This window comes from Marinomonas transparens (assembly GCF_016463975.1).
Taxonomy (GTDB): domain Bacteria; phylum Pseudomonadota; class Gammaproteobacteria; order Pseudomonadales; family Marinomonadaceae; genus Marinomonas; species Marinomonas transparens.
Genome location: NZ_JAEMNX010000005.1, coordinates 1 through 115,343, shown reverse-complemented (window position 1 = coordinate 115,343; position 115,343 = coordinate 1). Strand labels below are relative to the sequence as shown.

General features: G+C 44.0%; 97 protein-coding genes (1 of these 97 running past the window's edge). 48 read left to right on the top strand and 49 right to left on the bottom strand.

What is annotated here, in order from left to right; translation table 11 throughout:
- The 3 genes from glgB to I8J31_RS06835 all read right to left on the bottom strand — a co-directional run.
- Positions 1-482: the 5' end (the start) of a 1,4-alpha-glucan branching protein GlgB gene (glgB, locus tag I8J31_RS06845; RefSeq protein ID WP_199467539.1), read on the bottom strand. It extends 1,708 nt beyond the left edge of the window; only the first 482 of its 2,190 coding nucleotides appear in the window; its start codon is at positions 480-482; its stop codon lies off the left edge, out of view.
- Positions 483-507: 25 nt separating this feature from the next.
- Positions 508-3,636 carry a phosphorylase b kinase regulatory subunit alpha/beta gene (locus I8J31_RS06840; RefSeq protein ID WP_199467538.1) on the bottom strand — a complete coding sequence of 1,043 codons (3,129 nt, stop codon included), beginning with the start codon at positions 3,634-3,636 and terminating at the stop codon, positions 508-510.
- Positions 3,637-3,966: 330 nt separating this feature from the next.
- On the bottom strand, positions 3,967-5,565 hold the full coding sequence (locus I8J31_RS06835; RefSeq protein ID WP_199467537.1) for a methyl-accepting chemotaxis protein: 1,599 nt from the start codon (positions 5,563-5,565) through the stop codon (positions 3,967-3,969).
- A gap of 175 nt (positions 5,566-5,740) precedes the next feature.
- Between I8J31_RS06835 and I8J31_RS06830 the strand changes: the two genes are divergently transcribed.
- From I8J31_RS06830 to I8J31_RS06815, 4 genes are all read left to right on the top strand, one after another.
- Entirely contained in the window at positions 5,741-6,172 is a 432-nt protein-coding gene (locus tag I8J31_RS06830) for a YqaA family protein (RefSeq protein WP_199467536.1), read from the top strand.
- A gap of 39 nt (positions 6,173-6,211) precedes the next feature.
- A complete protein-coding gene (locus I8J31_RS06825; RefSeq protein ID WP_199467535.1) occupies positions 6,212-6,970 on the top strand; it encodes an SPOR domain-containing protein in 759 nt (252 codons plus the stop codon).
- Between the two features lie 121 nt (positions 6,971-7,091).
- Positions 7,092-7,547, top strand: a complete 456-nt coding sequence (locus tag I8J31_RS06820; RefSeq protein WP_199467534.1) for a GNAT family N-acetyltransferase — start codon at positions 7,092-7,094, stop codon at positions 7,545-7,547.
- 131 nt (positions 7,548-7,678) lie between these two features.
- Positions 7,679-9,061 carry an MATE family efflux transporter gene (locus I8J31_RS06815; protein ID WP_199467533.1) on the top strand — a complete coding sequence of 461 codons (1,383 nt, stop codon included), beginning with the start codon at positions 7,679-7,681 and terminating at the stop codon, positions 9,059-9,061.
- Between the two features lie 44 nt (positions 9,062-9,105).
- Here the strand turns inward: I8J31_RS06815 and I8J31_RS06810 are convergent, their stop codons facing one another.
- Both I8J31_RS06810 and I8J31_RS06805 read right to left on the bottom strand, forming a co-directional pair.
- Positions 9,106-10,716: an NAD(P)/FAD-dependent oxidoreductase gene (locus tag I8J31_RS06810; RefSeq protein ID WP_199467532.1), complete on the bottom strand. Its 1,611-nt coding sequence runs from the start codon at positions 10,714-10,716 to the stop codon at positions 9,106-9,108.
- A 202-nt stretch (positions 10,717-10,918) separates the two neighbouring features.
- Positions 10,919-12,694 carry a right-handed parallel beta-helix repeat-containing protein gene (locus I8J31_RS06805; protein WP_199467531.1) on the bottom strand — a complete coding sequence of 592 codons (1,776 nt, stop codon included), beginning with the start codon at positions 12,692-12,694 and terminating at the stop codon, positions 10,919-10,921.
- Between the two features lie 404 nt (positions 12,695-13,098).
- On the opposite strand from I8J31_RS06805, the gene I8J31_RS06800 reads away from it, so the two are divergent.
- The gene (locus I8J31_RS06800) at positions 13,099-13,926 is read left to right on the top strand and encodes a 5'-nucleotidase, lipoprotein e(P4) family (RefSeq protein ID WP_199467530.1); all 828 of its coding nucleotides are present in this window, start codon (positions 13,099-13,101) and stop codon (positions 13,924-13,926) included.
- Between the two features lie 160 nt (positions 13,927-14,086).
- Here I8J31_RS06800 and I8J31_RS06795 read toward each other — a convergent pair whose 3' ends face one another.
- The 3 genes from I8J31_RS06795 to I8J31_RS06785 form a co-directional block, all read right to left on the bottom strand.
- Positions 14,087-14,968 carry a LysR family transcriptional regulator gene (locus I8J31_RS06795; protein WP_199467529.1) on the bottom strand — a complete coding sequence of 294 codons (882 nt, stop codon included), beginning with the start codon at positions 14,966-14,968 and terminating at the stop codon, positions 14,087-14,089.
- A 27-nt stretch (positions 14,969-14,995) separates the two neighbouring features.
- Positions 14,996-16,435 carry an SLC13 family permease gene (locus I8J31_RS06790; protein WP_199467528.1) on the bottom strand — a complete coding sequence of 480 codons (1,440 nt, stop codon included), beginning with the start codon at positions 16,433-16,435 and terminating at the stop codon, positions 14,996-14,998.
- Positions 16,436-16,595: 160 nt separating this feature from the next.
- Positions 16,596-17,804, bottom strand: a complete 1,209-nt coding sequence (locus I8J31_RS06785; RefSeq protein WP_199467527.1) for an MFS transporter — start codon at positions 17,802-17,804, stop codon at positions 16,596-16,598.
- A 144-nt stretch (positions 17,805-17,948) separates the two neighbouring features.
- Between I8J31_RS06785 and I8J31_RS06780 the strand changes: the two genes are divergently transcribed.
- Together I8J31_RS06780 and I8J31_RS06775 are read left to right on the top strand one after the other, a co-directional pair.
- Positions 17,949-18,308, top strand: coding sequence for a Fis family transcriptional regulator (locus I8J31_RS06780; protein WP_233402634.1), 360 nt, complete (start codon positions 17,949-17,951; stop codon positions 18,306-18,308).
- Positions 18,309-18,479: 171 nt separating this feature from the next.
- A complete protein-coding gene (locus I8J31_RS06775; protein ID WP_199467526.1) occupies positions 18,480-19,544 on the top strand; it encodes a pectinesterase family protein in 1,065 nt (354 codons plus the stop codon).
- Here the strand turns inward: I8J31_RS06775 and I8J31_RS06770 are convergent.
- From I8J31_RS06770 to rsgA, 5 genes are all read right to left on the bottom strand, one after another.
- Positions 19,541-21,415, bottom strand: coding sequence for a cation:proton antiporter domain-containing protein (locus I8J31_RS06770; RefSeq protein ID WP_199467525.1), 1,875 nt, complete (start codon positions 21,413-21,415; stop codon positions 19,541-19,543). The two genes, I8J31_RS06775 and I8J31_RS06770, sit on opposite strands and share 4 nt — an antisense overlap.
- A 67-nt stretch (positions 21,416-21,482) precedes the next feature.
- Positions 21,483-22,283 (bottom strand): M48 family metallopeptidase, encoded by an 801-nt coding sequence (locus I8J31_RS06765; RefSeq protein ID WP_199467524.1) that lies wholly within the window; start codon positions 22,281-22,283, stop codon positions 21,483-21,485.
- A gap of 138 nt (positions 22,284-22,421) precedes the next feature.
- Positions 22,422-23,297 carry an alpha/beta fold hydrolase gene (locus I8J31_RS06760; protein WP_199467523.1) on the bottom strand — a complete coding sequence of 292 codons (876 nt, stop codon included), beginning with the start codon at positions 23,295-23,297 and terminating at the stop codon, positions 22,422-22,424.
- Positions 23,298-23,394: 97 nt separating this feature from the next.
- Positions 23,395-23,922 carry a menaquinone-dependent protoporphyrinogen IX dehydrogenase gene (gene hemG / locus I8J31_RS06755; protein ID WP_199467522.1) on the bottom strand — a complete coding sequence of 176 codons (528 nt, stop codon included), beginning with the start codon at positions 23,920-23,922 and terminating at the stop codon, positions 23,395-23,397.
- Between the two features lie 166 nt (positions 23,923-24,088).
- On the bottom strand, positions 24,089-25,063 hold the full coding sequence (gene rsgA, locus I8J31_RS06750; protein WP_199467521.1) for a ribosome small subunit-dependent GTPase A: 975 nt from the start codon (positions 25,061-25,063) through the stop codon (positions 24,089-24,091).
- A gap of 379 nt (positions 25,064-25,442) precedes the next feature.
- On the opposite strand from rsgA, the gene I8J31_RS06745 reads away from it, so the two are divergent.
- Both I8J31_RS06745 and I8J31_RS06740 read left to right on the top strand, forming a co-directional pair.
- Complete coding sequence (locus I8J31_RS06745; protein ID WP_199467520.1) at positions 25,443-26,180, top strand: type 1 glutamine amidotransferase; 738 nt, start codon at positions 25,443-25,445, stop codon at positions 26,178-26,180.
- A 330-nt stretch (positions 26,181-26,510) separates the two neighbouring features.
- Entirely contained in the window at positions 26,511-26,978 is a 468-nt protein-coding gene (locus I8J31_RS06740) for a hypothetical protein (RefSeq protein WP_199467519.1), read from the top strand.
- Positions 26,979-27,130: 152 nt separating this feature from the next.
- Here I8J31_RS06740 and I8J31_RS06735 read toward each other — a convergent pair whose 3' ends face one another.
- The 6 genes from I8J31_RS06735 to rnt all read right to left on the bottom strand — a co-directional run bounded on the left by I8J31_RS06735 (position 27,131) and on the right by rnt (position 34,252).
- On the bottom strand, positions 27,131-29,299 hold the full coding sequence (locus I8J31_RS06735) for a TonB-dependent siderophore receptor (RefSeq protein ID WP_199467518.1): 2,169 nt from the start codon (positions 29,297-29,299) through the stop codon (positions 27,131-27,133).
- Between the two features lie 151 nt (positions 29,300-29,450).
- Positions 29,451-29,708 (bottom strand): HP1242/YdcH family protein, encoded by a 258-nt coding sequence (locus I8J31_RS06730; RefSeq protein ID WP_199467517.1) that lies wholly within the window; start codon positions 29,706-29,708, stop codon positions 29,451-29,453.
- 185 nt (positions 29,709-29,893) lie between these two features.
- Positions 29,894-30,163, bottom strand: coding sequence for an HP1242/YdcH family protein (locus tag I8J31_RS06725; RefSeq protein WP_199467516.1), 270 nt, complete (start codon positions 30,161-30,163; stop codon positions 29,894-29,896).
- 255 nt (positions 30,164-30,418) lie between these two features.
- Positions 30,419-33,013, bottom strand: coding sequence for a DUF748 domain-containing protein (locus I8J31_RS06720; RefSeq protein ID WP_199467515.1), 2,595 nt, complete (start codon positions 33,011-33,013; stop codon positions 30,419-30,421).
- 33 nt (positions 33,014-33,046) lie between these two features.
- Positions 33,047-33,463: a YbaN family protein gene (locus I8J31_RS06715; protein WP_233402633.1), complete on the bottom strand. Its 417-nt coding sequence runs from the start codon at positions 33,461-33,463 to the stop codon at positions 33,047-33,049.
- Between the two features lie 117 nt (positions 33,464-33,580).
- Positions 33,581-34,252, bottom strand: coding sequence for a ribonuclease T (rnt, locus tag I8J31_RS06710; RefSeq protein ID WP_199467514.1), 672 nt, complete (start codon positions 34,250-34,252; stop codon positions 33,581-33,583).
- 94 nt (positions 34,253-34,346) lie between these two features.
- Between rnt and I8J31_RS06705 the strand changes: the two genes are divergently transcribed.
- The 5 genes from I8J31_RS06705 (at position 34,347) to I8J31_RS06685 (ending at position 39,024) form a co-directional block, all read left to right on the top strand.
- Positions 34,347-35,234, top strand: a complete 888-nt coding sequence (locus I8J31_RS06705) for a flagellar protein MotY (RefSeq protein ID WP_199467513.1) — start codon at positions 34,347-34,349, stop codon at positions 35,232-35,234.
- A 181-nt stretch (positions 35,235-35,415) separates the two neighbouring features.
- Complete coding sequence (locus I8J31_RS06700; RefSeq protein ID WP_199467512.1) at positions 35,416-36,648, top strand: argininosuccinate synthase; 1,233 nt, start codon at positions 35,416-35,418, stop codon at positions 36,646-36,648.
- 155 nt (positions 36,649-36,803) lie between these two features.
- Entirely contained in the window at positions 36,804-37,697 is an 894-nt protein-coding gene (locus I8J31_RS06695; RefSeq protein ID WP_199467511.1) for a ribokinase, read from the top strand.
- A 24-nt stretch (positions 37,698-37,721) separates the two neighbouring features.
- A complete protein-coding gene (locus I8J31_RS06690) occupies positions 37,722-38,663 on the top strand; it encodes a nucleoside hydrolase (protein ID WP_199467510.1) in 942 nt (313 codons plus the stop codon).
- A gap of 88 nt (positions 38,664-38,751) precedes the next feature.
- Positions 38,752-39,024 (top strand): RNA recognition motif domain-containing protein, encoded by a 273-nt coding sequence (locus I8J31_RS06685; RefSeq protein WP_199467509.1) that lies wholly within the window; start codon positions 38,752-38,754, stop codon positions 39,022-39,024.
- 57 nt (positions 39,025-39,081) lie between these two features.
- Here the strand turns inward: I8J31_RS06685 and I8J31_RS06680 are convergent, their stop codons facing one another.
- Complete coding sequence (locus I8J31_RS06680; RefSeq protein WP_199467508.1) at positions 39,082-39,408, bottom strand: hypothetical protein; 327 nt, start codon at positions 39,406-39,408, stop codon at positions 39,082-39,084.
- A 177-nt stretch (positions 39,409-39,585) separates the two neighbouring features.
- Positions 39,586-40,926, bottom strand: a complete 1,341-nt coding sequence (gene aptA / locus I8J31_RS06675; protein WP_199467507.1) for an omega-aminotransferase AptA — start codon at positions 40,924-40,926, stop codon at positions 39,586-39,588.
- A 560-nt stretch (positions 40,927-41,486) separates the two neighbouring features.
- Between aptA and cqsA the strand changes: the two genes are divergently transcribed.
- Positions 41,487-42,710: an alpha-hydroxyketone-type quorum-sensing autoinducer synthase gene (gene cqsA, locus I8J31_RS06670; protein ID WP_199467506.1), complete on the top strand. Its 1,224-nt coding sequence runs from the start codon at positions 41,487-41,489 to the stop codon at positions 42,708-42,710.
- 87 nt (positions 42,711-42,797) lie between these two features.
- Here the strand turns inward: cqsA and I8J31_RS06665 are convergent, their stop codons facing one another.
- The 10 genes from I8J31_RS06665 to metG form a co-directional block, all read right to left on the bottom strand.
- Positions 42,798-43,835 carry a response regulator transcription factor gene (locus tag I8J31_RS06665; RefSeq protein WP_199467505.1) on the bottom strand — a complete coding sequence of 346 codons (1,038 nt, stop codon included), beginning with the start codon at positions 43,833-43,835 and terminating at the stop codon, positions 42,798-42,800.
- Between the two features lie 30 nt (positions 43,836-43,865).
- Positions 43,866-44,948: a sensor histidine kinase gene (locus tag I8J31_RS06660; protein ID WP_233402632.1), complete on the bottom strand. Its 1,083-nt coding sequence runs from the start codon at positions 44,946-44,948 to the stop codon at positions 43,866-43,868.
- A gap of 468 nt (positions 44,949-45,416) precedes the next feature.
- Positions 45,417-46,052, bottom strand: coding sequence for an endonuclease III (gene nth, locus I8J31_RS06655; protein WP_199467503.1), 636 nt, complete (start codon positions 46,050-46,052; stop codon positions 45,417-45,419).
- A gap of 66 nt (positions 46,053-46,118) precedes the next feature.
- Positions 46,119-46,883, bottom strand: coding sequence for an electron transport complex subunit E (locus tag I8J31_RS06650; protein WP_199467502.1), 765 nt, complete (start codon positions 46,881-46,883; stop codon positions 46,119-46,121).
- Between the two features lie 9 nt (positions 46,884-46,892).
- Entirely contained in the window at positions 46,893-47,510 is a 618-nt protein-coding gene (rsxG, locus tag I8J31_RS06645) for an electron transport complex subunit RsxG (protein WP_199467501.1), read from the bottom strand.
- Positions 47,510-48,568 carry an electron transport complex subunit RsxD gene (gene rsxD, locus I8J31_RS06640; RefSeq protein WP_199467500.1) on the bottom strand — a complete coding sequence of 353 codons (1,059 nt, stop codon included), beginning with the start codon at positions 48,566-48,568 and terminating at the stop codon, positions 47,510-47,512. The genes rsxG and rsxD overlap by 1 nt, the downstream gene beginning before the upstream one ends.
- On the bottom strand, positions 48,569-51,448 hold the full coding sequence (gene rsxC, locus I8J31_RS06635; protein WP_199467499.1) for an electron transport complex subunit RsxC: 2,880 nt from the start codon (positions 51,446-51,448) through the stop codon (positions 48,569-48,571).
- Between the two features lies 1 nt (position 51,449).
- Entirely contained in the window at positions 51,450-52,046 is a 597-nt protein-coding gene (gene rsxB, locus I8J31_RS06630) for an electron transport complex subunit RsxB (RefSeq protein WP_199467498.1), read from the bottom strand.
- An 8-nt stretch (positions 52,047-52,054) separates the two neighbouring features.
- Complete coding sequence (gene rsxA / locus I8J31_RS06625; protein WP_199467497.1) at positions 52,055-52,636, bottom strand: electron transport complex subunit RsxA; 582 nt, start codon at positions 52,634-52,636, stop codon at positions 52,055-52,057.
- A gap of 260 nt (positions 52,637-52,896) precedes the next feature.
- Positions 52,897-54,948, bottom strand: coding sequence for a methionine--tRNA ligase (gene metG / locus I8J31_RS06620; protein WP_199467496.1), 2,052 nt, complete (start codon positions 54,946-54,948; stop codon positions 52,897-52,899).
- Positions 54,949-55,228: 280 nt separating this feature from the next.
- On the opposite strand from metG, the gene apbC reads away from it, so the two are divergent.
- Positions 55,229-56,311: an iron-sulfur cluster carrier protein ApbC gene (gene apbC / locus I8J31_RS06615; protein ID WP_199467495.1), complete on the top strand. Its 1,083-nt coding sequence runs from the start codon at positions 55,229-55,231 to the stop codon at positions 56,309-56,311.
- Between the two features lie 19 nt (positions 56,312-56,330).
- Positions 56,331-56,918, top strand: a complete 588-nt coding sequence (gene dcd / locus I8J31_RS06610) for a dCTP deaminase (RefSeq protein WP_199467494.1) — start codon at positions 56,331-56,333, stop codon at positions 56,916-56,918.
- Positions 56,919-57,079: 161 nt separating this feature from the next.
- Here the strand turns inward: dcd and I8J31_RS06605 are convergent, their stop codons facing one another.
- Positions 57,080-57,835 (bottom strand): hypothetical protein, encoded by a 756-nt coding sequence (locus I8J31_RS06605; protein ID WP_199467493.1) that lies wholly within the window; start codon positions 57,833-57,835, stop codon positions 57,080-57,082.
- A gap of 228 nt (positions 57,836-58,063) precedes the next feature.
- Positions 58,064-58,849: a phosphoribosylformimino-5-aminoimidazole carboxamide ribotide isomerase gene (gene hisA, locus I8J31_RS06600; protein ID WP_199467492.1), complete on the bottom strand. Its 786-nt coding sequence runs from the start codon at positions 58,847-58,849 to the stop codon at positions 58,064-58,066.
- A gap of 128 nt (positions 58,850-58,977) precedes the next feature.
- Here hisA and arfB point away from each other — a divergent pair, with 128 nt between their 5' ends.
- Positions 58,978-59,391 (top strand): alternative ribosome rescue aminoacyl-tRNA hydrolase ArfB, encoded by a 414-nt coding sequence (gene arfB, locus I8J31_RS06595; protein ID WP_199467491.1) that lies wholly within the window; start codon positions 58,978-58,980, stop codon positions 59,389-59,391.
- 17 nt (positions 59,392-59,408) lie between these two features.
- Here the strand turns inward: arfB and I8J31_RS06590 are convergent, their stop codons facing one another.
- Together I8J31_RS06590 and pdxR are read right to left on the bottom strand one after the other, a co-directional pair.
- Positions 59,409-60,167: an SDR family NAD(P)-dependent oxidoreductase gene (locus I8J31_RS06590; RefSeq protein ID WP_199467605.1), complete on the bottom strand. Its 759-nt coding sequence runs from the start codon at positions 60,165-60,167 to the stop codon at positions 59,409-59,411.
- Positions 60,168-60,444: 277 nt separating this feature from the next.
- Complete coding sequence (gene pdxR, locus I8J31_RS06585) at positions 60,445-61,944, bottom strand: MocR-like pyridoxine biosynthesis transcription factor PdxR (protein ID WP_199467490.1); 1,500 nt, start codon at positions 61,942-61,944, stop codon at positions 60,445-60,447.
- A 267-nt stretch (positions 61,945-62,211) separates the two neighbouring features.
- On the opposite strand from pdxR, the gene I8J31_RS06580 reads away from it, so the two are divergent.
- From I8J31_RS06580 to tauA, 3 genes are read left to right on the top strand one after another with little or no spacing between them, the layout of a single operon-like run.
- A complete protein-coding gene (locus I8J31_RS06580) occupies positions 62,212-63,057 on the top strand; it encodes a taurine ABC transporter ATP-binding protein (RefSeq protein WP_199467489.1) in 846 nt (281 codons plus the stop codon).
- 1 nt (position 63,058) lies between these two features.
- Positions 63,059-64,015: an ABC transporter permease subunit gene (locus tag I8J31_RS06575; RefSeq protein WP_233402629.1), complete on the top strand. Its 957-nt coding sequence runs from the start codon at positions 63,059-63,061 to the stop codon at positions 64,013-64,015.
- Between the two features lie 53 nt (positions 64,016-64,068).
- Positions 64,069-65,067 carry a taurine ABC transporter substrate-binding protein gene (gene tauA / locus I8J31_RS06570; protein WP_199467488.1) on the top strand — a complete coding sequence of 333 codons (999 nt, stop codon included), beginning with the start codon at positions 64,069-64,071 and terminating at the stop codon, positions 65,065-65,067.
- An 83-nt stretch (positions 65,068-65,150) separates the two neighbouring features.
- On the opposite strand, the gene I8J31_RS06565 is transcribed toward tauA, so the two are convergent.
- A complete protein-coding gene (locus tag I8J31_RS06565) occupies positions 65,151-65,879 on the bottom strand; it encodes a sulfite exporter TauE/SafE family protein (protein WP_199467487.1) in 729 nt (242 codons plus the stop codon).
- Positions 65,880-66,107: 228 nt separating this feature from the next.
- Here I8J31_RS06565 and I8J31_RS06560 point away from each other — a divergent pair, with 228 nt between their 5' ends.
- The 4 genes from I8J31_RS06560 (at position 66,108) to trxC (ending at position 69,550) form a co-directional block, all read left to right on the top strand.
- The gene (locus I8J31_RS06560; protein WP_233402628.1) at positions 66,108-67,475 is read left to right on the top strand and encodes an aminotransferase family protein; all 1,368 of its coding nucleotides are present in this window, start codon (positions 66,108-66,110) and stop codon (positions 67,473-67,475) included.
- 208 nt (positions 67,476-67,683) lie between these two features.
- Positions 67,684-68,085 carry a GFA family protein gene (locus I8J31_RS06555; protein ID WP_199467486.1) on the top strand — a complete coding sequence of 134 codons (402 nt, stop codon included), beginning with the start codon at positions 67,684-67,686 and terminating at the stop codon, positions 68,083-68,085.
- Between the two features lie 42 nt (positions 68,086-68,127).
- Positions 68,128-68,688: a GNAT family N-acetyltransferase gene (locus tag I8J31_RS06550; RefSeq protein WP_199467485.1), complete on the top strand. Its 561-nt coding sequence runs from the start codon at positions 68,128-68,130 to the stop codon at positions 68,686-68,688.
- A gap of 415 nt (positions 68,689-69,103) precedes the next feature.
- Complete coding sequence (gene trxC / locus I8J31_RS06545) at positions 69,104-69,550, top strand: thioredoxin TrxC (protein WP_199467484.1); 447 nt, start codon at positions 69,104-69,106, stop codon at positions 69,548-69,550.
- A gap of 144 nt (positions 69,551-69,694) precedes the next feature.
- Here the strand turns inward: trxC and I8J31_RS06540 are convergent, their stop codons facing one another.
- Both I8J31_RS06540 and I8J31_RS06535 read right to left on the bottom strand, forming a co-directional pair.
- Positions 69,695-70,597: a DMT family transporter gene (locus tag I8J31_RS06540; protein WP_199467483.1), complete on the bottom strand. Its 903-nt coding sequence runs from the start codon at positions 70,595-70,597 to the stop codon at positions 69,695-69,697.
- A gap of 217 nt (positions 70,598-70,814) precedes the next feature.
- Positions 70,815-72,851: a methyl-accepting chemotaxis protein gene (locus I8J31_RS06535; protein WP_199467482.1), complete on the bottom strand. Its 2,037-nt coding sequence runs from the start codon at positions 72,849-72,851 to the stop codon at positions 70,815-70,817.
- Between the two features lie 142 nt (positions 72,852-72,993).
- Between I8J31_RS06535 and ygiD the strand changes: the two genes are divergently transcribed.
- From ygiD to I8J31_RS06520, 3 genes are all read left to right on the top strand, one after another.
- Entirely contained in the window at positions 72,994-73,875 is an 882-nt protein-coding gene (ygiD, locus tag I8J31_RS06530; protein ID WP_199467481.1) for a 4,5-DOPA-extradiol-dioxygenase, read from the top strand.
- Positions 73,876-74,220: 345 nt separating this feature from the next.
- Positions 74,221-76,749 (top strand): bifunctional diguanylate cyclase/phosphodiesterase, encoded by a 2,529-nt coding sequence (locus I8J31_RS06525; RefSeq protein WP_199467480.1) that lies wholly within the window; start codon positions 74,221-74,223, stop codon positions 76,747-76,749.
- Between the two features lie 22 nt (positions 76,750-76,771).
- The gene (locus I8J31_RS06520) at positions 76,772-78,022 is read left to right on the top strand and encodes an extracellular solute-binding protein (RefSeq protein WP_199467479.1); all 1,251 of its coding nucleotides are present in this window, start codon (positions 76,772-76,774) and stop codon (positions 78,020-78,022) included.
- Between the two features lie 28 nt (positions 78,023-78,050).
- Here I8J31_RS06520 and codA read toward each other — a convergent pair whose 3' ends face one another.
- Together codA and codB are read right to left on the bottom strand one after the other, a co-directional pair.
- On the bottom strand, positions 78,051-79,310 hold the full coding sequence (codA, locus tag I8J31_RS06515; protein WP_199467478.1) for a cytosine deaminase: 1,260 nt from the start codon (positions 79,308-79,310) through the stop codon (positions 78,051-78,053).
- Positions 79,311-79,436: 126 nt separating this feature from the next.
- On the bottom strand, positions 79,437-80,693 hold the full coding sequence (gene codB, locus I8J31_RS06510) for a cytosine permease (RefSeq protein WP_199467477.1): 1,257 nt from the start codon (positions 80,691-80,693) through the stop codon (positions 79,437-79,439).
- Between the two features lie 311 nt (positions 80,694-81,004).
- On the opposite strand from codB, the gene katG reads away from it, so the two are divergent.
- The 7 genes from katG to I8J31_RS06475 all read left to right on the top strand — a co-directional run bounded on the left by katG (position 81,005) and on the right by I8J31_RS06475 (position 89,089).
- Entirely contained in the window at positions 81,005-83,203 is a 2,199-nt protein-coding gene (gene katG / locus I8J31_RS06505; RefSeq protein ID WP_199467476.1) for a catalase/peroxidase HPI, read from the top strand.
- 243 nt (positions 83,204-83,446) lie between these two features.
- Positions 83,447-83,935 carry a DUF2127 domain-containing protein gene (locus I8J31_RS06500; RefSeq protein WP_199467475.1) on the top strand — a complete coding sequence of 163 codons (489 nt, stop codon included), beginning with the start codon at positions 83,447-83,449 and terminating at the stop codon, positions 83,933-83,935.
- An 80-nt stretch (positions 83,936-84,015) separates the two neighbouring features.
- Entirely contained in the window at positions 84,016-84,837 is an 822-nt protein-coding gene (locus I8J31_RS06495; RefSeq protein WP_199467474.1) for a dioxygenase family protein, read from the top strand.
- Positions 84,838-84,921: 84 nt separating this feature from the next.
- Positions 84,922-85,377: a DUF2127 domain-containing protein gene (locus I8J31_RS06490; RefSeq protein ID WP_199467473.1), complete on the top strand. Its 456-nt coding sequence runs from the start codon at positions 84,922-84,924 to the stop codon at positions 85,375-85,377.
- 175 nt (positions 85,378-85,552) lie between these two features.
- Positions 85,553-86,830 (top strand): PqiA/YebS family transporter subunit, encoded by a 1,278-nt coding sequence (locus I8J31_RS06485; protein ID WP_199467472.1) that lies wholly within the window; start codon positions 85,553-85,555, stop codon positions 86,828-86,830.
- Positions 86,827-88,473, top strand: a complete 1,647-nt coding sequence (pqiB, locus tag I8J31_RS06480) for an intermembrane transport protein PqiB (protein WP_199467471.1) — start codon at positions 86,827-86,829, stop codon at positions 88,471-88,473. The genes I8J31_RS06485 and pqiB overlap by 4 nt, the downstream gene beginning before the upstream one ends.
- Before the next feature lie 13 nt (positions 88,474-88,486).
- Positions 88,487-89,089 (top strand): PqiC family protein, encoded by a 603-nt coding sequence (locus I8J31_RS06475; RefSeq protein ID WP_233402627.1) that lies wholly within the window; start codon positions 88,487-88,489, stop codon positions 89,087-89,089.
- An 83-nt stretch (positions 89,090-89,172) separates the two neighbouring features.
- Here the strand turns inward: I8J31_RS06475 and I8J31_RS06470 are convergent, their stop codons facing one another.
- From I8J31_RS06470 to I8J31_RS06455, 4 genes are all read right to left on the bottom strand, one after another.
- Complete coding sequence (locus tag I8J31_RS06470; RefSeq protein ID WP_199467470.1) at positions 89,173-91,152, bottom strand: sensor histidine kinase; 1,980 nt, start codon at positions 91,150-91,152, stop codon at positions 89,173-89,175.
- A gap of 709 nt (positions 91,153-91,861) precedes the next feature.
- The gene (locus I8J31_RS06465) at positions 91,862-92,776 is read right to left on the bottom strand and encodes a homocysteine S-methyltransferase family protein (protein WP_199467469.1); all 915 of its coding nucleotides are present in this window, start codon (positions 92,774-92,776) and stop codon (positions 91,862-91,864) included.
- A 204-nt stretch (positions 92,777-92,980) separates the two neighbouring features.
- Positions 92,981-93,949, bottom strand: coding sequence for a carbohydrate porin (locus I8J31_RS06460; protein WP_233402626.1), 969 nt, complete (start codon positions 93,947-93,949; stop codon positions 92,981-92,983).
- A gap of 425 nt (positions 93,950-94,374) precedes the next feature.
- Entirely contained in the window at positions 94,375-94,980 is a 606-nt protein-coding gene (locus tag I8J31_RS06455; RefSeq protein WP_199467468.1) for a pyridoxamine 5'-phosphate oxidase family protein, read from the bottom strand.
- Between the two features lie 278 nt (positions 94,981-95,258).
- On the opposite strand from I8J31_RS06455, the gene I8J31_RS06450 reads away from it, so the two are divergent.
- The gene (locus I8J31_RS06450; protein WP_199467467.1) at positions 95,259-95,906 is read left to right on the top strand and encodes a hypothetical protein; all 648 of its coding nucleotides are present in this window, start codon (positions 95,259-95,261) and stop codon (positions 95,904-95,906) included.
- A gap of 130 nt (positions 95,907-96,036) precedes the next feature.
- Positions 96,037-96,501 (top strand): YHS domain-containing (seleno)protein, encoded by a 465-nt coding sequence (locus tag I8J31_RS06445; protein ID WP_199467466.1) that lies wholly within the window; start codon positions 96,037-96,039, stop codon positions 96,499-96,501.
- A gap of 75 nt (positions 96,502-96,576) precedes the next feature.
- Here I8J31_RS06445 and hydA read toward each other — a convergent pair whose 3' ends face one another.
- The 3 genes from hydA to I8J31_RS06430 form a co-directional block, all read right to left on the bottom strand.
- Complete coding sequence (hydA, locus tag I8J31_RS06440; RefSeq protein ID WP_199467465.1) at positions 96,577-98,016, bottom strand: dihydropyrimidinase; 1,440 nt, start codon at positions 98,014-98,016, stop codon at positions 96,577-96,579.
- A 127-nt stretch (positions 98,017-98,143) separates the two neighbouring features.
- On the bottom strand, positions 98,144-99,628 hold the full coding sequence (locus tag I8J31_RS06435; protein ID WP_199467464.1) for an NCS1 family nucleobase:cation symporter-1: 1,485 nt from the start codon (positions 99,626-99,628) through the stop codon (positions 98,144-98,146).
- A 133-nt stretch (positions 99,629-99,761) separates the two neighbouring features.
- Positions 99,762-101,003, bottom strand: coding sequence for a Zn-dependent hydrolase (locus I8J31_RS06430; protein WP_199467463.1), 1,242 nt, complete (start codon positions 101,001-101,003; stop codon positions 99,762-99,764).
- A gap of 395 nt (positions 101,004-101,398) precedes the next feature.
- Between I8J31_RS06430 and I8J31_RS06425 the strand changes: the two genes are divergently transcribed.
- From I8J31_RS06425 to I8J31_RS06390, 8 genes are all read left to right on the top strand, one after another.
- The gene (locus I8J31_RS06425) at positions 101,399-102,046 is read left to right on the top strand and encodes a TetR/AcrR family transcriptional regulator (protein WP_199467462.1); all 648 of its coding nucleotides are present in this window, start codon (positions 101,399-101,401) and stop codon (positions 102,044-102,046) included.
- A 250-nt stretch (positions 102,047-102,296) separates the two neighbouring features.
- Positions 102,297-103,439 carry a 7,8-didemethyl-8-hydroxy-5-deazariboflavin synthase CofG gene (gene cofG, locus I8J31_RS06420; RefSeq protein ID WP_199467461.1) on the top strand — a complete coding sequence of 381 codons (1,143 nt, stop codon included), beginning with the start codon at positions 102,297-102,299 and terminating at the stop codon, positions 103,437-103,439.
- A gap of 17 nt (positions 103,440-103,456) precedes the next feature.
- Positions 103,457-104,698, top strand: a complete 1,242-nt coding sequence (gene cofH / locus I8J31_RS06415; protein WP_199467460.1) for a 5-amino-6-(D-ribitylamino)uracil--L-tyrosine 4-hydroxyphenyl transferase CofH — start codon at positions 103,457-103,459, stop codon at positions 104,696-104,698.
- Positions 104,698-105,684 (top strand): 2-phospho-L-lactate transferase, encoded by a 987-nt coding sequence (gene cofD / locus I8J31_RS06410; RefSeq protein ID WP_199467459.1) that lies wholly within the window; start codon positions 104,698-104,700, stop codon positions 105,682-105,684. The genes cofH and cofD overlap by 1 nt, the downstream gene beginning before the upstream one ends.
- Positions 105,681-106,352, top strand: coding sequence for a 2-phospho-L-lactate guanylyltransferase (gene cofC, locus I8J31_RS06405; RefSeq protein WP_199467458.1), 672 nt, complete (start codon positions 105,681-105,683; stop codon positions 106,350-106,352). Before cofD ends, cofC begins: the two co-directional genes overlap by 4 nt.
- Positions 106,345-107,118: a coenzyme F420-0:L-glutamate ligase gene (gene cofE, locus I8J31_RS06400; RefSeq protein ID WP_199467457.1), complete on the top strand. Its 774-nt coding sequence runs from the start codon at positions 106,345-106,347 to the stop codon at positions 107,116-107,118. Before cofC ends, cofE begins: the two co-directional genes overlap by 8 nt.
- Entirely contained in the window at positions 107,099-107,857 is a 759-nt protein-coding gene (gene npdG, locus I8J31_RS06395) for an NADPH-dependent F420 reductase (protein ID WP_233402625.1), read from the top strand. Before cofE ends, npdG begins: the two co-directional genes overlap by 20 nt.
- Before the next feature lie 98 nt (positions 107,858-107,955).
- Positions 107,956-108,960, top strand: coding sequence for a TIGR03842 family LLM class F420-dependent oxidoreductase (locus I8J31_RS06390; protein WP_199467456.1), 1,005 nt, complete (start codon positions 107,956-107,958; stop codon positions 108,958-108,960).
- 606 nt (positions 108,961-109,566) lie between these two features.
- Here I8J31_RS06390 and I8J31_RS06385 read toward each other — a convergent pair.
- A complete protein-coding gene (locus I8J31_RS06385; protein WP_199467455.1) occupies positions 109,567-110,562 on the bottom strand; it encodes a GlxA family transcriptional regulator in 996 nt (331 codons plus the stop codon).
- A gap of 222 nt (positions 110,563-110,784) precedes the next feature.
- Here I8J31_RS06385 and I8J31_RS06380 point away from each other — a divergent pair, with 222 nt between their 5' ends.
- Both I8J31_RS06380 and I8J31_RS06375 read left to right on the top strand, forming a co-directional pair.
- Positions 110,785-111,435, top strand: a complete 651-nt coding sequence (locus I8J31_RS06380) for a putative quinol monooxygenase (protein ID WP_199467454.1) — start codon at positions 110,785-110,787, stop codon at positions 111,433-111,435.
- A 137-nt stretch (positions 111,436-111,572) separates the two neighbouring features.
- The gene (locus tag I8J31_RS06375; protein WP_233402624.1) at positions 111,573-111,980 is read left to right on the top strand and encodes a YybH family protein; all 408 of its coding nucleotides are present in this window, start codon (positions 111,573-111,575) and stop codon (positions 111,978-111,980) included.
- A gap of 495 nt (positions 111,981-112,475) precedes the next feature.
- On the opposite strand, the gene I8J31_RS06370 is transcribed toward I8J31_RS06375, so the two are convergent.
- The gene (locus I8J31_RS06370; RefSeq protein WP_199467453.1) at positions 112,476-113,384 is read right to left on the bottom strand and encodes a HEPN domain-containing protein; all 909 of its coding nucleotides are present in this window, start codon (positions 113,382-113,384) and stop codon (positions 112,476-112,478) included.
- A gap of 973 nt (positions 113,385-114,357) precedes the next feature.
- Between I8J31_RS06370 and I8J31_RS06365 the strand changes: the two genes are divergently transcribed.
- Positions 114,358-115,343, top strand: a 986-nt coding sequence (locus tag I8J31_RS06365) for an Ig-like domain-containing protein (RefSeq protein ID WP_199467452.1), incomplete at its 3' end; no start/stop codon positions are given.

The following is a 115,343-nucleotide window of genomic DNA, read 5'->3' as shown; positions in this document are numbered from 1 at the left end:
TCCCAAGCATTGAAATCACCGACGACGGAAACCGAGCGAGCTGCGGGGGCATAGACAGCAAAACGGGTGCCATTTATTGTGAGTTCATCATTGACTGGCGCACCTGTTCTAATTGCTCCTTGGCTTTTGTATAGATTAGCTTGATGGTGTTGAGGATCACTAAAGGTCGCATTGGGGAATTGATAAGGGTCGACAATAGTAATGGACTCTTTACCGTAAAAGACTTCAAGACGGTAATGAAAGCGAGTCGTTTGCTGTGGAAATTCAGCATAAAATAGGCCTCTTTCATTCGCTTGCGTCATGTTAGAGAGTACTTTGTCTGAATCTATTCCCAATACGCGTATGGCGGTCGCATTAGGTCGCCATACAGTTAATGTTAAGTTTTTTTTCGAAGCGGATTCTTGCAGTCCTAAGCAGCCAAATGGGTCAGCACAGCAAGTATTTAAAATGTCTTCGATAAGCGGGTTTTTTAGTAGGCCCATTCAATTCTCCAGCAGAATCAATGCGTTAACTCGATGTTTGTTGGTGCTGATGGCTGTGTAGCTTGCTCACTGCCCAACGCAAATATTGGTTCACTTTATTAGGTGTTATTTGTGCGAACTCATCTAGCGCTGCTTCTGCTAGCTCCTCTTCAGGATGGTCTGCCTGATGTTGTTTTACATGGTCCAGTGCGGCTTGAGAAACCAACACGGGAAGGTTTACTTCTTGTTCAAATTTGCAAGCTTTGTGCTGCTGGCAAAATTGAATAAAAGCATATAGACCTTCAAAAATAAGACTTTTATACCAGTTAGGGTGTATGTCTGAGGTCAATGATTCGATTATGGCTGCGAAGGTATCTTCCCCTGGTGTCATTGAACTGAGTGCGCGTTTACAATCCAGTGTGGTATTACTTTGCAAATCACCAAAAACGATGGTGTTAACATGGCTTAAGCTTTCCCAAAGTTGTAATAACATAGACTCTGGTAGCTTAGTGATCATGCCCTGTTCAGAGCGCCAATCGAACCAGTCGACATCTTTCATTTTACTGTCGTTGCTATCAACATTATGGTGATAACGAACATGTGTAGTCACATAGGCAAATTCTTCATGCTTTTGTTGTAACACTTGTTTTAGTGTTTCGTAAAGCTCACTAGGCGATATCTTAGATAGAGTATCGAAAACAGATTCGCTTTCTTCTGGGTCAAAATGACGTGCACAAAGGAGCGCCAAGTTGTGAATGCGAATAGTACGTACACCATCAAAGGCATCTGGATGGACCTTGATTAAGGTCCCTGCAATTGAAATTAGCTCGTGACAAATGACTAATCCAATAGGAGAGGAGGAGCCGTTTTTTAGCAGAGTTAGAATCTCATCCTGATGCAGGGGTAAGCTTATGTTTGTTTCTGTTTCAGGTGTTTCTCCGATGACTAGCAAACGCTGACGAACCGTGATATCAGCAATGTAAGTTGCCAAATCTGTGGAGGGTTGCAGCATGAGTGAAAACAGCATTCTTGCCGAACGCCAGTCCTCTGTTAGTAATGTTTGCAGGTAAACAGAATTGAGTACCTTGTAGGCGGTCGTCGCCGGTGTTGAGTTAGGTACTGTGTTCATGAGCGCTCGACGGGAGCCTAGTTCGATTAAGCACTCAACCATTTCTGCTAAGCTAGGTTTCTCATTCAGTCGGGCTAACAGGGTATCTGTATCGGCTTGAGAAATTGCTGCACTATTGTGCTCTTGAGATTTATTGGTAACAGGCCAAGGTTTTTCATGAACAGGGAGTTGAATGCCAAGTACAGCGTTGTCTTGTGTGGTGATGGTGATGGTACGGCGGTTACCCGATTTAAAGGCATTTTTTGCCGACTGGGGGACAACGCGGAATTCTTCTAATTCACGTTTTTGTAGCAAACGAATAAACTCAAACAATTCATCGCAACCCTGCATGTCACTTATGGCTTCATCGATCAATATGGTAAATACCGCATTAGTTTGGTAATACCAGTGTTCTGCTATGATGGACAGTTCATTTCGAATGTGGGCTTGAAAGAGGGCTGGGTCTATTTTGCGGTAATCTTTATCTTCGTTTTGAATCCAAGAGAGGCACAAATAGCTTTCGTCATTAATGTTGAATGCCTGTGACGTTGCCAAGCTGTTTAAAGCTCGATTTGGTCGACCCGTTAGGCCTAACACATCGGATGCTCCAAGGTGTCGATAGGTATTAACCAGTTGTTGGGCACTAATGGCTTTTAATGGCGCTATGTCTTCGAGTGTTTGACAAAGGCATCCGGCATCTAGCAATTTCTGTTTTACGGCATCATTTTGCGCCAAAATCACCATAGAGGTTGTAGGTTTATTAGGCTTGTGCTGAATCTTATGTAAGCCGAGTGGGTCTAAGTCATCGGTTTTGATCAACTCATCATCGAGCATCTTACCAACTAAATAGAGGCTTTGTGCCCAAACCAGTGGTAGGTTGTCATTAGGTAGGCGTTTTTGTGAGCCTGGGTTTTCCTTTTCAGCGAGAATGTTTTCCTGCGGTACATAGTACAGCTCAGGTAAAAGCATTTGACCGTCTTTTTCGACCATTAAGGATTCGAGCTTATGTCGATAGAAGTTGGCACTTTCCCAATCACGGGCAAATAGCCTATCTATATAAAGGTAAGTAAAGAATAATGGCCATTCTGATTCAATGTGTTCGAAATTAATTAGCTCATCGAACTCGTAGTAAATACGGCTTTGATCTTCTAATTCGGACTGGTGACCATCCAGTAGGAAGCGTTTACAACCATACTCTCCACCAAGTTTGCTGATAATTTCCTTACGAGTTCGTTTTGTTAGTTGCTCATCGTTTACGGCAAAAGCTGGGAAGCTGATGATACTTAGGACGGCACTATCTACTTCTTTCGAACGGGATTCTTTAGGTAATAAAGATTGCAATACAGACCCAGCACGGGCCACGGCGTCTGCAAAGGAATGTACAACAGACCATTCAGGGCCATCTTCGCCAAACAAATTTAATCCATCCATGGCTTCCATGGCTGCTTTTGCCATGCCCACAGAGCTGGCGTTTATTTCTGCTTTACCATTATTTACCTTGTTGCCGCGCTCCCAAATACCGTAATCCGGTGTTCGGTAGGTACGTGAAATGTAATAAATAAGGTTTTGAATGAAATTGGATTCTTCACGGGTAAAAATGAGCTTGCTACCCGCTTTGGTCATTTGCGCCATCATTAGCAAATAAAAACTGGTGGCATCAATTTGTAAATGCCCCCAAGCATCATCTGCAACGGCTTCTAACCCTGTTTTTGTATCGTACTTTGCATGCAACGCATCTTTGGGATCTAGGCTGTGTTTAAAAGCTTCCACTTTATGGGATTGACGCATCATGGCGTAGAGGAGGCCGCGCATCATTTTAATGCAAGAAAATTCTAATTCGTGGGTACGTTTATCTGGGTTAGAAGCGCGCTTATAGGCAAGGTGTAAGGCCCAAACGGCTTGGATACTATAGACATTATCTCGCACCCAAGCATCGGTATAATTACCATGATTATTAATACTGGTGCTGGCAGGGAAAAGTCCGGTGACAGGGTGTTGGCGTGATAAAATGACAGCCTGAATATGTTGATAAAGAGCGTCTAACTTTTGTTGAGTATCAAACGACATGTTCGATGATCCCTTATGATATATATTTGCTTGTGATCTAGGTTACTCAGCCTACAACTGCTGAAATGAATTACTATTGAAACTACTATACCCAACCATAATAAGAGTCTCCAATAAGTTAAAGTAGTAAAATTACTTCTTTTTCACTTAATTTTTTTCACTCTAGATAAAGGCGACAAAAAGCCTTTTATAATGATCAAAATATGATCGTAAAAGGTTATGGAAGCACTTTTATAGGGCAAGAAACTTTAGAGAAAACACACTAAGTCACTAAACAGCATAGTGTGTTTTTAGAGGAAGGCGCAGGAAAATTTAGCAGCAGAGTGCTTGTTAGGTACTAAATTTATAGATCAATTGCCGCAACTGACTAGCGCAATCTTGCAGGTTTTCAACCGAGGTTCTAATGTCGCTGGAGTTCCTCGTCGTTTCTTCACACACTAGGGCGATATTTTCTAAGGTTTGGTTCACCGTTTGAGAAGAGCTGTGCTGACGGTTAGCGGCTTGGGTAATTTCATTGTTTAGTTTCGATATAGAGATAACGCCATTGGCAATATCGTCAAATGCCTGTCCCGCTTGGGAGGTTTGCTCTGCCCCTTGATTGGCCGTGTCTTGTGCGCTTTCCATTACCTTGACTGTGGTTAAGGTCTGCGCTGTGAGTTGTTCTATTAAACCGCCTATTTCGGTGGCCGCGAGTTGTGAACGTTGCGCCAATTGCCTTACTTCGTCGGCAACGACGGCAAAGCCTCGACCTTGCTCCCCCGCACGAGCAGCTTCGATAGCGGCATTAAGAGCCAGTAAATTGGTTTGATCTGCGACTTCAGAAATGATCCCTAATCTGTCATTAATGTGGGTAACGTCTTCCCGTAGCTGTTGAATTTGCTTAGCAGCTGCGCCCACTTCGCTGGACAGTTGTTGAATGTCTAAATTCGCCTTGTTCATGACACCAAGGCCTTGTTTTGAATGCTGACCTAGCTCTTGTGCCGTATTACTGGCGCGTTCTGCGATGCCTAAGGTACCTTCAACTGAAGCCATCACTTCCTGCATAATTTCTGTCGCTTGCCCTGTATTAGATAGTTGAGTTTCTACCCCAATAGCCGTTTTTTCGGTTGATTGATTGGTTTGTCCAACAATACTGTCTAGGGTTTCACTAGAGTGACTGACTTCACGCACAATGGATTGAAAGTTCCCCATCATACTATTAAAAGCCCCTGCCATTTCTCCCATCTCATCGTTGCCGCTGAATTCTACTCGTTGGGTAAGGTTTCCCGAGTGTTGTACTGAGGTCATGGTTTGGCAAAGGGACGTGACGCGGGTGGTGACTAGGTGAATGATATACAAGGCAGAGCCGCCGACGAGAACTGTTAGCACACTGACCAAAATAGCGTAATCTACTAATGCGTCTAGGAAAAAATGCATGGCGGCATTCATTGAGGCTGTGGTTATAATGACCATGTCCCAAGGAGTAAAACGAGATGCTCTGGCGATCATTTGATGATCGATTCCATCATTGCTGCGGTAATTAAAGTCGATTTGTTGGTTGTTAGAAGAAATATTGGCTAATGCCATGATTAATGAGTTGGGAGCGACGGTATTTGGATAATTTGAAGGCGCGTTTAATATTTGATTGTTTTGATCTAATAACCAAATGCTTTGTTGGTCACCGTAGCTAAACTCCGCTAAGCGCTTTATTGCTTCTTGTTGAGCTGTTTTTAAGGTTAGCTCGCCTGCTTGTTGACTGGCGTAAAGTTGTGCCAGAGTAGTATTGGCAATGTTTAAGATGTCTTTGTTTCTATCTTGTCTTGAATCTATGTTGCTTTGAAACAAGGAAGTAAGAGAAACTAAAATAAGCGCCGCAGTCCCCATCGACATCAGGCCTATAATAGCCCACAGTTTATAACGAATTTTAATATCATTGATGCGATCCAGCATACCTGTTTCCCCTTATGTTGAGCTCCTATTCTACGACGTAAAGGTTTGTAACTCGAACTCAATACATTGATTTATATCAAAAAGAAGCGGGTTAGATTATTGTTTGCTCAGTTTTTTTGAGACTTCTAGTGAGTTGATTTTGAGCGGTTTGGATTCATTCTGAAAAAGGAATAAATTGGATTATCTCATTGTTTTTGTTGTATCTTTTCTGTCGGCAACCATTTTACCTTTGGGTTCTGAGGCGGTATTGCTTTATTATTCAAATGAGGTGGTAGCTTCTATTGCTCTCCTGTGGTTATGGGCGAGTTTAGGTAATACGCTTGGCGGTTTGACGAATTGGTTTCTCGGTGCATTTTTGATTCGTTATGAAGGAAAAAAATGGTTTCCGATTAAACCTCGCGCACGTCATAAAGCGCAGCGATTTTTTAATCGTTACGGTGTTTGGGTTTTATTATTTACTTGGTTACCTGTAGTAGGTGATGCGATTGCTTTGGCTGCTGGTGTCTTTCGCACACCACTTAAGTATTTTTTGCCTTTGGTTTTTATTGGTAAGGCGGCGCGTTATGCCTTAGTCTTGTGGGGACAAAACCTGCTATTAAATGGGTAAAAAGTAATGGGATTTATCGACGTATGAGGAAATAGATTCATGAAAATGTCGCAAAAACTGATCATTGTTGTTGCTGGTTTGTCCTTGGGTGCATGTTCTACATCTGGGGAGCAAAATACTTTTATGACCTATCAAAATTTACAAGATAAGGTTCGAGAGCATGAGGAGCAATGGCAAAGTGTTCAGCCTAAATTAGAGCGAATTGATGAGCTAGAAGCAGAAATCGCTGCTTTGAAGCAAAAAACGGCTACCGCTACTGATATTCCTATGCCTGCTTCAAACAGCAAGGCGACCATGCTGACCGAAGATGAATCTATGTTAGCCGCGAATGTGGCGCCTGCGGTTACTCCTGCCATAGAAGAAAGCAGTGAAAATGTTGCTGCACCAGCCCCTATGGCTGTTGCCCCCATGGCTGTTACGCCGGTGGAGCCCGCGCCAATGACGAATCAACAATTGGCTAGTGCTGCATCAGGCACTATGCCTACAGCAGCGGTAGCAGCATCTGTTGTGGCAACAACGAAAACATCAAAAATGGATGAGGGTTACGGTGTTCAAGTAGCGTCTTATAGTAATCGTGATGAGGCCATTCGTGGTTGGCGTGTGTTACAGAAAAAACTGCCAGTTATCTTCGATGGCTTTGTTCCTCATGTGAATGAAAAGGAAGTGAATGGCCGTGCCATGTATCAGCTTAAGGTCGGACCTTTTGTTGATAAGTCTTATAGCTCTAAGTTTTGTTCTATGCTGAAAGAGCAAAATACAGACTGTCTCGTTACCAAATATGATGGTGAGGCTTTTTAAGCTAACCCCTAAGTGAAGTGTGGCTGATAAGAAAGGCGCTTTCTGTAAAGAACGCGCTTTTTTTAAGTTAGATCGTACATTTATTAAATATTTTAGTTGGTGCCAAAGTAAGGGATCTTTAATGTTGGACTTTAGAAAAGCTCATTTGAATGATTTACCCAAATTACTTGAGCTGGAGCAGGCTGTAATTGAAGCCGAGCGGCCTTTTAATGCATTGACTAAAGCCGTAGGTGCCGTTTATTACGACCTTGAGGCGTTGATCTCTGACGAGGACACTCAGTTACTCGTAATTGAAGTGGAGGGAGACATTATTGCGAGTGGCTATATTCAGATTCGTGCTTCGAAGTCTTACTTGCAACATAATCATCATGGTTACCTCGGCTTCATGTATGTGGCGCCCCAATATCGTGGGCAGGGGCTTAATAAAAAGATGCTAGATCGTTTGATTGCTTGGGGTCGCAGCCAGGGTATGAATGATTTTTATCTGGATGTTTATACGGAAAATAAGGCTGCATTAAAAGCCTATGAAAAAGCCGGCTTTACCTCAGGTGTGATAGAGATGAAGTTGAATCTTTAATTTATCGTTTGTCCATTAGTTTTGTCGGCGCAGCAAGAATGGTCAGGTTTTATCTTTTCCTTTTGTTACCTTTCTAATGAAAAAGACAGTGGTGTGACTACCTTAGGCGTACATAAAAAGGCACATTCTTTATGACAGCTTCACATAAAACGAATACTTTCCTTGATGCTTCTTTACCATTGGTTTTTCTAAAAACAGCGGCACCGATTATTTTAATTATGTTGGTTAACGGTTCATTTTCGCTGGTGGATGCCTATTTTCTTGGGGTGTTTGTTGGGGCTGATGCTTTGTCGGCTGTCACTTCGATGTTTCCTGCTTTTATCCTGATTATTGCCCTGTCGACGCTTGTCTCCAATGGTTTTGCTAGTGTTATGGCGAGGCAGTTGGGGGCGGGGGATCGGTCTAATGTTCAGGGAGTTTTTTCACAAGCGATCAGTTTGTCTTTAGTGGTGTGTGGTTTTTTAATCGCTTTGTTTTTGCTCGGGGGAAACGCTCTTGTTACTTCGGCGAGTAATGGTTCAAGCCATATTGCGGATATGAGTTATCGCTACATTTCTATTTTGATTCTCTGTTCTCCACTGGTATTTATTTTAACCATTAATAGCGATAGTTTGCGCTGTGAAGGACAGGTTTCCTTTATGGCGCTTATCTCACTTTTTTCTGTACTGCTCAATGGCGTGTTTAATTATCTACTGATCGTTGAAATGAATTGGGGAGTGGCAGGCTCTGCCTATGGCACAGTATTAGCTCAGGCGACTTCACTAGCCATAATATTTTGGTATCGAAAATATAAAAAGAATGTCCTTAGACTTCAGATTGTCCAGTTTTCTTTGTCACGACAATATTGGTTACGTTTTTTGTCTTTGGGGGCACCATCAAGCTTAAATTATATCGGCTTGGCCTTGGCGTCAGGGGCTATTTTGTACAATTTACAAACTTGGGATGCCGCTAATTATGCAACAACGGTTGGTGCCTATGGCATTATTACGCGCTTAATGACCTTTATCTTCTTGCCTTTGCTGGGCTTGAGCATGGTGTTTCAGGCGATTGTTGGCAACAACTTTGGCGCTAATGAGCTGGGTCGAGTGAATGCCAGTATTAAAATTGTATTATCCGTAGCCTTTATTTATTGTGTGTTTTTTCAACTGATTGCCTTTATGTTTAGAGCGGATTTAGGTGCCTTATTTGTCAGCGATCAGGCGGTCATTAATGAAGTGGTAAGGATTTTACCTTTCTCTACTTTAGCGTTGTTTTTGGTTGGCCCACAGATGATGATTAGCATGTTCTTTCAAGCGATTGGAGATGCAAAAAGGGCAGGTATTTTAGGCATTATGAAAACCTATGCGTTTTCTTTGCCGTTGATTTTCATCCTGCCTTTTTTCTTTGCTGAATGGGGTATTTGGTATGCCGCGGCGAGTACCGAATTTCTGGCCCTATTATTGACTATTCTGGTCTTGAGTTTGCGTAGCAGAAAGCAAAATATTTCTTTAGGGTTGTTTTTTAAAGAAGACTGACCGGCAGTTAACCTAATCTTTGGCACCCGCTAGATTAATTGCTATCACTTCACTTTTTCGTTAATACTCAATGCCATGGCTTCGGCGATTTTAATGCCGTCAATCGCCGCAGACATAATTCCGCCAGCGTACCCTGCGCCTTCTCCTGCAGGGTACAAGCCTTTGGTGTTGATGCTTTCTAAGCTTTTGGCATCACGTTTGATGTTGATTGGGGCTGAGGTACGCGTTTCTACCCCTGTCATTAGGGCATCTTCAAAGGCAAAGCCTTTTACTTTTTTGTTGAATGCCGGAATGGCCTCGCGAATTGCTTCGATACAAAAATCAGGCAAAGCATCTGATAAGTCTGTGAGCTTAATACCCGGTTTAAAGGAAGGAATAACACGGCCTAGCGCCTTAGGTGTTTCACCTTTTAAGAAGGCGCCAACGGTTTGGGCTGGGGCATCGTAATTACTGCCTCCCATGACAAAGGCATGACTCTCTAATTTACGTTGGAATTCGATACCTGCTAATGGGCCGCCCGGATAATCACTGGGGTCTATGCCAACCACTATGGCGCTATTGGCGTTGCGCTCGTTACGGGAATACTGGCTCATTCCGTTCGTCACTACACGGTTCTCTTCTGAAGTCGCGGCTACGACGGTACCACCGGGGCACATGCAAAAGCTGTAAACAGAACGACCATTTTTACAGTGGTGAACCAACTTGTAATCTGCTGCGCCTAAAATTTCGTTGCCAGCGTTAGGGCCAAAACGTGCTTTATCGACGGATGACTGCTCGTGCTCAATACGGAAGCCGACAGAAAAAGGCTTCGCTTCGATGTAAATGCCTTTGTTGTGCAACATTTCGAAGGTATCGCGGGCACTGTGACCAATGGCAACAGCAATGTGTTTAGAGTGAATGCGTTCGCCATTTGCAAGGGTGACGCCCGTTACCTGACCGTCTTCAATGTGCAAATCATCCACCCGGGCACTGAAGCGAATTTCACCGCCCAGCTCGATAATTTGGGCACGCATTTTTTCCACCATGGCAACCAATTTAAAGGTGCCAATATGTGGTTTGCTGACATAGAGGATTTCATCTGGTGCACCAGCCGCCACAAATTCATTGAGGACTTTACGACTGTATTGCTTCGGATCTTTTACTTGACTGTAGAGCTTACCATCAGAAAACGTGCCTGCACCACCTTCGCCAAATTGCACATTAGATTCGGTGTTAAGGATTTTTTTACGCCAAAAACCAAAGGTGTCCTTGGTACGTTCACGCACCTCTTTACCGCGTTCTAGGACAATGGGTTTGTATCCCATCTGTGCTAAAACCAAAGCGGCTAACAAGCCACAAGGTCCAAAGCCAATGATGATAGGACGCTCAGTTAATGTGGCAGGTGCCTGTGCAACTGGGTGGTAGTTCAAATCTGGTGTGATTTTGACCTGCTGATGATCAGCAAATTTAATCAGCAGGTCTTGATCACATGTGGTTTCAATATCCAAGGTGTAGATCAGCATGATGTTGGTTTTTTTACGGGCATCATAGCCACGACGAAAGACGTTGAAACTAACGAGCTGTTCCGCTGAAATCTCCAGCATGGATAAAATGCTGTTTTCCAGTGCGGTAGTGTTGTGATCAAGGGGGAGTTGGATATTGGAAAGTCGTATCATAGTGGTCAATATTCAGGATGCTGAGTCAGTGGTTTAATAGCGGGCATAATACGATATTTTTGCTAAAAAAGCTGGTCTTTAATGGCTTGGCTGATGGATCGTGTCTCGTTTTGACATAAGAGTGTTTTAAAATCAAAAAAACCAGTCAGGGTTAGCTGACTGGCTTTATATTGCTAAGCGCTATGATCTAAATAATACGAATTTAGTACTCAAAGGCGCCAATGTCCGGTGCGGACCCATTGTAGCTTTGGTCTACATCGGTACCGGCATCAATCAAATCACTGCCACTTTTGAGGTGGAAGAAGTCAATGTCTGGCAAGCTGCCATCTGATTTGCGAGGTTTAAGTAAGTCATTGATATTCAAACCTTTAAAGTCGCCAGATGATACTGAGATACCATTTTGCCAACTGTTATTGGAGATACTGGTACTGCTGGCATTGAGCTGATCACTGGAGTTCTCAGGGTCATAAGAAATGGTGTTTTTAATTTCTAATCTTTCTGCTTTATTGGTGTTGCTGAAAGAAATATTACGACCATTTTTATAAGCGATTGAGTTGTGAATGGTGACCTTGCCACGGTTACTATTATGATCATAACCATCTACCGCATTACCAGCGGCAATGGTATTGATTAAAATAGCATTATGTTTAAGGTCTTTATTATCACTGCCACCAGTTTTGAACCCGTTACCATCGCCATCACCTAGAGAACCATTTTCCAAGTATCCATTACGGAATACCCAAGTATTTTCGTAGGTAGTGGTGACATTATTTGCACCACGCAGGTAACCATCAACCCCGTCATCTAGGTTATTCCATGCACGACAACCATAAAAATAGTTACCACTGCCCACCGTGAGTTTCGCGGCGAAACCGTCTGCATTCTCTAGAGAAGAATCGGCGTTGTAGTAGGAATCGACATTTTTAATCAGGTTGTTACTTGCCCCGTTATCTAATTGCACCCCAGTATCAGCATTACGAGAGAAACTAGAGAATTCAATGATATTCTCATCGCCAGTAATGTGTAAGCCGTTATCACCTGCTCTTGTTACATCAATACCGTACATGTGCCAATGGTCACCGCTTAACTCAATACCACGATTACTACTGGATTCAGACATGGAAGAGAAGTTAAACACGGGATGGCTATCACCTGGGTAGTTTCTGAGGATGATTTTATTCGAGGATGAACCTGACTTGGTCATTTCAATCGGCGAGCTGAAATAGTAGGTGCCACTGCGAACATAAATGCCTTTGCTCGATGATGCATTATTAATCGCTGAGAGTATCTCACTTTCTGAGTCTACGACTATGTTATTGCTTATTTCAGGGCCATTTCCTGCTGGCGGTGTGACAGGGCCTGAGCCATCCAGGGTAATATTAAAGGAGTTGGAATTGCTTGTATCGCCATCTGAGTTTGTATATTTGATCCAGAACCAGTAGGGAACACCAGCATCTAAATTAGTGACTGTGTAGCTGGTGGTTGAGGGGGATACTGTGGCGATTCTTTCACGGTTTTTTGGGTTACTGTCTGTGTCGTAATAGACCTCGTAATTGGAGTTTGAATTTGAATTACTCCATTGCAATGTCACCTGATCGCCACTTCCTGATCCGCTTAATGTCACATTGAAACTACTGCTGGGCGTCGCACTGAATGCATTGGAATTGGAATACTCCCCCGTGTCACTGTCGAGGAATTTAATCCAGAACCAATAGGGTGTGCCGTTATCTAATCCTGTCGCAGTATAATTAAATGTTGACGATGATACGCTATCAAGTCTTATTCTATTTTCTGGGTCACTGTCAGTATCATAGTAGACCTGATAAGCGGCACTGGTTTGCCCCGAGTTACTCCAGTTTAGGTCGACTTTCTTATTACCTGCAAAGCCATTAAGTGTGACGCTGTCAGCCCAAGTGGCGCCAGATATTACGGCCAGTAGTGCTGAAAAAGTGATTGCTTTCGTTGTTATGTTGTTCATGATGATTGTCCTTCAATTTAATCCTTAAATTGCTTAGGCCGAAAGTTACTTGTGCATTTCGAACCTAATTCCATCTAAATGAAGTGCTTGAGGAAATTTAAAGAAAAGACTGTTTATTTTTTTTAAAACATCATTCCTCAAATAAAATCTTAGGAGAGAATGAGAATTATCGTCATTTATAATTTTTATCAAATGTATGCTAATCGATAGCTTTTATTTTCTATGTAGGCTTGTGATTGATCTTAAAGATAAAATTTTCTAGTGGGGTCATGCTGTTTGGAAGTAAATACAAGAAAAATAGATAAGTGCATAAACCTGAAGACAGGGTTTTCTTTAAGGTGTATTTTTTGGAATGAAGATTTACAGAGTGAAATAGGTGGGTATCTATAACTAAGGGGCTATTTATGTTTTCGATTGCTGTTCGTACCGTTTTGGTTTCAGCTGTTCTATTATCAGGCAGCTTTTCTCTTCCTGCTTTGGCCGATGATTCCGGCTATGGCGCCAAAGATCTAAATGAGCAACTTGTCATGTCGACCCTGTGGATGCAGGCATCGGCTGAATATAAGGCCTTATCTTATCAAGCCTTTAATCTGGCTAAAATGCAGTTTGATCGTTATTCCCGCAGTCATACTGGCAGCAAAAAAATTGCGGTGGTTGTGGACGCCGATGAAACAGCTATCGATAACAGCGCTTATCAGGCTTGGTTGATTGGCAAGGACTTTGGCTATTCAAGTAAAACATGGGCTAAATGGATGGACGCTGCACAAGCGAAAGCCATGCCGGGAGCCACTGATTTTCTGAATTATGTGGCGAGTAAAGGGGCGGAAGTCTTTTACGTAACAAACCGAAAAATAGTCGGATTAGAAGGAACGCGTAAAAACCTTAAGGCACTGGGCTTTCCGAATGTGGATGACAAGCATTTAATGCTTAGAACCGATAGCAGTAATAAAGAACCTCGTCGTGAAGCCATTGCTAAAGACTATGATATTGCTCTGTTTATGGGCGATAACTTGAATGACTTTTCTAACGATTTTAGAACCAAAAGTCTAGCAGACAGTGATGCGGCGGTAGAGAAGAATAAAGCGCTGTTTGGCACCACATTCATTATGCTGCCAAACCCAGCCTATGGGGATTGGGAAGGCAAAGTGTATGAGGGTAATTGGGGGGCATCGCCAGCCGAAAAAGACCAAATGCGTAAGTCGAAGTTTCGTATTTGGCAACCGGCTAACTGATTCCTTCAGGCTTTAGTTTTAAAAAAAGGTCGCGAATCCATTTAGGTGAGCGACCTTTTTTGTTGATTCGAGATCTTGGCGTGATTGCTGTGTGCGCCAATAGATTGTTCATAATAGACTCAAAGTGCCATGTTTTACTCACGACTCCGTGCAAAGACTTCTATTCACTAATAAGCTCTTGGATTAAATTGTTGGCCGCCCCTATAACTGGGTCAAAATGACGTTTGCTCTGATAGGCAAAGTACACAGGAACGGCTTTTTTTACTTCATGAAGTATGGTTATTTCTCCTTTCTTTTCGGCTGTTTGCGCGGCTTCCGTATGCAGTAAACCAAGTCCAAGGCCACTGCTAATTAGCGAGGACATCATATTTTCATGGTCGATCTGAATGAGTCGTGTTGGCGTGATTTTATGCTCATTAAAGAGAGCGTGAGCAAGGGTGCCACAGCATGTCTGAGGGTTAGGGGTGACCCAAGGGTGGTCATTGAGTAATTGCCAGTTGAAGGGCGTTTTTTTGTCAATTAGACCGAATGGCGCGACTAAAAACACACCAAACTCGGCAATTTTTAGTGTATTTAGGCTGACTTTTGGTGGCGTACTGTCATTATAAAAAATGGCATCAAGCTGGTTACTCATTAAATCTGCCAATATTTCTGGTGATTTACCCTGTTTAACCTCTACCTGAATATTTGGGTAGCGTTCTGCTATTAGGCTAATAAAAGCCCTTAATATTTCTGAACTCGCGCTTGAACCAATGCCGATGGCCAGTTTTCCAGAAATCTTGCCTTGTATTCGTTCTGCTTCATCAAAAATTTTGTCATGGGCTTTTAGGGTTTGTTCTACAAAGGGGAGTAGGTGGATGCCTTGCTTGGTGAGTGACATGCCATGGGCAGAACGTTCAAAAAGGCTTAGGCCCAAAGTGCTTTCCAAGGCTTTAATATGAGCACTGATTGCAGCTTGGCTTAGATAGCGTTTATGTGCTGCTTGGGTAATGCTGCCTTCTAATGCCACCAGTTTGAATGTTTTTAGTTGGTTAATATCCATGTGATTACCTTAAATTGGACCATTTTCTTAAAACATGGCCAGAAGATGCCACCAGAAAAAGTTAATGGGCAGTAAGATTAAGCCAGTGATCACAAAGGTGGCGACACATACTTTAGTGACAGCACTGATAGAAAGCTTGCCTAAGGCAATGGCGGTAATCAGAGGCGGGGCTTGGTAGGGTAAGAGTACATTTGAAAAAGCCAGCACTTGGGTCATTAACACGGCGTTGGAGGAGAGGCCGGTGACCTCTGCGAGGTGTTCGGCCATGGGGGTCATAATAGCGGGTACGCCAGCTAAATTAGTCACCACGGCGACACAAGTTGAAATAAAGGTGAGTAAGCTGAGGTTGAGCAGAGGGGCATTCGGAGAAAAAGGAATCGCTTGCGTTAGGTAATTAACCAACACACTCCCCAGGCCTGAATCCGCAATGATGGCGCTTAAACCAATAATGCCAGCGGCAAATAACAGAGTACCGTATTGTAAGCCTTTGTCTATGGTGTCTTTTCCGGTTAACCCTAATCTAGGCCAAAGGCATATCAGGGCTGCCATCAAGCCAATCCAGCCTGCTGAAATATGATGCAGGCTATCGGTAAACCAAAACGCGAAGCAGCTACAGAGTATCAGTAATAGGGTCTTTTCTTTTTTAGTGATCGCTGACTCTTCAATGGAAACGGCCATTGTTTGGCTCGGTGCCTTGTCTGGAAACAGCCATAAAATTACCCCAACTGTGACGACTAGTTTGCCCAAGCCTAGGAGCGGAAAGTGCAATAGTAAGTACTGCCAGTAAGAAAATGGCGTTTGATACAGCGTCTCTGCCATGCCAGAAAGTAACATATTGGGTGCATTGGCAGGTAAGATAGAAAAGGCGGGTAAAAAAGTGCCAAATGCCGCGGCCAGCAACATACCTTTGCGCCCGTTAGAGTCTGCGCCATAACCAAAATGATCAGCAAGAGTGGCGATGATAGGAATGATTAATACCACACGCCCCACTCCAGAAGGAATCAAAAAGGCCAAGCCCATCGCGAATGCAGCAATCTTGATGATGGTGCCCTGATAACTGTTGCCCAACATTACCATGAGTAACCGTGTGGCTCGTATATTCAGGCGGGTATGGGAAATGGCTGCACCAAAGACCATGCCACTGAATACTAGCCAAAAAGTTGATGATTGAAAGCCAGAGAAAATGACTTGGTTGGGAGCCAATTGAGTGGCAGTAGCAAAAGCGAATAAGCTTAAAGCGGGCCAATAGGCAGGCACTAAAGACGTGGCCCACAAGGCGATGCAGATGAAGAGCAACCCAGCGACAAGGGCTTGGGATAGGGGAAGGAATTGGTAGCATACACTGCTTATTACCAAGGTTATTGCCAAGATCAGATACAAGGGCCAACTGGGATTAGTCGTGGGTATCTTATCTACAATGCCTTTCGTAGGGAGTATTGATTGCGGAGAGGGACTTTCATTCTTCATCAAAATAGCCTCGTATTGGATAAGTGCTACTGTGCCATTTTATCGTAGGGTAAATCTACGGTTTTATATTGAGAGGCCTCAGTGATTCTGAGGGGACTTTATTCCCCCATAGCAGGAGGGAATAAAGTGAATAGCTGGGGAGTTTAGTAGAGCGTTTCTTTTACTTACGTTTTAAGTAGCCTATTCCATAGGCTGCAGTGCTTAAGGCAACAATCCCACCACAAGCAATGGCCCAACGGGCGCCAAGTAAATCCGCAACCCAACCGACTAATGGGCCACCAATAGCGGTGCCACCTACTGAAGTAGCAAGCAGAATAGCGATAACTCGGCCTCGAATGTACTTTTGTGCTGAGAGTTGCACAAGACTGTGTACTGAGGTGGTAAAAAGTTGCGTTGTCATGCCTATGACACTGAGTAATAGGGCGAACACCCAGAAATTAGGAATAATGGATGTGACGAGGGCGGTGACCCCAAAGCCAATGGCAGAAAATGATATGAAGCGGATGTTGGGTTCATCTCGACTGGCGGTAATCATGGCACCCACAATAGAGCCGATTGCCATGATGGACATGAGGATACCAAATTGTTGGGAGTTGCCTGTGAATACATTTACTGTCATTGCAGATAAGTAAACGGTGAAGTTGAGACCAAACATGGCGAAGAAAAAGAACATGCTAATGGCCACTATCATGTCAGGACGTTGACGAATGTAATGAAAACCATCGAATAAGGTGGTTTTTTTTGTAGGCTGAGTGTCATTGTTTACTTTTGGGGTATCTGTTGGTTTAGCCTTGATAATGAACATAATCGCCAGAATGGGTAAAAACGATAGAGCATTTAGTGCAAATACCCAGCCAGCCCCTATTAGTAAAATCAAAAAGCCTGCGATAGCTGGGCCAATCATACGTGCGCTGTTAAAGGAAATAGAGTTTAAAGAGACGGCATTAGGCAGGTCTTTGTCAGCGACCAAGTCGGCAACAAAAGCATGTCTGGCAGGGGTATCGAAAGCTGTAAAGCAGCCAAGTAAAAAGGCAAATATGTACATATGCCATAGTTCAAGATGACCATTTAAAATCATCACAGCTTGAAGCAGTGCTAATAAGCCCCGTAGGGTTTGGGTGGTAATCAGTAATTTTCGGCGGTCAAAATAATCTGCAGCCCAACCAATAATGGGTAGAAAAATAAATTGTGGCGCAAATTGCAAGGCAACAACAATACCGACTGCTGTGGCATTGCCATCAGACAGTTCTGCGATAACAATCCAGTCTTGGGCGGTACGTTGTAACCAGGTTCCAATATTTGAAATGAAGGCACCAATGGCCCAAAGGCGATATTGCGGGTTGCTTAACGAGCGAAACGTGTTTTTCAAGGAGGGTCTCTGTAAAATATAAAACGGTGTTTTGAAATTATATCAGATAATTGTTTGGTATGATTGAGTTTGTAGTGCACTTGGCAAAGTTGGCGGTTGTACAACAAAGAGATACCTTATGGCCTACTAAATAATTGATATTTGATGATGAAAAAAACAGATAAAAAAATCGATAACGCACTGCGAGAGGCATTAACCCAAGTATGTGAATCGGCATTGGCTTCTATTGACGGCTTTGTATGGTTGACTCATTTGGTTAATTACAATGATTTTCCTCGCTCATTGAACATCGTTTGTGTATTTGAAACCGATGAACAACTGTCGACGGCTTACGACAAGAAAGAAACGGATCAACTTTGTCGTCTTATTGAGAGCAAGCTAAGAGACATTGATATTAAGTTAAAGCAAGCTATGAAGCAGATTAGTTTTGACACTGAAGAAGCCTGTGAAAGGTTCCATGGTGGTAAATGGAATGAATGCCTTCAGAAATTTAATTTGCATTAAAACAGAGTGGTAATTTCTTTTCCTTGTCCTTCCATTATGGCGCCCTTATTGATTATTGTGAGCTATTGTTTTACTTTGTAAGGTTATGTTAATAATCAGCTGGATACTGATGTTGCTTTAGATTTCTTTTTAGCCGAAAGTTAAGGTCAGATCAGAAGGATGTAAAAGAAAATGGACAACTCTTTGAATACTGAAATGGTGGTTTTATACGATGCTGTCGTATCAAAAACGCCTACGGTAGAACAGTTCAGTACCATAGCTGATGCGTTACGTGACGCGCCTGATGATGACAGTATTTATCGGGTTTGTATTCATTCGGGTACTTATCATGAGCGCTTGGTGATCAATAGAAAGAATGTACATCTGATTGGTTCAGGGCGAGACCAGACTATTATTACTCAAACTCTTGTTGCGGCAGAAAAAGGCGACAGGGGCGAGATTATTGGTACTTTTCAAACACAAACGATTGAAGTCAATGCGTCTGGATTTATGGCGCAATTTTTGACTATTCGCAATGATTTTGACCTGTTGGAAAACGCATTAAAAAGCGACTCTGACCGCACTAAATTGCATCAGCATACTCAAGCAGTGGCTTTGTTGCTGGGAGAAATGAGTGATAAAGCAGCGTTTTTAGATGTCTCTTTAGAAGGCTATCAAGACACTTTTTGCAGTCTTGGAGGGCGTGCTTATTTTACTCAATCACGTATTAGTGGCACGGTAGACTTTATTTTCGGCAGTGGCGTGGTGGTGTTTAATTATTGCGACATTGTTTCGCGCTATTGTCCCTCTCAAAATGGGCCTATGGGTTATCTTACGGCACCCAGTACCAGTCATAAACAAGAGTATGGTTTGAGTTTTTTCCAATGTCGTTTATTAAAAGAGGATGCGCGGGTGAGTGCAAAGAGCTATGCGTTGGGACGACCTTGGCATCCAACGACGACGTTTCTAGATGGTCGCTATGCAGACCCTAATGCTATTGGTAAAAGTACCTTTTTGAACACCGCCATGGACGATCATATTTTTGGTTGGGATAAAATGCATGGCACTTCTATTGAGGGTGAACGAATTTGGTTTACGCCAGAAGAGCATGCTCGTTTTGCGGAGTATTCTTCTACTGGGGCCGGTGCGGCGAGTGCTACGGCATTGGAACCTAACTATCGTCCACAGCTAACATGGGAAGAGGCCAAGGAGTACTCATTGGCGAATATCCTTGCTGGTTGGCAGCCGACATTTTAAGGTGTTTCGCAGCTACTTTTGGTCTTAATCTCCTCCATCTGAGCTTTTAATTGCGGGTCTTGTTGCTCAAGATATTTGCGAACACGGGCGATAAAAGCTTTATTTTCATGGAAAGGTACACCTATCTGATGGGCATCGGCTACCGCCTCCATAGCAACACTATCATGCTCATTAAATACCTTAATCATCTCTTCTGCTTTCTCCCGAGAAAGTCCTAGGGCTTCAAAGGCCGAGCGCCCCATTCGTAAGCTACTATCAAAATTTTCTCGAATAATATCGCGACAACCATAGGACCATAAATCGTAAACGTGGTGATTATCGAAGGCACGCGCGATGACATGTAACTTAGGGTAGTGTGCAATGGTGTATTTGACTAATTTTGTGACTTGTTCAGGGTCATCGATAGCGATAATAAGCAAGGAGGCGTCATCAATGCCTGCCGCATGCAATAGATCCGGTCTTGTTGCATCACCAAAGTAATGCTTCACACCAAACTTTTCCAATGCTTCAAGGCGTTCGACACTAAAGTCAATGACGGTAGAGTGGTAATTCGCGAGTCGTAGAATACGGTCTATGGTACTGCCCATACGCCCAGAGCCAGCAATGATAATCTGGTTTTCATCCGGCATATCTTCATCTTTTCCTACGGTTTTGTCCTCAGCATAGCGCGGGGCAACAACGCGATCATAAATAATAAATAAAACGGGTGTCAGTAGCATGGATAAGGCTACGACAAGCAGTAAACGATCTGCAATTGGCTGTGGAATTACACCATTAGCGACGGTAAAAGAGAGCAGCACGAAACCAAACTCACCGGCCTGAGCCAATCCTAGGGCGAATAACCAATTGTTTGATCCACGGATGTTGAAAAGCTTGCCTAATAATAAAAGAGTGAGCCCTTTGATAAGGATTAAGACAATGGTTAAGCCAAGAATAGAGAAGAAATGACTAAATAGAAGATGAAAATTAATACCAGCCCCTACTGTCATGAAAAACAATCCTAGTAAGAGTCCTTTAAAAGGTGCAATGTCACTTTCTAGCTGATGACGATAGGGGGAGTTAGCAAGGACAACACCCGCTAAGAAGGTGCCTAGAGCGGGAGATAAACCGACGAAAGACATGAGTAATGTGGTGCCGATAACAAACATCAAAGCCGTTGCAGTAAAGAGTTCTCGTAGTTGCGCCATGGCAATAAAGCGAAAAATAGGTGTCGCTAAAAAGTGACCACCTAGTATCACGGTAGCAATAGCGGTGATATTTAATAGGACTGTCTGCCAAGCATTTAAGGATGTTAGAAAATGAGCCGTTGTTTGGTGGTCTGTTGGTATCGCATTATGGCTTAAGGCTTCCAATAGCTCAGGGGTAGCTAATAACGGAATAAAGGCCAACATAGGAATGACGATGATGTCTTGAGCCAGCAACACAGAAAAGGAGGACTGTCCGCCATCAGATTTCATTAGACCTTTTTCTGTGAGGGTCTGAATCACGATGGCGGTGGAGGATAAAGCGAGCACAAGTCCAATCGCTAAACTGATACGCCAACTCTGGTCTAACAGCATGCCTAGCATCATTAAAAATAAGGCTGTGAACGCGACTTGACCACCTCCTAAGCCGATTAGTTTAGACCTTAATGCCCAAAGTTTCTTAGGCTTTAGCTCCAGTCCAACAAGAAACAACATTAATACCACGCCGAGTTCCGCAATGTGCTGAATGGACTCAATGTTGACGTTGAGCAAGTTAAGTAAGGGGCTAATTATAATCCCTGCTAATAAGTAACCCAATACAGAGCCAAGACCTAGGCGAGAGGCGATAGGAACCGAGAGTACCCCAGCAATTAAAAATACGAAGGATAATAGTAGAGCATCTGTCATTGGGAGTGGTTCCTTAAAAATTCATTAAAAAGAGCGTATTAGATCATTTAATATTGGGCAGTAAGCGTTAATAGCAGTTTGCTAGTCTGCCTGCTGCTTTCAGCGTTTGGTAGATGGCCAATGGCTCTTGCATTGCTGCGCTTAGGTCTTCGATTCGTGTTTGATTAGAAGGGTGGGTTGATAGAAATTCTGGGGTATTGCTTTTACCCTGTTTACTCATGTTTTGCCAAAGCTTAACGCTTTCTCTTGGATCAAAGCCCGCTTTCGCCATTAGGTCGAGTCCCATTTGATCCGCTTCTGATTCATGAGTACGGCTGAAAGGTAAAATGATGCCTACTTGAGCACCAATTCCTAGGCCTTGGAAAATCAGTTGTTTGGTTTGACTTTCTTCGCCGCTAAGTGCTTGGGCGACTTGTAATGTTTGGCTGGTGGCCAGTTGTGTTGAGACTCTTTCATTACCATGGCGAGCCAACACATGGCCCACTTCGTGTCCCATTACCGCTGCCAGTTGAGATTGATTACTGGCGACTTTTAAAAGACCTGTGTAAACACCGATTTTATACCCGGGTAGGGCAAAAGCATTGACCTGCTCGTCTTCAAAGACTCGCACTTCCCACGCTTGCGCGCGATATTTTTCGGGCAATTCAGCGATTAGGCGATTAGCGACGCACTCTACGTCATTAATTTTTTTTGTGTTTTGAGTTTGCGGTGTGGCTGTTTTCATTTCTTGAAAAGACGCTATGCCCATTTCATCCAATTGTGAATCAGGGAGCAAGATAAGCTGCTTTCTACCTGTTGGAGAAGTACTGCATGCTATGAGTAATGCTGAAATGAGGGTGATTGTGGTGAGTTTTAGCATGCTTTTCATTGATCAAGGGTCTCTTTGAATGGCTGTTTTTTATGGCGGAAGCGACGATGTTGCTGATGATGACAGATTAACCTAATAGCCTTTATATTGCAGCCTGAATAAAAGGACTTAGTGCTAAGCCCTTTTATTCATTAAGGGTTACTTGGTTAGCTCATCCATTTTGCGAATAGCGCCTTTTACATTTGCCACATGGGTTAGGTTGATAATATGACTAGCACCTTGAATCCATTGTACTTCTAGGTTGTTTTTTTTGAATAGCGTTTTTGCATAGTTTGCGCTTTCTGGGTTCACTAACTCATCCTTGGTGCCTTGTAAAATCAATACAGGTAGGGTCAGGTTAGCTAGTTTGTTTTGTGCTTGTTCTAAACTATGGGACAGATCCAACACTTCTAAATTGGAGTTTGCCCATTCATCAGGAATGATGGCATTGGGAATCCAATCTAACAGGGTATTATACCAACGGGGCTCGGCCAGTTTAGGCTCTAAATCTCCCGCGAGTATGATGACGCCTCTGGTGTACTCTGGGTAATCCGCTGCCAGCATGGGCACCAAAGACGCACCGAGGGAATGTCCCACCAAAATGACTTTTTTATGGCCGTTTTTTTGCCATATGTCTTTTAACATTGGGCCTATTTCATCAGATTGAGTTTGCAGGTTGGTGGGGAACACGTTACCTGCATAACCTGATTTCCCCCAGCCAGGGCGATCAATCGAAGTAATTTGGTAATCCTGTATCAGCTTTTTTTCTAAAAAGTATCGAGCAAAGGATGACCAGTCTCCCGGTGTGCCATGAACAAATACCACAGTTGGTCGAGCGTTATTGATGGCTTCGTTGCTGACATAGTGCAGCCGATGGCTGGGTTGTGGTTGGTCTACGGTAACGTATTCATTATGAATGAGGTTCGGGGTTTGCATCACTTCTTGCGCAATGGCTTCATTTTCTTTGATTTCCTTGGGCATAGCACAAGCGGTTAACAGCAAAGTAAATCCACTAAAAATCACAATTTTTGTCATGGGTTTTGTCGCCTTTTTTGGGTTATCTTCTGACCTTGCTGTTATTCTATAAGTTCCCTATGACAAAAAGACTTTCTTACTAGAGTCTTTTCAGGTTCTAGAGATCACAAACCGCAGTAGCGAAGTCATCAACACTTTGCCAGTTGGTAAATTCTATATTGCTACTTGGGTCAGTTGGTCCCTTGGTCATCCACATAATAAAACGAATCATATTACGATCAATAAAACTGTAACTTTGGTAATTTAATTTACCTGCGAATACGCCTTTTAAGTTTGGTTTCCAATTGAGTTGAGTCAAAAATTTTATGATGTATGGGTTGGTCTCTGGCTGGCATTTTTCTGCTTTTCGAGCGACTAGGTTGACGGTATAAAAAGCACTTGGTTTGCTTTCTAATAGAGTCTTGTTTTGTGTAATAAAGTCCGCAACGACTTGCTGATGTTTACCGTAACGAATACTTGCTCCGATAACGAGTTTGTCATGTTGATCTAGGCTGTCTTGAGTGGCTTCTTCAATGGGTAATAGCGTAACGGTATGACCTTGTTGTTCAATGACTTGTTGCATATGTTGGCTGATTTTTCTGGTATGGCCATCTGTGGTTGAGTAGATAAGTAAAGTCTTCGACATGTGAATTCAGAAACTGCCTCTGTGAATTAGGTTCGCCGTGCTCAGCGTTAGATTGTGATCTGTTATAAACACTCGCTGGCTTGCTGTAAAGCGGGTTTCATATTACACAGAAAATAAAAAGCGACTTACCGATTGAAAGTCGCTTTTTCTTTGCATTGATTAGAGATCATTCCTCTGAGCTGTGTTTTCTGGCGCGAATATCCGTTTTAGCAGTTCGGTTGAGTTTTTCTTGGGATTTAATTTTTGCTTTTAGGTTGTCATCATTATCTTCGTGATGAAGTTTCAAAAACTCCGCGACTCTTTGCTTCGTCAAGCGTTTATCTGCTACTGCTGCGGTAATGGCGCAACCAGGTTCTCCATGGTGCTGACAGTCACTAAAACGGCATTGTTCAGCTAGCGCTAGGATGTCAGCAAAACTGCCAATGATATTGTTATCAAACTCAGTAAGTTGTAGTTCACGTAATCCTTGGGTGTCGAGTAGTAGAGCACCAGATGGCATGGGTTGTAATGAATTTGACGTACCTATGGTCCTCTTTTGTTGCTTATCTGTTGTTTTCATTAGAGTGTTGATTAGAGCGGATTTACCTGCGCCAACGGCACCTAATAGAGCAACGGTTTCGCCACTTTTTAACCATGGAGCTAAGCAAGTTAGGCTGTCCACATCTAGGGCGTTGACGGCTTCAACCATGAGTAGCGGATCAAGTCGCTCTACTTGGGCGCGTTTTTCATCGGCATCTTTACTGGTGTCTGCTTTAGTTAATACCACCACAGCGTTTGCTTGAGCTTGATGGGTGAGTTCTAAATAACGTTTGATAAGTGCCAAGTTGAAACTCTCATTCAACGCACAAAGTAAAAATACCGTGTCTATGTTGGCTGCGATATTGTCAAATTCAGAGCGTCTATCGAGAAGGCGCAAAAAATTATGGTCAGTATCTGTGACTACCCAGTCGCCCACCGTCATGGCTGGCATATTTGAATCAATGTTGAGTTGAAACAAGCCCATTTCACCTATGAGTTCATAGGTACTTTCTTGGTGAGAACAAATCCGTGCAATACGATTAAACTCCAAGTCATCCAATGACAGTTGTTGCTGAAAATAAGGTTGCCAACCTAGTTCCAATAAAGAGAAAGTAAAATCCATTAATTTAATCCTAAGCGTAAAACGCGATCTTAAATGTAGAGCTAAGTTTCTAGGGGTCAACTGATTATAAAGCTACGAAGTGCTGCTTTTAATCCGTTTTTCTTTATAGAACATCGTTTTATTTTCCTAAAGCAAGCGATGTTATTTTTTGAGATTAGCATAGTGTATAAAATGAAAAAATAAAACGCTCGTGCGGATAGCAAAGATTATAAAAATCTTCTTCAATGTTAAAGCGGCAAAATTCTTGCTTGAAATACATGAATGTTTCATCGGTTTATCATGTTGGCATTTTTGATTATGTTGAGTGCTATCTTATTTATCCGTTTTGTTAAAGGAAAGAGAGTAGTTTAATAATCGCAAAGTTGAAAAGGTGGTTTTAATGAAAATAGGGTTGTTAGCAGCTGGTATTACGCCAGACACTTTATTACCTAGCTTTGGTTCCTATGCAGGAATGTTTGTTACTTTGCTGACAAAGCAAAATACGGCTTTTGAGTTTGAAACTTTTAATGTGCGAAACGATGTATTTCCAAACAGTGTTTTGCAATGTGATGCATGGCTGATTACTGGCTCTCGCTCTAATGTGTACGAACGTGAGCCTTGGATGCTTAAGCTCAATGAGTGGATTCGTAAGATAGATGAAAATAAGCAGCCATTGGTTGGTATTTGTTTTGGCCATCAAATTATTGCTGATGCTTTAGGAGGCGAAGTCGCTAAGTTTCATGGTGGTTGGGGAGTGGGTATTCATCAATATGATGTGGTCCAAGGTGTGGCATCTTTGCCTGAGCATTTAACGTCTTTTTCAATTTGTGCTATGCACCAAGATCAAGTGGTGACGAAACCGCCACGGGCGAAAGTATTTGCGCATTCTGACTTCTGCCAACATGCAGGCTTGGTTTACGGTGAGCATATTTTGACTTTACAAGGTCACCCTGAGTTCAGTAAAGCTTATGAAACGGTATTAATTGAAAGCCTAGGGAAAAGCGGTAGTTTCTCTGCAGAAATAGCAGAGCAAGGTCGTCAAAGTGTCGCGCAAACAACGCTAGACTCTTTTGAAGTAGCGGCTTGGGTTGCGCGGTTTATCGAATCTGCCCATAGAGCTCGATCTGTAGCCGCTTAAAAGCAGCGAATATTTCAAGGTATTAAGCTTTAAACGTCCTTCTAAATTGGGGCGTTTTTTCGTTTGTGCACTGTTTTCGAATCAGGCTAAAAGTCGTTATGTCAGGTTGGAGGTGTCGCTTTAATTGGTTTTCATTTTTTTGTCTTATTGTGGGTTCATACTGGGGGCTTGTTTAGTGAGGTAAACTTGAATTAAGAACTGTCTGATTGTCTTGCTTATTTATGTAAAGAAGCAAAATAAGTAGGTCGATGTCGTGGTAATACTGGTTCTTGGCATAGCCTTTGAATGATTTCTGTATTCTTAAACTCACCATTTATCGAAGGGACCCAAGTGATGAGAGATGTTCAAAGGTTCAGCCTCTTGCCTGAGCTGAATCTAGATTTGAAAATATTATGTGACATGCTTTCAATAAGTCTTGATGCCTATTCTGCGAATGTTGCTCTTTACAGGCGCATTACAACTTGTCTTGAACAATATGCCTTTCAACGTATTTCTTTTTTGTATTGGTCGCTTTCGGAGCAATTGCTATTTTGTTTGGAAGCCTTACCGCAAGACACTGGAACGATGAACCCTGAGGCGGGCTATATTGGCAAAGCGTATTTAGCGGCGACAAAAGCGCCGATTGAAAAAGCACCAAAGAGAATGGTTGTGGTCAATAAGCAAGCATTGAAGCGTTTGAAAAAGTTAGGGGCTAAGTTGGATGATAGGCAATATGCCATGGCTGTTAACCAATGTTTAATGAAAATTCAGATGATGGCTAGCCAAGATCAACGCTATCAAGTGAGGCTAACAGGCTAATGCTGTTCACTTAAGTAAAGAAAGCGAGGTCCAGTGGGCCTCGCATGGTAAAGCAATGAAAGACGAGATATCCAGTATTTTGTAATGCTGTTTCGCTTAAGTGAACAGCATTAGATTAAGTGATCCTTTTTTAATCGGCTGTTAAGGCTAGCTTAGAAGTCGTAAGCCGCCGAAACATACACTCGGCGTCGTTCGCCGACGAAGGAACCGATGTTTTCGGTAAAGCCGCTCACGGCGTATTCCTTGTCTAACAGGTTTTTGATGTTTAATTGGAATGTCCAGTCCTGCCAGTTCGTTTGCCAAGACGCATCGTATACCCTGTAGGGTTTGACCGTTTGGCCTTGTCGGTTGATTTGGCTACTGACGTAGTTGGCACCAAAGGCAATCGATGAGGTAATGGTTGGGAAGTCGTATCGAGTCCAAGCACCTAGTTGATTATAGGGGGTGTTGGCAAAGCGATCGCCGTTGGCGTATTGAATGCCGTCACCCTCTATATCCGCCTTTACTCGTGTATCGTTGTAAGCGTAACTCAGGTTAGCGACCCAACGTGGGGTGATATCGGCCATGATATCCAGCTCTATGCCTTGACTACGCACTTTGCCAATGGAAACCGACAAATTGCTATCGTTAGGGTCTTCTTGCAGGATGTTTTTGCGAATAATGTGATAGGCCGCTAGGTTCACATTGAGCTTGTTGTTAAACCAATAAGAACGAACGCCTGCTTCGAACTGTTGGCTTTCTTCCGGGTCGAACGGGCCTCCGGCACTGGGTTGTTGGTCTGCGGCATCCTGTGGAACAAAGCCGGTAGAGAAAGACGTATAGGGTTTCCAGTTATCGCTAATGTGGTAAGTCGCACCAAGGCGAGTCGAGTAGCCGGTGTCGTTATAATCGTCTTTGGTGTTATTTATGTGGTTTTCGAGGGTCTCTTCTATACGGTCAATCCTAGCGCCTGCTAATAGATTCAAGCGATCTGTCGCGCGCCATTGGTCTTGGGCATAAATGCCGATTCGCTCAGCCAGCACGTTTCTGTCTGCGTTTAAGTTTAAGCTGTAATGACTGACATCATCTTGATCATAGATGGGGTTGGTTAGGCTCAGGTTTGAAACGCCGTCACCTGTGCCGGTTGCCCGTGAGTATTGGTAACCTTTATCAAGGTGGTAGTAATCGCTTCCGACGAGCAATGTGTGGTTATCCAGTTCCGCGGTTAGGCTAGCAGCAAAACTCACGCCCTTGTTGGTACGTACTTGGTCACGGTATTGGCGTCGTGTGGTGTCAGAGATACCGTCACTGTTGGTATCGAGTAGTCTGTTGACTTCATGGTATTTTTGCGTTTCTGTGCTGTCAAAATAGCGTGCAGAAAAGCGGCTGCTTAGCCAAGTATTGATGTCGTGGTCGAGTGTTGCTTGAAAGACCTGCGCATCAAGCTGTTGATAATCGCTTTTTTCGTTGTTGTTCCACGAGGTGTCGGCTAAGAAATTACCATCGTCATCGGTTGGGATGCCGCGTAGGCGAGCGCCTGTAATATGTTGGTAGGTGTCTGTGTATTGCAGGGTAAGTGTATTGTTGTCGTTTAGATCCCACGCGTAACCTAGATCAATGATTTGGTTTTCTTCTTCAACATTATTGCGATAGGAGTCTTGGTCATCCGAATAAATACCGACTCGGTAGCGTTGTGATGCGTCTTCATTGATTGGACCTGAGGACTCAACGCTGCCGCTCAAGAAGTTCTTATTACCGGCGCTGACTTTAAGGCTATTTTTCTGTTCGTAGGTTGGTTTTTTCGTCACGTAGTTTATGACACCACCGGGTTCACCCGCGCCATATACTGCACCAGAAGGGCCTTTTAATACTTGTACTTGTTCTATGGTGAAAAGTTGTGGGATAGCAAAAAAGTCGCCGCCTAGAGCGTCACCTTTCATACCATCGTAAAGTACTTCGTTTTGACTAAAGCCACGCAATGTGACATTGGATACGTTGTTTTGCGACATGCCAGAAATAGAGCGATATAGGTCTGTAATCTGACGAGCAGCTTGGTCTTTGATCAGGGTTTCTGTGACCACTTGTACCGATTGTGGGATTTCATCAATAGGCGTTGCGGTTCTGGTTGCTAGGGTAGCTTCGTCTTCTTTGTAGTAAGAAAGCGCGCGGCCTTCGACTTGAATTCCTTGGAGTTGTACGTTGGATCCATCCTTAGTTTCTTGCTTCGAGTCATTCGAAGATATATTGGCATGGATGCTGCTTTTGGAATCGGCAAGCAGGTGGCTGGAAAAAGCCAATGCGCCGCAAGTCTGCATCATAATAAGGGTGGTTTTTAACGTCATAGCACAACCGTATTTTGAAATAATGGATTGCGCATAATAATGCAGTTGATAACCATTATCAATTAATAAGGTTGTTTTAAGTCATGCCTAAGTGAGTGGGGAATAAAAAGGCCATCCAGAAGGATAGCCTTTGATTTGCTTGCTTAAAACATTAACTCGCGCGAGCTTGAGATTCTTTTTTCAGATAACCAAATAGAGTGTCTTTCAGTTGCAAGCGTTGTTTCTTAAGCTTCTCTTCTTCAAAGGTGGTTGAAGGCACAATTTCCTGCTCCATTTTTTCAATTTCATGGGTGAGGTGGTTATATTCATCCCATAGTTTTTTGAAGTGAGCATCAGACAACTTTAAGGCATGAATGTCGTCTTTGAACTCTGGAAACTCGTTGATTAAGCTGTGATGTTCGATTGCCATTTTTATATTCCCTCTGTGGATGTTCTTTATCATTAGAGTAACGCTGCCTTAATAATGAAGCCTTGATATCGATCAGGTTTGATGAGCTCTTATGGTGAATTTTCGAACAACCTGTTGCTATGATGGGATGCTGACTTGCAAGAGGGGGCAGAAAAATAGGCTGCTGTTGAGCAGCCTATCTTAGGTTATGCAGCTGAGTTAGTGTTATAAAACTTGGCTTCTTTTTTTAGGTAACCAAACAATATGTCTTTTAGTTGAGTGCGCTGCTTTGTGAATTTTTTCTGTGTCATGCTGGTAAAGGTGATGGACTTCTGTTCCATTTTTTCAAGTTCGTGGGCTAGAAAATGAAATTCATCAAATAGCTTTCTGAAGTGCGCATCGGTTAATTTTAAACGGTTAATATCGCTTTCAAATTGTGGGAATTCGTTACCTAGGGTTTGCTTATACCTCAGCATGATGCTCTCCTTTATTTATTGTTTTACCCCGAGCCACTGCTTATACACTCATGGTTTAATTTGCGCCTGATATGCAAAGACCCCATTATTTGGTGGTGAACAGTATTTGCTGTTGAAAAGGCCGCTAAATATTAGTTCTTTTACTTTTTTATTATGGTCGGTGAAGGACTGTTTCGCTTGTAATGATTTGTAGCTCTATGAAAGAGTATTGTAAGTTGGCCCAGATTGCCGAAATGGAATAAGGGCCGTGTGGGGTTAAAAATTGAGCTCGATTCTTGGTTTGCTATTTTTCGCTAGGTCGACTTCTGGTGCACAGAGAAAAATCCGTGATGAGTCGATGCCTTGTGCAATTAGGTAGTCTTTCAAGTGTTCAGACCTTTGTACCGCAAGCTTTTTGGCCGCTTCTTTGCTGGCTGGATCTAGGTCATCGCTTGGTGGCTGATCAATGCCTAGGTCGAGGAAGCTACTTACGCCACAGGCTTTTAATTTACTTTCTTCCTTGTCTTTCATAAGCGCACTGAGCTGTTCAAGAAAGTTATCTTGGCTGGTATTTAAATGAGCGTCTTCTGCAATGAATAATAGGGGTTCGACTCGAATTTTTAGTAGTTGCTCACCGGCAAATTTTGCCACACTGATAACATTTGCGTAGGGCACAAAGGTTTGCATCAGGTAGCTGCTAGAGGCTTGGAAGAGCGCGTTGCGAATCGGCACCATTAAGAAGTTTTGCCAGCCAAACTCTGGGTTTTCGACATCGCCAGTAAGAGGGATGTTTAAGTCGATGTTGTTGTCGCTGTCTTTTAGTATGCCAACAGCAATATTCAGGGGCATAGCGCCTGCTTTGATGGCTGAGCTGCTTTCTTTGCTGCCGCCTAGGTCAAATTCTCTTAGCAATAGGTGTGAGTTACCGTTGAGTTTGCCGTTGTCTGCCTCTAGGGTGAGGTCAAGGTTCAGTTGGCCTGAATCGATTTGATAACCCAATGCATCGGCAATGTACGAAGAGTAGGGGGGTAACTCGGCCTCTTTAATAATGAACTCGCTTTGCATGGTGAGTTTATCGGCCATTGGCCATATTTTAACGTCATTTTGAATGGTGGAATATTTACCATTGCGGGCTTTAAGGGCGAAGGTAGCGGCCTGATCTTTGTCTTTAGTATTGAGATTATGCAGTGACAATGTATCAATGTTTAGGGTGCGTTTTAGTGCTGGCGAAATACTATTGTCTTCCATATAAAGGCTAGATTCGCCTGTCATCTCATAGTTATCTAAGATGACATGGTAGGGGGCTTTGAAGGCCGGGTTTTGCTCTGCATTCTGGGTGTTCTGCATCGCATTTTCTGCGTCTGCCGCTTGTGGTGGCGCGGCACTTTCAAACGAGGTAGGAGCGGTTTGTGCTTCTGCATCAACAAAAATAAGGTTCTTTATATTCTTGTTGGCATCAAGAAATAAGCTCGCTGTCATTGAATCTGTGATGATGCTTTTGATTAAGGCGCCATCTTGGTCTGCTTCTAAGTTGGCGATTTTGATCGTGCCAATGTGAGCCAGTGGAGCGAGCGCGGGCTGGCTATTTAATAGTTCGGAGAGGGTTAGATCAGAGATGGTTAATTCAGCAAGCTGGGCGTTGAAATTGTCTCCCTGTGCTGAAAAGTTAACACCATTAAACCCGGCTTCTGTCCATGCGGCAATGCGTTTGTTTTTAGCAAGTTGGCTGTCTAATGCTTGGCTAGAAAAAGTAACATTTGTACCTGTGATTTTGGGACCTAGATCATTCTCCGCGACAACCTCTAGTATGTCTATGCTGAGTTGGGTATTGCCAATAGAAGCCTGTGTTTCACCTTGAGTGAATTGTGTTTGCTTAGATTCTAAATGGATATTCGCGCTAGCTGACATTTGCTCGGCAGAGACAAATTGAAGGCTAGATTGTTGAATATCTAGCTTGGTCAATGCCGTTGCAACGTGATCTTGCTCGTTAAGCATTAGGTCGAGGTTTTCTACTTGTGTATTTAGGTCTAGGTTGTTTAATTGATAGCTAGGTACATCGCCGACTTGTTCTTGGAGAAACTGGAATGACAGTTTGAGACCTAGGGTGCCGTTCCCTTGGTTATAGGGAGCGGGTAAAAAATGGGCAAAGCTACTGAGAGGTAAGCTGGTTTTGTCTATTTCAACATCGGCCTTGGTTGTTTGAGGTGAGTAGCTGAACTGACTTTTTATTCCTACCGTCGCTTCATTGAGCAAAGCGGCTAAAGCGATTTTTCCTTGCCAATTAAGCTCGCTTCCAGATAAGTCTTTTATACTGAAATTTTGAATGGTGACCGTATCTGATTCGATAGGGCTGTCATTGTCCGCTTGGCGAGATAGGTGGAAATGACTGTTGGTGAAAGAAAAGCTCGGCAGTTTGATGTGCCAAGGTTCGCTGCTTTCTACTACTTCTTCGCTTGTTGTTTCTTGCTTTTCTATTTGTGGTTCTTCACTTAAGAATTGAGCGGTATTGATGCCAGCAATTATCCAATCGTTTTGGCGTTGGTCGACAACTATGTTCAGGCCGTCAATGCTGGCTTTAGAAATGGTAACGGTGCGGGTGAATAGGGGAAATATACTGACTTCGAAAACCGCATGTTTGAGTGTCAGAGTGTCTTGGTTCTGATTATGAATAGCAACCTCTTCCAGTTCCATTTTAGGCGGGAAAAAATTAATAGATAGATGGTCGATAGAAAGTTCTTGGCCTTGTTCTTCGATATAAGCCGATAAATAGTGCTTGGCGACAAAGGGGGTAATTAGCCAGATCAAAGTAATGAGTCCTGCAATTACCACGAATGGTAAGAAGACAAAGTGACGGAAGTGTTGACGAGTCATGGTGAGCCTTTATGAATGCTTGATTAGTTTTGCTTAGCCAGTTTCGTTTTTGTTTTCTGAACGAAGTGGCATTCTTAATAAATAAATACTGACGGCGGTGCCAATACAAATAAGGCCAATGGTTGCCCAAAAACGCGAAACGATAAAGATAGAAATCGCCATGCCTGCCCACATAAACATAATGGCTCTATTGCGAGAGCGTCTAGGTATGCCATCGCCAGATTGCCAATCACGAATAATTGGTCCGAAATGTTTATGTTGAATAAGCCAGGTATGGAAACGCACGGATGATTTAGAAAAGCACCAAGCGGCGAGCAAGACCAGAGGGGTTGTAGGTAGTAGCGGGAGAAAAATACCAATAATGCCAGTGATGAGTGAGAACCAGCCCAACATGATATAAAAAATCTTTTTTCCCTGCATACGAAGGTCACTTGTTATGGTGGATGGCATTAATATATTCGTATTCTAACGTTTGCTAGATGATAATTACTAGTTTGCTTTTAGGTAGAAGTGTAAACGTTTGAAACGATAAAGAACGAGCGATTTTGGTGAACTCGTTCTTTAGTCTTAATTGCCTGATTGGAAAAGGGCCTCCATGCTGTCTTCTTCAACTTCGTTGATGATAAGAGGCCAGCCGCCAAGACGCTTCAATCTATTGACCATTTCGCAAAAGAGTTCGGCGGTTTTTTCAGTGTCGTATTTTGCTGAGTGGGCTTCTGCGTTGCTAAATGGAATGGCCGCGGCTTCACAGGCTTTCGCTAAAACAGTTTGACCATACACCAAACCCGCTAAACTGGCCGTATCGAAGCTAGAGAAGGGGTGGAAAGGATTGCGTTTTATGTCTGAGCGTTCAATGGCTGCATTTAAAAAACCATGATCGAAGGCGGCATTATGACCCACTAGAATGGCACGCTTACAGCCTACTGATTTTAGTTCTTTACGAACTTTCGCGAACATTTGTGTAATGGCTTCTGTTTCTGGCATGTCTTGTCGATCAGGGGCGTAAGGGTCAATACCAGTAAAGTCCAACGCGGCTTTTTCTAGGTTGGCGCCTTCAAATGGCTTGATCAAAAACTCCAATGTTTCATGGATATAAAGGTCGCCATTTTCATCCATTCGAAGGATACTGGCAGCCATTTCTAACAAAGCATCGGTTTTTTGATTAAAGCCTGCGGTTTCTACGTCGATAACAATGGGTAGGAAACCTCGGAATCGGTCTTTGATTTCATGGTTTGACAAAAAATGATCCTTAATGCGGCCGTTTGTTCAAGGTTGACGGTATAGATAAGCTATGATCATAACACAATAGATAATGCATGAACGAGATGTCTCAATGGGAATAACCCAACAATTTTTAATTTGTATTGGCTGTTTGCTGGCTGTTCTGCTGCCTGTTGGGCAAGCTAATGCACTCACTTATTATCAATCTGGTATTACTGATTCTCAATGGCAACTTTCAGGAGATATTTTTTCCTGTCGCTTAACTCACCCTGTTCCCCATTATGGTGAAGGTCGTTTTATTAAAGAAGCGGGCGAACCGATGAAGTTTGTTTTACAGCCGCATAATGAAAAGCTTGGGCCGGGTCAGGTATATATTATTTCAAAAGCGCCTAATTGGTCGCCGGGTATTAAACCGGAAACCTTACAAATATTACCTTATCCGGGCTATGGCTTAACGGTTGAGGTTGGCGGTAAAGTGGCCGAACGTATGCTCACCAGTTTAGATCGTGGTCGTCATCCGATTGTCGCTGGAAAGGCGTGGGAGGATAAACGCGAAACGGTTGAAGTTGGGCTTTCTAATATTAATTTTGCGCCTGCCTATAACGAATTTCGTCGTTGCTTGTCTTCTCTGTTGCCAGTGAATTACGGACAAATTGCTCGAACTGCCGCTTTGTTCCCTAAAAATGGTAAGGAACTGACGGACCCTATTAAATCTCGTTTGAACCTGATTGCTCTTTATGTCTCTTCTGATCCAAGTGTGGAGTACATCTATATTGATGGTCACACGGATATTATCGGCTCTCGTCGCGACAACCGTGAATTATCAAAAATTCGTGCCGAAAGAGTAACGGCTTATTTATTGGATAGAGGGGTTCCAGCAAGTAAAATCATTTCTCGATATCATGGAGAGCGTTACCCTTCCGTCAGTAACAATACCGCGAAAGGCCGCGAGCGTAATCGACGGGTGACCATACGTTTGGAAAAAGCGGAGAACAAATAATCGCGTTTTAAGGTGTTACTATCAAAAGCCCCTGTTTTCGTCGAATTATCTTTACGAACAGGGGCTTTTTGCTTGCTAAGCAAGGGGTGAAATCTTACACTTAGCAACCCCCTTTTTTAATCATTTGCGTCGCCATTTTAACTGGTGAGGGAACGCAATACCCTTGAGGAGAATAGAAAGAATGTCTGACGTGAAGAAGGTAGTGCTAGCCTATTCTGGCGGCCTTGATACTTCCGTAATCGTGAAGTGGCTTCAAGAAGAGTATAACTGTGAAGTGGTCACCTTTACTGCTGACTTGGGTCAGGGTGAAGAGGTTGAACCAGCTCGCGCGAAAGCTCAAGCGTTGGGTATTAAGGAAATCTACATCGAAGATTTGCGTGAAGAATTTGTTCGCGATTTCGTTTTCCCTATGTTCCGTGCCAATACTATTTATGAAGGCGAGTATCTACTTGGTACTTCTATTGCGCGTCCTCTGATCGCGAAACGCTTGATCGAGATTGCCAATGAAACCGGTGCGGATGCGATTTCTCATGGTGCAACGGGTAAAGGTAACGACCAAGTACGTTTTGAGCTGGGTGCTTATGCTCTTAAACCGGGCGTTAAAGTAATTGCCCCTTGGCGTGAATGGGATCTTACTTCTCGTGAAACGCTCATGGCATACTGCGAAGAACATAAGATCCCCGTGGATTTCTCGACTAAGAAGAAAAAATCTCCTTACTCTATGGACGCGAACTTGCTGCACATCTCTTTTGAAGGTGATCAGCTTGAAGATCCTTGGACTGAGCCAGAAGACGATATGTGGCGTTGGTCTGTATCGCCTGAAGATGCGCCAAATGAAGCGACTTATATCGAAATCGGTTACGAAAAAGGCGACCCAGTTTCTATCAATGGTGAAGCAATGTCTCCTGCAACTATCTTGGAAACATTGAACAAGATTGGTGGCGCGAATGGCATTGGCCGTGTTGATATCGTAGAAAACCGTTTTGTGGGTATGAAAGCGCGTGGCTGTTATGAAACACCGGGCGGCACTATCATGATGAGGGCCCATCGTGCGATCGAATCCATCACGTTAGACCGTGAAGCGATGCACCTAAAAGATGAAATGATGCCTCGTTATGCCAAAATTATTTATAACGGTTTCTGGTGGTCTGAAGAGCGCCGCATGATGCAAGCTTTGATTGATACCTCTCAAACTTATGTAAATGGTACGGTTCGTTTGAAACTCTACAAAGGGAATGTCACCGTTGTGGGTCGTCAGTCTGAGAACAGTTTGTTCGACAGCTCTATCGCAACATTTGAAGACGATGCCGGTGCTTACGATCAGAAAGACGCAGCGGGCTTTATTAAGCTTAATGCTTTGCGTATGCGTATTGCTGCGCAGAAAGGCCGTGGTTTTCTTGATAAAGACAACTAAGCGATAAAAGTTTATAAAAAAACGCTCCATTCTTGAAGAATTGGGGCGTTTTTTATTTTTGTACAGTTGGTCAGGTTTGTGTTGGTTTAGCCTATATAACCTTGTTTAGATTCGCTATGCTGTATGTTGAAAGAAGAGTTGAAGGATGAGTAATCATGACAATTTATAACTTTGGTTCGATTAATCTCGATCACCTTTATCAGCTTGATCATTTTGTTCGACCGGGTGAAACCATGGCATCGAATAGCTACCAACGTTTATTAGGTGGTAAAGGCGCTAATCAATCTGTTGCTTTGGCAAAAGCGGGCGCGGATGTTAAACATGTGGGAGCGATTCATCACACTGACCAGTCGATTTTACAGCAGCTCCAGTCTTTGGGAGTGGATATAGGTTTAATTGCTTTGCTTGATGTGCCGACAGGGCACGCCATTATTCAGCTTAATAAAGAAGCGGAAAATGCCATCATTTTGTATCAGGGCGCGAATCATGCATTAACTGAAGCACAGGTTGATCAGGTGCTTGAGCAAGCGACTGCAGAAGATTGGGTGTTATTGCAAAATGAGACTAACCTGATTGAATACATTATGCGTAAAGCTCAGCAACAGGGAGTTAAGGTTGCTTTTAACCCCGCCCCTATGGACGCAGAATTGACTAAGCAAGTGTTGCCTTTTGTTGATTTATTAATCGTTAACGAAGTGGAAGCCATGGATCTGATAGGGGTTGATAATGTTGATGCCGCTATCACAGGACTTCCAGCGGCTTATCCTGACTTGGCCGTATTAATGACCTTAGGAAAGGCAGGCGTACGCTACTTTAAAAAAGACATTAATGTGTTTGTGAAGGCGTTTTCTGTTGAGGCGGTAGATACGACGGCAGCAGGAGATACCTTTATTGGTTTTTGCTTGTCTTCCTTAATGAATAACGACGAGATGACACAAGCCTTGACTCGTGCTTGCGCCGCCTCAGCGATTTGTGTCACGCGCTTGGGGGCTGCGATAACCATTCCCACGGCACAAGATGTGACCGAGTTTTTAGCCAATCATGTATAAAGAAGTAAGAGGATAGAAAAGATTATGGCTCGTAAAATTATTATCGATACGGATCCCGGCATAGATGATGCGATGGCGATTTTTTTTGCTTTCCAAGCTCCTGAGTTGGAAGTGCTGGGCTTAACGACAACCTTTGGTAACGTATCGGTTGAATTGGCTACACAAAATGCAATTACCCTAACTGAAATCGCAAAAGTGGATGTGCCTGTTGCAAGTGGTGTTGTTGTTCCTAGAGTGATTGCTCCTCTACCTCACCCTGATTTTGTGCATGGTAAAGATGGCTTTGGTAATATCGATTGGCCTGCACCAAAAGGCAAAGCCATCGATAAAAGTGCGGCACAGTTTATTGTTGATACGGTGCGTGAGTTTCCCGGAGAAGTGACCATTGTGGCGCTTGGCCCATTAGGAAACTTAGCCGCAGCGTTAGAACTAGATCCTGACTTGGCTGGTTTAGTCGATGAGGTGGTTTTGATGGGGGGAACAGCGATTGAATACGGCAATGTATCGCCCGTTGCAGAAGCCAATATTATGAATGACCCTCACGCTGCCGATCTCGTCTTCACTGCGCCTTGGCAGGTAACCATGATAGGCCTTGATGTGACGCATCAGGTGTTACTAGATAATTCGGTATTGGAGCGCATTCGAACGGCCAACCCAGCAGAAGGTGAGTTTTTATATCAATGTTCACAGTATTACATCGACTTTTACAGCAGCCGATTTGATATGGATGGTTGTTATTTCCATGATGCCTCAACCATTGCCTATGTGATGGATCCAAGTATTTTTGGTGTTGAGCTTGGCGCGGTACGTGTTGCTTGTGAAGGCATTGGCATTGGTCAAACTATCTTTGCTCCACAAGGGATGGACTTTCCGTCACCCAATTGGGTAGATGTGCCTATGACACAGGTTTGTATGGAAGTAGACAGTGATAAATTGCTTAAACTATTCGAGACAACCATGTCCTAAGTCGCTAGAATGAAACTATTAAAAGGCATGGAACCTCCCATGCCTTTTTTATTGCGCGCTATTTTTGAAATTAAGCCCTGAGAGAAGTATGAAATTATTAATTAGAAACCTTGACCGCAGCACCACAGAAGAAGAGCTAAGGGAGTTATTTGCTACACACGGTACTTTACAGTCTTGTACCCTTGTAATGGACAAACAAACCGGAGAGTCGAAAGGCTTTGCTTTTGTTGAAATGCCAAAAGTTGGTGAGGCTAAAGTAGCAATTAAAGTTCTGAATGGTATGGAAGTAGATGGTGCTAAAATTCGTGTTAAGAAAGCGGAAGATGTGCCACAAGCAGAAGGCAGTGCTGAGAAAAAATAAGCTTTTAGTTTTTGGATTTATTTCGCATATATTATCTAGCACTGCCTTTATGGTGCGCTAAGAATGTCCAGCAATGAAGGCTTTAATAAAGTTAATATCTTTTTCGATAATAGTGTGAAATTTTAGTCTGATAGTATGTTTATCATGTTCGTTAAGAATATCCAGGCTGGGGTCGCATAGTATTTTAATAAATGCGGTTCTACCTTCGTGAATGGCTTTCAATTCCAATTTCACCAGTTTAGAGCCCTGCAAACCTGATGGGGCTTCTACCTCGATCATCTTAGTTGATATGTGCTTGCAATGTATTGGCATGACTATGCCATTAGTTAAATAAAGTGAGCCGCTCCAAAAACAACGTACATATTGGGAGGTTGCAGTCGCCATTGCTTTATCCTATGAAGAGTGAAAGGTTAAAGTTATTTTTTGTAGTTTTTTGTCAGAGGCTATTATAGTGAAAATCATGGAAACAGCTAGAGGTTAAAGAGACGATTTTATTAAATCACAATGTTATGACAGATTTTTAACATGACATAACATTGTGCTTTTTAACGTGGCAAGAGGCTATTGGTTTTGTTCTTGTAAGGAATCACCCAAGGCATTGATTAGACTATCCATTTCTGCCTTTTCAGTTGCGAAAGGCGGCGCTAGTTGTATGGTATCTGCACCGTAACGAACATAGTAGCCTTTATCCCACATAGACATGGCAATTTGGAAAGGTCGCTTGGAGGGTTCACCGTCTACTGGCGCTATGGTAATACCAGCCGCAAAACCATAATTGCGAATGTCTGTGATGATGGGGTTGGCATCTCTTAATTGATGCACGCAGTTTTCCCACACTGGACTCATGTCTTTAACGCGCGCAATCAGGTTTTGCTGTTTTATCTCCTCCAATGAAGCAAGACCTGCAGCACAGGCGATTGGGTGAGCTGAATAGGTGTAGCCGTGGGGGATTTCTAGCATATAATCTGGACCGCCGTTGTCCATAAATGTGTCGTAGATTTCTTGTTTGAATGCCACAGCCCCCATGGGAATGACGCCATTAGTGACTTGCTTTGCCATAGTAATGGCATCAGGTATTACGCCAAATGCTTCTGAGCCTGTTTGAGCGCCCATGCGCCCGAAGGCGGTAATGACCTCATCGAAAATCAACAGAATATTATGTTGATCACAAATCTCCCGTAATCTTTGTAAATAGCCTTTAGGCGGTATGATCACGCCACCAGAGCCTGACATTGGTTCAACAATAACAGCCGCAATGTTTGATGCATCGTGCATAGTAATGAGGTTGAGTAGCTCGTCAGCACGCTCTTTGCCTATATCAGCCATACCTTTAGAGAACTCACTACCCGGAACTTGGGTATGGGGTAAATGATAAGATTCCAAACCTTGTCCATAAAGGGTTCTATTGGCTGGAATACCTCCGACACTAAAACCTGAAATGCCTGCACCATGGTAGCCTTTAGCGCGGCCAATGAATTTGGTTTTGGTGCCCATGCCTTTTTTACGCCAATAAGCACGAGCGACTTTAAGGGCGGTATCGACAGATTCGGAACCAGAGCCAGTAAAGAAAATACGGTTTAATCCGCTAGGCATGAATTCACTGATTTTTTCTGCCAAGAGAAAAGATTTTTCGTGGCCAAATTGAAACGCAGGGGAGTAGTCTAATGTTTTGACTTGATTTGCAACCGCTTCGTTAATGCTTGGAACGCTATGTCCTAAACCACAGGTCCATAAACCAGAAAGACCATCGAAGATTTTTCGGCCATCTAAGTCTGTGTAATAACGGCCTTCAGCAGAGACTATGATTCTTGGGTCTTTTTTAAATTGACGATTGCCTGTGTAGGCCATCCAGTGGGCATCAAGCTGAGCTTGAGTTAAGCGGGATTTAACGATATGGCTCATGGCGCTCTCTCTTAAAAATAGATAGGGATAAGTAGAGAATGCCGAGAAGGAAAGGTTTAGTAAATTAGATGTTATTTATTTTCACATAATCTTTTAGTTAACTTTTTTGTATAAACGGTTGGCCTCTTAATCCTTTTTTAAATAGTTAGTCGTGGATGGTTTTCTTTTTAACGTCGAGGGTACTTTTTGTTTTGAACGCTTAAGTCCCAAGTTTTTCAACATTTCCTATCATTGGTTAGGTTAATTACTCATTACAATGGTTCGTGGCCTCTAATGGTTAGGGGCAACAATACAGCTTTGAAAATTGGAAGTAGGCATTCAAGTAGTATTAGCCAGTCTTGACATATTTTCTGATGGTTTGTTGCTAATAATGAGTTGGGTAAAATTCATGGACGGTTTGATTTTTGGGATAGTGGTATCGCTATTCAGTAGGTGTTTACCCATCTAGTTAGGTCTTACTAGGAAGGTTTTATTCGTTGGTCTTTGCTACTTATTTGTACTTTTTTCCTTTTTTGAGCATTTTCAAAACATCCATGCCATAGGGCATTAGGAGAAAGTACATGACGACCAAAATCGATAACTATCCTCATTATTTGGTGGAAAAAGTAAATAAGCATCTTCAGAGACGTGATCACTTAGGTGGGCGCAATCTTTTACATGGCCTTAACCCAACAGCATCTTCGCTTAGGCTGCTTAGTAATGACTACCTTTCCTTGGCTAGTCATCCTAAAGTTAGCATGGCACAAAGAAAGGTACTGGTTGACTTAGATAATTTTGTTCTTATGTCTTCTGCCTTTATGTGTGGGGATAACCCACAGCTTCATTTTGAACGGCGTATGGCTGATTTTATGGGCTCTGATGAGACGGTTCTGTGTCAGTCTGGGTATAACGCTAATATAGGCTTGGTACAGGCGATTGTTGAAGACGCTCATGTACCCATATATATCGATATGATGGGGCATATGTCCTTGTGGGACGGTACGCATTTTGGTAGATCGCCGGTTTATCCATTTCGTCATAATAATGTGGATCATCTTATGTCGTTGATTGATCGCCATGGCCCCGGTTTGGTGATGGTTGATTCGGTATACAGTACGAATGGCAGTGTTTGCCCTCTAAAGGAGTTGGTTAATGCAGCCTATGGAAAAGGTTGCCTATTATTGGTTGATGAGTCTCATTCCTTGGGAACTCATGGTCCACAAGGGCGTGGTCTGGTGGTGGAATATGGTCTACAAGATAAGGTGATGTTCCGTACCGCTAGCTTGGCGAAAGCTTTTGCTGGGCGCGCTGGTATTATTAGCTGTCCAAAAGGCTTTGCTGATTATTTTAAATGTACGGCCAACCCTTCTATTTTCAGTTCTGCTCTGTTGCCTTATGAAATTGCTGGCTTAAATGCCACCTTGGATTTGATTATTCGCGCAGATGATAGGCGTGAGCAACTGCGTCATAATGCAAATTACCTGAAGCGAGCCTTGAGAGACCTGGGTTACAATACCGAGGCTTCGCAATCGCAAATTATTGCGCTTGAATCGGGAACCGAGCGGCAAACGATGATATTAAAAGATGCATTAGAGTCTAGGGATGTGTTTGGCTCGGTATTTTGTGCACCTGCAACCGCTAAAAACCGTGCCTTGATGCGCTTATCCGTCAATGCCGGGCTAACGGAAAGTCAACTAGGTCATATTGTTAAGGTATTTAAGGATATTAGGTGGGAAGTTGAGTTTGACCAATGGCGCTCAACTCATAAATTATCGCGCTCTTTTCAACAGGTCGCAATGGCTTGATGTTGAGTTAAGTACTTTTAGATTTCACAAAGGGGTTAGCCTAGCTCAACCCCTTTCATTGAAGGGGTTGAAAGGCCTAAAGACATTTTATGTGGTGGAATTGAGCGCTGTGTTATCTTGGAAGTATTGCTGTAAGGAAGCCGCCTGAGTACCTTGCTGGGGAGGTGTGTTTGTTTCTTGAATAAAGGTCGCTAGGTAGGGTTCTTTTCCATGGATTTTTGTACTTGGGTAGCAGTATTTTTGCCAGTCTGAGCCTATATTAGGATGATAAAAGCCGTCTAATGTAGGGAATAAAGGCAGGCTGGATGAGCTGTCTAGTACCCTAAGTAAGGCCTCTGGCGCCCCGGCATCCGTCGCTACTTCTTTATGAACTTTCATGTCTTCTTTATTTAATAACAGTAGTCTATGTTTTTCCCCTTGTTCATTGAACATAAAAAAATCTAATGACGCCGGGCTTAATTCGGTGTGTAAATGATATTCCACGATGTTTTTTTGCCTAATAAGAGCAAAGAAATAGCCTACTACTGCAGGGTCATCAATTAAGGGGCTGCTTGCTTTTAAGCCTTCTCTGACTACTCGTGTCATCTCGTTGAAATAGTCTTGTTGATAATGCCGAATCAATTCATTTATTTTTGGGAGAATATCTTGGGTGCTTTTCTTCAAATAATAATCAATGACCTTATTGTTTAAGGCTTCGATGGCGACCTCTTCATCCGCAACGCCAGTGAGGAGGATTTTTTTGACATAGGGATTTTCAATGGCATTACAGACGTCTAAGCCATTGTAACCAGTCCCTGACATAGCATAGTCGGTGATCAGCACGGATGGTTCTGAAAAGCGTTTGTGGTCGAGGGTTTTGTGTAAGATGGATTTGCGATCAAGTTTATAATGGTAAGACGAGTCGTTATTAGTTGATAGGAAGTCTTGTTCGAGTAAAGGTTGGTATTGAGTATGGCCGTTGATGTAATCAATGGCTGCTGTGGGGTCAATAAAAGCCTGATAGGCGACATGCGTGTTTAGTGCTAAGGGGATGCTGTCTAAAAATGCCTGATGGTCATCTAAAAAAACCACGGTAGTAGGGTGATAATAGGCATTAATTATTTTTTGATTAGATTTAAGCATCATTAAAATTCCATCTTTTTAGTTACTATTTTTTTAGTTTTTTTGTTCCGTCATGGGAAAAGAAAGCACAAACTCTGTAAATTCTCCAAGTTCAGAGTCGCATTTAATGCTGGCATTAAAGCTCTCTAATACTTTTTTACAAAACGCTAAACCAATGCCCGTTCCAGCCCCCTTATCCTGATTGCCGGAAGAATAAAAGTTTTCAAAAATTGAGTCTTTGTCCTGTAGCGAGATCCCTCTGCCATTGTCTCTAAAATAGAGAAGGTTTGCATTAGGCTTTTTATCTAGGGTTATTTCAATACTGGCTTCCGAAACATCATTTGTAAATACTAGGGCATTTTTAAGCAGATTAAAAATCACATGCATCATGAGTATATCCGAGCCTAAAAACTGAAAGTCTTTACTAAGTTCTGTTTTGACAACTTTACGTTCTTTATTGGAGTCGAACGGATAGCGCTGAAGTGCTTGGGTGATGATATTTGCCATAGAAAAGTGCTCGAGCTCTTCCCTATTTACTTTGGGGTTGCTCAAGTTCATTAATAGCATGTCAATAACGGTATTGGAATGCCTGACTTCGCTTTCGATTTGCTTTATGGAATGCTCTAAGGCGTTAAATGCATCTGACCTGATCGTGTTTGTGACCAGGTTATGCACTTTCGCTAATTCATAGGCGTGTAGTAGTTTAGGTAGATTTTTTTCTAGTCCATAGGCATGGTTTCGAATGGTCATCAGTGGCGTTCTTAGTTCATGAGAAACCTCAGCTCCAATAGATGCTAGTACTTTGAGCTTTTCCTGTTTTAATCGATAGGGATAATAAAAAATGATGCTAGTGGTGATGATCAAAAAAGTATAGATAGGTAGTTGGACAAGGTAGGGGCTGAATACGACTTTATCGACGGTTAGAGCATAGGCCAATATAGCTAGTAATGAACCGATAAGAAACATAGTTATGAATAATATCCAGTTGTAAGCTGCCAATATTAGTAAGGTCAACCCCGCCATAGTTGACATAGACCAGACAATGTTGCCGTTGTTCATCAGTAACATATAAGTAAAAAAGAAGGGTAACGCGTAAGTCATGCCAACTAGCCAGTAGAGGTTAGCATATGGTCGCATCCAGCTCGGCCAAACTTTTAGGAGTGTTAGCCCTAAAAATAAAAGGCTGCCTAGTAGGCGTAATGCTAGGCTATCATAAGGCTGTGGAAATATATAAGTCCATAGCAAATAGTATGACGGGAAACCAATTAGGCCAATTATACCTATGTAAAAAGCGTGGGGTAGAAAATATTCTGCACTCTCGGAGAGTGAACGACAGATATGACTATACACACCATTTAGCCATATTTTCATGGATCGCACTTTATATTCTTCCTTGAAAGTGATTCGCTCATAATAATGAATATGCTATTTTTTTTGTTGATTGAGTAAAAAAGACAATACCTTATGTCGCCGTGATGCGTTTGATTTTTAATCAGACCATGCTGGCCATGCTATTACAGTCAAGTAGTTATGACAATGTGATTGAGCGAGAATAGCGTGTCCAGTGGTTTTGGCTTGGCTAGTTTTATTGAAAAGAAGCAGGCGTTAGCTAGAGGTCTTATCTTTAAACTCACAAAGGTCTTCAATAATACAAGCGTCACATTTCGGCTTACGTGCCACACAAATGTAGCGCCCATGAAGTATCATCCAGTGGTGAGCATCGAGTAAAAACTCTTTCGGAACAAATTTGAGTAGCTTCATTTCCACTTCTAACACGTTTTTCCCCGGTGCGACTTTAGTGCGATTTCCAAAACGGAAAATATGCGTATCTACCGCCATGGCGACCTGTCGAAAAGCCGTGTTGAGCACCACATTCGCGGTTTTACGGCCAACACCGGGTAGGGCTTCTAGCTCTTCGCGGGTTTCTGGCACCACACTGTTGTGCTTTTCGATCAAGAGTTGACAGGTTTTTATGGCGTTTTCGGCTTTGGCATTAAACAATCCGATGGTTTTGATATAGCTTTTTAGCCCATCAACCCCCAGAGCCAGCATGGTTTCAGGGGTATTAGCTACGGGGAAGAGCTTGCGAGTGGCTTTATTGACACTGACGTCGGTCGCTTGAGCGGAGAACAAAACAGCGATAAGTAATTCAAAAGGCGAACTGTATTCCAGTTCCGTAACGGGATTTGGGTTTTCCGCTCGTAAGCGTGAAAAAATCTCGTGGCGCTTTTGTTTATTCACTTTACCTACCTTTCGTTTTACTTTTTTCCAATCTTCCTCCATAGCAGGGGGAGGAGCTAAAGCGGTTTAACCAACTTGCCCTGTGACACGAACACGCTTCGACTCGCTTGGACCATCTATGGCTTTTTGTGCTGCGATACGGTTCTTTTCTCGCTCATCAAGGTAGTTCTTAAAGGCGATGAGCAGTCCTAAGCCAATAAAGGCGCCGGGTGGTAAGATAGCAAAAAGCACATTAGGGTAGTTGTCGAAGACAACCAATTTCCAATGCGCTGCCGAGTCGCCAAACAGCAGCTGCATATCAGTAAAGAGTGTACCTTGACCGATCAATTCTCGCATGGCACCAAGGGCAATCAGAATAACGGTAAAGCCCAGTCCCATCATCAAGCCATCGAGCGCAGACGGTAAAACAGGGTTGCGGCTGGCAAAGGCATCAGCACGTCCTAAAATCGCACAATTGGTGACGATTAATGGAATGAAGATACCGAGAATTTGATACAGCTCGTAGGTATAGGCTTGCATGATGAGTTCGATGCAGGTGGTAAAAGACGCGATAATCATCACAAAAGCAGGCAGACGCACCGCATCCGCCACATAATTACGAATTAGAGAAACCGCTATGTTAGAGCCCATCAATACCACCATGGTGGCAAGCCCTAGTCCCAGCGCATTAACCACAGTACTGGTAACCGCGAGCATTGGGCATAAGCCTAATAACTGTACTAGGGCGGGGTTATTCTTCCAGATACCGTTGTAGATGATCTCCGCATAGTTCGCGCTTGGCTTATTCTCTTGAATCGCTTCGCTATCGATTGTCTCGGCGCTTGTTGTCATTGGATTATCCTAACGCGCTAGCAGCGCATCTTTATGTTGTTCGAAATAAAGTAGCGTATTTTTAACGGAGCGCACGACGGCCCGAGGGGTGATGGTTGCCCCAGTAAATTGGTCAAAATCGCCGCCATCTTTTTTAACGCCCCAGCCTTTTAATCCAGGGTTAGATAGGGACTTATTTGCAAAGCTTAAAATCCAGTTAGATTTTTTTAAGTCGACCTTATCCCCAAGTCCGGGCGTTTCTTTATGACTAATGACACGACTGCCAGTCACTACGCCATGTTTGTTGACGGCGACCAGCATATCTAGATTACCGTTATAGCCCCGTGGTGCTATGGTTTCAAAAATAATACCAGTGACCTTACCGTCTTTGCGGGCAAGGTGGATTTTGATTGGTTCAGCACTGCCCAATAGTGGATCGGCAGCCAGCATAGCGGTGTCTTTAGTGAGGTCATTATCATACAAATCCGCAGGCAATATTTCATTAAAGGCTGAAATTTGGGCATCTAGAATATTATTTTGTATGGTGCGCTCGGTTAACAGATGAGTGATAGCGATAAGCCCCGCAGTAAGCACCGCGAAGAGACCTAAGCCAACACTGTTACGACGAATGGAGGCAAACAATTCCATTAGTTGTCCTCCTTAATGTTGAGACCTGTTTTCGCTTTCTTATGACCATAGGTTCTTGGCTGAGTGTAATAATCAATCAAGGGCGCTGCAAAATTCATCAACAAGACACCAAATGCCATGCCATCAGGGTAACCCCCCCAAGCCCTAATCACATAGACCAAGATGCCTATTCCTGCACCGTAAACCAATTTACCACGATTACTGGTACAGGAAGACACAGGATCGGTAGCGATAAAGAAGGCGCCAAACATCGCCGCACCAGTGGTTAGATGAAATACTGGGCTAGCGGCATTGCTGGGATCAATCAGGTAGAAAATACCCGACATGACAAACAAAGCACCAAGCAGTGCCACAGGAGTATGCCAAGTGATAATACGCAACCAAAGTAAAGCGATACCGCCAAGCAAATAGGCGAGGTTAACCCACATCCAGCTACGTAAATTTAGTGTCTGTAAGGCAGCGATGGTATTAAAAGCGGTGTCACTATCGAGCAAGTCCTTATGTTTGAAACCGTCTAAAGGGGTTGCCATGGTGTAGCTGTCGATAGCGGGAAGGTGATGAAAAATCGCCTGTAGACTTTGCATAAAGGATAAACTGTTGCCAGAAGCAACCAGCTCTTGCACACCAAGCCACTGGCTCATGGGCACAGGAAAAGACACCAGCACAATGGCGTAACCCACCATAGCCGGGTTGAACGGGTTATTCCCTAGGCCGCCATAGATTTGTTTGGCGAAAATAATGGCAAAGCCCACCGCGGTTACTGTTACCCACCAAGGCACTGCGGGGGGGAGCGCAACACCAAGCAACACAGCGGTTAATAAAGCACTGTAGTCTTTTAGAAAGAAAGCCACAGGGCGGCGACGCATTGATAAGATAGCGGCTTCGCATAATAGCGCGGTAATGCCTGCAATGATCAAGTTGATCGCCGTGCCCCAGCCAAATAGCCAAGTTTGTACAATAATGCCGGGTAGGGTCGCTAAAATGACCATTTGCATTACCCAAGAGGTGCGCTGTCCTGCACGTTGAGTGTGGGGTGAGGTGATCCTCAATAATGCCATCTAACGATTCTCTTGCGTGTTATCTTGCGAATGGGTGAGTTGCGCTAAAAGCCGCTCTGCATCCTGTTGTTTTTGCTGTGCTGCGAGGATTTCCTGTTGAATACTTTCTGCTTCCTCAGGCGTACCTTCAACACTGTTTTCTAGGCGTTTGGTCAGCTTATTTATTTGTGCTTTTGCTAAGGCGGCGGCAATTTTTTGCTTTTTGATTTGTTCCGCTAAATTTGGCTTTTCGTCCGACGTTTTTGTCTCTATTTTAGGCGCTGCGGTTGGCTCGTTTGTTTGCGATTCGAGTGTGGCTAATTTTGCTTGAGCTTCTGCCAATTTCTGAGGCCATTCTGATGCTTCAATCTCTGCATCGTCTTTGCCTTGTTCTTTTAAAAGCGCAATGTTCTTTTCTGCCTTCTTAATGCCCGCTTTGGCTACCGCAAGGTCGATTTTACGTTTTTTATCCGCATCGGCATTAGCAGGGGTCATTGATGCTGCTGGCGCTGTGGCCGTTTCAGAAGGATTTGTTTCTGTTTCGAGTGTCGCTAGTTTTGCTTGCGCCTCTGCCAATTTCTTAGGCCATTCTGACGCTTCAATCTCTGCCTCGTCTTTGCCTTGTTCTTTTAAGAGCGCAATGTTCTTTTCCGCTTTTTTGATGCCAGCCTTGGCTACCGCAAGGTCTATTTTACGTTTCTTATCGGCGTCGGCGTTTGCAGGTGACGAGGCTATTGCTGCTGGCGCAGCAGGAGCTGGATTGGCGAGTGTTTTTTCTAAGTTATCAGCGCGTTGCTGTGCTTCTTTTAGCTGCTGGCGTATGGCATCGATTTCAGGTGCCTGAATCTCTTCTGCTTTTTTCAGCGCTTTCTCAACTTTTTTGACCGCTGCTTTGGCAATGGCCGCGTCGATTTTCAGCTTTTTCAATTCGTCGCTGACTGCCGCTTTCGCTACTGTGGTTGCCGGCCCGTTTGCCCCGAGTTTTTCCAATAGGGCTTGAGCGGCTTTTAGATCCGCTTCAAAGCCTGCAATTTTAGTTTTTATCTCATTGTCGTCAGGATTTTCTAGGAGTTGTTTTTGTAGCTTTTTCAGTTTCACGCCTATTAAAGCAACATCGACCTTGGCTTTTTTCAATTCGTCGCTGACAGGGGCTTTTGCTGGCGCTGGTGTGGCTGCGGCAGAAGGTGCTGCTGTGCTGACTTTTGCCAATTCCTCTTCTAGTAAAGCGACCTGTTTTTCTTGCTCGGTGGCTTGTTGTTGTAGAGCATTGATTTCTTCTAGGTGTTCATTCTCTTGCGCGGCAAGTAATTGCTTTTGTAGTTTCTTAAGCTTGGTTTTACCAATAGCTAGATCGATTTTCAGCTTTTTGCTTTCATCATTCGTTGATGCGGCTGAAGGCGTTGCTGTTGCTGAAGTTGCCGCTTTTGTCGGCGCCGCTTTATCACTGGCTTTTTGCGTTGTCGCTTTTTGACGAGCGAGACGCTTGGCTTCTTTCTCCGCCGCTTCTGCCTCTTGGCGAGCTTGACGAGCTTCAAAGCGTTGCTTGGCTAAATCAGATTTTACATTGGCTTCGCGGGCTTCACGAATGCTGCTTTTAGAATGACGATAGTATTGCACCAAAGGAATACTACTTGGGCATACGTAAGAACAAGCACCGCATTCGATGCAATCGAAAAGATTGTAGTGTTCGGCTTTTTCGTGCTCTTGGCTTTTGCTAAACCAAAGTAATTGCTGTGGTAGCAAGCTGGCAGGGCAAGCTTGTTCACACATGCCACAGCGTATGCAAGCTTGCTCTGGTGCCGGAGTGGGGAGTTCTTTCTTCGTTGCTGCCAGAATACAGTTACTGGTTTTGACGATAGGCACCACCGCAGAATCGAGCGTGTAGCCCATCATAGGGCCACCCATGACTAAGCGGTGCAGCTTTTTTTGTTCGGATTCAGCGTAGTCCAATAAATGCGCAATCGGAGTGCCCAATAAGGCTTCGACGTTTTGCGGTGACTTTAACGCGTCTCCCGTTAGGGTGGTGAAACGGGAAATCAGCGGCTTACCTTGATAAATAGCGTCGTGTACTGCGACACAGGTGCCGACATTTTGGCAAAGAATGCCAATATCGGCAGGGTGTTGGCCGCTTGGTACTTCTTTGTTGGTCAATAGTTGAATCAGTTGTTTTTCACCGCCAGAAGGGTATTTGGTCGGAACAACGGCGACTTTTATGGTGCTGTTACGCTCATCCAATAAGCGATTTAGCGCAGCAATAGCGGTGGGTTTGTTGTCTTCTATACCGATCACCACTTGGTCTGCTTCAACCAAATGTTGCAGGATCTCGATGCCAAGGATCAATTCCAGTGTTTTTTCACGGATCAGCATGTCATCTGCAGTGATGTAAGGTTCGCATTCTGCGGCGTTAATGATGAAGTGACTGAGCGGGTGCTTATGGGCCCCTTGTAACTTCACTTGTGTCGGGAAGCCTGCACCGCCCATCCCCACAATGCCCATTTCACTTAGATAGGCCAAGACATCGGTTTTACTGCCAACTTTCCAGTCCACGAGTGGGGTGAGTTCTGTCCACTCATCTTGTCCGTCTGGCGTGAGGATAATACAGAGGTCACTTAGACCGGATGGGTGCGCAATCAAACGCTCTTCAATCGCACTGATGGTGCCAGATGTTGGGGCGTGCAAGAAGCTGCTGAGAAAGCCATTGTTCATCGCAATGGTTTGGCCTTTGAGTACCTTGTCGCCTATTTTTACTAGGGGGCGAGAACTTTGTCCTATGTGTTGCCCAAGGGGCAAAATAAGCTCGTTTGGTAGTGGTGGGCGGCCTAATGGCAGTTGCAAGGATTGCGCTTTGTTCTGCTCTGGATGAATACCACCATGGAAGGAAAAAATCTGTGCTGCTTGCATATTAGTGTACAGCCTCCGTTTGGCGGTCGGTGGCAATAATATTTAATGAGGTGGCTGCAATGCCTTGAGGTTTATCCCAAGACCAAGTTCTAGAGGTCACGCCGACTTCTACCATATCGATACAATCTACCGGACAAGGCTCGACACAGAGGTCACAGCCAGTGCATTCATCGGCGATGACGGTGTGCATTTGCTTAGCGGCACCGAGAATCGCATCCACAGGGCAAGCCTGAATACATTTCGTGCAACCTATGCATTCGTCTTCACGGATAACCGCAACACGCTTTGCGGTTTCTGTACCGTGATCACCGTCTAACGGTACGGCTTCCACGTCTAATAAGTCCGCTAAGGCTTGAATGGTGACTTGGCCACCGGGCGGGCAGTGGTTAATGGCTTCGCCATTGGAGATGGCTTCTGCATAGGGACGGCAGCCAGGGTGACCACATTGACCACATTGGGTTTGCGGCAACAGGGCGTCGATTTGGTCAACAATCGGATCGCCTTCCACATGGAAGCGCACATTGGCATAACCAAGGATGGCGCCAAAAATGAGCGATAGGGCAACGAGGATTCCAACAGCAAGTAAAACAGTCAGCATGATGGCTCCTAAATCTGCACTAGGGCAGTAAAGCCCATGAAGGCAAGGGCCATTAATCCGGCGGTTACCATGCCGATAGCCGAGCCTTTGAAAGCCGTCGGTACATCCGCCACATTGATGCGTTCACGCATAGCAGAGAAAAGGATTAGAACAAAAGAGAAACCAACAGCGGCACCAAAGCCATAGAGAATGGATTCGACAAAACCGTTTTGTTTGCTGGTGTTTTGCAGGGCAACACCCAATACTGCACAGTTGGTGGTGATCAAGGGTAAGAAAATCCCCAAGACGCGATATAACAAGGGGCTGGTTTTGTGAACCACCATTTCGGTGAACTGCACAACCACGGCAATTACCAAGATAAAGGAAATGGTTTTTAAATACTCAAGACCAAATGGCTGAAGTATGTACTCGAACGTGAGGTAACTACATAGGCTAGATAAGGTCAGAACAAAGGTCGTGGCCATCGCCATACCAATAGAGGTTTCTAGCTTTCCAGACACACCCATAAAAGGGCAAAGGCCCAAAAACTGTACCAATACAAAGTTGTTAACCAGTATGGTGCTGACCAGAATTAGGAGATATTCCGCCATCTCACGTCCAAATAAAGTAATCGATGAATGTATAAAGTGTAAGACACGCATTATGACATTGCGCGCAGCGTAACTATACCAATCTACTTATAACTAACAAGACTAAACGTAGTGTAAATTCAGTCCGATTTAGTATATCGATAATAGGTTATTGTTATATAAGTTGGATTTATCATTTTAGAATACTAATGTTGCCCACCTTATTAATAATCGTTCTTATTTAAATAAGGTGGACGAGGCCATATCGCTTGATTTTAACCTTACATTACCCGTTGGCCGGGTTTTGCGCCTGCGTGGGGCTCAAGCAGATAAATTTCCTCTCCACCTGGGCCTGCGGCCAATACCATGCCTTCCGATAAACCAAATTTCATTTTACGTGGTGCAAGGTTGGCCACCATGATCGTCAGTTTGCCTTCTAGGTCTTCTGGCTTATAAGCTGACTTAATACCAGAAAATACAGTGCGAGTTTCGCCACCCAGATCTAACGTCAATTTAAGTAACTTATTGGCTTTTTCTACGTGCTCAGCTTTGGCGATCAAAGCAATGCGCATATCCACCTTGGCAAAATCATCGAAATTGATTTGCGCTGCGATGGGCTCTTTGGCCAGTTCACTTTCAACCGTTGTTGGGGTGGCGGCTTCTTTAGCAGCGGCTTCCGCTTCTGCTTCCAATTTTCCTTCTTCGATCATGGCGTCAATTTGCTTTTGATCGATGCGACCCATTAACGGTTTGAATTTATTAACGGTTTGACCGAACAATAGCTCGCTGCGGTTATCCCACGTTAATTCTTTACCAAGGAAAGCCTCCGCGTCGGCCACCATGTTGGGCATAACAGGTTTTAAGTAAGTCGCCAAAATGCTGAACAGGTTCAACGCCACGCTACACACTTCCTGTACTTGTGGCAGAGTGGCTTCATCTTTAGCCAACACCCAAGGGGCTTTATCGGCAATGTAAGTATTGGCTACATCGGCAAGGCACATGATTTCACGAATAGCTTTGCTGTATTCGCGTTTTTCAAAAAACTGAGCAATGGTGTCACCAGCGTCGACGAAAGATTGAATCATGTCGGCTTCGCTAGCTTCTATTGATAATTGACCATCAAACTTCTTATTAATGAAACTGGCCGTACGGCTGGCGATGTTAACCACTTTACCAACCACATCTGAGTTTACTCGTTGAATGAAGTCTTCTAGGTTTAGATCGATATCATCGACGCTGGCATTGAGCTTAGCAGCAAAGTAGTAGCGCAAATATTGCGGGTCCAAATGGTTCAAGTAGGTGCGGGCTTTAATAAAGGTACCGCGAGATTTCGACATCTTCTTACCGTCTACTGTGACATAGCCGTGGGCGTTCACCCCTGTTGGCGTGCGGTAACCCGCGCAATCCAACATGGCTGGCCAGAATAAGGCGTGGAAGTTGATGATGTCTTTACCGATAAAGTGGTAAAGCTCGGTGTCGGACCCTTTCGCCCAGTAATCATCGAAGTTCAAGCCTTCAGTGCGATCACACAGGTTTTTAAAACTTGCCATGTAACCGATTGGCGCATCTAACCAAACGTAGAAGTATTTGCCTGGTGCGTCTGGGATTTCAAAACCAAAATACGGCGCATCACGGCTGATGTCCCATTCTTGCAGGCCAGAGTCCAACCATTCTGCTAGTTTGTTGGCTACTTGATCTTGAAGTGTGCCGCTGCGCGTCCACTTTGCTAAGAAATCTTGGAAATCAGGAAGTTTAAAGAAGTAATGCTCTGATTCTTTTTCAACCGGTGTGGCACCGGAATAAACAGAAACAGGATTGATCATTTCCATTGGCGTATAGGTGGCGGCACAGACCTCGCAGTTATCACCGTACTGGTCTTCGGCTTTACATTTAGGACAGGTGCCCTTGATGAAGCGATCCGCAAGGAACATTTCTTTCTCAGGGTCATACGCCTGCACAATAGAGCGCACGGCAATTTTGCCATTGTCACGCAACGCCGTGTAAATACTGTTGGAGATTTCACGGTTTTCATCAGAGTGGGTGGAATAGTAATTGTCGTAGCCAATCAAGAAATCGTTAAAATCCGTCATGTGTTCTTGACGCACACCGTCGATCAACTCTTCCGATGTAATACCGTTTTGAGCGGCTTTAATCATAATCGCTGTGCCATGGGCATCGTCTGCACACACTGCGGTACAAATATTGCCACGCATTTTTTGGAAGCGTACCCAAATATCAGTTTGGATGTGCTCCAGCATATGCCCTAAATGGATAGAACCATTTGCATAAGGAAGGGCGCTGGTAACTAAAATTTTGCGTTGCGTTTGTGCCATTTTTGATAAGCCTACTGGATTAAAAAGATCGAATATTCTATCGATTAACAGGCCATGCTGATGAATGCGTAAAAAGCCCAACATAATCGATAATATTTAGAAGGCGTAATTATAAGACCCCGCTTCTAGTGTGCAAGCGTTAGACTTGCTTTTCCGCAATTTGCCCCCACTCTTTGGCAGATAATCTGAATTTATTTTGGCTATTTGTGGTTAGACAGGGTTAAAGCAGAATAATGGTTACCTATTATAAAGAACCACGCCACATTTCTAGGAGTATTCCATGTTAAGCGATGCCCAATTACAGGCAAAATTAGAAGCCCTCATTGACGACAACAGCGGCCAATCCTATGGTGCTGTGTGGCAAGTAATAGGGGATGAAAAACGTCTTCATGTCACCTTAACCTTGGGTTACCCAGCACAACAGCAACAGACAGCAATAGAGGCACAGATCAGAGAAACACTAACGGATGATCGTGACTTGCTATTAGACCTTGAACACAAGGTTGAAAGCCAAGCAACACAGGGAAGTATTGAAGGACTAAAAGGCGTTAAGAACATCATCGCTGTGGCTTCTGGCAAAGGCGGAGTAGGCAAATCCACCACCACGGTAAACCTTGCCTTGGCGATGGCGAAAGAGGGGGCTCGAGTCGGTATTTTAGATGCGGATATCTATGGTCCAAGCCAAGGTATGATGATGGGCTTCGCCGATGGTACTCGCCCACAGGTGCGAGAGGATAAATACTTTATGCCACCGACGGCCCATGGGGTGCAAGTGATGTCGATGGCGTTCCTAACCACCAAAGATACCCCAGTGGCGTGGCGTGGCCCTATGGTCACTGGTGCCTTGATGCAGATTTTGACACAAACCGATTGGAACGATCTTGATTACCTGTTCATCGATATGCCACCGGGGACGGGGGACATTCAACTGACTCTAGCGCAAAAAGTCCCTGTGGCGGGGTCTGTCATTGTAACGACACCACAAGACATCGCCTTACTCGATGCCCGCCGCGGCATTGAAATGTTTAACAAGGTGAAAATTCCGGTATTGGGTGTGGTGGAAAACATGTCTACCCATATTTGTTCAAACTGTGGTCACCATGAAGCCATCTTTGGCGACCAAGGTGGTGCCAGTCTTGCCAAAGAATATAATGTCAATGTATTGGGTCAATTACCGCTTAGCCTAGCCATTCGTGAACAGAGCGATGCAGGCCAACCTATCGTGGTAAGCGCACCAGAAAGTGATGCGGCAGGCATTTATCAGTCGATTGCTCGCAAGCTTGGTGCTACCCTTGCTGGCCAACAAGACCCTCAACAAGGTAAGCAATTTGTCATGCCTACCATTGGCATGAGTGACGACTAAAAGAGACCGAGGAAAAGCCATGCGTTTGTGTGACCGAGATATTATTAAAGCCTTAGATGACGGCTCAATTGTTATTGAGCCTCGTCCTGATAACAGCGTGATTAGCGGTGTGTCAGTGGATCTAAGGTTGGGCAATTCGTTTCGTGTGTTTCAAGGTCACCCAGCCCCTTACCTTGATCTAAGCAGCTCAAAAGCCGACCTTAGCAAGGTAATTGAATCCGTGATGAGTGACGAAATCACCATTGAGGATGGCAAGCCCTTCTTTATCCATCCAGGTGAACTTGTGCTCGGCGTGACCAAAGAATCCGTCACCGTCCCTGACTACTTGGTTGGCTGGCTCGATGGTCGTTCTTCATTGGCGCGACTTGGCTTAATGGTACATGTTACCGCCCACCGAATAGATCCGGGTTGGAGCGGTGGTATCGTCTTAGAGTTTCTCAATGGCGGTAAGCTTCCCATTGCCCTAAGCCCCGGCATGACCATCGGCGCCATCAACTTCGAAACCATGTCAGGTTCGGCGGATCGTCCTTATAACAAGCGGGACAACGCGAAATATAAAAATCAAACCTCAGCGGTTGGGAGCCGGATTTCTGGCGATAAAAACTAGGTTTTTGATTTCAAATTACTTTTCAGGAAAGAGGCTTCGGCCTCTTTTTTTGACCTCGACGGTCGGGTCGCTCGTTGGCTTAGTTGTTTTTATTCTAATGCTTTGTTTCCATAAGTTTTATTCCGCTCCGCTAAGCGGGTAACTTTTGTCAAATTCAAGGGTTATTTTTTATTAATCACTCGATAGTCCAATTTTCCAGCAACAGTGCCGGGCTTCTCTTTTGTTTGCACATCAAAGGTGGCGCTGTTTTTGTCTTTTTTGGGGTTGATTGACGCAATGGCCTGACCATTGATCAGTAGCTGATAGCTTTCTGAATAGGTGATGTTTAGGTCTTCTGATTGTGTTGACTCAAATAATAGCTTGTCTTTTAAGCGAATATCTCGACTTTCCCCTCGAATCCATTGACCCACTAATGGTTGCGCATTGAACTGGGTGTTAGAGTGCGAAATCTTAGTATCCGATAAGAAAATCTGAATTAAGTCGCCTCTTAACGCCATGTTACGGCGTTCTGCTACTCGAGCATTGAGTGCGTCAATCTCAGCGCTGGCTTTATTATTATAACTTTCAAGTTGCTCAACGGCTTTATCGGTTCCTGTAGAGGCGGTTGTTTGTTGCTTAGGCGGTTTAAACGCGTCCCCTATACGCTGCTTTAATTCCATATAATGCTGATTGGCGAGTAGGCGTTGAGAGTCTCGTTTTTTTAATAAATCTAGGGAAACGTTAGGAGCAACTAATGGTGTGTCTGGTTCCACTTTTTTGTCAGCAACAACTTTGCTAGAAACAGCAAGATCATTAGGCACAGCGGCCTCTTTAGAAATAGCAATATCTTGTTTCGTTTGGCTATTTTGCACCATTGGCAGTGAGCAGGCGCTTAGTATAAGTGTGGCGAGCCAAAGTCCGGAGCGGAATAGTGACATGAAAAATCCTGATATTATTTGTAAAAATAAGCGGCTGAAAAATGTAAATAGCCATGAAAAATAAATGCCATCAAGTATGCGGTATGGTTAGCGTTATGTCGAGACGTTGCAGAAGGAGTGGAGGTCGTCCCTTTAGTTTATGTTTATTGGCATGTTGACAGTGAATCTCTGAAAGCTGGATAAAACGCACTAAGGTATAGTGCGTGATGCCAAGCAAATGTGAGGTGATTAGTTTTGGTGTCTGATCTGAGGTTGATTCTGGGATTGGTTCCAAACAACACATTCGTCTAGAGTAACGCCTTGTCCGCCGAAAATATCCAGTGCGCTGCCGATGGTTAAATCCACATTACCAGCCGATAATTCATTAACGCGCTTTAGGTCATTGAGTGATCGAGCACCGCCAGCATAGGTCACCGCTATGGGGCAGCTTTGGCCCAGTAAGGTGACCAAGTCTTCATCTATGCCTGCTTGTAGGCCCTCAACATCTGCGGCATGAATTAAAAACTCATCACAATGATTGGCCAATTCAATTAAGTTTTCGCTATTCACTTGCGTTGATGTCACCGTTTGCCAACGGTCGGTGGCGATATACCAACCGTCTTTAGTGCGACGGCAGCTGAGGTCCAAGACCAAACGATCGACTCCCGTTTCACGTTTTATTTTGTCTAATCTATCCCAAGAAAACTCGCCATCTTTAAATAAATACGAAGTCACAATGACATGAGAAGCTCCCGCTTTCAGGTATTTAGCGGCGTTTTTTTCTTTGACACCGCCACCATACTGTAAGCCATTTGGGTAAGTTCGTAGCGCGCTGATGACCTCGTCTTCGTTGCCTTTGCCCAATGCAATAACGTGGCCCCCAGTAAGGCCCTGTTCACGGTATAAACTTGCATAATGAGCGGCGTCGTAATCACTGATAAAGTTTTCTTTGGCGCCTTTATTATTAAGGCTGCCTCCTACGATTTGTTTAACTTTGCCTTGGTGTAAATCGATACAAGGACGAAACTGGGTCACAAAAAACTCCAAATAGGGTTGAGGGTAAGAAGAAATTGTAGCGGAAAATCCAATCAGGTACGATGTACCAGAGCAAAGAACTGTTACAATCTTTCTTCACTTATTATTTAGAATGACACTCTGCCATCATGTTACGACTTTCCATCGCCGTGGTCATTCCTGACCACGAAATTGAGCTCACCGCTATACGCGCACAGGGAGCGGGGGGGCAGAATGTTAACAAGGTCTCTTCCGCGATTCATTTAAGGTTCAATGTGGCCAATTCGTCATTACCTGAATTTTATAAAGAACGTTTGCTTGCCCTAAGTGACGCTCGCCTCACCAAAGATGGCGACATTGTGCTTAAGGCTCAGCAGCACCGTACTCAAGAACTGAATCGAGAAGATGCCCTAGCACGTCTAAAAGCTCTTATTTTAGACGCTGTTCGCGTACAAAAAGCCCGCCGTCCGACTAAGCCTTCAAAGTCTTCCCAGAGAAAGCGCGTCGATCAGAAAAAGCAAAAAGGCCAAATAAAAAGCCTCAGACGAAGCAATTGGGATTAGCTGGCTAAAGGGTTTCTTTAGGGGGTTTTGACCACATTAAAATTGCTCCATGCCTGACTGGTAGGCATGACCTCAAGGCTATTAATATTAATGTGCGCAGGTTGGCAGGCAAGCCAATAAATGATGTTTGCTATGTCATCAGATTGCAGAGCGTTAGCCCCTTTATAAAGCTGATCGTATTTATCTTGATCGCCATTGAAGCGCACTATACTGAACTCACTTTCTGATAAACCGGGTTCCAAACTGGTCACTCGTACACCTTTGCCCACGAGATCACAGCGTAAATTGCGTGAAAACTGTGCCACAAAAGCTTTTGATGCGCCGTAGACATGGCTGCCTGGATAGGCCCAATTTGCCGCGATAGAAGCCAGGTTGATAATAGAGGCACCGGATTTATTTAGCAGAAGTGGTAACACCGCGTGGGTGACATTGACGAGTCCAGTAACATTCGTTTCTATCATGGTATGCCAGTCAGACAATTTCGCTTGATCACTGGGATCTGTGCCTAACGCTAGGCCGGCATTATTGATTAAACACTGGATGTTTTTAAAGGCCTCGGGAATCGTCTTGACGAAGTCTACAACTTGCTGGTTGTCTCTCACGTCTAATGTGGCGATATGAACCTTGGTACTGCCCGCGAGTTCATCAGCCAGAGCGCTGAGCCGTTCGTGGCGACGGCCAGTAAGCAGCAAATTCCAGCCCTGTTTGGCAAACAGGCGCGCTGAAGATAAACCAAACCCAGACGTGGCGCCGGTAATCAAAACGGATTTATTTATTGTCATCTGTATCCTCAATCATTCAATTATTTAGTAATGAATAGAGACCTTTGCACGAAGTCGCGAGCAAAGCCAAGACGAGGCAAAAATCGACGAAAAAGCGGAGTTTATGGGGTATAAATGAGCACTTTGAGTCTATTTTTAACAATGTATTGGCGCGCGCAGCAGTCGTGCAAAGGTCTAGAGTAAAGAGAATAGCGAGTCAAATAAGCAAGCCATAGGGCCAATCTTATTAACCGCAAGTGCCAGAGGACTTATTCAGACCTTCCTTACGTCTTCAATTAATCTGATGGCGTTGTTGAGGGGACGAGGTTAGCAGCTGTTGAATGAGCTGTCCCAATGTTTCTAAACCTTGTTCTATTTTATTTTCTGGTATGGCGGAAAAACCAAGGCGAATATAATTCTTCGGGGCAGATTCACGAGCAAACAGGCTATCGCCAGATTCCACAAGAATGCTATAGCTAGAGGCAAACCGGACTAAATCCTGACTGAGTAAAGGCGCAGGTAAACCAATCCAAAAACAAAAGCTGCCCTTCGTTTCATGTACTTCACAACCTTTAAGGTGTTTTTTAATGCCTTGCGACATTAAATTCCACTTCATTTCATAAATAACACGCATTCTTCTCAAGTGACTGTCGTAATAACCTTGCCCAATAAAGAGCGCGGTCACACTCTGGTTATTGGCTGGAGGGTGTCGGTATTGCAGTCGTCGTAAGACTCGTAGCTCTTTTATCAGTGCTTTATTGGCGACCAAATAGCCCATTCTTAAACCGGGTGAAAGGGACTTGGATAAACTGCCTGTGTAAATAACGCGGTCGTTTTGGTCCATGCTTTTTAAGGATTGTAATGGCCGTTCATGAAAATTCACTTCACTTTCGTAGTCATCTTCAATAATGATGAAATCGTCCTGATTGGCTTGCTTCAAGAGGTCTATCCTTCGCTCAATGGGCATGGTGACTGTGGTTGGGTATTGATGACTTGGGGTCACGCAAAGATAGTCACAGGCGCTGAGTTGCGGGCCAAGAACAAGACCATTTTGGTCAAGATCAAGGAAGGTGAGCTTGGCTCTTGCGCCATCAAAAATATGTCTTTGATCGGCATAGCCCGGATCTTCTAAGCCGACGAGAGTGTCTTCATTGGTCAACAAACTGGCCAATAAAGACAGGGAGTTTTGGGTTCCTAGGGTGATTAAAATTTCTTCGGGTGCGGCTGTAATCCCTCGCTTGGGTAAAATATGTTGCCGAATTTGGCTAATTAATTCTTTTGAGTCTATATCAATATAGTCTTCGATCCATTCATGGACACAACTTCGACTTTGTGCAATTCGAGTACATTCACGCCATTGATAAAGGGGGAAATGAGTCGGTTCAATTTGCCCGTAAATGAAAGGGTAGGAATAGGTGATCCAGTTTTTATCCTTATTCAGCGTATTGAATCGAGATGGGGTTGTTTTTAAGCGAGCGCTCCAAATTGGGTCGTGCCCTGCCACTTCTTGGTATTCGTCCTGTGCTTCGGCAAGCTCATAATGACCAACATCTGGATTCACGAAATAGCCACTGCGTTCCCGTGAAATCAAGAAGTTTTCATCAACAAGGCTTTCATAAACCAGCATCACCGTATTGCGTGAGACGCCCAATAACTGCGCCATTTTACGGCTAGAAGGCAGGGGGGATGTACCGAAGTAGTCTTTTTGAATTAAATCGACAAGCTTTTCTCGGATTTGTTGTTGGAAGCTCCTGCCCGGTTGAAATTCCATGCTAATTAGACAGTCATTCATTCGATTCGTCCTATCCCAAAAATAAGCCTTTTTCACTTTGTGTTGCACCCATATTGAGCAAGCAAGAAGTTCGCCAAGTTGATCTTGATGCCTGATTGATGAATGGGCGTTGGTGGCCCATGAATTTAGATGATTGGCTCTATGGCTTTGTCGATCAGGTCAGTAACGTAAATAAGCATGATCTGGCATTTTGCATTTTATCTTGTTGCGATGCCTTGAATGATTTCATTAAAGCGGTGTTTTTGACACGGCGAAGAGGGCTGGCTTATGAACACACTGGATATTAAAAATGCATCCGTCATTTATCCGGCAGCGGAAGGCGGCGAAGCGGTTACCGCTTTATCCGATATCAACCTAACCATAGAGCAGGGCGATTTGGTGGTGGCATTAGGCGCCTCAGGTTGTGGTAAAACGACCCTGTTAAGTTTGATCGCGGGATTTATTGCTCCCACTAAGGGCTATCTCACCTTGGGCGATAGCAAGATTAAAGGCTACCCACGGGTCGCCTGTGGCTTGGATCTTGGTGATGAAGTGCGAGGCCCCAGCGCAGATCGAGGCGTCGTGTTCCAAAAACACGCGCTTTTGCCTTGGTTAGATGTGATGGGCAATACCGAATTTGGCCTTAAGTTACAGGGTGTGGAAAAAGCGCAGCGGCGTCAAAAAGCCGCCGACTTTCTTAAACTGGTGGGTTTAGAAGACTTCCATCATCACAAGGTTTATCAGTTGTCTGGTGGGATGCAACAGCGTGTAGGGATCGCCAGAGCGCTGACCAATGACCCAGAAATGTTGTTGCTTGATGAACCTCTAGGCGCACTGGATGCACTGACGAGAGAATCGTTGCAAGAGCTGTTGCTTGATATCTGGAAAAAGACCAACAAGATGATGTTCTTCATTACCCACAGCGTCGATGAAGCCTTGTTATTGGCAACACGATTGATTGTCATGTCGCCTCGTCCCGGTCGTATAACTCATCAATTTGACCTCAACTTTAATAATGAATTTTTAGCCTGTCGTGATGCCCGTTTAGTGAAATCCAGTGAGGCTTTTATCGCGATGAAAGAGCAGGTGCTTTCTATTATTCACGGTGACGAACAGCAGACACAGGAGGCTTAATATGAATGCTAATACCCTATCAACCGACATGGCAGGAAAGCCTTTAAGCTCACCGACAGCGGACAAGGTTCATGCTATGGAGGTTTATCAAGTACGAGAATTTACCCCACTGATTCAAAAAATAGTCATTATTAGCAAATCAAAAATAAACCAACCCTCAATCAAAAGTGGTGAATATTATGGCACCCCGGGGGCGGGGGATAGCCGCCTGATCTCTATCGTTTCCACCGTGCTTTTTATTGCTCTATGGGCTTTTGTCACCGAGCTTGGTTATGTGGACCCACTCTTTTTGCCTTCCCCCTTTGATGTGTTGAATCGACTGCTAGAAGTGATGAATGATGGCTTTGCAGGAGCAACATTAACAGAACATCTTTCCGCCAGTTTGGTGCGAATCTTTGGCTCTTTTTTGTTGGCTTGTCTAATTGGTATTCCGCTGGGCATCATGATTGGTTGCAGCTATATCCTGCGTGGCATTTTTGACCCCTTGATCGAATTTTATCGCCCACTGCCTCCCCTTGCTTATTTGCCACTGATCATCATTTGGCTCGGGATTGACGAAGAAAGCAAAATCACCCTGATCTTCTTAGCCATGTTGGCTCCCATTATTTTAAGTGCTCGATCTGGGGTTACCTCGGTCCGCATTGAACAAATACAAGTTGCCTACTCCATGGGCGCGAGCCGCTGGCAGGTCATTACTCAAGTGATTGCTCGTGGCGCCTTGCCCGATATTTTGACGGGTATGCGCATTGCCATCGGTTTTGGCTGGACCACCTTAGTGGCCGCTGAAATGGTCGCCGCAGAACGAGGTATTGGTTTTATGGTGCTTAATGCATCGGAATTTTTAGTCACCGATGTGGTGATTGCGGGAATCATAGTGATCGGCGTGATTGCCTATTGCTTTGACCTGCTAATGCGTTATTTGGAAAGTAAGTTAGTGCCTTGGAAGGGCCATAATTAATCAAGAAATAGTATTTGAATCAACGACTAAAACTAACCTATCAAGGAGTTGCTATGAAAATGTTTCAAAAAATCTGCCTTACCATTGGTGCCATTGCGCTTTCAGCGAATGCCCTGTCAGAAGAAATCACCATAGGTTATCAATCTATGTTTAACCCCTATAAGCATGTTATCAATGAGAAACTGCTAGAGAAAAACCTAGGGGTGACTATTAAATGGCGCAACTTTTCCTCCGGTGCAAAAGCCATGACCGCTGTGGCATCCGGTAGTTTAGACATTACCTCGGCGGGCTCTAGTCCAATTGCAGCTGGGGTTAGTAATGGTGTTAATGCCGAGTTATTTTGGATACTAGAAAATATCGGTGACGCAGAAGCCCTTGTGGTGCGTGATGACTCTGGTATTACCAAACCCTCTGATTTGAAAGGCAAGCGCATCGCTGTGCCTTTTGTATCAACAACGCATTTTCATACTATGTTTGCTCTAGAGCAATTTGGGCTTTCTACGAAAGACGTTAAGTTACTGAATATGCAACCCAGTGCGATTTCTGCCGCTTGGACCCGTGGTGATATTGATGGGGCCTTTATTTGGGACCCAGTACTCGGCAAAATTAAACAAGATGGCCATGTGCTGATTTCTTCTAAAACCTTAAGTTCGTGGGGTAAACCGACCTTTGATGGTTTGGTAGTGAACAAAAAGTTTGCGGCGACTCACAAGGATTTTATGGTGGAATTTGTGAAAATCGTAGCGGCAGTAGATAAAGAATATAACGACAATAAAGCGGCCTTTACCGCTGACAACCCTATTGCTAAATCGATTAGTAAGGTAACCGGTGGTGATATCGCATCGGTTCCAGCGGTATTGTCTCTGTATGAATTTTTGAGCTTAGAAGAACAGGCTTCTTGCGCTTGGTTAGGTTGTGGCGCCAAAGGCGGTGCGGCGGCGTCCCTTAAAGCGACCTCTGAGTTTTTATTAGAGCAGAAGAAAATCAGCAAGTTGAAAGACGATTATTCTGTGTTTGTGACCCCAGAGTATGTCGAAGCGGCACTGAAATAAGCTCAAACCTTTTCACCTAATTACTTGTCTAGCAAAGCCAATATGTCTCACCACATATTGGCTTTTTTGGTGGCCAAGGAAAGTTAGAAGGCGCCAAGCGCCTGTATTAAGCCAATGATGGAGACCAGCATCATCAGGGGAAGAGAAATAATCTTGAAGGATTGTGGTGGGCGCTGATTAAAAAAGTATTGGCCAATTTTCACCGCAATGAGGGTAGGAATTAACAGCCAAGCCAGATAAAAAAAGGTCGCCTTGGTAGCGGCATGACTCATGGCCAAACCTAACAAAGCAATGCATTCACTGACAATAAAAAATAGAATCATGGTGGCCCGTTGGGCGCGCACATCCAATGAACTGGATAGCATGTAATAGAGCACCATAGGTCCACCAATGGAGGCACTGGAAGTGCCAATGCCAGAGGTGGTGCCAAACATTAATTTACGCCATAAAGAATCAGGCGAGGCTTGATGGTTGCGAACTAAGAGCAAAACCAACAGCATAACCAAACCGCAAATCAGTAATTTTAACCTGTTCTCCGGTATCCAGTGCAGCAAGCATAAACCAATGGGAATGCCCACAAGAGAACCCAATGTGAGTATTCGAAAAGTCCTATAGTCGGCTTGCTTAGCGGCTTGTTTGGCGAGACTGAGACTACAGATAAAATCGAGTCCAAGTACAATCGGCACGCTTTCTACAGGACTCAGAAATAGGTTCATACCGACCACCGCAATTACCGCAAAACCAAAGCCGGAGTAACCGCGTACAAGACCCGCTATAAAGACGATGGGAAATAAATACACCATGTTTTCCATAAAAGAACCCACTCAATAAGAGAGAAAAAAGAGGTGCTCAGTATGGCGTTCTAGAAAGGTCTGTTTGTAGGGCCAATTGGCAATCTTGTTAGCGCCAACTGAGCATCGCTTTAAAGAGAGCAGCGCTTGGTTCCATCGAATGAATGGACTGGATCTAAAGCCCACTATGGCCTTGGGGTAAGCTGAATTCATGGATTATAAAATGAATGTCTGGGCTGGAGAAACACAATGTCTATCGCTGCTATGCAAACCATTGAGCAAGATCGAAATCACGTTTGGCATCACCTTAGCCAACACAGTGTTCTGAAAACACAAGACCCCATGATCATAGTGAAAGGTGAGGGATCACGGGTATGGGACATTAAAGGAAACTCCTATCTTGATGCTTCTGCGGGGGGCGTTTGGTGTGTGAATGTGGGCTATGGCAGAACATCAATCGCCGATGCCATTAGCCAGCAATTATCGACATTGAATTTCTTTGCCGGAACAGCAGGCACCATACCCGGAGCGGTATTTGCCGAAAAATTGGTTGCCAAAATGCCTGGTATGAGTCGCGTGTATTATGCAAGCTCAGGTTCAGAGGCGAACGAAAAGGCGTTTAAAATCGTGCGTCAAATCTCCCATAAAAAATACGGTGGAAAGAAATACAAAATCCTCTATCGGGAGCGCGACTACCATGGCTCTACGATTGCGACACTAAGCGCCACAGGTCAAGAAGAACGGCGTCAACAATATGGGCCTTTTGTGCCCGGCTTTGTCGAGTTCCCCCATTGTTGCGAATATCGAGGCCAGTTTGGTGATGTAGACAATTATGGCGAATTAGCCGCCCTTGAACTTGAGAACGCCATTTTGAGAGAGGGGCCAGATACCGTGGGCTCGGTCATTCTGGAGCCCATCACTGCAGGGGGCGGTGTGATAACCGCACCACAGGGCTATTGGCCAAAAATTCAAGAAATTTGTCGTAAATACAATGTGCTTTTACACATAGACGAAGTGGTGTGTGGACTGGGCCGAACGGGGAAATGGTTCGGTTATCAGCATTATGGTATTCAACCTGATATCGTCACCTTGGCAAAAGGTGTGGCTTCAAGTTACGCTGCGATCTCTTGCACCGTCACCACGGAAGCCGTGTTTCAAGAGTTTTTGGCAGATGGGGCTGAAAAAGACGTGTATTTCCGAGACATTAGCACCTTCGGTGGCTGTACCGCAGGCCCCGCTGCCGCCATTGAGAATATGAGAATAATAGAAGAAGAAGGCTTGGTCGAAAACAGTGCCCTGATGGGCGACTACTTATTGGCAGGCTTTCAGCAACTAAAAGAAAAGTTTGAACTGATAGGGGATGTTCGAGGCAAGGGCTTGTTGCTTGGGATTGAACTGGTGAGTGACCGTGCCAATAAAACACCTGCACCAGAGCAAGTGGCTATCAGGGTGGCGGCCATGTGCATGCAAAAGGGGCTCATTATTGGCAGAACCAACCGGTCTTTTGAGCAATTAAACAACACATTATGTTTTTGTCCTGTGATGACCATCACCCAAGAGGAAGCGGACTTCATCTTGCAAACCTTAGATTCCGTATTTTCAGAACTGAGTCTATAACCCTCTCCATCTATAACAACGCCCATCTCGTCATAGCATTGGCCTGATGGGCGTTGTTGGCTTCTATTCTTCCTATTACAGGTTCATCGCTATTCTATTCCTTTAACTAGAAGGGGGGGATTGACGAATCTTGTTGTTTTTCAACACTATTGATATGGTGAATCCTAATAACGAGGGCGTGTATCTTTATTTTAGAGGAGAGCATTCATTGAACAAAACCTACCAAGGTAGTTGCTTGTGTGGTGAAATCACCTTTGCCGTATCTGGTATTGATGAAAGGGCAGCCCAGTGTCACTGCACCATGTGTCGTAAATTCCATGGTGCCGCTGCTGCGCCTCTCGTGAGCGTAAAGCAAATACACTGGCTATCGGGTGATGATGTACGTAAAGACTATGTGGCAGACAATGGTACCACTCGTACTTTTTGCTCCGCCTGCGGTTCTAGTTTAGGATTCCGTTGCAAGGTAGAAACGGCACCCATGGAAATAGCTATTGGCACTTTAGATGACGAGGTGCCAGTGACAATCGATGCGCATATTTATGTAGACAATAAAGCCAATTGGGATCACATCGCTGATGGATTACCCCAATTTGCTCAAGGTCGAGAGTGAGTGATTTCATTTTTTAGATTCAAAGAGAGGCATTGCGCAATTATGATGGACAACCAATTAGAAACGACGCGACTAATTTTACGCCATTGGCAAGCAGAAGATTATCCGGCTTACGCCAAAATCAATGCTAATCCTTTCGTCATGGAATACTTTCCAGCGGCCCTTTCAGAGGAAGAGAGCTACCAGCAAGTTGACCATATGAAAGTCTTCCTTGAAGAGCATAACTGGGGCTTGTGGGCGGTTGAATTGAAAGATACCGGCGAGTTTATTGGCTTTGTTGGGCTAAATCGTAAAGACGCCACCAGTGGTATACCCAATTCACCCTTGATTGAAATTGGCTGGCGCTTATCCCCTGAGCATTGGGGTAAGGGCTATGCAACGGAAGCAGCACACAAAGCATTAGAATTTGCTTTTAATGAACTAGAAGTAAAGCAGGTGTATGCCTTTACCACAGTCACCAATGCGCGCTCTCGACAAGTGATGGACAGCATCGGCATGCAAGATATGCAGCAAGACTTTAGTCATCCTAAACTGGACCCAGAGCATCCCCTAGCGCAGCATTGCTTGTATAAGCTCACCAAGGAGCAATGGCTTTCGGATTGAGGGGGTTTGACCAGATACGGATCGGGTAGCAATAATACTCATCAAAAAGGGCTTTGACCCCGGCTATTAAGGTGAAGTGCCTTTCACTCAAACGCTTTGTATTCCTAAGCTTTATTCCGCTGTTTAATTCAGGGAAGGCTGAGCAGGTAACTTCTTTCCTTGAAACAAAGAACAACGACACAAAACTTTCATTTAAAGGAAAGCAAAAGTCTTTTATCGGACTTTCAGTCCAAAACGTGTCATTGGCATTGTTTAATGTAAGGTTTTGCGAGACGCTCGATAGCGTAAAGTGTCGATAAGTGTTTATGTATTTGGAAGTCTAGCGTTACCGTGTCTCGGAAACGGATCATGGTCGTTCAATCAGGATTGAATCGAAGTTCGTTCTTCTGGGTTCACTTTATTACAGAGGTTTAAAATGCCCCATTCATCTATTCAAATCGTTTGCCAAAGTTGCGGCACAAAAAACCGTTTACCTAAAGTCAAGCTGAGCGACAAGCCTTTGTGTGGGAAGTGTGGCAAACCTGTGCTTTCAACCCGTCCTATTATGGGCAGAGATAGCAACTTTAAACGTTATATAACCGACAATGCTTTGCCTGTGGTGGTCGATTTTTGGGCTTCATGGTGTGGGCCGTGCAAACAATTTTCGCCTATTTTCGAACAAGTCGCCGGAGAAATGTCTACCCAAGCTTGTTTTGTGAAGTTAGATACGGAGCAGAATCAAAGCACCGCTGGTGGCTATAATATTCGTTCCATCCCCACTCTGATGATATTCCACCATGGCAAAGAAATTGCCCGTATGTCAGGCGCTTTACCTAAGCCACAATTTAAACACTGGCTCGCTCAAAACTTGCCAGCCGTGTGAAACGCTTGTTGTGTTTTTGTAGCTTTAATTCAAACGCTTAGCTTTTTTCTTAATTAAAGAGCGGAATAAAACTCGCAGTCCAAAGCATTTAAATGGAAGTAAGCAAAAGATTAACTCTTCCTTTGGAAGACATAAGCAGAAGCCTCAGATTGCCTTATTTTGTCGTTTCCAGTGCCGCAGTGGTTCCCATAATCCTGCTAGTGAGATAAGGATAATGCCAAGGATTTCGTGTAGCCCGAAGGGTTCATCTGCCCATATGGCGGCGCTGATGGCGCCTGTGCTTATTTCGGTCATAAACACAATGGCTAATATTCCTGGGCTCAATATGGTTGCTCCCCATAATATCCCCATGGCGGGTGGAATGATTAATAAGATCACCACAGGGACAAGCCATGGTAAGACGTCATAGAGAGTGGCAAGAGAGGGGAGTATTTGACCTTCACCAATAGGCAGTTGTGTTAATAGGAATGCGAACACACTTCCCCATAAGAAATAACAAAGGGTGGCGTCTATCGTATTTTGTTTGCCGCCTTTTTTCATGTAAACCGCAGCCAGTGCCCAAACGATACCCGATGCAAGTCCCATCCAGTCTCCTATGTTGTCTGGCAATGGTAGACCTGAGTCTATTTTGAAAATAATCAGGACGCCAGCGAAGGCCAGAATCATGGAGATCCAACGATCAAGAAAGATTTTGTCGCCGAGTAGATATCGGGCAAGTAAGGTGCTCCAAAGCGGGGTTAAATAATAGAGCAACATGGCGTTAATGACTTGGGTGTACAGTAGTGCGGCAGCATAAAGTGTTAACCCTAGTGCGGCGAGTAGAATGGGGACGTGTAAGGCAATTCCCCCTTTTATAAGGTTTGGTAACCGCAGAAAGTAAAGTGGTGTCAAAATCAGCATTGGGAAAGCGTAGAAGATAACAACAGACCACAGGCCATCAATGCCTGCATCATGCAGCGCCCGCAAAGGGATCCAAAGAATACCCCAAATAAGTCCAGACAAGGCGACGGCGATTAAAGCAAAATTTTGGTTGTCAGGCTTAAACATCAAGCTTCCTTACATTTCATTTGGCCTAAATCATAAATGAATGCAGTGTCATTAGCTTGTAGAAAGTTGGCATTTGATTTTTAACAATAGAGGAAGGGTTGGCCGTTTTTGGTAAATATTGAAAGAGGTCTCTCCGCTGTGTGGATGAAAAATAAAATAAAGCCACACGTCCAGTAGGACGTGTGGCTAAGGTTAACAACGAAATAGAAGTGACACTTTATACTTTAAAGGTACCCACTTGGTTATCGAGTGCCTTGTACAAATCAGAGATTTGATTGGATTGGTTGTTAATCAGTTTAGACACTTCCTTCACGGCATCGGTTTGTTCTTGAAGAGAGGTCAGGTTGACGTTAATTTCATTAGATACGGTAGATTGTTGTTGTGTCGCTTGGGCGGTTTGCGCGGCCATGTTCTGAACCTTGTCGAAGGACTGGTTCAAGGCGTCAAAGATACGAATTACTTCGTCGAAGTTTTTCGCTGTGGTGTCGGCATTGTCTCGGCTGTTTTGTGTTGAGGTAGAGGATTCATGAACGTTTATTTTCAAGCGTTCGATCATTTTTTCAATTTCATCCGTGCTGTCTTGAGTTCGTGTGGCCAGTGTTCTTACTTCGTCCGCAACGACGGCAAATCCTCGACCTTGCTCACCTGCTCGTGCTGCTTCAATCGCCGCGTTTAGTGCGAGTAGGTTGGTTTGTTCTGCAATATTACGAATCACTTCAAGTACTGAGGCAATGGCTTCAGAGCTTTTTTCTAGTTCACCTGCACGTCCTAAGGATTCTTCTATATCCTTGATCAGTGCGGAAATGGCTTTATGGGAGATGTTGACCGCATCAATGCCTTGTTTGGTTAACTGGCTTGATGTGGTCGCTTCGGTCGCTGTGCTTGTTGCGACTTCAGCCATCTCTTGGTTCGACATGTTCATTTCATGACCAGCACTGACAATGGAGTCAGAAGCATTGACCAATGCAAGTGTGATATTGGCGGTGGTTTCTGAAGCGTTTTTCAGTTCTCCTGTCATTGGGCCGAGCGCACTGGATTGTTTGTGGATGTTTTCGATGATAGAACGCAAACGTTCTACGAAACCATCAAACTCCTTGGCTAACCCCCCTAGTTCGTCTTTCGCTGTCGAATTGATTTTTTGCGTTAAGTCCCCGTCGCCCTCCGCTATTTCACGAATACGATCAGTCATATTTTCAACACTTTGAGTGAGTCTTAAAGGAATAAAGTAACCAAAGAGTAGGGCAACAATGAAGGATATGGTAATAATGCCCATGGCAATTTCTTGATAAAGGGTGACTTTTTCAGCGACGCGGTCTTCCATTTCTCTAGAATATGTTCTTACTGTTTCTCCCGCTTGATCTAATAGGCCGCGTATTTCTCCAAACCTTTCCTCCGCAGTAATGAAGTTTTTAGGCAGTGTTGTCTTATTTCCTATGTCAGGTGAAGACAAAATTTGATAGCTTTCTTGTAACCACTCATCAAATAACGAGTCGAAGTTTTTATAGGGTGAGATTAGGTCTGGTTCAGACATCAGTAGGGTTCGATAGCTATGAAAGCGTTGTAAAGCTTGTGATGTATTTTCCTCGAAGCGTTTTTTGTTTACTTCTACATCGCCCACACCATTAAGGATTTGTTGTTGTGCTAAACGTGCTTGATAGAGGTCCCTGTCTGCATTTAAAACTTCTGAAATGGCTTCTATATAGCGGTTCAAATCTAAATCAGCCCCCATCTTGTCTTTCATATCATGAGTATGCGTTCCTAACTCTTCCCCTGCTTTGTCAAGCTGATTACGTATAACGTAAAACTTTTCATCCAACTTGATAAATTCTTGAGATAATTTAATGCTTGCTACCGCTGATAAAGACAGTTGAGTACTGGCATCGATCCATTCGTTGTAAAGCGTGTCAAAGGATTCAAACGGTTTTAGTAGGTCTGCTGGCTCGTCTTTTAAATATTGACGATATAATTGAAAACGATCAAAAACCTGTTGGGCATTTTCGTCAAAGTCCTGTTGGTTTGCTTGTAAATTTCCATCACCTGTATAGATTTTCTCTTGAGCGAGACGTGCCTGATAAATATCCCTGTCCGCATTGAGAATTTCAGAAATCGCTTCAAAATATTTTTCGGCTTGTATTTTCATGGCATTATTTTGTGTACTACTCATAAATATCATGAAGACAAATAAAGCCGCTAAAATCAGCGCGAGAGAGATAATTGGAAGCATGACTTTGATTCTGATAGAGTGAATTCGCATATCAATCCCTTATATATGTTGGAAGATAACAAATAGTCTAGGAAAGGGTTTGATGTCGTGCCAAATTTATTATCAATAAAAACGTAATGTTTGGTAAACTGACCAGTCTTTTTTTTTTGACTATTGATAATGGCTTTGCTTGATGAACCGTCGCGACCTTTTTAAATCTGTTATGGCTCTTGTTACTGCGCATTTTGCGACTCACTCCCTTTTTGCCCAAAAAGGGAGTGGCAAGAGTGTGCTTGAACCAAGCGCTATGCCTGTTCTTTTTATTGGTCATGGATCGCCAATGAATGCGCTGCGAAACACGCCTTTTACTCAACATTTAAAAAAGTTAGGGCACGATTTGCCCCAGCCGCGAGCTATCTTGGTAGTGTCGGCCCATTGGGTAGCCAATGGGCCACGGCTAAGTGGCAGTTCTCATCCGGATACTATTTATGATTTTGGTGGTTTCCCTGACGATTTATATCAGATTCGTTACCCTAGTCCCGGCGCTCCAGAGTTAGCGGCTCGGGTTGCTAAAGGGTTAAAGACAGATCAAGGCGAAGTAGATGCGACTCGTGGTTTAGACCACGGAGCTTGGACGGTACTGCGTCACCTTTATCCCCAAGCGGATATCCCTGTTATACAACTGGCAATGAGTGCGCGCTTGACTATGGCAGAGCATATGGCACTGGCTACGGAACTACAGGCTTTACGACAAGAGGGGATATTGATACTTGCCAGTGGCAACATTGTTCATAATCTAGGCGCAACCAATCGCACGCCGGGGGCGATGAACGTAGAGTGGGCTATTGAGTTTGATGGCATTATAAAAGAAGCCCTGTTACAGCGAGACCTTACTCAGTTACTTGCTTTAGATAAGAGTAAATACCCCCTGTGGAATATTGCTCATCCTACCATTGAACATTATGTTCCCTTACTCTACGCTTTAGGTGCTTCAACGGAAGAGGATGTGATTCGCTTTCCCTATGAAGGCTTTGAGTCCACTTCCATCTCCATGCGCTCAGTGATGTTTGGGTAAAAGGTTTTTATTGCCATTCCTGAATTCAAGTTCGAAGTGAGAGACGTTTTAATTAAAGTTTGTTTTTAAAAATGCTTTCCTAATAAGGGCAGATAGCACGGTTCTTTTTTAATAAAAATTTAATGAAAACACTTCCTACATTTATCATTCATGGAAAGAATTGCCCTCTGGGCGTTGCTTTTTGTTGGCCCTAGTGTGGCGATAAAAGCAAATCTGTTACTTTTTATGTTGATTCGTTGCGTTCTTCGCTTTTGACTTAAAATAAAAAGCATACTGTCTATACTGTACCAATCTTCAGAACCCTATGTGGATGTCAGGGTAATATAAGAATATAGGTAGGCATACATGTCAGCACTCGATAATAGACAATTATTAAACCTGATCCGTTATGCGCCTGTCGTTGTTGTTTGCGTGTTTGCTTTAGCGGTTAACCTTATTGCTATTCAAGACAATCGTGAGCAGGCTGCTCAGAGCATTGAAAATCTTCGTGAAGAGCTTACTTTACAGCGCAAAGAAGCGATTCGCTCCCAAGTCCATCAAGTCTATACCCAGTTACTTCTGGAAAGATCTCAAACCGAAAGTGATTTAAAAGAGGCTGCCAAGCAGCGTGTCTATGAAGCCTATGGTATTGCCAGTTATATCTATGCACAAAATATTGATAAGCCGAAAGAAGAAGTCAGCAAACTCATAAGTGAAGCGCTTAGACCTATCCGTTTTTTTGATGGGCGGGGGTATTTTTTCATTATTGCGAGTGATGGAAAAACCATTATGAATGGTGCAAACCCTTATTTAGAAGGTCAAAGTGGTTGGGACTTGCAGGATGACAGTGGGCATTTTATCGCGCGTGAGATGTTAAATGTAACAGAAAAGAAAGGAGAGGGGTTTCTTCATTGGAACTTTAAAAAACCGGGTTCTATTAGCAATAAAGAATTTGCCAAAGTGGGTTACATCAAAAAATTCGAACCCTATAACTGGTCTATTGCGACGGGTGAATATCTGACGGATTTTGAGTCTGCTGTGAAAACCAGAATGTTGAAGTGGTTTTCTGAATATGAATATGGCGAGAACGGTTACTTCTTTGTATTGGATAAGGAAGGCACTTTATTAGCTCATCATAGAAATGATTTTTTGGGCTTAGAGTTCTCTATTGGCGACAAGGTGAAGGAGGAACTGATACGCGATGTGAATGAGCAGATTAGTCAGGGCGGTGGCTATGTTCGCTATTCTAAGTCGCTTACATTGGGTGGCGCGGCAATATTAGAGCAGGTTAACTATGTAAAAGAGGTGCAAGGCTGGGATTGGATTATTGGCACTGGCTTTAGTGCACAAACGTTTGAGAAACACTTGCGGCTGAAAGAAGAGCAGTTTGTTGAATTAAATCACCAAAGTTTGATGCGTTTAATCTATTTAACAATTGGCTCGATGATCTTGCTTACTCTGTGTTCTTTGTATGTCGGGAATTTAATCGCTCGGCGTTTTAGTGTGTTTCAACATCAAATAACAGAAGACTTTGAAGAGCTGAGTAATACAAAAGATAAAATGGAATATATGGCATTGCACGATGATTTAACGGGGTTGCCTAATCGTGTTTTGATGCTACAAGATATTAAAGAAAATATTCAATTAACAGATATAGAAACAGAAAAATTGGCTGTGATGTTTGTTGATTTAGATAATTTCAAAAATGTTAATGATTTATATGGTCATCATGTTGGCGACTTATTGCTTGAAGTGGTTGGCCAAAGGTTTAAAACATTGGCGTATTCTGGTGGCTGCGTCTCTCGGTTTGGAGGGGATGAATTTGTATTTTGCTTTCCAAACTTGAAGGGTAAAGAAGACGCTGAAGATAAGGCAAAAAGGATACGAGACGCGTTAGTCTCCCCTATTGTTATAGATGGTAGGTCTCTTTTCGTCGGCTGTAGCATTGGGGTGTCTATGTACCCTGATGACAGCTTTAATGCAGACACTCTAATCAGTCAAGCCGATACGGTACTTTATCAATCTAAAGCCAATAAAAAAGGGCAGGCTCTTTTTTATAGCAGTAGTATCAGCGTGCAAATTAAACGCAAAATGAAAATTGAGCAGGAATTAGCTCGTGCGTTAGAAAGAGAGGAGTTATCTGTCTGCTATCAACCTCAGATGAGTGCTGGTGGTGAAAAGCTGGTCAGTGTTGAAGCGTTAGTACGCTGGAAGCACGCTGACTTAGGGAATATTTTTCCCGATGAGTTTATTTCTATCGCAGAAGAAACAGGCATGATTCATGACCTAGGTTTGTTTGTTTTTAGAAGGGCTTGTAAAGATATTTATGCCCTTTCTCCTAATGGAGAGGATGCCCTTAATGTATCGGTGAATATTTCACCTGTTCAGCTGATGGATCCAAATTTTAGCAATACTTTGTTAGAGATTTGTACTTGCGTTGGTATTGAACCTAAGCGCATTACCTTAGAAGTCACTGAAAATATTTTTATTCATAGTTTAGATACGGTGCAGCCATTATTAGTGAAATTAAGAGAACAGGGGTTTGGGCTGTCGTTAGATGACTTTGGAACAGGTTATTCTTCTCTTAGCTATATAAACAGCCTACCACTTACCGAAATAAAAATAGATCGTTCCTTTATCAATAAATTTTTAGATTCTTATCAAAGTGACATGTTGGTTCGCATGATTATTGGCATGGGGCGTTTATGTGATTTGGTGGTGGTGGCTGAGGGAGTTGAAACAAACGAGCAACATAAGAAATTACTGAGTTACCGTTGTGACTTAGAGCAGGGTTATTATTTTGATCGTCCTTTAACGATAGAGGGCTTGTCTGAGAAATTCCCAAACCCTCAAGCTGAAAATAAAGCCAGTAACACTCATGCAACTGATCTATAAATATAGAGATGAGGGATAGATTATGAAGCTTTCGCTGATCGTTTTAATAGTATTAGGTGTGTTTTCAAATACCCTTATGAGCGCCCCCCAAGAAATTGGGCTGTGGCGTCATCAGGCGAGTGACATTGAAACAAAAGCCGCGCTCGAAGAAATAACACGATTTAATGAAAGCCAAAGCCAATGGAAAATCGTGCCAGATCTTATACCAGAAGCTTCTTATACCCAATCGATAAGAGCGGCCGCTCAAGCGGAACTGCTTCCTTGTATTATCGAAATTGATCAACCACTAGGGCCAAATTTTGCGTGGAGTGGTGTTATTCATCCACTGGACGGTTTGATTGATGACGCGCTATTAGCTTCAATCAATCGATCAGGAAAAGGCACCTACGAAGGCCGAGTCTATTCTGTTGGGGCGCTCGATGTATCCTTGGCTCTTTTTACCCGCAAGTCACTTCTTAAGAGAATCGGCGCCCGTTACCCGACCATAGACCAACCGTGGAATAAGACGGAATTTATGGACGTTTTGGATGCGGTGAAATCGACAGGCGACTATCAATACCCATTTGATATGAGAGCACAGGATGTCACAGAATGGATTCCTTACGCATGGGGGCCTTTTATGGCTTCTTGGGGAGCTGACCTGATTGACCGAACTGATTACCTGACGGTCGATGGGGTTTTAAATTCAGCAGAAGCGATTCAATTTGGGCAATGGATACAGCATCTTGTGGAAGACGGTTATATGAATGCTCACCCGAAGAATGACAATGGCTTTGAGAATGGTGATATTGGTATTCAGTATGGTGGTTCTTGGGCTTTGAGTCGTTATTACAGTAGCTTCAAAGACGATTTAGCGGTATTGCCTGTGCCTGATTTTGGTCACGGTTCTATTATTGGTGGTGGATCTTGGCATTGGGCAATGGCGGAAACTTGTGCGCACCCAGAAGCGGCCAAAGCCTTTATTACCTTTTTGATGACCGCGAAAGAGCAGGCCATTATGTCTCAGGTGATAGGGATCTTCCCGACCAATAGCGATGCTACTGCATTGATTGAAAGTTATTCGAAGGGTGGTCAATGGCGAATGCTTGTTGATTTTTCTAAACGCTTTTCTAAGCTGAGACCGGAAACACCGGCCTATGCAGAAATTTCTTCTAGTTATAAAAGAGCCATGAGCAATATTTTAAATGGCATGCCGCCGAGACTTGCATTGGATTTAGCGGTTGATAATATTCAAGCTGCATTTGAACGCAATAAAAACTACGCCTCTCCTTAAAGGTGAGGCTGTTTTAGAGGCAAAGCGATTAGAGTGCTGGTGCTTGAGCAATCCAAGGAGAGCTAATGATGTGCGCTGGCTGGCGCTGCATGATGATCTCCCCGTGACGTACGGATAACAAGACTTCACCTTGGCGACGTACCACGCTGTAGTCGTCGTGACCTTCTAACAAGATGAAGTTGGCAGGGTTGCCGACTTCTATTCCGTAACCTTTCAAACACATGGCCTTGGCGCTGTTGTCGGTGATCATATCGAGTGCACTGGCGTAATCTTGGTAGCCCATCATCTGACAAATGTGCAGTGCAAAGTCTAGGGTGCGCAATAGTTTACCGTTACCGAGTGAATACCAAGGGTCGAAGATGGAATCTTGCCCTAGGCAGACGTTGATATTGGCTTCTCTTAATTCTTTTATGCGGGTCACACCACGGCGTTTAGGATAGGTGTCGAATCTACCTTGCAGGTGAATGCTTTCGGTCGGGCAGGAAATAAAGTTGATGCCGGAGTTCTTCAGCAGTCGAAATAGCTTTGAACAGTAGGCATTGTCGTAAGAGTGCATGGCGGTGGTGTGACTGGCGGTGACCCTTGCTCCCATGTCATGAAATAAGGCTTCACAGGCAAGAAATTCAAGAAAGCGGGAATTCGGATCGTCAATTTCGTCACAATGGACATCGACTAAGCAATCGTATTTTCTCGCCAACGCCAATAAAATTTTGACAGACTTTTCACCCAGTTCGCGGGTGTATTCAAAGTGTGGAATACCACCGACAACATCGGCGCCAATCTCTAGCGCCTCTTCCATGAGTTTCAAACCATTTGGGTAAGACAGCATGCCATCCTGTGGGAAAGCGACTACCTGTAAATCTATTTTGCCTTTCAGTTCCTCTCTGAGGGCACATAAAGTACGAATGCCTATTAAAGTCGGATCTGTGGTGTCGGCATGGGTTCGAATCGCTTGAACGCCGTTTTGCACTAATAATTCAATCGTAGATAGGGCGCGTTTGCGGATATCGGCTTCGTTCAGCATGGGTTTGCGTTGACTCCAACGCTCGATGCCTTCGAAGAGAGTGCCGCTTTGATTCCACTCGGGTTCACCAGCGGTGAGTGCCGCATCAAGATGAATATGGGGTTCGACGAAGGGCGCACATATTAAGTTACCCGATGCGTTTATTGCCTTGCCAGTCGCGGCTAATTCGCCCTGTTGAGCTTCTAGACGAGCGAAGTGGCCGTTTTCTATGGTTAAGCTGAAGAGTTCAGGACGCTGACGTAGGCGGGCGTTAATAATATACATAGACGTTCTCAGTGGTTGTGTGAGTCTGACGTATTGGCCTTTAATATTGCGATGATTAAAGTACTTTGTCTATTGATACAAAAAATCTCTATCAGTGTGAGCTGATAGAGATGGGTTCTGAAACAACTAGGAATTATCGAGCGTTGGGCTTGCCTCAGTGTTGAATGCAGAAGACAGCACACCATAAACGGCAATCGCGACTATGACTCCTACAATGGGAGGCAATACAGGAGAGAAATACGCGGCAGCTGAAGCAAGCGCATAAGAGCTCAGTCCAATCCAATTGAAGTCAGGTAATTGAGCGTTTTCGAGCAATGGGTATTGACCTTTATGACGTAGCCAAAAATCCGCCATGATGACGCCACCGATCGGTGGAATAAAGGTGCCTAATAATACAAGGAAAGGGATCAAGAAGTTGTACATGCCAAACACCGCCATAATGGTGCCGATAGCAGCACCTATAATGGTGACAGTTCGACGTTTGTCGGTACGAATGAGATTACAGCCAGCGACGGCAAAGTTGTAAATGGTATTGTCTTGAGTGGTCCAGATATTCATAAACAACATTAATACGGCTAACACTAAAAAGCCTTGAGCAAGCATGACATCCACAATGTCTGCCTGTTGGTAAATTAAAGTACCAAGGGCACCAGTGAATACCATCAAACCATTGCCAATAAAAAACGCGCCCATGGTCGCCCACACTGCGACTTTTCCGCTATTCGCAAATCGGCTCCAGTTAGTGGCTTGCGTTGCGCCACTGACAAAGGTACCAATGACGATTGTTATCGCCGCCGCGAAGCTCAAACTCTGGGTGGGTTCGATACCAAATAGAGCGCTGACACCGCCGACATCCATTAACCCGGTGTAAAGACTGATTAAAATAAAGATCAGCATGGCGGGGACCGCAATACGAGAGAGTAAGTCCATACCGCGAAAACCAATCATGGCGGTAATACAAAAAGCCATGCCGAATAAGATCATGAGCGGTGTTTGCCAAGCTTCAGGAAGGGCAGTGACCTTGACTAAAACAATCGCCAGTGTGGCTGTGCCCCATGCATACCAGCCAATTTGTGTGAAACCGAGAATGAAGTCGGATAATTTGCTGCCAACTTCGCCAAAACAAAAACGCCCCATTAATGCGCTGTTCAAACCGCTTTTGTAGGCAATAAAGGCCAAACAAGAAGCATACGTACCAAGCAGTAAGTTACCGATCAAAATAACGAAGAGTAATTCGCCAAATGAAAAAGCCGTGCCTAATGTCCCGCCAGCCCACATGGTGGCGGTGAAAAAGGTGAAGCCAAGCAAGATAACGGCCATGGGTAATAAACCTCGGCGTTGATCCTGTGGCACTTCCGTTAATGGATAATCTGATGGCGTCATAATTGTCTCCCATGATGAATAAGCTAAATCAGCTTAGTAAAGTGATAAGCAATTTATGAACCAGCTTTTTGCAATTTGTGCACTATGCCGTGCTCGTCAATATTTGGTTAAGAATCGATGGGCTCTCGATTTGCCAGTGGCATACTGATAAGATTTTATTAAGCATTTTTGTTTCAGATTAACTTGGCTATTATCTTGTTAGTTTTTATTTATTAGTTAATTTATTTTAATAGTTTTATAACTGTCACCACAAAGATTAACTATGACTACAGTAGTTAAGTGACAGTCAGAAACAAGCAGGAGAGAAGGTTATGTCTAACGAAAGCAAATGTCCTTTTAATCATGGCGCTGCAGGTGGAAATCAATCAGCAGGTCGTGGCACTTCCAATAAAGATTGGTGGCCTAACCAGTTAAACCTAAAAATCCTTCATCAGCATTCAGCAAAATCGAACCCTATGGGCGAAGAGTTTGATTATGCCGAAGCGTTTAACAGTCTAGATTTGGAGGCGCTGCGTCAGGACCTTTACGCCCTAATGACGGACTCCCAAGATTGGTGGCCAGCAGACTATGGCCATTATGGCCCGTTTTTTATTCGCATGGCTTGGCATAGTGCAGGCACTTACCGTACCGCAGATGGTCGTGGTGGAGCGACGTCTGGTACACAACGTTTTGCACCATTAAACAGCTGGCCTGATAACGTCAACTTGGATAAAGCTCGTCGTTTACTTTGGCCAATAAAGCAAAAATATGGCCGTAAAATTTCTTGGGCGGATTTGATGATTTTGGCGGGTAACTGCGCATTAGAATCGATGGGTTTTAAAACCTTTGGTTTTGCTGGTGGTCGTGCGGATGTTTGGGAGCCAGAAGAGGATATCTATTGGGGAACGGAAAAAACCTGGTTGGATGACGCCCGTTACACAGGGGATCGTGAACTTGAGAATCCATTGGCTGCGGTGCAAATGGGTCTGATTTATGTCAATCCGGAAGGCCCAGATGGTAAGCCGGATACCTTGGCGTCTGCCCGTGATATTCGTGACACCTTTGGCCGTATGGCAATGGACGATGAAGAAACCGTTGCCTTGATTGCTGGCGGTCATACTTTTGGTAAAGCCCATGGTGCAGGCGATGCCGCGCAAGTTGGTGCTGACCCTGAATCAGCAGGTCTAACTGAGCAAGGCTTTGGCTGGAGCAATAGCATGGGCACGGGCAAAGGTGCTGATACCATTTCTAGTGGTCTAGAAGGAGCATGGACTAAGAGCCCTATTGTTTGGGATAACGGCTATTTTGAAAACCTGTTTGACTATGATTGGGAATTAACCAAAAGCCCAGCTGGTGCTTGGCAGTGGACGCCAAAAGACGGAGCCGCAGCGGAGTCGGTCCCTGATGCTCATGACGCAACTAAGCGTCATGCACCGGTTATGTTTACTTCGGATTTAGCATTACGTGATGATCCGATTTACGGGCCGATTTCAAAGCGCTTTTATGAGAATCCAGATCAACTTGCTGATGCCTTTGCTCGTGCGTGGTTTAAGTTGACTCACCGCGATATGGGGCCTGTTGCCCGTTACTTAGGACCTTTGGTGCCACAAGAAGAGCTGGTATGGCAAGACCCGATTCCTGAAGTGGCTTATGCGGTGGTAAATGAGCAAGATATCACAGATCTTAAAGGTAAGATTTTGGCGTCTGGCCTGTCTGTTGCGCAGCTGGTGTCTACTGCGTGGGCATCGGCTTCAACTTACCGTGGTTCGGATATGCGTGGTGGAGCAAATGGCGCGCGTATTCGGTTAGCGCCACAAAAAGACTGGGCCGTTAATCAGCCAGAGCAACTTGCTGTGGTTTTAGCGACTCTTGAAAAGATCCAAGCAGAGTTCAACGGTATTGATTCTGCTAAGCAGGTTTCGTTAGCAGACTTGATTGTATTGGGCGGATCCGTGGGGGTTGAACTGGCGGCGAAAGCAGCCGGGCATGAAGTGACGGTACCATTTACTGCTGGGCGTGCAGATGCGTCTCAACAACAGACTGATGTGGCGTCCTTTGCATTACTTGAACCTATTGCTGATGGCTTCCGTAATTATTTGAAAGGCCGTTTTACTGTCTCGGCAGAAGAAATGTTGATCGATCGAGCTCAGTTGTTGACCCTTTCTGCTCCTGAAATGACGGTATTAGTGGGTGGTTTACGAGTATTGAATACCAATGTCGATCAATCCCAGTTGGGGGTTTTAACTAAGCAGCCTGAAGTGTTGAGTAATGATTTCTTCGTCAATTTGTTAGATATGGGAACCAAATGGTTCGCTGTTTCTGAAGACGAAGAGGAGTTTCAAGGTCGTGATCGTCACACTGGTGCGATCAAATGGTCTGCAAGCCGTGTCGATCTTGTATTTGGCTCTAACTCTCAACTGCGCGCAATTGCTGAGGTGTACGCTTGCTCTGATTCACAAGAACGCTTTGTGAATGATTTCGTTGCAGTGTGGACCAAGGTAATGGAGCTGGATCGATTTGATCTAGCTTAAGAAAGGGAAAAGCCAGCTAACCCAATATTGTTTGAAATTGGGTGACACTGAGTTATCGCTTTCAACCACTCCTATAAGGCGTGTTTCCAACACAAAACCCCGTAATTTTAGCCATTGCGGGGTTTTTATTTGCCTCTTATACAGAAAATATAATATAGATAGATGAATCAAATGGGCTTTGAGGGCATTTCTTTGTCATCAAGCTTATTTATTCTATGGATTTTATTGGCAGATGAGTGTTTTATGAAAAATACTGGGCTAAGGGCTATTGCATTGCTGGAGGGGGCAAAAGGTATTGTCGCTCTCATGGTGGGAGTGGGAGTTTACACTTTGGAAGGAGTAGACCTCCATCAACTGGTTGATCAAGTTGCGCACTATTTAGACGTTGACCCAAAGAGCTATTATCTCAGCATGCTACAACATCTACTGGATAGCATAACCAATGAAAGCTTAATGATAGTGACCATCATAGCCTTGCTATATAGTCTAGTTCGTTTTGTGGAGGCCTATGGTTTATGGAAGCAATTACGTTGGGTTGAATGGTTTGCCCTATTGAGTGGTGCCATATATTTGCCATTTGAAGTTTATGAAGTGATGAATGACCTTAATTTGATTAGCGGTGGTGTATTGGCAATCAATTTGGTTGTTGTTATTTACATATATCGAGTAGTGAAACAAAAGCCAAAAAGGTCTCTTGCACCTTACGTGATGAAATTACCCGATAGCTTTTAATGAAGGAAGAGAGAGGTTTGCTCTAGATCGCGCGTATCGCAGTGGTGCAAAGCTCTCTAATAGTAATTAAATGGAATCCTATGATGAAAAACTCCCCGCTATTATCTCGCCGAAATATGTTAAAGCTCACTTCAGGCAGTTTGTTGACTGTTCCTTTTATGGGATTACAGGGCTGTAATTTTCCTTTTTCAGCCGGCAAAGCGCATGCCGCAGTATTTGATACTTTAGCCCCTAGCAAGCCACAGTGGGCAAGTGGCGGCACTTCTGCTATTACAGATATCCCTTATTCTAATCCTTTGCTGGATGACCCGCTGGGTAACCTATGTCGTCTTGTTGAGCCTATGACAAAAGGTCCTTGTTATTCAACAACGCAAGTACGGCAAGATATTTCAGAAGGCCGAGATGGTTTACCCATGCGGCTATGGTTCAAAATAGTAGACGAACGTTGCCAGCCTGTTGCCGGAGCAAATGTTGATATTTGGCATTGTGATCCATACGGCATTTACAGCGGTGATGACATGAGAAGTGTGAATTTTTGCACTACGGGTAATAAAGCGGCCCAAGCTCATGATTGGTTTAGAGGGGTACAAACCACAGATGAAAATGGTCTGGTGTATTTTGAAAGCTGCTTTCCCGGTTGGTATGTGATGCGCGCTGTGCACATTCATTTGATTATTTCTAAAGAGCAGCAGTCAGTTACCACGCAAGTGGGCTTTGATGATGCACTGGTTGGCTCTATTACTATGAATGAAGCTATTTATTATGATCGAGGTGCGCCAGCGATCAGTAATATTACTGACTCAGTTTTCCCTCATAATGGTGATGTAAGTTACTTTATGGAAACAGAGCAGTTGGCGGACAAAACCATGTTGGCTTGGAAAACATTCGCGGTTGGCTTTTAACTATATTAGTTATTTTTACGCATTGTTTTTGCAAGCCGTTTTGGTAAATTATTTGAGTGAACTAGCATAGGCAGAAGCGTTTTTATGACATTGATTGGCCTAAATGCCATCGCATTATTGGAAGGCTTTAAAGGCCTATTAGCCTTGTTGATTGCCGTTGGTGTGAACTCGTTAGCAGGCGCGAACTTTCACCACACTTTAGAAACCTCTATGTTGCAGCTCAACATGGTGCCGACCGATGAATATCCGAGTTTGTTGCTGGGAATCGTTGAAGGCATAACCCGTGAAAATGTAATATTTGTGACACTATTAGCCTCCTTGTATGCCTGTGTTCGATTTGTGGTTGCCTATGGGCTTTGGCACAGGTTGCGTTGGACGGAATGGTTTGCCTTCTTAAGCGGTTCTATTTACATCCCTTTTGAGCTGTACGCCATATACGAAGAGGCGAATGTTTTGACTGTCGGCGTGTTAGCATTGAATGTGATTATTGTGGCTTATATGTATTGGGTGCTAAAGCAAAACTCTAAAACGACGGTTTAGTTATTTTAATGGATCCTCTATCACTATTTTCAAATCTAGAGCTGACATTCATCTGCTATTTTGACACTTTTATTTACAGTAAAAAAGTGGCTTGTTTTGCATATCTTAGATAGCTTGATTGGTTGTCATCTAATCGTGTTATATAAAGAGACTTTGTACTTAATGTTGGGGAAATATGAGCTCTTCGGTATTCCGAGAAAGCGTAACCGCTTGTGATGAGTGTGATTTAGTTCATCAGATACCGCCACTTAAGCGTGGCGAGCGCTTTGTATGTGGGCGCTGCGGTCATATATTATTGAATTATCGTGAGCATGTAGAAAAGCGAATTTTAGGCGCTGGTTTTTCGTCTTTGCTGATGTTTGCGTTTGCATTGGCTTTTCCCTTTCTTGGTTTTTCTAGTAATGGTGCTGAGCGAAGTGTGACCTTGTTTCAGGTTGTGAGTGTGTTGATTGCTCAGGATTATTTAGTTTTGAGCATCCTTATTAGTTTGGCTTTGTTTGTTTTTCCTGTCGCCTATTTGGCGACGGTTATTTTTTTAGTCTGGTCTTTCCGGCATCGTCATATCAGCTTGTCTACAAAGCGTTATTTATCCCATTGGGTCATAGTGATTCAGCCGTGGTTAATGGTGGATGTTTTCTTGGTGGGGGTGTTAGTTGCCCTAGTGAAAATGAATAGCATGGCGGACATTCAATTGGGTCTATCTTTTTGGGCTTTCTGTGCTTACGTTCTTTTATTATTAAAAACGGTGACCTTGATCGACCGACGTTGGCTGTGGAATAGCATTGCGGGGCGAGCGCCAGGGCATCATATTGGAGAACAACTTGAAACGGCGAATAAGCAGGGGTTAATCGGCTGTCATAGCTGTGGAGCAACCTTGCTTAGTTCTGCTCATCATTGTAGTCGTTGTGGTCACTCGGTTTATAGTCGACGTCCGCGAAGCTTAGCCACTACCATTGCCTTTCTGATCGCCGCTGTCATCATGTTTGTTCCTGCGAATGTCTTTCCTATCATGCATACCACATTTTTAGGGGGGACTGAGCCTTCAACCATTATGGGAGGGGTTTTCTTGCTTTGGTCTTTGGGCTCTTATCCTGTTGCCTTGGTTATTTTCTTTGCGAGTGTTGTGATTCCTTTGACTAAAATTTTGTCTTTAATCTGGCTTTGTTGGCAATGTTATTACCCAACAGAGCGGGAAACCCTACAGAAAATGCGGCTGTATCGTATCACCGAAGTGGTTGGCCGTTGGTCAATGATTGATATTTTTGTGGTGGCTGTTTTAACCGGGCTGGTGCAAATGGGTAACCTTATTGCTATTTTGCCAGGGCCTGCTGTGTTGTCTTTCGCCGCTGTGGTTATTTTGACCATGTTGGCTGCTATGGCGTTTGATCCACGATTATTATGGGACAAAGATGAGAGGCGAGTTATATCGTCTTTGTCGGAGGAAAAAGAGTGACAGAGCGTAATAAGAATATCGTGAGCCTTCGGCGCGTACATTTTAACACCATATGGTTGGTCCCACTGGTGGCGGTTATGGTGGCGGGTTGGATGCTTTATCAGAATTGGGCAACACAGGGGCCAGTGATTACCTTGATTGCTTCTAATGCTGAAGGATTAGAAGCAGGACAGACGAAATTAAAAGCACGCAATGTGGATGTAGGTAAGGTCATCGATATTCGCCTGAGTGATGATTACGATAAGGCGATTATCAATGTGCGTATGAATCAGGGTACGCAAAACATGTTAAGAAAGGATGCCAAGTTTTGGGTAGTGAAACCTAGGATTGGGAAAGAAGGTGTGAGTGGCTTAGGAACCCTGTTATCTGGTGCTTACATTGATATGGCACCGGGTACAGAAGGGGAAAAAAGCGATGGATTTGTGTTGCTGAGCCAGCCGCCTTTATCCACTAAAACAGAAGGTATTCGCTTACTCTTGCACAGTGATGACAGCTCTAAATTAGATGTTGGGACCTTGGTGCATTTTCGAGGCTACGAAGTTGGTTATATCGAAGAGGTTGGGTTTGATACTGAGACAGGCTCAATCACTTATCGAGTCGTGGTTAAACCGCCTTATGATGCTTTAGTGAATGATGCCGTACAGTTTTGGATAACCCCCGGGCTGTCATTTAAAAGCTCTGTTCAAGGTTTTGAGGTTAGGCTGGATTCATTAGAAACCTTTTTATCGGGAGGCATTTCCTTTGGTTTGGGAGAAGAGCGCAGCGCAGGAGCGCCAATAAAAGACTTAACTTCATTCCGTTTGTTTGCTTCAAAAGAAGAGGCTGATAATAATATTTATGATCAAACCATCGAGTATCTTTTCTTATTTGATTCCAATGTGAGTGGCTTATATGCTGGCGCTGATGTGGAATTTAGAGGCGTGCGAATCGGTACTGTACTGGAGGTTCCTTTTACGGGAATTTCGATGGACAAGGTTACCTCACTTGATCGACCTGTGATTCCTGTGTTGGCTCGTATTGAACCCCAACGTCTTAATGCGTGGTCTGTGTCAGGCGACATATCGATACAGAAGTGGCAAGAACTATTGGATGAACGAATTAAGCAAGGGCTTAGGGCGACCTTGGTCATAGGCAATTACCTTAACGCAGCAAGAGTCATTAGCCTTGATTTTATGGATAATCCTCCATCCCCTAAGATAACAGAGTTTGAGGGCTATCAGGTATTTCCGACAGGGCCTGATTCTTTAGCCAATATTGAAGGGAAAGTGTCTGGTCTGCTGGATAAATTTGCAGACGTGCCACTTAAGCAGACCTTTGAGCAGCTTGGCAGGACCATGGGCGAGGCAAATGAAACCTTGCGTCAATTACAAGCGGTCAGCAAAAGCGTGACACATTTGATTGAGAAATCAGAAACGCAGCAGCTCCCAGCGGATCTTTCTGAAGTCATGGCGCAGTTAAATATAACCTTAGAAACCTATCAGGCCAATGGCCAGATAGGGCGGCCATTGCGTGAAAATATGGTGTCTTTGGGTCGGTCATTAAATGAATTGCAGCCGCTTCTTCGACAGTTACGAGAGAAGCCAAATACACTGATTTTTGATAGTAAACCGCGATTAGAAATACAGCCGAAAGCGGCGCAATAAGATGAAGGATTTAATGAATATTATGATGAATTGGCGCATTTTACCTATTCTATTGCTGGGTTTGCTCTTGTCAGGTTGTGCGACTCAGGCAGACCCAAGTTATGAATATCTTTTGATGGATAACCCCTCCTATCAGGTTAAATCAGAGCAGACTAGAGTGGCGTCCGTGCAACTTATGCCAATCGTGGTGGCGAACTATCTAACAGGCAATGAAATTGTATTAGTGACCAACACGGGGGATGTGCATCGTTCTCAGAGTAATTTGTGGGCCGAGCCCTTGTCCCCTCAACTCACTCGATTAACCCAACAAAGATTGGAAAAAACGCTGCCTAACTTGACTTGGTTTGCTCGGCAAAGGTTGCCCAGTTATGCCATTGCACAACTGAATATCGAGGTGGACAGTTTTTTTGCAGATCTGAAGGGCATTGTTCATATCTCAGGTCGTTGGCAGCTTATTTCTGCCGAAGGGGATCTGGTTTTCTCAAAAGCGTTTTATGTTGAAGATAAATTGAAGTCAGATGGTTATTCGGTCATGACACAAACTCTTGCTACTAATTGGTTCGACAAAGTGGTTAACCCGATGGCACATGACATCGCGAGGGTATTTAGCCAATAGACTTCATGTTCTAAAAAAGCGGCCATTAGAGAAATCTAATGGCCGTTTCTTATGGAGGGTATCTTCCACAATATACAAAAGCGTCATAAACCTTCAACCTGAGTTGTATCTATAGGCAGCCAAACATTGACGGTGACAAGCCAATTGGATACTGACGGAGTTGGTTTAATATCAATGTTTATATCGCCTTGATGGGCATCTATTATTTTATGCACCAAATATAAACCCAAGCCAAAACCATTAATATTGGGTGTCTCTGTCTGGCGAAAGTATTTATTTAACCAACGTGAGGGGTCAATAGGAACATTAGAGTAATGATTATTTTGGATACTAAATAGCGTTCCTATTTGTGCATTTTTTTCTTGCTCATGAATGGATATATGAATTGTACTGTCATTTGGACTGTATTTTTTGGCGTTAACGAGTAGGTTGCTAATAATATGCTTGAATAGATTAGGATCTGCATTGATGGTGCAATCAGGGCTGATGTTGAGTGTGTAAGGGCGTGTTTTAGGCAAGGACTCTTGTAGGCAATTTAGGATAAAGGGTTCTGTATTAATGGATTCAATTTTTGGCTGTAACGGACGTGAGTCATGGGATTCTGCGTCCAGTGTATTTTCTAGTAATTGGCTTAAACGGCTCACCGAATTCTGAATTCTGTTATGGCGTTCGCTAATGAAGGGGGAAAGTGTTGGGCTACTCATTTCGATGGTTTGAATTGCGCTGTCTATTACCGCGAGCGGCGTGTGAATTTCATGGGCAACCATGGTCATAAAAGTTGACTGCTCATGGCGCCGTTGTATTTCCTCATTGGCCTTTTTATTTGCCTTGCTGGCGGCTATTTCTGCGACCAGTTTTTCCGCTTCAAATTGGTTAACTTGTCGGTGCATACCTTGTTGCATTGAAAACAGGAAGACTAAAGACGCGATGGCTGGTGCGTTCATTATCATGGGATAAAAGGGAATGGCACCGAGCGCACTGAGTATGGCTATAGAGAGAATAGCCACATAAATGGTGGTTCCAATAAATACCGACTGACTTCCGACAGAGCCTGTTTGTGCTACTTTCCATGACACAAATAATAATGACGGAAGTAACATCAGTGCGAATAAGAATAAATAAGGTGCGAAATACAGATAGTAGCCTAGCGGAATGCTGAATATGGTAACAATGGTGAAGATCAAGAAGGATAAAAAGAAATAATGTAAACGGGGGAAACTGTGTTTCGAGTCATAATACATAATAAAAAAGGTAATCGAACAAAGGGAGTGAAAGCTAATACTGAGCGGATCTACCAGATTCATGATGTTGGGCGAATCAGGTAGTAGGTAGCGTGCGATTATGCCACTCAGCATTACTTTATGGATAATGATAACGATGGCATAACCAATGATAGGTAAATAAATCGGTTGCTTTAACCATCGCCACATAATAAATGCATTAATGGATATTAAGGTCAATGCCCCTAAAATAAAACCTGATAGCAGCATATCGAGATTGTTAATTTTCGCTAGCTGATCGCGTGACGATAAGATGAGTTGTAGAGTGGAATCATCATTCCCCTGCATTTTTAGGTACAAAGTTTGCGGTTCATTATCAGTTAAGGTAATCGAAAAAGTATAAGGACCGTATATCAAACCTAAGGGGTGTTGATTGGCTGCAATGGTATCGCCCGCTACCTGAACAGTGTAGCTTGATTCGTTTTTTGTAGAAGGGCTGTAGAGAGTCAGTTTATCTATATAGGTCGGGCCTGCCGCTAATAGAAAGCTGCTTATATTCTTTGTGTTTTTCGAGTCACTTTTTGGTGCGCTTTTCTGCACAGTAAAGCGAAACCAATGAGTGTCTCTGGTGTAGCCGCCATTAAACGGAAATGGCGTATTTTTAAAAACCACATCACTTGCTGTTATGTCATCAATGGTTAATAGCCCTGTTGGGTCAATGGCAATATCGATGCCAGATGATAAGTACAGAATCTCACTGTCATCTGTCAGAGTGATTACTTCTTGTGCTTGTATCAGGCAAGAAAAAAAGAGGCTGTATATGAATGTAAAAAATGTTCTCAATGTTATTACCCAATAATTTGATTACTTAATAGGCAAGCAATTTAATGGTTTAAGTAGTTAATATCAAATCGCTTTTTAGTGTCTGTCACTTATAGAGACCTTTGCACGACGTCGCGAGCAAAGCAAAGACGAGGCAAAAATAGACGAAAAAGCGGGTACTTATATGGATGTAAGTGTTAGGGCGACGCATAGCCACAGGGGGGTGGTTAATAGGACAATGCAGGAGCCATTGCCGAGGATGCCAAAGCCGCGTTTATGGGTTATAAATACTCCGAGCATCTCCCTGCGCTTTGAGTCTATTTTTAACAATGTATTGGTACACACAGCAGTCGTGCAAAGGTCTCTAGATGATGAGGAGGTTAACAGCACGAAAAGAATTTATAGTGACGTAGGGTGCAAGGTGAATGTCTGTCGAACACGGAAAAGTGAGCGACATCAGTACCAGTGAGCTCACAGTCTAATGTTTCCTATGTTGAGCAATACAAGCTGCGCTATCAGGATTATAGACTGTATACAGAATATGCGATGACGGTAAATTACTGTGCTTAAAAGAGCATATTATCGAAAGACTCTGAAGTGCAAGAAAGCTTAAGGGGCAGCTTTACAGAAAATCGTAGCATCATCGAAAACCAATTAATCCACAGGCTTCCTCTGCTTTCTGCAGAGGGAGACCGTGTTTTGTGCCTTGATAATTATTGATATCTACTCATTATTTAAGCGTATTTTGATATTGTGAAATCGCTTTAATGTGCTCAGGTCCAATGCCACAACAGCCGCCGATTAGGGTTGCGCCGTCTTTATTCCATTGTTTCACCCAAGTTAAATAAGCGGGTGGCGTTAGGTCTTTTCTTATTTCATCTAAATCTTCGTTTGCTGCTGCTGATTTTGGTTGGGGAGGAAAAGCATTCGCATAAGCGCCTATTTGAATATCTGCGCTGTTTAATGACTTTAATGTGCTTTTTGTTAATTGAATAGCTTCGCCGATGATTTCCGGCTGGCTGCAATTGAATAGAATCGCATTTACGCCAAGGGCATGCATGGCCTTCACTGCATCGACAACCGTTTCGCCTGAGCGCAATACTGGTTCAGCAGTTGGCTCGGCGTCTTCTAATGTAAAGGAAGCCCAGAAAGGTTTTTTATCCGTATCTATTTTATCGACTAACGCTTTGACGCGAGTGACTTCCTCGATCAAAGATTGGGTTTCAGACAGCCAAATGTCCACATAAGGGTTAAGCGATTCGATTAACGGAATGGCTATTTCGTTTACGCGCTCGGGTAAAAAGAGGTCAGCACGGTAAGAACCAAACAGAGGAGGTAGGCAGCCTGCAACTTGAGTATCAGTATTGCTTTCTTCTACTGCGTTACGTGCCATCTTGCCTGATAGTGCCGCCAATTCATGACCCTGCTCTTTGAAGGCTGTTTCACCTATATGGAAAGGCACCACAGCGTAGCTATTTGTTGTAATCACTCGGGCGCCACTGTCGATATAAGACTGATGGGCGAGTTTTACAATATTAGGTGTTTCCATCAGCGCAAGGGCCGACCATTCTGGTTGTCTAAAAGGGGCACCAAGGCGTTCAAGTTCACGACTTAATCCGCCGTCAAGAATGGTAATCGATGTCATGCTAAATCCTATGAGCTGTTTAAATATAGAGGGGATTTTAGACAGATTTTAAGACTATTCAATGACTTTTATTGAGAGACAGTTTGACGCTGGGTTTACGAGAGGAAAGCTAGACTTTTGATGAGTAGGTATATGTAAAAAATAAAGAACAACACTGCCAGAAAAGGGGAGACTGACAGTGTTGCTTTTATCTTTTTTCTATTGCTAGAAAGTGTAATTAATGCGTACGCGAGTGGCTAGGATTTCATCGTCTTGGCTTGCCGCCACGTCGTCAGCCGTTGAGTATGAGGCTGCTAAAGTAACAGACGCATTCTCGATGTCGAAAACAGGCATGGTGTAAGCGGTATAAGCAGTCATCACAGATGTCTCAGAACCGGCATTATCTTCAGTAGAAGAAATCAAGCCTAAACCAAAGTTACCCGCTGTCATATTGATAACAAAAGAATCTACTTCTTTGTCAACACCAGTAGAGTCGTCTTTAAGGTGAGTCATGGCAACGTTAACGTTTGCGCTTGAGACATCAAAGTTTGCACCGATAGAGTAACCTGTTTTGCTAACATCGCCACCAGCAGCCAAATCGTATTTCACACTTTCATAACCAGCAGTAAAAGTAGCAGCGTCAGTTGAGAGAATCGCGATTGGGCGAATACCTGAGAAGGCTGCTTTATTATCACCATTAGTATCATCGTCACCATAGATGGTGCCAATTTCGATTTTTAGGCTGTCGCTTGGTGCAAAGTGAAGGGCAATTTGTCCACCATCATCCGCTCGACCACGGGCTAGGTTCGCTTCATAAACAGCGACACCGCCGGCGTTTGAAACCAAAGTGTCTTTGCCTTTTGGAAAAAGATTGATTGCCTCAAAGTGACCTACTTGTACATCCCACTTGCTATTACCAATTTTGGCATAGACGTCAGCAACGTATGATGAGTTATCTACTTTGAGTTCAATGGCGCCTTTACCTTCGATAAAGTTATCACCTGAAGTATGTTTGTTATAAGCGGTTAGCTCTACACGTCCGTCTTGCTCGTAAGTAGTCTCACTAACGGATTTATCATAAACATCAGTATTTAATTCAATATTGGCACTCATGGTAGGAGCGGCGTTGGCGATACCAGCAGATAGCATACTGCTGACAATGGCTGTATATAGAGTGGTTTTTTTCATAATCATAATAAATAGGCCTAAATTGTTTTTTTTATAGTCAATAGATCTTTGTGTAAAAAATCGTACGATTTTCAGTAGTCATCATCACGTATATGTTCTTTTATTACAATAATGAAAGCCTGACTTTAGGTCTTAATTTTTACTTAATTCATGCTTAATTTAATCTTAATTTTATGCTTCTTAATAATCTATTAAGTGTTTGTTTTTGTTTGTTTTTATTTTTCAATCTTAATTTTTAAGAGGTTTTTTTATAAGGTTTAGGTGCACGAAGAAGGCGTTTTTTTGGCCGGATTTAGGTTTTTTAGTGTGATCTATAGGGCTCTTAGCTGACTTATTTACAGTCTTTATGTCGCTAACTTACTTACAAAGCAACATTTTTCACTTGATCTTTTGCTCTGTATTTTTAATAGAAGGGGAAAAGATTGATGTCTTTATAGGTCTTTTTTATAACGTTTCAGCATTTCATTTTGGCTTTCAGGAATATCCGTAACAGCAAGTTGCTCATTGATCATGATGCCCATAGTGGGAAGTGACGAACGTTCGATCTGGCTATCAATGGACCATAGTTCAGAGCGCATTAAAGATTTTGCACAGTGTAAGAATACTTCTGTAATGGTTATTTCAATGCAAACTTTGGGCGGATTACGCTCTTCTGTAAAAAGAGCTAGGTGTTCAGTAGAGGTGCTGATGCGAGCGGTGCCATTAATTCTTAAGGTTTCATCTACCCCAGGAATCAAAAAAAGGCAGCCGATGTTTCCTGTTGCTAATAGGTTGAGCAAGCTATCTAGGCGGTTATTGCCTTTTGATTCCGGAATAAGAATGCATTTATTATTGATGACTTTGACAAAACCTGGTTTGCCGCCACGGGGCGAGCAATCAACATGGCCAGAAGCATCATGGCTTGAAAGGGTCAAAAAAGGCGATAGCCGAATAAAATGAATGCTGTGTTTTTCTAATTCATCGAGTTGCTTGTTTTTTGCTCTATCTTTTGGAAAGCCCAAAAGGGCTCTTAAGTCTGTTTCCGATTGAATGTACATGTCCCTTCCTTTACCGCCAACCATTAAATACTTATGAGTAAAGAGTACTGAGCTCTGCATAAAATGTCATTTTTAACTCAATGACACAATCTATGGTACTGATATAAAAAGGATTTAGTGTTCTCTATATCGTTCTTTTTGATACTATGTTAAGAAATGTAAGCAGAACTGGGCCATGCGACAGTGACTTAGTCTTTATTGAGTGTGATTAGCGTAAGTAGCAAACAGAGCTAGGCTTAAACAGATGAGCTATTAATAGTAGGAGATGGGATATAAAGATGTTAAATATCTGGAAAGGGTATGGCTGGTTAGTTCCCGCAATTTTAATCGCGGCTTTTATTGATGTGCAGTTTGTTATTGATTATTTCATGGGCGATGGCTTTTATGGGGCGAACAACTGGGTAAAGATCATCTCTTTGGTTGTTGTCTGCTTATTTATGGGGGGAGTTGGTTTATTGCTGAATTACAAAGCTCGTTTGTTTCGCCGTACTGAAAATATAGACGATATTATTAAGCCACCTGCACATACCTTATTATTTTTACCAATAGAAATTTGGGCAGTCATTGTTCCTTGTCTTGTTTTAGGTTTGCATTACTTAGCGCCAGCGCAGCAAGATAAAACCTTAAGTTACCTAGAAAACCCAAAAATAAATGACATCTATGCTGTTGACTTTTCAAAGATTTTTAAAAATGAAGACCCTGTTTATAAATACGGCACCATGCTTGTTGTGTCCACTAATTTGAACCTGATTGAAATTCAGAGCAGTACTCATGCCTATGACGGTATGAGTGGTGTCAGGAAAGACATACACAATGGTAAAGCCAAAGACATGCGGTATTACGGCGCAGAAGTAACGGCTTTTAATGTGCAAGAATTGATTCGTTTTTATCGGCAAAAGGCCATACTTTCCGTTAAACGTGATTGATCGTCGGCCGACTTTGATATGCCAAAGTACCTTGTGGGACTTGTACTAAGCGGGTTGAACTAAGAGAGGTTTGAGCAGTCGAATTTGCAGATCGTCAGATTCTTTTCTTTAGTCGTCTTTGGAGATAGCAATGTTGCACTATATAGGGCTTGTGGTGATGCTATTGGCATCGACTTTTGCTTTGGCTTCAGAACCAGTAAGTACCAGCTTTTGGGGAAATACTGCTATTGGTGGGCATGATGCCACAGCTTACTATCAAGCGGATATGGATCGCCGCTCACGTTTAGTAAAGGGCGAAAAGCGCTATCGTGTGAGCTGGCAAGGGGCGGATTGGTATTTCGCCAGCCAAGCGTCTGCAGATAAATTTTCAGCGAACCCAACAAGCTATGTTCCTCACTATAATGGCTTTTGCGCAAATGCGTTGAGTTTAGGAGAAGGTAAGGTCAAGACTGGTGGAGAAGTTTGGGAGTTTTTTGGGGATGAGTTGTATTTGTTTTACGCAGAAGGTGGGCGCCAACGCTGGCTGAATGGAGATTGGCAGGCTTACAAGCACGTCGCGGATGAGGCTTGGTCTCAAATCCTACTAAAGAACTAACTTTTATTCGCATTCTTTATATTGCTACTGAAAATGATTAGGAGTCTGTGTCTCCTAATCATTTTTTGCTTCAACTTATCGCGCCACCGCTTTTGGCTGATTTAGCTCTTTACGCTTTTTTAGAGTCTCGTAAAAAGGCGCGTAGGTTGGTCTGTCTATGTATTTTCCGTCTCCTGATTGTGCGAATAACTTGTTGTCATGCCAAGCCAGTTTACCATTACATATGGTGGTCTCTGGGATACCATTAATTGTCATACCTTCAAAGATGCTGTGCTCAATGTTGGAATGGTGGGTTTTAGCTGACAGGGTTTTACTCTCAGCCGGGTTCCAGATAACCAAATCGGCATCGGCACCGACGCGAACACAGCCTTTGTTTGGGTAAAGGTTGAAAATTTTCGCCGTATTGGTGGAGGTCAGAGCAACAAATTCGTTGGCGGTAATTTTGCCTTGGTTGACGCCTTTTTCCCATAGCACCATCATGCGCTCTTCAACGCCTGCTGTGCCGTTTGGAATCTGTGCAAAGTTGTCTTTGCCCATGGCTTTTTGCTCGGCACAAAACGCACAGTGATCGGTTGCCGTGGTTTGCAAGGTGCCGCCTTGCACTCCTTTCCAGAGAGCATCTTGGTGGTGTTTGGGTCTGAACGGAGGGCTCATAACATGGGCGGCGGCCGTCGCCCAATCTGGGTTTTGATAGACACTTTCATCGACGGTTAAATGCCCTGCTAATACTTCACCAAATACGGTTTGCCCATGGTCTTTGGCATAGCGAATGGCATCGACCGCTTCTTCTGTTGATACATGAACCAAATAAATGGGCGCACCTAATGTATTGGCAATACTGATGGCTCGGTTGGCGGCTTCGCCTTCAACGGAAGAGGGTCTAGACAGCGGGTGGGCTTCTGGGCCAGTAAAGCCCTCTGCAACCAGTTTGTTTTGTAGGTGGTAAACTAGCTCACCATTTTCGGCATGAACGGTTGGAATAGCACCGAGCTCTAAACATTTCGTAAAGCTTGCCACCAGAATGTCATCGGTCGCCATGATGGCATTTTTGTAGGCCATAAAGTGTTTGAAACTGTTTACGCCATGATCCTTAACCAGAGTTTCCATTTCTTCGGCAACACTGTCTTGCCACCAAGTAATAGCCACATGAAAGCTGTAATTTGCATGGGCTTTCTTAGCCCAATCCCGCCACTGGTGATAAGCCTCTAATAAAGATTGTTGAGGGTTAGGGATAACAAAATCGATAATGCTGGTGGTACCGCCGGCCAAGGCGGCTATGGTGCCGGAAGCAAAATCATCTTTTGCTACCGTGCCCATAAAAGGCAGTTGCATGTGAGTGTGTGGATCAATACCTCCAGGCATAATCAGCTTGCCTGTGGCATCAATGACTTGTGCATCTTTGGGGACGACACTGATGTCGCCAATTTCGATGATTTTATTGTCTTTGCACAGAATGTCCGCTTTGAAGGTTTCTTCGTGGGTGACAATGGTGCCCCCTTTGATAAATAGGCTCATGACGACGTCCTTATTTTGAATGAAGATCACCAGAAAGAGACCCAGAGGTTTCTTCAGGGATGATTACAACAATGGCTGATGAGAAAATTAGCGACCCGAAAGATCGCTAATGCATCAAACTAGGTTATTAAGATGGCAGGGCATCGGTTTGCTTGGCTGCTGACGTGTTCATATTAGCTAGAATGAAATAAACGATAGCACCCGTAAAGGCCCCCGTGAACCAACCATAACTGTAGAACCAACCAAGTGCTGAGACATTTAATGCAATCAGAGTGATAGCCACAGGTACCGCAAAGGCGATTAAGCCTGCGTTATTAAAAGCAGGGTAAAGACTGTTTGGTTTGTATAGAGCCACTAGATCTAAGTGCTGACGCTTGATCAAGAAGTAATCAATAATCATGATGCCAGCGATAGGCCCAAGCAAACTTGAGTAGCCCAGCAGCCAGTTTGAATACATGCTTTCGACACTGACATCAGAGTCTAGCCAGCCCAATTTTTTCATCAACTCCCAGCCCATTAATAGAATGCCAATAAGGCCAGTTAACAAGACGCCACGGGTATGGTTAATGAACTTAGGCGCAATGTTTTGAAAGTCATTGGTTGGAGATACCACGTTGGCTGCGGTATTCGTCGAAAGGGTGGCAATAATGATCAATACCATGGCAATGGCCACCCATAATGGGCTGTCGATTTTACCGATTAAAGAAATGGGGTCGGAAATGGTCTCGCCGACTAACGTACTTGACGCGGCAGTTAGCACAACACCCAGTGCAGCAAAGAAAAACATCGTGGCAGGTAGGCCAATAATTTGACCAACTATTTGATCTTTTTGGCTTTTTGCATAGCGGCTGAAGTCTGGGATATTGAGAGACAAGGTGGCCCAGAACCCTACCATAGCGGTTAGACCGCCAAAAAAGTAACCAAAAAAACCAGCATCGGCGGGACGATTGGCGGGTGTGGCGAGGATTTCCATAAAAGATACCTTACCCCCAGCCCAAAGCATCAGACCAATACCGACGATTAATAGTAAGGGAGCCGCCAAGGTTTCTAGCCACTTTATGGACTCGGCACCGCGAATCACCACGTACATATTGAGCGCCCAGAAAATAAAGAAGCCAATCACTTCTCCAACCCCGCCTAAACTTGCCCAGCCATCGGAAACAGCCGACAAGAATAAATGGATTGCCAAGCCGCCAAACATGGTTTGAATGCCGAACCAACCACAGGCAACCAGTGCACGGATTAAGCAGGGGATATTAGAACCTAGCATGCCAAATGAAGAGCGTAATAGAACGGGGAATGGGATACCAAACTTAGTCCCCGGATAAGCATTTAGCGTTAATGGCACCAGCAAAATGATATTGGCAATCAGAATAGTAAACAGGGCTTCCATGACAGATAAGCCGAAGTAGGCGGTCAGTACGCCACCTAGGGTATAAGTCGGAACACAAATTGACATGCCAACCCATAGCGCAGCGATATTCCATTTGCTCCAAGTTCGGTCTTTGATTTTAGTGGGCGCTAAATCGTCGTTATACGCCGAACTTTGTTGCAGGTCTCCATCGACCTCCAACTCATAAAACTCACCTTGTTTGACAGACTTACTGGTCATTTTTGCCACCTCTTCTGTTTTTGATTATGTGTGTGCATTCATTCAAGTTGAGTGACTCTTTTATTCGAGTCACTTTTTTACACTGAGCAACGATTTCAATTGGAATCGTTTTATTGCTTTTCTTCTCTTGTATTCATTGATGTTCTTTGGCAATGCGCTCACTGGCTTCCAACATGGTATGGAGTAAAACGTTAGCGCCAGCGGCACATTCAGCAGGAGAGCTGTATTCTGCTTCGTTATGACTAATGCCATTTAGGCAAGGGGTGAAAATCATCCCTGTTGGTACCAGATCGGCCATATAGCAGGCATCGTGTCCAGCGCCTGCGTAGATGTCCATATGACTGTAACCAAGCTTTTCGGTCGCCGCTTTTACATCATCAGAAGCATTAAACTCGACGGGAGCAAAGTACCAAAAATGGTCGACCTTGACTTCTAGGTCTTGATCGCTTGCCACCTTTTCACAAAAGGCGACTAACTCTTCATGCATGGTTAATAACACTTCAGGGACTGGATTACGCAAATCAGCACTGAACTTCACATTGCCCGGAATGGTATTGCGCGAATTTGGCCATACCTGCATAAAACCGACTGTGCCTAAACCATTTTCATGGCGATTGGCGATCGCTTGCATTTCGGCGACGATGAGCGAGCTTGCTAGCATGGCGTCTTTACGTAAATGCATCGGTGTGGTGCCAGAATGGGAAGGACGTCCAATGACCTCAATGTTATACCAGCGAATACCTTGGCCTAATCTCACAACGCCGATGGCTTTCTTTTCATCTTCAAGAATCGGGCCTTGTTCAATATGGGCTTCAAAAAAGGCCCCCATATTACGGCTACCCAATTCCATATCGCCTAAATAGCCAATGCGTTCCAGCTCATCCCCTAGACGTATACCGTTAACATCGGTTTTATTTAATTCTGCTTCTAAATCAAAGCGGCCCACATAAGTACCAGAACCTTGCATGGCGGGTTGAAAACGTGAACCTTCTTCGTTGGTCCATACGGAAAATTCCATGGGAGTGGGGGTTTCGATATTGTTTTCATGCAGAATTCGCAGAACTTCAACACCAGACAATACACCAAATACCCCGTCGAATTTTCCACCCGTTGGTTGAGTATCCAAATGGCTGCCAGTGCCGACAGCAGGGAGGTCATTGTTTTTACCTGGGCGACGGGCAAAAATATTGCCTATTTTATCGATGGAGATATCACAGCCCGCCGCTTGGCACCAGCTGACAAAAAGATCACGGGCTTGTTTATCGAGGTCGGTTCCGGCGAGGCGATTACAGCCACCTTTTTCTGTGCCACCAATCTCTCCCATTTCCATCAAGGTGTCCCACAGGCGCTGTTCGTTAATGCGAAGGTCTTGCATGATCGTCTCCTATATAACTTATTGTCTCGTTGAAATGACGGATCTATTTAGCGAATAAGCGTTTCTCTACATTTAATAAATCGTCATTTTATCTATTTAATCCAGATATAATATTGACCAAAAGGTAAAAAATAATTGCAAAAAAAGTCAATTGTTTGTCTGCTAATAAAAATAGAATGTAATAACTCAAGCTTGATACATGATTAGTGCATGAGTGATTATTGAAGCTGTCTTTTTGGTCAGCAATAAACAGGCCAACTTTTATTGGTCTGATTTATATTTGCCTCGTTTGAGCGGCGTTATTATGTTATTTTATGACGAAATTATGTTTATAAAACTAAGCGAAAACAGTGGGTTACCTGTATAGCTATGATTGAATAAGGTAGGAATACAGTTTGGCTGAAAAAAGAGTAAGACGTACCCAGCAGTCGGTAAACAGAGAAGTATTAGAATCACGTATATTACGTTCTGCAGAAATTGCTTTTGCTGCTAAGGGCTTTAGCGGAGCGTCCATGGAACGCATCGCTGAGATATCAAAAATATCCAAGCAAAATTTAATTTATTACTTTCCAAACAAAGACTTACTCTATAAACGAGTGTTAAAAGAAATACTGGATATTTGGATTGAAAAACTGTCTTTTCTGGAAAATCACGGTGATACCCCAGAAGCCGTTATACGCAATTATGTGCGTGAAAAAATGCGCCTTTCCCGACTTTACCCTAATGGTTCTAAGGTATTTGCCCACGAGATTATAAGTGGGGCTCCGGTATTAAAAGAGTACCTTGTGAGTCATTTGAAGCCTCAATTTGATCGCGATGTTGCGCTAGTAAAATCGTGGATCGACAAAGGGTTGATCGATGATATTGATCCTGAGCATTTATTTTTTACCATCTGGGCGGCCACTCAAACCTATGCAGACTTTTCTATTCAAATGGAGGTGTTGTTAGGCAAGACAAGTTTGCAACAAGCGGATTTTGAACGGGCAGAAAATGCCGTAACTGATTTTGTTGTGCGCGCTCTTGGTGCCAAAAAAAATAGTTAAAATAATTTAACCCCTTATTTTTTTCTTATTTTTGTTTTAAAAAAGCGAACTTTTTCAAATAAAAATCTAAAAAAATCCCTATATTCATGATCTTAATTGTTAAGTTAACTATTTCGTTAACTTAACTTTATTTGGGTTGTTTATTTTGGTGCAGGCTTTGCGCTAAAAAAAACAATTTACTCCCTAGGCAATGCCTGATATTAGTTTTTATACCAAATGGTAAAAACTTTAATAAAAAGGTGGGGGTAGTATGATTTCTGTTTCTGAAGCCATATCTTATGAGCATGCGACTGGGCCAGATCTGTACGCGCTATGCCAACAGGCATCGAAGGTGCGGGACGAATACTGGGGCAAACAGCTCACCTATTCTAAAAAAGTTTTCATTCCTTTAACCAACATGTGTCGTGATAGCTGTGGTTATTGCACGTTTGTACAAGCACCGGATTCGCCCCATGCGAATTACATGACACCAGAGCAAGTATTGAACACGGCGCGAGAAGGGGCGGCATTGGATTGTAAAGAAGCCCTGTTTAGTTTGGGAGAAAGGCCGGAAGAACGCCACCAAAAAGCCCGAGATTTACTGCATTCCCTCGGTTATAACAACACCCTAGATTACCTCCATGACCAGTGTGAAAGCGTGCTAAGTGAAACCAGTTTATTACCCCATGTGAATGCAGGAGCCCTTTCCTATAACGAGTTAAAACAGCTCAAACCTGTGGCTGCCAGCATGGGCATGATGTTGGAAAACATTTCCAATGAACTGCTTAAAAAAGGCCAAGCCCATCATGCTTGTCCAGATAAAACCCCGAAACGTCGACTCGATACCCTAGAGCAAGCCGGGCGTTTAGACATTGCTTTTACCACGGGAATCTTGATTGGTATTGGCGAAAGCTGGGAAGAACGTGTGCGTAGCTTGATTGCCATTCGAGACCGCCACCTAAGCTATGGCCATATCCAAGAGGTCATTATCCAAAATTTCCGCGCTAAAGCTGGTACGGCGATGGAGAGTTATCAAGAACCTAACCTGCATGACATGAAGCGGACGATTGCCATAGCACGTTTGATTCTACCCAATGAAATCAGCATTCAAGCCCCACCTAATTTGGAGGTGGAATACGGCAGCTACATCAACGCTGGCATTAATGATTGGGGAGGGATTTCGCCCTTGACCAAGGATTTTATCAACCCAGAACGGGCTTGGCCGCAAATTAGCAGTGTGACGCAAGCTTGCGAAGGGTTGGGTTATACACTGGGTGAGCGCCTCACTATTTATGGCCGTTTCCAACGCCAAGACAACAAGTATTTAACATCGAATCTAAGCCAACGAGTGGCGTCACTGGTAAGTCACCTCACTCGCCCTAGTCAACCATTAATCACCCTAGTTAATCACTAAAAGGGAGCGATCAGCGCATGAACCTAGCCAATGAAATAGCCAATTCAATGACAGAAAAAAATCATTATTCCACCCTGTTAAATGGGCCAATTAGTGCCTCTGTACAGTCTATTTTAGCGCGCTGTTTGCTAGGTGAAGAGCTCAGTGTCGACGATGCTTGTGTGCTGTTCGCCACCCAAGGTGAGGAAGCCCTGGCTGTTTTAGATACCGCAGACAAGGTGCGAGAAAAGCGAGTGGGAAATACAGGCACTTTTGTGATTACCCGTAATATTAATTTTACCAATGTTTGCTACATGGGCTGTCGCTTTTGTAATTTTGCCAAAGAAAAAAGTGATGCCGAAGCCGAGTTTTTAACCGTTGAGCAAGTGGCTGATAGGGCCGAAGAGGCGTGGGCACGGGGCGCAACCGAAGTCTGCATTCAAGGTGGTTTGCACCCAGACATAGGCCCAGATTATTACCGTGACCTAATCGTAGCGGTAAAAAAACGTGTGCCAGATATTCATATTCACGCCTTTTCCCCCTTTGAAATTTGGTATGGCTGCAAGAAGGGGCGTCTTGAACCAGAAGTGTTTTTGACAGAATTAAAGAATCTTGGGCTTGGTTCCATGCCCGGAACCGCCGCCGAAATTTTGGATACCGAAGTACGCAAGCAACTGACCAAAAATAAACTGACCACGGAAGAATGGGTGCGCATTATTAAGGCCGCCCATTCGGTGGGGGTGCCGACCACGTCCACCATCATGTATGGCCATGTGGATCAGCCGATTCATTGGGCCAATCACCTGAAATTATTACGTGATATCCAGAAAGAAACCGGTGGTTTTACTGAATTTGTACCGCTGGGCTTTATTCATTATGAAACCCGTTTGTATCAGGACAACCCAGACAAGGTGCGCCCCGGCCCAACCCGAGATGAACACTTCAAAATGCACGCCATTGCACGGCTAATGCTGCAAGGTCACATAGATAACATTCAGGCTTCTTGGGTCAAAATGGGCCCGGATGTGGCGACAAAAATGTTGCGATCTGGGGCTAATGACCTAGGGGGCACCCTGATGAACGAAAGCATTTCCCGTGCCGCGGGCGCGACCCACGGACAGGAAGTGGTTCCCGAAGACATGGTGGCCAATATTCAAGCGGCAGGCTTAAACGCGGTACAACGTAACACCAAATATGAGACGGTGAAAACTTACTGTGTTGAAGAGAAACACCCCCAAACGCCCACAACAAACCGCATTGCGATTCTAGGGGTGGCCTAATGACAGAACTGAATATCACCCTGTTAGCGGGCGGCGTGGGTGGCGCAAAAGCAGCGGAAGGTTTGGCAGCGAGTCACTACGCCAAAGGCACCAAGATTATTGGCAATATTGCCGATGACGATGAATTTCATGGTTTATGGGTATCGCCTGATATCGATACCCTAATGTATTCCCTTGGCGATCAGATTGATCGTCAACAGGGTTGGGGCCGAAAAAATGAAACATATCAGGTATTAAAAGAGCTAGCCGCCCTAGGGCAAGATACTTGGATGACCCTAGGGGATCTGGATCTAGCGACGCATATTTATCGTACCCATTTGAAAAAGCAGGGCGTAAGTGCCAGTGAAATTACCCGACGTTTGTCTAAGCGTCATGATGTCAGTGTGCCCATCCTGCTGCCCACTGACGATGTGGTGCAAACCCGAGTCAAAACGCCTCAAGGCTGGATGTCTTTTCAACAGTATTTTGTGCGTGAGCATTGTCAGGCTGATGTTGTAGAGATTGAGTACAAAGGCATTGAAGAAGCGACTGCCACCAGCGAAGCGTTAGAGCAAATTGCCAATAGTCAACTCATTGTGATTGCACCGAGCAATCCCATTGTCAGCATAGGGGCCATTCTTGCGGTGCCAGAAATCCAAGCCGCCATTGAAAAAAGCCAGGCCTATGTTATCGCCATATCCCCCTTAATTGGCGGTAAAACCGTAAAAGGGCCGGCGGACAAAATGCTTGAAGCTGCGGGTAAAAGCATCGATTCGAAAGGTATTTATCAGTGCTATAGCCGCTTCTTAAACGCCTTGGTGATTGACGGCGCCGATGGGCAAGACGCGCTTTGGTTAGAGGATCAGGGCTTGGATGTCTTGGTAACACCGACGCTGATGAACACCACGCAAGAAAAAACCAGGCTGCTAACGCAAGTCGTCGAATTTGCTATGTCTAGACAACTCGACAGCTTGACAACTCGACAAGCGAATAGGAGAAGTTCATGACCTATCACCCAATCGATAAGCTTTGCGTGGTGATTCCGATGAAATCGCCGCAACGGGCCAAGCAAAGATTAGCCAATCGTTTGTCTGACTCAGGCCGTGAAAAACTTGCCTTGAGTCTATTTGACAATACCTTGGCCTTTTTTCAACAGCACTTTCCTATGTTGGATGTGTTGGTGGTGAGTGAGTCCCTCGATGTACTTAATTTAGCGCAATCTTATCAGACCAACACACTCTTTGATGATGGTGCAAAGGGGTTAAACGGGGCGTTGGATTTCGCCTGTGACTGGGTGACAAAGTCGGGGTACGACAGTCAATTGATCGTACCAAGCGACATTGCCGTATTGGACCCGGAAGAAATTAACCTCTTAATCCATGCGGCCCAGAAGGCGCAGGTGGTGATTGCCGTCGCCAAAGATGGTGGTACCAATGCGTTATTGACATCACCACCGGATGCGATTGATTTTGAGTATGGAAAGAACTCCGCCGCAGCGCACAAACACCATGCGCGCAGTAAACAGCTTATTTGTCGTAGCGTGCATTTTACCAACCTTGCGCTAGACATTGATCATAGCGAAGACCTTGAAGCCGCCGTGTTACGTCAGCCAGAGCGTTTTAAAAACTGGTGTTCGTGCTTTTCCTCTGCCGTTAAGGAGCATCATTATGCCTGATGCAATGAGCGTGTTTCGTCTTATGGGGTTGCCGGATTTTCAAGCGGAGGATGACCTTGCCCAGAACATTATCGATACGCTCATTGCCAATCAACAAAGCTTGGTGGAAGGCGATATTCTGGTGATCGCCCACAAAGTCGTGTCAAAAAGCGAAGGGGCCTGTGTTGATTTGCACCATGTCACACCCAGTGACGAGGCAATCGAACTGGCGAAAACCGTCAACAAAGACCCGCGAAAAGTAGAAGTCATTCTTTCCCAATCTACACGCATAGTGCGTGCCATGAAACGCCCTGATCAACAGGAAGGCGTGCTGATTGCTGAACATAAAAACGGCTATATCTGCGCCAATGCGGCGGTAGATGAGTCCAATACGGATCACCCAGGGCAACTTATTTTATTACCCAAAGACCCAGATAAAAGTGCCCGACAACTGTGCCAACGACTCGAAAGTCACTTCGCCTGCAACCTAGGTGTGGTCATCAGCGATACCTTTGGTCGTCCTTGGCGACTAGGGCAAACCAATGTGGCGATTGGCTTGGCGAATGTACCCGGTGTTATGCATATGCTCGGTGAAGAGGACGCCTTTGGTCGACCGCTCAGCGTCACGGCCCCCGCTTTTGCTGATGAATTGGCGGCTGCGTCCGGCTTATTGATGGAAAAAAGCGCCAAATCGCCAGTGATTATTTTCCGTGGCTTGTCTTGGCCAAAAACCGACAGTTCCAGTCGGGACCTTATTCGCGCTCACAATGAGGATCTCTTTCGATGAAAACAACGATGACAATAACGATGAAAAAAATGGTGAAACAACGATGAATGACACGATGAATAACGTTGCCATTATTGGCGGCACTGGCCCACAAGGTAAAGGCTTAGCCCAGCGTTTAGCCATGGCGGGAATCAGTGTGATATTAGGCTCCCGTGATGCACAAAAAGCCCAAGCCTGCGCGGATGAATTGATCGCCAACTTAAAAGAAAAAAACGGCACAGAAGCCGACATTATGGGCTTGAGCATGGAGGACGCCACAAAAGCCGCCGCTGACTTGGTTATTTTGTCGGTTCCCTACAGTGGGCATGATGACACCTTAACCACGCTCGCGCCGTTGTTAGTGGGCAAAACCTTGGTCGACATTGTGGTACCACTGGCACCGGGTAACCCCAAAGCCGTGCAAATGCCAGAAGAAGGTTCGGTAACGGAAGCCGCGCAAGCCTTGCTAGGCGAAGCGATTCCTGTTGTCGGCGCCTTGCATAATGTTTCCGCCGTGACACTGAACGACCTTTCCCGTCCGATCAATTGTGACATCTTGGTGTGTGGGAATGATTTAGCGGCGAAAAAACGCGTCATGGCCTTAATCGACACCATGGGCACCAAAGCCTATAACGCAGGCTTGGCAGAAAGTGCCCGCTGTATTGAAGCGCTTACGCCGATTTTGATTCGTCTGAATATTTCTAAAGAGGTGCCTTTTTCCCATGCGGGGGTTCGTATTTGTCCCCCAGAAGGTCACTAATCGAAATCTAGGTGCATGACATAGTGAAAAGCTGTTCAGGGCAGCGTCACACTTTATTGAAACATTATTAAAAAACACAATCACAAGAGGAACTTATTATGGAATTTGGTATTACGTTTAAAGGTTTTGTCAGCCCAGACCGTGCCAGAAATTTAGTGCGACAAGCGGAAGCAGCGGGTTTTACCTACTGCTGGTTTTACGATTCGCACATTTTGTGGCGTGAATCCTTCGTGGCCATGGCCATGTGTATGGAACACACCCAAAAAATGCGCTTTGGCCCCTGCGTGACCAACCCGAATATCCGCGATTGGTCATTGTCTGCCAGCCTATACGCAAGCTTGGCGCACCAAAGTAATGGCCGTTTTGATATTGGCCTTGGGCGTGGCGATTCCTCCATGCGCGTGATGGGCAAAAAACCGGCGACCTTGGCGCGTTTATCGGAATTTACCACCAAGGTAAAAGCCATGGTACGGGGCGAAGAGGTGGAATACGGCGAATGCCCAGAGCCAGTGAAACTACCTTGGGCAACGGGCTACGAATTACCTGTGTGGATCGGTGCTTACGGCCCCAAAGCCCTCGCCACCGCCGGACAAGTGGGGGATGGCTTGATCCTACAGATAGGTGACCCTGATCTGGTTAAATGGTTTAAAGACCAAGCGATCAGTGCCGGTGAAGAAGCAGGCCGAGATATGTCTAACTTTAAAGTACAAGCCGCCGCACCGGCCTACTTTGGCGACATGGACTACTGCATCGAACACACCAAATGGTTCCCTGCCATGGTGGGTAACCACGTGGCCGACATAGTGGAAAAATACGGCAGCGAATCCGGTCTTGTACCAAAAAGCCTCACCGATTACATCGAAAATCGCAAAGGCTACGACTACTCCAAACACGGCCAAAGCGATAATCCATTCCTAGACTTCATCACCGAAGACATAGTCAAAAGCTTCTGTGTACTGGGCACGGTGGAAGACCACATAGCTAAAATCAAAGACCTTGAAGCCGCAGGAACGACCCAGTTTAATATCTATTTAGACAGTGGCGATGAAGAAGAAATCATCGCCAAATATGGACGGGAGATTATTCCGGCTTTTAATGGTTGATTGGCATCAGCAGGCAGCGGGTGGGTTATAAAGGGGCTTTGCCCCTTTTTATATCTAGTTCATTGGTTTATTAGTTATGTCGTTTCCATTCAAACGCTTTGTTATTTCTAAGCTTTATTCCGCTCTGCTGAGCGGGTAACTTTTTGCTAGCGCCCAAAAAGTAACCAAAAATTCGCTTGTCGGACTTTCAGCCCAAAACGTCGGATTAGCTTGGCTAAATATCGGGTTTCGCAAGACGCTCGATAGAGTAAGGCATAGAGTGTTTTTTTCTGTTTAATAAGGCTTGTTTCAACTGACCCTGAAACTCCGAGTAGTCGCGCAATCCGTTCCTTGATAAAGAGTCGTCGAAGTTCGTTCTTCTGCTGTATGAGCTCAGAAAGTGTGGATGAGCTATTTTTAATCAACTCATTGTGCGCGTTTTGTACTGGTAGAAGATTAGAAAGCCTTTAGTATCAATGGATAAGGGGCTACGGAATTTAATAAAATATGCATATTAAGAAGTCGGTAAATTCAATGGTTTTAGCATGTGGTTTGCTAATTTTTCTCCTTCACTAGCTACCCTTTGTGGCTTCCTCTTGCATGTGGGGATATTCTAAAAGGCTGGATTTAATGATTGTTTCTTTGTTGCTGATAAACGGAAGGTGCCATTTTCATTTTCTGTTTGAAGAGGCGGCGAAATACGCCGTCATCAGAGTAGCCTAGCGAGAAAGCGATTTCCTTCACCGATTTGTTGGTGGTAAGCAATAATGTGCAAGCATGGCTTACACGAATCCCATCAATAAAAGCCTTAGGTGTTTCCCCTGTCAGGTCTTTTAATTTTCGGTTTAGTGTGCGTTCAGAAATTGCCATCACCTTGGCTAAATCGGGTGCGCTCATGGTTTGATAGTGGGCTTTACGAACGGCATATTCAGCTTTTGCTAAAAACGGACTTTTTGAAGCTTGATAGCCTTCTGGCACATATAAATTTTGAGACTTTGGTATTGCGTCGACTACTGAAAAATCAGCCACCACCTCTGCTGTTTCAGTACCGGCCAGCCTTTTTACGATATGCAGAGTTATGTTTACCCAAGACAGTGGTCCTCCAGCAGTGATGATGCCATTGTCATCGATTAACCCGCTTGCCCACACCGCATTTGTTTTAGGAAAGCGTTGTTTTAACTCATCATGCAACCACCATGTTGTGGTGCATCGTCGGTTATTAAGAATGCCAGCTTCCCCGAGTACAAACACTCCGCTACAAGATCCACACATGAGCGTTCCTTGTTCATAGTGTGTTCGTAACCAAGATTGTGTTTTTGAATCTGTCATTGCTAAGGGAGGATGACCTTGTTCGTTCGGAATGAAACCGGGCACCAATACCGCATCACAATGACGGATGGAGTCTAAGTCGGAGTCCACTTCAAAAATACGCCCGTGACCGTCAGTAATTGAACGCCCATCCTGATTAGCAAAAATTACCTTTGGGTTCCATTCGATCTTGGATAGCGCTTTATCTTCAGATTTTTGCACAAAATGTAAGCCGCTTAATGCTAGCAGGTCATTGATACCCATTAGACCAGATGGTAGCGCATTATTAATGCAAAGAATCACTATTGTTGTCATAAATGGCTCTTTTTAAGTGGGTGGCAAATATTGCATGGATGATGTCTTTTTTGCCACTGCAGGTCAAGAGAAGTTGACGTTTATACTGGCCTCTCGATAACCACACGAGGGCATATTATGAAGCCAATACAGGGCACGTTTTTTTACTTAGCGATACTGATGTTCATGTTTATAAGCACATCTGCCGCGCACGCGCAAAACACACAAAAACAGGAGTCTATTATGAAAGAAGCAACCTACATTCCATTTGAAGCAAAATCTGATGAAGGCAAAAATCTCGCTAATTTTCTTACTGAAGGAGCAAAGTTGGTCGCCCAGACAGAGCCTAACACTCTATATTGGTATGCACTGAAAAAAACCGATGGAAGCTTCGGGATTTTTGACTTTTTCCCTAATGAAGCAGGCCGAGCTGAACACTTTGCAGGTCAAGTGGCAGCAGCATTGCGAGCCCATTCTGATAGTTTAGTAGCAAAAGGTTGGGATAAGGGTGTTGTAGCGAATGTTACTAACTCTGCGGTTTTGTCCTATAAAGAGCCCAGTAAAATATCAGAAAATGCAACGCAGGCAACTTATATACTACTAAATGCTCAAGCTGGAAAAGCGCAGGCCTTAGAGCAATTATTGACGGGGGCAGCGTCGATTATCGAGCAAACTGAACCCAAGACGTTATTGTGGACATCGCTTAAATTAGATGACAACACCTTTGCAATTTTTGACACCTTTACTGATGAAAGCGGAAGGGCGGCGCACTTTTCTGGCAAAGTTGCTGCTGCGCTCAAAGTCCAAGCGGATGGCCTTGTCGTGGGAGGTTGGGAAAACGGTGTACTTAAGAATATTCATAATTTTGAGATTCTTGCCGAAGCAGGAAAATAATTTATTGTGAACTATATTCAGCATTATGCGCTAAATAACTATTGGCTTTTAAATGAATTTTTTTGCTATCGAAAAAAACAGTTAATTATGTATGGCGCGCTAAAATACTGCACTGCATCAAGGTGTCAGTTGCTCAAATGACAGATGATAAAATGGAGGAAAAAATGATATCAGATGAACAGAAAACAATGGTGGTAAGTGCTTTAAAAAATGCCAGTGAAAAATGGAAAACGGCATTTAATAAAGGTGATGCAAAGGGCTGTGCATCACAATATGAAGCCGATGCCGTCATGGTGGCAAGCCCCTTTGGAACCTTTACAGGCACGGAGGAGATCGCCGCCTTTTGGCAGAAACTGATCGACGATGGATTTTCAGATGTTGACTATATAAACCCTGAAATTGAAGTCATAGATGGAAGCTGTGCCGTATTATCGTCTGGGTGGCAGATGAACAAGGCGAAGGGGGTTATTACAAAAGAGCTTTGGGTATTGCAGGATGACGGAACGGCAAAGTTACGCATAGATGAATTTGAAGCAACAGGTTAGCAATTAATGTCTTTATCTTTCAAAGCCAGTCATTTCAAATGATTGGTTTTTTATTATCTGCTCATCAAAATCAGGTTTGGGGTCAGATCAAAAATAGAATAGCTGCGTCTATAAACTGTATCAGTTGAACATTGGATTGTAGTTTTCCTAATACGCATCAGAGGAAGCTATTTCTTGATCTGACCCCAATACCAACATTGTGAACTCTGTCTTCTACCCGACCGTCGGGGTCAAAGCCCTTTTCTATAAAGCTCACTAGAAGAGTCGAAGGTTATCAGCTCGAAAAGGTGTCCAGTTCTATTAGAGCACTACACTCTCTCCCCCGAAGAAGTCCCTTTGACGTAATTCTGATTGAACTACCATGATTAACTCATGTGACACAGTAAAGCGAGTCGGAATACAAAGCTATCGAATAGAAACCCAATAAAAACAAAGACATAACCCCTCCCTAACCCTCCCCTTGAAAGCCATAAGGGGAGGGAACTGTCATGTTTTTTAGGCTTCTTCACCTGCGAAGCTGGCAATTTTCGCTTGGCAAATCTCTTCTGTGAGAATTTTCAATTTCTCCACTTCCCCCGCTAACCAGTTGAGTTCTTCTTCGGTGATTTCGTAGTGTTCGGAATAACGGGAATCCACGTAGGCGCGTTTGAGTCGTTGGAAGCTGCGTTTCTGGAAGCGTTGTGTTTGGGCGATGCCGTCGAGGGAGAATTGCTCGATGAAGCGTGGGTCTTGGCGGATGCAGTAGGAACGTAAGAGTTCGATATTGTGGGTTTTGGGTAGGTAGTTGGTGTGGACTAATAGGGTGCAAGAATAAAAGCGTTCGGCTGCTTGGTGTAGGTGAAAGGCTGCTAGTTTGTATTCCTTATCCTCCATATCAATTGTGAAGTGCTTTAAAAATCCATTGGCGCTTTTGAACCATTGTTCATAATGTTTTTCCGCAATGGTTTTTTGCTCGTCTTGGGTTAAATTACCGGGGCGGGGGAGTTCTCGTGTGTCACTGGCGTAGATTTCGATGCCTTCTTCACGGATGTCTTTGAAGAAGTATTGGCCTTCGTGTAGGCGTTGGTTGATGTCGTGTATGGAGTGCACGATCAGGCCCAGTGGCCGACCGATACGGCGTTCGATTTTTTCTTCCGCTTTGTTCCAGATGTCAAATTCTTCCACCAGTTCTTCTTGGTTGACGATCACCAATACATCGTAATCACTAACATAACCATTGGCGGGGTCGTAGACCTGTGTGCCCTTGGCTTGGCTGCCAAACAAAACGATTTTTAAGATGCGAAAATGCTTTTTCTTGCTGGTCTTGCCCAGTAAGTAAGTGTCCATCTCATCGAGCAGCACCGTAGAAATAATAGGTACACTCATTTGTTGGCGCAGGGTGAGGTGATCGAAGTTGGTTCTCATGGTGGTATGTTACCTTATTTCCCTATCATGGCTATGATAATGGTTATTTTTAATATGTCGATATGTCAGCCCCTTTGACAGAAAACCAAAAATATAACTTTTACACCTACAAAACAAAGAGATAACCCCATCTTCCGCTTTGTTCTAGATGTTAAACTCTTCCACTTCTTCTTGCTTCACAATCACCAATACATCGTAATCACTCACATAGCCATTGGTTGGGTCGTAGACCTGTGTGCCTTTGCTATGGCTGCCAAATAGAATGATTTTTAGAATGCGGAAGTCGGATTTCTTGCTCGTCTTACAGATTAATGTCTCTTTTATTGACTAGAATCGTGGCGATGGTTTACGCATCCTGCTGCTGGCGTGCAGAAAGATAACGCATTGTCTTTGGCATCTTGCATCGCCTCAATACTTACATTCATGTAAGTGTCCACTCCTTTATCTATGTTATTTCGTCTTGGTTTTAGCTCGTGATGTTACCGAAATGTCTTTTGATGGATTTTCTCAATTAATAGGGGTGAGTTTTTATTTTTTTAATATCGAGAGGTTTGAGAGATTTGAGACTGACATTCTATTTTTCTAGTACAGATAATGCGTAAAAGTATCTATTTGTAATTATGTGTAATCGTTTGTTGGTGGCCCTTGCATACATTGAGCTGGTGAATATGAAACAAGAGTTAGCCAAAGAGCATGCAGGCTATTTATTGGATCAAGCTGACATTGCGGATTGATATTTACTTTTAGCCCGTAAGGAACGTCAACTGCTTTTGTCGTTCCTTGATCTATACACGCTGTGATTACAGCGCAGCTCAAGCTAGCGTGGTAATTACGTCCTACAACACGTTACACAGTATGGAGGAATTGACTGTATCCGATTTGAATGACCTGTAAAAGATGGATTTTTAATTAACATTTGATACTTCCTTTGACTTTATATTGCGCAGAGGGAAGAAGATAGAGGTAAAAGATTATGGCTGATTTGGAATTAATTTCTGTTATTGACAATGTTGGCAACATACAGGGTGAGTTAACGTCTGGCGATACTACGGACGATACCAATTTACGCTTGTCTGGTACGGTTACGGCGGGTTTGGCGGTGACTATTTACGACGGTAATGTTGAGTTAGGTGAAGCCACGGTTACAGGTACTGACTGGACATATCATGCAGCACTGGCCAGCGGGGGGAGTTATTATTTAAATATAAAAGCGACGGATTCTACAGGCAATGAAATCGCGGTCACGCCAGATTTTAGTGTGATGACGGACACTGAGGCCCCTTTTATTATGATGGCTGATGTTACTGACGATGTGGGTAGTGTATCGGGGAGTCTAACGTCGGGGGACCGCACGGATGATACCAGCTTGTTGTTGTCGGGGTTCTCTGAGCCGGGTGCGACGGTGACCATTTACGATGGGGGTGTTTATGTGGGTGAGGTCATCACAGATGACGATGCTTATTGGGCTTACAGCGCGACCTTGACCAATGGCGAGGGCTATGATTTTACCGCCACAGCCACGGATGCGGCGGGCAATGAAAGTGGTGCCACAGCTAGTTTCGCTGTGACCGCGGACACGAGTGCGCCGGAGGTGTCGATTGATGTGGTCACGGATGATGTGGGTAGCGTGACGGGCACGTTGACATCGGGGGACAGAACAGACGACACCAACTTGCTGTTGTCCGGTACGGTAGAAGCGGGTTCAACGGTCAAAGTGTATAACGGTGATGAGCTGCTGGGTGATGCGATTGTTGAATCAAATGGTGATTGGACTTACAGAGCGAGTCTAACCAACGGCAATGATTACCAGTTAAATGTCAAAGCGACGGATGTGGCGGGCAATGAAAGCGATGCCACGTCGGACTTTAATGTGACGGTGGATACTGATATTGCGCCCCCCAGCATCGTGTTGGACAGTGCCGGTGAAGATGGCATCTACAACGCTGCGGAACTGGGTGC

Bases quoted from the DNA above. Each gene is read 5' to 3' on its own strand.
- I8J31_RS06705 (WP_199467513.1), top strand. From the start codon at position 34,347: ATGGGAATAACCCAACAATTTTTAATTTGTATTGGCTGTTTGCTGGCT.
- I8J31_RS06770 (WP_199467525.1), bottom strand. From the start codon at position 21,415: ATGACAGATGCTCTACTATTATCCTTCGTATTTTTAATTGCTGGGGTA.
- cofG (WP_199467461.1), top strand. From the start codon at position 102,297: ATGATTTCTGTTTCTGAAGCCATATCTTATGAGCATGCGACTGGGCCA.
- I8J31_RS06815 (WP_199467533.1), top strand. From the start codon at position 7,679: ATGACAGCTTCACATAAAACGAATACTTTCCTTGATGCTTCTTTACCA.
- I8J31_RS06560 (WP_233402628.1), top strand. From the start codon at position 66,108: ATGTCTATCGCTGCTATGCAAACCATTGAGCAAGATCGAAATCACGTT.
- I8J31_RS06665 (WP_199467505.1), bottom strand. From the start codon at position 43,835: ATGATGCTTAAATCTAATCAAAAAATAATTAATGCCTATTATCACCCT.
- I8J31_RS06485 (WP_199467472.1), top strand. From the start codon at position 85,553: ATGAGCTCTTCGGTATTCCGAGAAAGCGTAACCGCTTGTGATGAGTGT.
- I8J31_RS06430 (WP_199467463.1), bottom strand. From the start codon at position 101,003: ATGCAAGACCTTCGCATTAACGAACAGCGCCTGTGGGACACCTTGATG.
- I8J31_RS06650 (WP_199467502.1), bottom strand. From the start codon at position 46,883: ATGACAACAAGCGCCGAGACAATCGATAGCGAAGCGATTCAAGAGAAT.
- metG (WP_199467496.1), bottom strand. From the start codon at position 54,948: ATGGCACAAACGCAACGCAAAATTTTAGTTACCAGCGCCCTTCCTTAT.
- I8J31_RS06520 (WP_199467479.1), top strand. From the start codon at position 76,772: ATGAAGCTTTCGCTGATCGTTTTAATAGTATTAGGTGTGTTTTCAAAT.
- I8J31_RS06660 (WP_233402632.1), bottom strand. From the start codon at position 44,948: ATGCGACCATATGCTAACCTCTACTGGCTAGTTGGCATGACTTACGCG.
- hydA (WP_199467465.1), bottom strand. From the start codon at position 98,016: ATGAGCCTATTTATCAAAGGGGGCACCATTGTCACCCACGAAGAAACC.
- I8J31_RS06465 (WP_199467469.1), bottom strand. From the start codon at position 92,776: ATGACATCGATTACCATTCTTGACGGCGGATTAAGTCGTGAACTTGAA.
- rsxA (WP_199467497.1), bottom strand. From the start codon at position 52,636: ATGGCGGAATATCTCCTAATTCTGGTCAGCACCATACTGGTTAACAAC.
- cofD (WP_199467459.1), top strand. From the start codon at position 104,698: ATGACAGAACTGAATATCACCCTGTTAGCGGGCGGCGTGGGTGGCGCA.
- cofC (WP_199467458.1), top strand. From the start codon at position 105,681: ATGACCTATCACCCAATCGATAAGCTTTGCGTGGTGATTCCGATGAAA.
- I8J31_RS06800 (WP_199467530.1), top strand. From the start codon at position 13,099: ATGTTTTCGATTGCTGTTCGTACCGTTTTGGTTTCAGCTGTTCTATTA.
- I8J31_RS06745 (WP_199467520.1), top strand. From the start codon at position 25,443: ATGAAAATAGGGTTGTTAGCAGCTGGTATTACGCCAGACACTTTATTA.
- I8J31_RS06795 (WP_199467529.1), bottom strand. From the start codon at position 14,968: ATGGATATTAACCAACTAAAAACATTCAAACTGGTGGCATTAGAAGGC.
- rsxG (WP_199467501.1), bottom strand. From the start codon at position 47,510: ATGGAATTGTTTGCCTCCATTCGTCGTAACAGTGTTGGCTTAGGTCTC.
- I8J31_RS06540 (WP_199467483.1), bottom strand. From the start codon at position 70,597: ATGTTTAAGCCTGACAACCAAAATTTTGCTTTAATCGCCGTCGCCTTG.
- codA (WP_199467478.1), bottom strand. From the start codon at position 79,310: ATGTATATTATTAACGCCCGCCTACGTCAGCGTCCTGAACTCTTCAGC.
- npdG (WP_233402625.1), top strand. From the start codon at position 107,099: ATGAGGATCTCTTTCGATGAAAACAACGATGACAATAACGATGAAAAA.
- I8J31_RS06765 (WP_199467524.1), bottom strand. From the start codon at position 22,283: ATGAAAAGCATGCTAAAACTCACCACAATCACCCTCATTTCAGCATTA.
- I8J31_RS06455 (WP_199467468.1), bottom strand. From the start codon at position 94,980: ATGTACATTCAATCGGAAACAGACTTAAGAGCCCTTTTGGGCTTTCCA.
- rsxD (WP_199467500.1), bottom strand. From the start codon at position 48,568: ATGGCATTATTGAGGATCACCTCACCCCACACTCAACGTGCAGGACAG.
- I8J31_RS06720 (WP_199467515.1), bottom strand. From the start codon at position 33,013: ATGACTCGTCAACACTTCCGTCACTTTGTCTTCTTACCATTCGTGGTA.
- I8J31_RS06735 (WP_199467518.1), bottom strand. From the start codon at position 29,299: ATGACGTTAAAAACCACCCTTATTATGATGCAGACTTGCGGCGCATTG.
- I8J31_RS06390 (WP_199467456.1), top strand. From the start codon at position 107,956: ATGGAATTTGGTATTACGTTTAAAGGTTTTGTCAGCCCAGACCGTGCC.
- I8J31_RS06835 (WP_199467537.1), bottom strand. From the start codon at position 5,565: ATGCTGGATCGCATCAATGATATTAAAATTCGTTATAAACTGTGGGCT.
- I8J31_RS06805 (WP_199467531.1), bottom strand. From the start codon at position 12,694: ATGAACAACATAACAACGAAAGCAATCACTTTTTCAGCACTACTGGCC.
- I8J31_RS06820 (WP_199467534.1), top strand. From the start codon at position 7,092: ATGTTGGACTTTAGAAAAGCTCATTTGAATGATTTACCCAAATTACTT.
- I8J31_RS06575 (WP_233402629.1), top strand. From the start codon at position 63,059: ATGAATGCTAATACCCTATCAACCGACATGGCAGGAAAGCCTTTAAGC.
- I8J31_RS06690 (WP_199467510.1), top strand. From the start codon at position 37,722: ATGGCTCGTAAAATTATTATCGATACGGATCCCGGCATAGATGATGCG.
- I8J31_RS06775 (WP_199467526.1), top strand. From the start codon at position 18,480: ATGGACAACTCTTTGAATACTGAAATGGTGGTTTTATACGATGCTGTC.
- I8J31_RS06385 (WP_199467455.1), bottom strand. From the start codon at position 110,562: ATGACAACAATAGTGATTCTTTGCATTAATAATGCGCTACCATCTGGT.
- rsxB (WP_199467498.1), bottom strand. From the start codon at position 52,046: ATGCTGACTGTTTTACTTGCTGTTGGAATCCTCGTTGCCCTATCGCTC.
- I8J31_RS06730 (WP_199467517.1), bottom strand. From the start codon at position 29,708: ATGGCAATCGAACATCACAGCTTAATCAACGAGTTTCCAGAGTTCAAA.
- I8J31_RS06435 (WP_199467464.1), bottom strand. From the start codon at position 99,628: ATGACCAGTAAGTCTGTCAAACAAGGTGAGTTTTATGAGTTGGAGGTC.
- I8J31_RS06680 (WP_199467508.1), bottom strand. From the start codon at position 39,408: ATGGCGACTGCAACCTCCCAATATGTACGTTGTTTTTGGAGCGGCTCA.
- I8J31_RS06810 (WP_199467532.1), bottom strand. From the start codon at position 10,716: ATGATACGACTTTCCAATATCCAACTCCCCCTTGATCACAACACTACC.
- I8J31_RS06495 (WP_199467474.1), top strand. From the start codon at position 84,016: ATGATGAAAAACTCCCCGCTATTATCTCGCCGAAATATGTTAAAGCTC.
- aptA (WP_199467507.1), bottom strand. From the start codon at position 40,926: ATGAGCCATATCGTTAAATCCCGCTTAACTCAAGCTCAGCTTGATGCC.
- I8J31_RS06380 (WP_199467454.1), top strand. From the start codon at position 110,785: ATGAAAGAAGCAACCTACATTCCATTTGAAGCAAAATCTGATGAAGGC.
- I8J31_RS06370 (WP_199467453.1), bottom strand. From the start codon at position 113,384: ATGAGAACCAACTTCGATCACCTCACCCTGCGCCAACAAATGAGTGTA.
- pdxR (WP_199467490.1), bottom strand. From the start codon at position 61,944: ATGAATGACTGTCTAATTAGCATGGAATTTCAACCGGGCAGGAGCTTC.
- I8J31_RS06605 (WP_199467493.1), bottom strand. From the start codon at position 57,835: ATGTCACTATTCCGCTCCGGACTTTGGCTCGCCACACTTATACTAAGC.
- I8J31_RS06535 (WP_199467482.1), bottom strand. From the start codon at position 72,851: ATGCGAATTCACTCTATCAGAATCAAAGTCATGCTTCCAATTATCTCT.
- tauA (WP_199467488.1), top strand. From the start codon at position 64,069: ATGAAAATGTTTCAAAAAATCTGCCTTACCATTGGTGCCATTGCGCTT.
- I8J31_RS06490 (WP_199467473.1), top strand. From the start codon at position 84,922: ATGACATTGATTGGCCTAAATGCCATCGCATTATTGGAAGGCTTTAAA.
- apbC (WP_199467495.1), top strand. From the start codon at position 55,229: ATGTTAAGCGATGCCCAATTACAGGCAAAATTAGAAGCCCTCATTGAC.
- trxC (WP_199467484.1), top strand. From the start codon at position 69,104: ATGCCCCATTCATCTATTCAAATCGTTTGCCAAAGTTGCGGCACAAAA.
- I8J31_RS06760 (WP_199467523.1), bottom strand. From the start codon at position 23,297: ATGACAAAAATTGTGATTTTTAGTGGATTTACTTTGCTGTTAACCGCT.
- I8J31_RS06445 (WP_199467466.1), top strand. From the start codon at position 96,037: ATGTTGCACTATATAGGGCTTGTGGTGATGCTATTGGCATCGACTTTT.
- I8J31_RS06375 (WP_233402624.1), top strand. From the start codon at position 111,573: ATGACAGATGATAAAATGGAGGAAAAAATGATATCAGATGAACAGAAA.
- cofH (WP_199467460.1), top strand. From the start codon at position 103,457: ATGAACCTAGCCAATGAAATAGCCAATTCAATGACAGAAAAAAATCAT.
- dcd (WP_199467494.1), top strand. From the start codon at position 56,331: ATGCGTTTGTGTGACCGAGATATTATTAAAGCCTTAGATGACGGCTCA.
- I8J31_RS06695 (WP_199467511.1), top strand. From the start codon at position 36,804: ATGACAATTTATAACTTTGGTTCGATTAATCTCGATCACCTTTATCAG.
- hemG (WP_199467522.1), bottom strand. From the start codon at position 23,922: ATGTCGAAGACTTTACTTATCTACTCAACCACAGATGGCCATACCAGA.
- I8J31_RS06700 (WP_199467512.1), top strand. From the start codon at position 35,416: ATGTCTGACGTGAAGAAGGTAGTGCTAGCCTATTCTGGCGGCCTTGAT.
- arfB (WP_199467491.1), top strand. From the start codon at position 58,978: ATGTTACGACTTTCCATCGCCGTGGTCATTCCTGACCACGAAATTGAG.
- I8J31_RS06565 (WP_199467487.1), bottom strand. From the start codon at position 65,879: ATGGAAAACATGGTGTATTTATTTCCCATCGTCTTTATAGCGGGTCTT.
- I8J31_RS06790 (WP_199467528.1), bottom strand. From the start codon at position 16,435: ATGAAGAATGAAAGTCCCTCTCCGCAATCAATACTCCCTACGAAAGGC.
- codB (WP_199467477.1), bottom strand. From the start codon at position 80,693: ATGACGCCATCAGATTATCCATTAACGGAAGTGCCACAGGATCAACGC.
- ygiD (WP_199467481.1), top strand. From the start codon at position 72,994: ATGAACCGTCGCGACCTTTTTAAATCTGTTATGGCTCTTGTTACTGCG.
- I8J31_RS06550 (WP_199467485.1), top strand. From the start codon at position 68,128: ATGATGGACAACCAATTAGAAACGACGCGACTAATTTTACGCCATTGG.
- rsgA (WP_199467521.1), bottom strand. From the start codon at position 25,063: ATGGATTTTACTTTCTCTTTATTGGAACTAGGTTGGCAACCTTATTTT.
- I8J31_RS06840 (WP_199467538.1), bottom strand. From the start codon at position 3,636: ATGTCGTTTGATACTCAACAAAAGTTAGACGCTCTTTATCAACATATT.
- katG (WP_199467476.1), top strand. From the start codon at position 81,005: ATGTCTAACGAAAGCAAATGTCCTTTTAATCATGGCGCTGCAGGTGGA.
- I8J31_RS06580 (WP_199467489.1), top strand. From the start codon at position 62,212: ATGAACACACTGGATATTAAAAATGCATCCGTCATTTATCCGGCAGCG.
- I8J31_RS06500 (WP_199467475.1), top strand. From the start codon at position 83,447: ATGAAAAATACTGGGCTAAGGGCTATTGCATTGCTGGAGGGGGCAAAA.
- I8J31_RS06780 (WP_233402634.1), top strand. From the start codon at position 17,949: ATGATGAAAAAAACAGATAAAAAAATCGATAACGCACTGCGAGAGGCA.
- I8J31_RS06450 (WP_199467467.1), top strand. From the start codon at position 95,259: ATGTTAAATATCTGGAAAGGGTATGGCTGGTTAGTTCCCGCAATTTTA.
- I8J31_RS06825 (WP_199467535.1), top strand. From the start codon at position 6,212: ATGAAAATGTCGCAAAAACTGATCATTGTTGTTGCTGGTTTGTCCTTG.
- I8J31_RS06715 (WP_233402633.1), bottom strand. From the start codon at position 33,463: ATGCCATCCACCATAACAAGTGACCTTCGTATGCAGGGAAAAAAGATT.
- cofE (WP_199467457.1), top strand. From the start codon at position 106,345: ATGCCTGATGCAATGAGCGTGTTTCGTCTTATGGGGTTGCCGGATTTT.
- rsxC (WP_199467499.1), bottom strand. From the start codon at position 51,448: ATGCAAGCAGCACAGATTTTTTCCTTCCATGGTGGTATTCATCCAGAG.
- I8J31_RS06525 (WP_199467480.1), top strand. From the start codon at position 74,221: ATGTCAGCACTCGATAATAGACAATTATTAAACCTGATCCGTTATGCG.
- I8J31_RS06725 (WP_199467516.1), bottom strand. From the start codon at position 30,163: ATGCTGAGGTATAAGCAAACCCTAGGTAACGAATTCCCACAATTTGAA.
- I8J31_RS06475 (WP_233402627.1), top strand. From the start codon at position 88,487: ATGAATATTATGATGAATTGGCGCATTTTACCTATTCTATTGCTGGGT.
- I8J31_RS06685 (WP_199467509.1), top strand. From the start codon at position 38,752: ATGAAATTATTAATTAGAAACCTTGACCGCAGCACCACAGAAGAAGAG.
- I8J31_RS06460 (WP_233402626.1), bottom strand. From the start codon at position 93,949: ATGATTATGAAAAAAACCACTCTATATACAGCCATTGTCAGCAGTATG.
- cqsA (WP_199467506.1), top strand. From the start codon at position 41,487: ATGACGACCAAAATCGATAACTATCCTCATTATTTGGTGGAAAAAGTA.